Consider the following 85,151-nt stretch of genomic DNA (forward strand, 5'->3'; position numbering starts at 1 on the left):
CCACTACTTCCGCGGCGCGATGCCGGGCGGCCGGATCAACGTCGGTCTGCCGTACTACAGCCGCGGCTTCAAGAACGTCACCGGCGGCACCAACGGCCTCTGGGGCACCGCGTCCGCGACCACCTGCCCGGTGGGCTCGGGTCTGACCGCGTGCGGTGACGGCGCCGTCGGCATCGACAACATCTGGAACGACAAGGACGACGCGGGCAAGGAGTCCCCGGCGGGCTCGAACCCGATGTGGCACGCCAAGAACCTGGAGAAGGGCATCGTGCCCGACTACCTCTCCAAGTACGGCGTGAAGGACACCGCGCTCCAGGGCACCTACACCCGCAACTACAGCTCCACCCTGGTGGCGCCGTGGCTGTGGAACGACACCAAGAAGGTGTTCCTCTCCACCGAGGACGAGCAGTCGGTGGGCGCCAAGGCCGACTACATCGTCAACCAGGGCGCCGGCGGCGCGATGATCTGGGAGCTCGCGGGCGACTACAAGTGGGACGCGACCGCCAACGGCGGCAAGGGCCAGTACGTGCCGGGCTCGACGCTGACCTCGCTGATGTACGACAAGTTCAAGGCGGCCTCGCCGTACGGTGCGACCCGCTCGACGATCGCGCTGCCGCAGCAGACCCTGCCGATCGACGTGTCGTTCACCAACTTCGCGCTGGGTGACTCCAACTACCCGATCAACCCGAAGATCCACATCGTCAACAACTCGGCGCTGACCCTGCCGGGCGGCACCGAGTTCCAGTTCGACTACAGCAACTCGGCTCCGGGCAACGCCAAGGACCAGTCCGGCTTCGGGCTCCAGGTCATCAAGCAGGACAACCCGGGCCCGGGCAACGTGGGCGGCCTCAAGGGCACCTACAACCGGGTGTCGGTCAAGCTGCCGGGCTGGCAGTCGCTGGCGCCGGGCGCGTCGATCGACATGGACTTCGTCTACTACCTGCCGGTGACGACCCCGTCCAACTGGACGGTCAACGTCGGCGGCACGCTGTACGGCCTGAAGGGCGACCTGACCCGGGGCGCCGTGGACGGTGGCACCCCGTCGCCGACCCCGACCCCGACGGCCACCGCGACCGTGTCGCCGACCGCCTCGCCGACCGCCACCGCCACCGCGACTGCGACCGCCACGGCGACCGCGACCGCCACGCCGACCCCGGGTGCCTGCACGGGCGCGCCGAGCTGGGACGCGGACACCTCCTACGCGAGCACCACCAAGGTGTCGTGGAAGGGCCACTACTACCAGAACAAGTGGTGGACCAAGGGCGACGACCCCAGCGCCAGCGGTGCCTGGGGGGTCTGGAGCGACCTCGGGACCTGCTGATCGGTCGATCCGATGAGCATGGCTCTCTGAGGTGAGAGACGGCGGTGGCGGTGCACCCGGTCGGGGGGTGCGCCGCCACCGCTGCCGTCTGCCCGGGGAGACCCCGGACCGGGCGTCAGGGGGCTTCGGGCGTCAGCGCGGACGGGCGTCAGGCCGCGTCGACCTTGAGGTCGCGCAGCAGCTTGGCGACGTGCCCGGTGGCCTTCACGTTGTACAGGGCGTGCTCGACCTTGCCCTGCTCGTCGACGATCACGGTGGAGCGGATCACGCCGGTCACCGTCTTGCCGTACAGCTTCTTCTCGCCGAACGCGCCGTACGCCTCCAGCACCGCCTTCTCCGGGTCGGAGAGCAGGGTGACCTTGAGGTTCTCCGCCTCACGGAACTTGCCGAGCTTCTCCGGCTTGTCCGGCGAGATGCCGATGACGTCGTACCCGGCGCCGGCGAAGACCTCCAGGTTGTCGGTGAAGTCGCAGGCCTGCTTGGTGCAGCCGGGGGTGAGCGCGGCCGGGTAGAAGTAGACGATCACCTTGCGGCCGAGGTGGTCGGCAAGGGACACCTGCGTGCCGTCGGCGTCGGGCAGGCTGAAGGCCGGCGCGGTGTCACCGGGCTGGAGACGCTCACTCACGGTTGGACTCTCCTGGTGCGTGGACGGGCGGTCGTACCACGGCAAACTTACCTCCGATGGTGGGTGGGGCCGCGCGGCCCTGCTCGGCAGCTGACAAACTGGTTCAGTCGTACAGGACAACATCAGTGAATTGGGGTGGCCCGAGTGGGCGAGGCGAGCACGAAGGACAAGTCGACGCGGACGACCGCCCAGATCGAGGCGGACATCTCCCGGACCCGCACCCAGCTGGCGGCGACCCTGGACGAGCTCGCCATGCGTGTCCACCCGAGCACCATCACCGCCCAGGCCAAGGCGAAGGCCGTGGCCGCCGTGGAGGAGAAGGCCGGCCGGGCGTACGTGGCGGCCAACGGCGCCGTCGAGAAGCTCAGGGCCCAGTTCGTGGACGAGAAGGGGCAGCCACGCAAGGAGCGGATCGTCCCGGCCGCGCTGGTCGGCGTCGGCCTGGTGCTGCTGGTCGCCTCGGCCCGGAAGCGCCGCAAGGGCTGACCCGCGGAAGCGCGGGCCCGCGGGGGGCTCACGAGGGGCCGGGCGCGTGCGCGCCCGGCCTCCCGGATGCCGGGCCGGCGTCACACCGGTCACCCCGGGGCGGTACCTTCGGGGTCGTGAGTACGAACGACGAACCGACCCGGCAGTCCGCTTCGCCCGAGCACGACTCCCCGCGCCACGACCGGCTCGGCGAGAAGCTGCCGATCAAGATGCTGCACGACCGCGTCCTGGTGAAGACCGAGGGCAGCGAGGGCGAGCGCCGCTCGACCGGCGGCATCCTCATCCCCGCCACCGCCGAGCTGTCCAAGCGCTGCACCTGGGCGGAGGCCGTCGCGGTCGGCCAGAGCGTGCGCTCGGTGGAGCCCGGCGACCGGGTCCTCTACGACCCCGAGGACAAGCTGGAGGTCGAGGTGCGCGGCGCCACCTATGTGCTGCTGCGCGAGCGCGACCTGCACGCGGTGGCCGCGATGCGGTTCGGCGACACCGAGGGCTCGACCGGGCTCTACCTCTGAGCCTCTGAGCTTTGAGCCTCTGAGCCTCTGGGCCCAGGGCGCTGGTCCGGGCGCTCCGAGTCGCCCGGACCCTCCGGCGGGGCTTCCGACCGGTGACGACCCGGCGTTGTCAGTGGGCGGCAGTAAAGTCCCGGCATGACCAGCCGCATGCCTCTGATCAGTGATGAGCAGCGTCGCGCCCGGGTGGGGCGGCGGCACCTGCTGGCGCCCGCGGAGCGGGCCGCGGCCGTCGAGGAGGTGGCCGGCGCGGTCGTCGGGCTGCACGCCTCCGACGCGGCGACGGTGTACCTGTCGGCCTGCGCGCGGCTGGCGGAGCCCTCGGCGGCGGAGGTGGAGGGGGCACTCTACGAGGACGTCACGCTGGTGAAGCTGCTGTCGATGCGGCGGACGATGTTCGCGGTGACGGAGGAGTTCGCGCCGTATGTGAGCGCGTCGAGCGCGCGGGCGATCGCCGCCCGGGAGCGGGCCACGCTGCTCAAGCACCTGCGGGAGTTCGCCGAGGGCTGGGACGAGCGGCGGCTGGCCGAGACGGAGCGCGCGGTGCTGGCGGCGCTGGAGCGGCGCGGCGAGGCGACGACCGGCGAACTCGGCGCGGACGTCCCGGCGTTGCGCGAGACGATGCTGATGTCGGCGGGCAAGCCGTACGAGGCGAAGCAGAGCGTGGGCAGCCGGCTGCTGCGGCTGCTGGCCTCGGACGGGCACGTGCGGCGGTGCCGTCCGCGCGGGTCCTGGCTGAGCAGCAGCTATCCGTGGGCGCCGGTGCCGCCGTGGCGGGACGTGCCGGTGCGGGAGGCGAAGGCCGAGGTGGTGCGGCGCTGGCTGGCGGCGTACGGGCCGGCCACGGTCGAGGACGTGAAGTGGTGGACGGGCTGGACGCTTGGGGACACCCGCAAGGCGCTGGCGGACGTCGCGGCGGAGGACGTCCGGCTGGCGGGCGGGGTGGCCGGGCTGGTGCTGCCGGGGGACGCGGAACGGGTGGTGGAGCCCGAGCCGTGGGCGGCGCTGCTGCCGGGCCTGGACCCGACCACGATGGGCTGGCGGGTGCGGGACTGGTACCTGCGGGCGGAGGACGTCCCGGCGCTGTTCGACCGGGCGGGCAACGCCGGCCCGACGGTCTGGTGGTGCGGCCGGGTGGTGGGCGGCTGGGCGCAGCGCCCCGACGGTGAGGTGGTGTGGCGGCTGTTCTCGGACCTCGGGGCGGAGGCGGAGGCGGCGATCGGGGCGGAGGCGGCGCGGCTGGCGGGCTGGCTCGGCGAGGTGCGGGTGACGCCGCGGTTCCGGACGCCGCTGGAGCGGGAGTTGGTGTCGGGGGTGTAGCGGTCGCTGCGGTGCGTCACCGTCCGGCGCGTCACGGCCCGGCCGGTGGGGTGGAGCCGGCGGCGGGTGCGGTGGCGGTCGCGGTGGGCGGGGCGGTCGGCCGGGGCGAGGTGGGCCGGCTGGTGGGGGTCGGCTGTGTCGGGGTGGGCGCGGTCGGGCTGGGCGCCTGCGGGGTCTGGTTCGTCGTCGGCTCGGGGACCGCGGTGGGCTGGGTGGTCGGGGCGGTGGGCGGCTCCGGGGTGCCGGGCGGCGCGGTCGTGGCGGTGGCGCTCGGGGAGGAGGAAGGCGAGACGGTGGCGGTGGCCGTCGGGCCGCTGCTCTGGCCGGTGCCGTGGCCCGGCTGGAGGTCGAAGTGCTGGACGGCGGTGCCGTCCAGGGCGTCGGACATGTAGGCGGTCCAGATCCGGGTGGGGAAGGCGCCGCCGTTGATCCGGGTGAGGCCCGCGGTGCCGGCCAGCGGCTCCTTGGCGTGGGTCTTCGGGTTCTCCCGGAACAGGCCGACGGTGGTGGCGAGTTCGGGGGTGAAGCCGGCGAACCAGGCGGAGAGGTTGGAGTCGGTGGTGCCGGTCTTGCCGGCGGCGGGGCGGCCGAGGTCGAGGGCGGCGGCACCGGTGCCGCGCGGGCCGACGACGTCGCGCAGCACGTCGGTGACGGCGTCGGCGGTGCCCCGGTCGAGCGCGGTGGTGGGGACGTGCTCGGGCATCTTGGGGACGTCGATGGAGCCGGAGTCGGCGTTGAGGCGTTCGAGTTTGACCACGGACCACGGGGCGTACGCCGCACCGTGGTTGGCGAAGGCGGCGTAGGCGCCGGCCAGGTCGAGGGCGCTGGGGGTGGCGGTGCCGAGGGTCATCGAGGTGTTGGCCGGGTCCATGCCGGGGACGTTGTCGGGGATGCCGAGCCGGACGGCGGTCTCCCGGACGTGTGCGAGTCCGGCGTCCACCCCCTCCTGCGCGTACACCGAGTTGACGGACTTCGTCATGGCGTAGCGCAGGGTGATGTTGCCGTAGTCGATGTCGTCCTCGTTGGGCGGGGCGTAGGGAGTGGGGCCACCGGTGACCGGGCGTTCGCTGGTGCCGTCGTAGCGGGTCTCGGTGGTGATCGGGCGGCCGTCGCCGCTGCTGCGGCCGGAGTCGAGCCCGGCGGCGAGGTCGATGGGCTTGAAGGTGGAGCCGATCTGGTTGTCCTGGCGCAGGGCGTCGTTGTAGGGCTGCTTGGCGTAGTCCGGGCCGCCGTAGACGGCGACGACGCGGCCGTTGCCGGGTTCGACGGAGGCGCCGGCGACGCGGACGTCGGTGTCGGTACCGGGCCGGGCCCTGGGGTCCAGTTCGTCGGTGAGTTCCTGTTGGACGGCGTGGACGAAGGCGTCCTGCTTGTTCTTGTCGAAGGTGGTGGTGATGCGCCAGCCGCCGGCCTTGAGGGTGGAGGTGTCGACGATCCCGGCGGAGGTCAGGTAGTCGTCGGCGACGCCGACGAGGTAGCCGGCCTGGCCGCTGAGGCCGGTGGCGGGCTGCGGGTCGATCGGGTCGGGGAAGGCGGTGGCGGCGCGGTCGGCCGGGCTGAGGAAGCCGAGTTGGACCATGCCGTCGAGGGTGTAGTTCCAGCGGGCGACGGCCTTGTCGCGGTTGGCCGGGGTGGCGGTCTTCACGTCGTAGGCGCTGGGGGCCTGGAGCAGGGCGGCGAGGTAGGCGCCCTGGGCGAGGGTGAGGTGGGAGACGTCGGTGCCGTAGTAGGCGTGGGCGGCGCTCTGGATGCCGTAGGCGTTGCGGCCGAAGTAGCTGCTGTTGAGGTACCCGGCGAGGATCTCGTTCTTGTCGCGCTGCTGGTCGACCTTGAGGGCGATGAACAGTTCGCGGCCCTTGCGGGAGATGGTCTGGTCCTGCGTCAGGTAGTAGTTCTTGACGTACTGCTGGGTGATGGTGGAGCCGCCCTGCATGCCCTTGCCGAGGAGGGTGTTCCAGCCGGCCCGGAGCATGCCCTTCAGGTCGATGCCGCGGTTCTGGTAGAAGGTGCGGTCCTCGGCCGAGACGACGGCGTGCTGGATGTCGGGCGGGATCCGGTCGATCGTCACGTCGGTCCGGTTGACGGCGCCGGTGCGGGCGATCTCGGTGGTGCCGTCGGAGTAGAGGTAGATGTTGTTCTGCGCGACGGCGTGGGCGTTGGGGTCGGGCACCGGGACGAGGACGTAGAGCACCGCGAAGGCGCCGACGGCGAGCAGCAGGACGGTGGTGAGGGCGCCGAGGGTGACCCGCCAGGTGGGCAGGAGCCGGCGCCAGAACGGGAGGGCGCGTCGGGCCTGGCGGCGAGCGGCACGTTTGGCCCGGCGGCGGGTGCGGCGATCTGCCCTCATGGTCATGCCGCGATTATGTGCTATTTGATCCGGAATCAGGCCCTTCTCTTTTGGCCCAACGGCCGTGGCGGCCGGGTTTGGTTCCGTTCGTCCGGAGTCGGTGGCGGGCGGGGCCGGGGCCTGCTCCGGGCCGGGGTGGGGGAAGGGCGGAAAACCCGGTGCGCGGGGTGATCGTCGGAGGTACGGTGAAAGGTGCAAACCACATAGCGCACCCACTTCGTGCAGCTCCGCCCGCCCTGCCCGGCACCCCCGGGTGGTGCCGGTCGGAGCCGGTCCGGCGTGCGCTGACGCCTACGGGCCGATGCTTGCCCGTATTTGTCGACAAGGAGACAATATGCCGAATGTCGAACCCCCTGAGACGCGGCTCGGGCCCCCTCCCGATCCGGCCGGTCCGGTCGGCCTCTACCTGGCCGTCGCCCGGGGAGCCTTCCGGCGCTACTCCACCTACCGGGCCGCCACCCTGGCCGGCGCCTTCACCAACACCGTCTTCGGCTTCATCCTCGCCTACACCTTCGTGGCCCTCTGGCAGGCCCGCCCCGGGCTCGGCGGCTACGACCAGAGCCAGGCCGTCACCTACATCTGGGTCAGCCAGGCGCTGCTGGTCACCGTCGCGGTCTGGGGCGGCGGGTTCCAGGACGACGTCCAGGACCGCTTCCGCAGCGGCGACATCGCCATCGACCTCTACCGCCCGGTGGACTTCCAGGGCTGGTGGCTGGCCACCGACCTCGGCCGGGCCGGCTTCCACCTGGTCACCCGCGGTGCGGTGCCCATGGTCGCGGGTGCGCTGGTCTTCCGCATCCGACTGCCCGAGCAGCCGCTGACCTGGGTGTTCTTCCTGTTCTCCGTGTTTCTCGCGGTGGTGGTCAGCTTCGGGCTGCGCTTCCTGGTCTCGCTCACCGGCTTCTGGCTGCACGACTCGGAGGGGGTCCGCTCGGTGATGCTGGTGGTGTCGATGTTCTTCTCCGGGATGCTGCTGCCGCTCTCGCTCTTCCCCGGCCGGCTCGGTGACCTCGCGCCCGTGCTGCCGTGGGCCGCGCTGGTACAGGTGCCGACCGACGTCTTCCTGGAGCGCTCGACCGGGGCGGGGCTGCTCGGCCCGCTCGGCTTCCAACTCGCCTGGGCCGCGGTGCTGCTCGCCGCCGGCCGGGCCGTCCAACTGCTCGCGACCCGCAAGGTGGTGGTCCAGGGTGGCTGACCTGACGACAGCGGCCGACCGGGCGGCGTCAGACCCGGCGGCAGCGGCCGACCGGGCCTCGTGGGCCGCCGGGACCTCGTGGACCGACCCGACGACCGGGACCCTGCTGGGCCGGACGCGCTGGGCGCTGAGCTGCTGGCGGCTCACCGCCGGGATGTGGATGCGCGCGATGATGTCGTACCGGGCCTCGTTCCTGCTGATGCTGGTCGCCAGCATCGCCGTCACCTCGCTGGACTTCGTCGTGGTCGTGCTGATGTTCCAGCACACCGACCGGCTCGGCGGCTGGACCCTGCCGGAGCTCGGCTTCCTCTACGGCACCTCCGGCTTCGCGCTCGGCACCGCCAACCTGCTGGTCGGCTCGATCGAGGGCCTCGGCCAGCGGATCAAGGCCGGGACGCTGGACACCGTGCTGATCCGGCCCGCACCCGCGCTCGCCCAGCTCTGCGCGGAGCGCTTCTCGCTGCGGCGGCTCGGCCGTCCGCTCCAGGCGCTGGCGGTGCTGGCCTGGGCCCTGCCCGCGCTGGACGTCTCCTGGACCTGGGACCGGGTGCTGCTCGTGCCCGTCCTGCTGGTCTGCGGCACGGCCATCTTCGGGGCGATCTTCGTCGGCGGCGCGACCTTCCAGTTCTGGTGGGGAGAGGCCAAGGAACTGCAGAACTCCTTCACCTACGGCGGCGCGACGCTGCTGCACTACCCGCCGACCGTCTTCGCCAAGGAAATGGTGGCGGGCGTGGTCTTCGGCGTCCCGCTGGCCTTCGTCAACTGGCTGCCCGCCCTGCGCATCCTCGACCGGCCCGACCCGCTCGGCCTGCCCGCCGCCTTCCAGTACGCCTCGCCGCTCGCGGCGGCGCTCAGCCTGGCCGCAGCCGGCCTGGCCTGGCGCGCGGGGCTGCGGGCGTACCGCGGTACCGGCAGCTGACGGCTGCTCGCTTCCCTCGTCCCCTCTGAACGGAGAACTCCCATGGCACTGATCGAACTCGAAGACGTCCGCCGCACCTTCACCGTCCGCGCCAAGGCCGGCCGGCTGAAGCGGGAGAAGCGCGAGGTGCGCGCGGTGGACGGGCTGAGCTTCGGCATCGAGGCCGGCGAGTGCGTCGGCTACATCGGCCCCAACGGCGCCGGCAAGTCCACCACCATCAAGATGCTCACCGGCATCCTGGTACCCACCGGCGGGCGGCTGCGGGTCGCCGGAGTGGACCCGGCCCGGGAGCGGGTCACCCTCGCCCGGCGGATCGGCGTCGTCTTCGGCCAGCGCACCACGCTCTGGTGGGACCTGCCGCTGCGCGACTCCTACGAACTCGCCCGCCGCATCTACCGCATCCCCGACCAGCGATATCGCGCCAACCTGGAACGCTGCGTCGAACTGCTCGACCTCGGCGCGCTGCTGGACACCCCGGTACGGCAGCTCTCGCTCGGCCAGCGGATGCGCGGCGACCTCGCGGCGGCGCTGCTGCACGACCCGCAGGTGCTCTACCTGGACGAGCCCACCATCGGGCTGGACGTGGTCAGCAAGGGCAAGGTGCGCGAGTTCCTGCGCGAGGTCAACCGGGAGCAGGGGACCACCGTGCTGCTCACCACCCACGACCTGACCGACATCGAGCAGCTCTGCGACCGGGTGATGGTGATCGACCACGGCCGGGTCGTCTACGACGGCGGGCTGGACGGTCTGCACGCGGCCGGTGAGAGCGAGCGGACCCTGGTCGTCGACCTCGCCGAGGCCCGTCCGGCGATCGAGGTGGCCGGTGCGCGGGTGGTGAAGGTGGAGGGCCCGCGCCAGTGGCTGGCCTTCCCGGCCCAGCAGAGTGCCGCCCCGATCGTGGCCGCGGTCGCGGACCGCTACCCGCTGGTCGACCTCTCGGTCCGCGAGCCCGCCATCGAGGACGTGATCGCCCGGATGTACGCCGAGGTCGCGATCGGCTGACCGGGCCCGCGCCGCGGGCGGAGCGCGCCCGGCCGGGCGGGGCCGGGCGCGTGGCCGCTCGTCGGTGTGCGTCGGTATGCGTCGGCGGGCGTCGGTGTGCGTCGGCGGGTTGGCAGCGCGTGTCGGCGGGTGGCGGCGGTTGAGGGCGCGTAAGGGCGGTTGGCGGCGCTCGAAGCGTTCGCCCGGCGTGCTCAGGTGGGGCACGCCGTCCGCTCGCGCCGGGCAACGGGCAGACTGGCGGGGTGAGTGACGAAGCCTTCAGCGGGACCGGCCCCGGGGTCCGGTTCACCGCGGCCGATGAGGAGAAGAGACGTGGCGTCCGCCGGATGAAGACCTTCGCGACCGGCCTGCTGGCCTTCGCGACCCTGGTCTTCGCCCTCGCCACCTGGGCGCAGGCGGCCGGCGCCGGCGCCTGGGCGGGCTATGTGGCGGCGGCCGCCGAGGCGGGGATGGTCGGCGCGCTCGCCGACTGGTTCGCCGTGACGGCGCTGTTCCGACGCCCCTTCGGCCTGCCGATCCCGCACACCGCGATCATCCCGACCAAGAAGGACGCCTTCGGCCGGTCGCTCGGCGACTTCGTCGGCGACAACTTCCTCTCCGGGCACGTGGTGCGCGGCCGGCTCGCCGCGCTCGGCATCGCGCGCCGGCTGGGGGAGTGGCTGGCCGCCCCCGGCAGCGCCGAGCGGGTCACCAAGGAGGCGTCGGCGGCGCTGCGCGGGGTGCTCGCGGTGCTGCGGGACGACGACGTGCAGGCGGTCGTCGGCGAGGCGGTGACCAGACGGGCCGCCGCCACCTCGGTCGCCGAGCCGATGGGCCGGATGCTCGGCAAGGTCGTCGCCGACGGCGGCCACCACGGGGTCGTCGACCTGATCGCGGTACGGGCGCACGGCTGGCTGACCGAGAACCACGAGGAGGTCATCCAGCGGGTCACCCAGAAGACCCCGGGCTGGACGCCCCGGTTCATCGACCACCAGGTCGGCGAGCGGGTCTACAAGGAGCTGATGCGGTTCGTCACCGACATCCGGGACGACCAGGACCACCCCGCGCGCGGCGCCATCGACAACTTCCTCGCCGACTTCGCCACCGAGTTGCAGACCGACCCGGAGACCATCGCCCGGGTCGAGCGGGCCAAGGCCGATCTGCTGGCCCGCTCCGAGGTGCAGGACCTGATCGCCTCCACCTGGGCCGCCGTTCGCACCCTGGTGCTGAACGCCGCCGAGGACGAGGACAGCGAACTGCGCCGACGCATCCGCGAGGGCGTGCGCGACTTCGGCGCCCGTCTGGTCACCGACCGGAAGCTCCAGGCCAAGGTGGACGGCTGGCTCCAGGACGCCGCCCAGTACCTGGTGGAGACCTACCGCGCCGAGATCACCTCGCTGATCTCCGAGACGGTCGCGGGCTGGGACGCCGACGACGCCTCCCGCAAGATCGAGGCCAACGTCGGCCGCGACCTGCAGTTCATCCGGATCAACGGCACCGTGGTCGGCGCCCTGGCCGGTCTGCTCATCCACACCGTGGCCGTCGCCCTCGGGGGGTGACTTAGGCTTGCGCCCCGCACTGTCCTCGCGGACGGTGCGGATACTGCGGACACTGCTGATACGCGCGTAGAGGAAGAAGGGCACCACCGTGGTCCAGCCGGACGGAAGTCGGATCGGAACCCCCAGCGGAAGCGACGGCGCGAACGCCGCCGGAAACCGGGGCATCGAGGCGTTCATCGCCGGGATGCCGAAAGCGGAACTGCACGTCCACCACGTCGGATCGGCCTCGCCGCGGGTGGTCGCCGAACTGGCCGCCCGCTACCGCGGCCACGCGAAGGTGCCGACCGACCCCGCGGCCCTCGCCGAGTACTTCAGCTTCACCGACTTCGCGCACTTCATCGAGGTCTACCTGAGCGTCGTCGACCTGATCCGCGACGCCGAGGACGTCCGCGCGCTGACCTACGGCGTCGCCGAGGACATGGCCCGGCAGAACATCCGGTACGCCGAGCTGACCGTCACCCCGTACTCCTCGGTCAGCCGGGGCATCCCGGACGTCGCCTTCATGGAGGCCATCGAGGACGCCCGGGTGCGGGCCGAGAAGGACCTCGGCGTCGTGCTCCGCTGGTGCTTCGACATCCCCGGTGAGGCCGGTCTGGCCGCCGCCGAGGAGACCGCCCGCCTCGCCGTGGACCTCGCCCCCGAGGGCCTGGTCAGCTTCGGCCTCGGCGGCCCGGAGATCGGCGTGCCGCGCCCGCAGTTCAAGCCGTACTTCGACCGGGCGCGGGCGGCCGGCCTGCGCAGCGTCCCGCACGCGGGCGAGACCACCGGCCCGGAGACGGTCTGGGACGCGCTGCGGGTGCTCGGCGCCGAGCGCATCGGCCACGGCACGCAGGCCGTGCGGGACCGGGCGCTGCTGGACCACCTCGGCGAGCACCGGATTCCGCTGGAGGTCTGCCCGACCTCCAACATCGCCACCCGGGCGGTGGAGCGGATCGAGGAGCACCCGATCAGGCAGATGGTCGACGCGGGGCTGCTGGTCACCGTCAACAGCGACGACCCGCCGATGTTCGGGACCGACCTCAACACCGAGTACGCGGTGGCGGCCCGACTGCTGGACCTGGACGAGGCCGGGGTCTCGGCACTGGCGCGCAACGCCGTCGAGGCGTCCTTCCTGGACGCGGCCGGGAAGGCCAGGATCGTCGGCGAGATCGACGCCCACCTGGCCGGGTGGCAGCGGGGCTGACCTGCCCGTTCCGGCCTCGCCGGGTTTCTCCGGGTGGTCTTCCGTTCCTCTGCCGTGCGGCCTTCCACCCTCTACCGCGTGATCCTCCACCGCCCCGCCGGCTGTTGCCCGCGGGGCGGTTCGCTGTCGGCCGCACCCCCTGGTGTCATGGTGGCGCCACTCCGGCGGTGGTGGTGCCAAAAAGGTCTGGCCGTGGCGCCACGGGTGTGCCACGATGGCGTCATGGACCTCTCCCCGTACGTCGACAACCTCCGGCACGAGCTCGCGGTGGCGGCGGGCGCGGGTGGCGACGACGCCCGCGCCCTCGCCGAGCGGCTCACCCTGCCCCTGGAGTCGGCCGTCCGGCTCACTCTGCTCAACGCGCTCTCCGCGGCCGTGACCGAGATCACCCGTGACCTCGCCCCCGGCTCGGTCGACGTGCGGCTGCGTGGGCTCGATCCCGAGTTCGTGGTGACGGTGCCCCCGTCGCCGGAGCCGTACGAGAGTCCCAGGGGGGTGGTGTCATCCATGGTGCCACCCGTGCCACCGGCGGCCCCGTTGGCGCCGGACTTGGACGACAGCAACACCGCCCGGATCAACTTCCGCCTCCCCGGTCACCTCAAGAGCAGGGCGGAGGAGGCCGCCGGGCAGGAGGGGCTCTCGGTCAACGCCTGGCTCGTCCGGGCCGTCGCCGCCGCCCTGGAGCCGGGGGAGCCCGCCGCCCGCACCCCCGGCCGTACCCGCCCGGGAGTCGGGCAGGGCTACACGGGCTGGGTCCACTAGCCCGGGATCCGCCGCGCTCCGCCAGCAAGCGAGTCACTTCTCTTCCACGTCACCCCCGCTCCCACCAGCGGGAACACACACCAGAGCCAAGAGGACGGGACAGCCATGCCTACTTTCGACACCCCCGACGCGATCTCCGCCATCCTCGAATTCGACATCGGGTCGGTCCGGATCATCGCGAGCAAGCGCATCGACACGGTCGTCGAGGTGCGGCCCGCGGACGGCACCGTGGAGGCGGACATCCGGGCCGCACAGCAGACCAAGGTCACCTACGCGAGCGGCAGGCTGTCGGTGAAGGGGCCGAAGAAGCGCTCGCTGTTCGGCCGGACGGGCTCGATCGATGTCACCGTCGAGCTGCCGGCCGGCTCCGAGGTGCACGGCAACTCGCCGATGGCGGACTTCATCTGCGAAGGCCTGCTCGGTGACTGCCGGCTGAAGACGTCCCTCGGCAACATCCAGGTCGAGCAGGCCGCCACCGTCGAGCTGAAGGTCGACCACGGCGACATCCGGCTGGAGCAGGCGAGCGGGGACGCCGAGATCGCCGGGTCGGGCCGGGTCCGGATCGGCGAGGTCGGCGGCGCGGTGACGGTGAAGAACGGCAACGGGGAGACGGAGATCGGCGAGGTGCGCGGCAACCTGCGGGCCAACGCCTCCAACGGACGGATCGACGTCGGGGTCGCGCATGCGGACGTGGACGCCAAGACGGCCCACGGCGGCATCCGGATCGCCGAGGTGACGCGCGGCCGGGTGGTCCTGCAGACCAGCGTGGGGGACTTGGAGGTCGGCATCCGCGAGGCGACGGCAGCCTGGATCGACGTGCACTCCCAGATCGGCGGCGTGCGCAACTCCCTCGGTCCGGTGGAGGGGCCGGGTGAGGCACGGGAGACCGTCGAGGTGCGGGCGCGGACGCAGGTCGGCGACATCGTGATCCGGCGTTCCTGAGCATCCGTCACAGAGAAGGCAGCGAGACCGTCATGACCTCAGCGCCCAGCCCGCCCACGTCGACCGCGGCGATCTCCGCCGTCGGTCTGAGCAAGTCCTACGGCGACAGAGCGGTGCTCACCGGCATCGATCTGCACATCCCCGAGGGCACGGTGTTCGCCCTGCTCGGGCCGAACGGCGCGGGCAAGACCACCACCGTGCAGATCCTCTCGACCCTCATCCCGGCCGACGGGGGGACGGCCCGGGTGGCGGGCCACGACCTGGTCCGGGAGAGCGACGCCGTCCGGACCGCGATCGGCGTCACCGGCCAGTTCTCGGCCGTGGACAACCTGCTCACCGCCGAGGAGAACCTGCTGCTGATGGCGGACCTCAACCACCTCGGCCGTCGGGAGGGGCGGAGGCGGGCGGTGGAGCTGCTGCGGAGGTTCGACCTGACGGGGGCGGCGGCCAAGCCGGTCGTCACGTTCTCGGGCGGGATGCGGCGCAAACTGGACCTGGCGATGACGCTGGTCGGCGATCCGCGGATCATCTTCCTCGACGAGCCGACGACGGGGCTGGACCCGCGCAGCCGGCGGACGATGTGGGAGATCATCCGGGGGCTGGTGGCCGACCACGGCGTCACGATCTTCCTGACCACGCAGTACCTGGAGGAGGCCGACCAACTGGCCGACCGGATCGCGGTGCTGGACGGCGGCCGGATCGTCGCCGAGGGGACGGCGGACGAGCTGAAGCGGCTGATCCCGGGCGGCCACATCCGGCTCCGGTTCGCGGACGCGGGGGAACTCGCCGCGGCGGCCCGCCTGTTCGACTACGCCACGGCGGACGACGAGGCGCTCACCCTGGACATCCCCGGCGACAACTCCGTCCTCACCGTGAAGGCCGTGTTCGACGCGCTCGACAACGCGTCCGTCCGCGCGGAGTCGCTCACCGTGCACGTCCCCGACCTGGACGACGTGTTCCTCACCCTGACCGGGGAAGGCGCCGCCCGATGAGCACCATGAGCTATGCCGTCAGCGACTCGCTGACGATGCTGCGACGCAACCTGAAGCACGCGGTGCGGTATCCGTCCATGACGTTCGCGGTCGTGATGATGCCCGTGATGATGCTGCTGCTGTTCAACTACGCGTACGGCGGGGCCCTCGGCGAGGGGATCGGCGGCGGCAAGTACATCGACTACGTGACGCCCGGCATCGTCCTGATGGCGGCGACCTCGGGCGCTCTCGTCACCGCGGTCGGCGTCTGTGTGGACATGACCGAGGGGATCGTCAACCGCTTCCGGACGATGGCGATATCCCGTTCGGCGTTCCTCACCGGGCATGTCGTCGGCAGCCTGATCCAGACGGTGATCGGCCTCGTGCTCGTCATCGGCGCGGCCTTCGCGACGGGGTTCCGTCCCGACGCCACCCCGGTGGAGTGGCTCGCGGCCATTGGGCTGCTGGTCTTCGTGACCCTCGCCCTGACCTGGCTGGCGGCCGGCATCGGTCTGGTCGCCAAGACCCCCGAGAGCGCCAGCAACATCCCGATGCCGCTCCAGTTCCTGCCCTTCATCGGCAGCGCCATCGTCCCGCCCGACTCCATGCCGACCGCCCTGCGCTGGTTCGCCGAGTACCAGCCCTTCACCCCGATCATCGAGACCCTCCGGGGCCTCCTGATGGGCACCCCCATCGGCACCAGCGCCCTCAGCGCCCTCGCCTGGTGCCTCGCCCTGACCCTCACCGGCTACCTCTGGGCCCGCACGGTCTTCCACCGCACCGCGCGGCGGTAGGCGCCTCGCGGGTGCTCGTCGCGGATCAGGTGCTCGGCGCCGGGGTGCAGCCCCGGCAATGGCCTTTTCTCAGCGAGGGTTGAGAGGCGCATCGGCTGCCTCGCGTCCACCTCCCGGTCCTCTCGTCTGCTGCGGTGGAGCGAACGCCGGAAGTGATTCGAGTGCGAACGGCATGCATGGGGTACTTCCCGTGCGGCTGGGCGGTCGCCCGGTCGCACCGATCTGACGGGAGTCACCCATGCGACGTGCGGTAACTGTGTTCGGAGCCCTGGCCGCGGCGGGGATGATGGCGCTCGCCGTGCCCACCTCGGCCTCGGCGGCCCACGGCACCTTCGTCTTCGGCGGCGGGCAGGTGGTCGAGAACCCGAGCGGGTGTGTCAATGCCGATATCTGGCCGCTCATCCTCCACAACCGCACGAACGAGTACGCCGTGGTCTACAGCGGCCCGAACTGTACGGGTGACGTCCTGACGGTCGTTCCCCCGGGCGGCCGGACGACCCAGGAGTTCGGCTCAAGCGTGTACGTCGCCTGACCGTACGCGGTTCCAGCCGAGGCCGGCCCGGCATCGCGGGCCGGCCTCACTGTGTGTGGCCGCAGGTGCCATGGGAGCATCGGCGAGGCCGACCGGGGCCGGGGCGGGCCGGGTGGCGGTCACTCCCTGGCGTTAACTTTCGTGTGGGGATCACTCGTTCGACGGATGGGTGGCTTGGTCATGCCGATCCGGCCGTGGTCGGGTGTCGGCATGACCACCACCGCAATTCGGCGGCTCGTCGCCTCCGCCGCTGTCGCCGTCGTCATCACCACCACCCTGGGGGCCGCCCCTGCGACACGGCCGGCCTCGGCCGACTCGCTCGGCCTCCTTCAGCTCTCCGTCACCCGTGACGAGGACGGCTCCCTCGTGGAGGACTTCGTCCTCACCTGCGACCCGAACGGCGGCACCCACCCCGATCCGGACGCCGCCTGCGCAGCCCTGACCGCAGCCGACGGAGACTTCGACCGCCTTGTCGGCGATCCGGACCGCTTCTGTCCCGACTACTACGACCCGGTCACCGCCGACGCCGAGGGCGAGTGGAACGGCCAACGGGTCGCCTGGCAGAAGACCTTCACCAACCAGTGCTTCCTGGAGCGCGCCACGACCCCGGTCTTCTGAGGCCGAGGACGCCCCGCATCAGCAGCCCGGCCCTCCGTCGAAGGACGGAGGGCCGGGCTGCTGGCGTGTCACGGTAAAGAGGATCGGATTGGAGTCGATGTCATCCTGCTCGGTCGCATGCAACTCCAGCACAGTGTCTGACGTGGAGTCAGGAGTACGTAGACCTCCTGGCGCGCCGGGCCGGGGGCTTTGAAGGTGCGACGAATCCGGCCCTGCGGAAAGTTCTGATGCGAAATCGTTACTACTTGCAGAGGGCCGCAAGTGCTGCCGATTTGCGCAGAATCTGCGCCCGGTATCGACCGAGTCCTCCAGGAGTTTCGTGGCTGACGGTCATCGCATGATCGCTGTGGGGTTTCGGGCTCGTTGCCCCGTGCGGATGTGACTGTCAGTATGACGAACGGCACCGGCGGTCAGCCGGTGCCGTTCTAGTGACCGGGCTCGGCGTTGCAGCGCTGGAGTCCCGATCCCGCCACCGACCCGTAACAGAAGGAGAAGTGATGGCGGATCTCACCACCCCCGCACTGCGGGTGCGTTCAAAGATAGCGCGATCTGTCGCGATAGCAGGACTGGCCGTTGCGGCAGCGGTTGCCGCGGCCCCGGCGGCAACGGCCTCCGGGACGAGCGGCCAAACCAATGGCTGCTACTCGACTTGGGGTAGCACCGGATCCAACGCGCACTGCAAGAGCGTTGGGGTCACCGGCTACTACCGCAACCACGCAGAGTGCAGTTGGCAGTCCGACCGGTGGAGCACGTACTACTACTTCTGGAACCTGTCTTCTCAGCCCAACTGGGGGCAGGTCGACTGCGCGTTCTCGATCGAGAGCTCGTGGGTTGACTACACCACCGGTCCGTGACCAGTACATCGGAGGAGAGAGTGATGACGAAGTCTGACAATTCGGCTCCGAGTCGGCGTTCCTCGATGGCGCGGGCCGCCGCAATCGCCGGTCTTGCCGCTGCCGCAGTCGCCGTCGTGTCTCCGGCCGCAATGGCCAGCGGGACCAGCAACGATGTCAATGGCTGCTACTCCACATGGGGCAGCACCGGGTCGAACGCGCATTGCAAAGACGTGACTGCTACGGGATTCTACCGTAATGCGGCGTCCTGTAACTGGTCTTTGGACCAGCAGTCGGCCGAGTACATGTTTCTCTTCGGCTCGTCGAAGCAGGACTGGGGACAGGTGGACTGCACGTTCAAGATCAATTTCTCCTGGGTGAACTTCCGAGGCTGATGCAACCCGGCAGGACATGAAGTACCGGGCGCCCTCGTCTCTGGGGGCGCCCGGCTGATCGTGTGAAGGGAAAGAAAGCGCGTGCAACCGATTGCGGCCCTGTCGGGGTTAGTGCAGGGTTACGGCCGCCGCGAGGTGATTTCCGGCCTTGACTGGGACCTTGGCATTGGCGTGCATGGCCTGCTGGGCCCGAATGGTGCGGGTAAGACGACACTCTTGCGCACCCTGGCCACCGTCGTGCCGGCCAGGCAGGGATCGCTGACAGTATGCGGCCACATGGTGCGCTCGGAGCGCTCCGCGCGAGCCGCCCGTCGGCGGATCGGTTACCTCCCACAGGACTTCGGCTACTACCCGGCCTACTCGGTGTACGACTTCGTCCGCTACTGTGCGTGGCTGCGTGGTGTGCCGTCCAGAGAGTCCCATCAGGAGACCGTGAGGGCGATCGAGTCCGTGGGCCTCGAAGGCCGCGCAAAAGACACGATGAAGTCACTCTCGGGCGGGATGCTCCGCCGCGCGGGCGTCGCCTCCGCGATCGTCGGTTCACCCAGCCTGCTGTTGCTGGACGAGCCCACTGTCGGACTCGACCCGGCACAGCGACTTCAGTTCCGCGACCTCATCCGGTCGTTGAAGGACACTGCCGTGATCCTCAGTACCCATCTCGTGGAGGATGTCGCGGCCGTCTGTGACGAGGTCGCCGTCATGCGGGATGGCGCGTTCGTGTTCCGCGGTACGCCGCGCGATCTTGCCGCACGCAGCGCGGAGGCCGGTGTGGCAGGCGACAGTCCGCTGGAACGCGGGTACATGGCAACCTTGGGAGTGTCGGCGTGATCCGTATTCTCCTGATGGAGTTGCGTCGGTCGCCACTTCGGTGGTGGCTGCCGGTCCTGATTGCTCTCGATCTTGCCGTTCTGTTCGGGAGGTCGCGGTGGTGGATCGGCGTGTGGTCGGAGGCAAGCGTCGCTGCGCAGATCCCGTCGTTCTACGTCGGTCCTCTGCTTGCGACGGCTGCCGCCTGGTCTGCCGGCCGGGTACATCGGAACCGCATGGGCGATCAGATCGCGGCAGGATCCAAGCCCCGTTGGAACAGCGAGTTACCGCAGCTTGCCGCGACCGTAACCTACGGTCTCGTGGCCTACATGGTCGGCGTCGTTGCCGCTGCCGCAGTCAGCGTCGAAGAAGCCGGACCGGGTTTCCTCTGGCTCGGCTATGTGTTCCTCGGCGTGAGCGTCATCACGTTGTGTGCGAGCGCGGGACATCTGGTCGGCAGCTGGTTTCCCTCTGGCGTAGCTGTACCGGTCATCGTCGGCCTTGCCTGCTTTGTCGTCCTGGCTGCCGCAGGAGGGCCGGGCAATCTCGGACTGTTCATGCTCTCCGGCGCCCCGTACGTCGGCATCGTGCCCACCGCGCTCGTCGCCCGCTTGGCCCTGGCCGGTGTAGTCGCCGTTCTCGCGGTCCTGGCCCCCCGCCCAACCGGGCGCGTCTTTGGGGGCCCAGGCGTGGTGTTCGCCGGTGGCTCCGTGGCCCTGGCGTTGCTGTCCGTCCTGGCGCTGGGAGCCGCGGGCGCCGTCCGAGAACCGCGTCCAGCGCCAGCCGCCCCGCTGTGCACGAACACTACCCCGCAGATCTGCGTTTGGCCGGAGCAGCGTAAGTACCTGCCGCAGCTGGAAGAGATGGCGATCCGCGCAGCCGCCCTGCCGGCAGACCTGATCAAGTCGCCTGGATCGTTCCACGAACAGGGCCTGCGTGGCGGAGGCGAGCTCGACGGGGACTTCTCGATCAGCGAGGGTTCCATGTGGGAGGCCGCAATAGGAATTGCGATGGCGATAGGCAACGCCTCCGAGCCGAAGCCCTGCCAGGGCAACGACGCGGCTGGCGAACGCCGCTATCGGGCAATGTTCGAGGTCGACGCGTGGATCACCGCGCGTATCGCCGGAGGGGGGCAGCCCGCAGACCGGCACGGCGGGCCTCCCGGTGTGGACCAGGCCGAGATCGCCCGGCTCATCACCACTCCGGAGGCGTACCAGGAGAACTGGGTTCGGCAACGGATGGAGACCATCGGTGGGGCTCACTGTGGATGAGCCCCGTTGGGGCACGATCTCGCGATTCGCGCGGTCTCACAACGTTCGCGGCATCTTTACCGTGTTCGCGCTCGTTGCCGTATGTGACGCGTTGTTCGGCTCAGTTATGCTCCAACTTCCCTACACGAACGGGGGAACGGGGATACCGTTCAGGCGGGAAATCCCGCTCGTCTTTGCGACCGTGTCGGTAGCCGGGCTGGCCAGCCTTATGCAGCGGTTCGAGGAGACCGCCACGACCGCATTCCGCCGCGCCCAACTCGCTTGGATCGCGGGTGTTGTGGCCTTGTCCGCAGCTGTCCTCGGTGTGGAGGAACTTGTCATCAGCTCGCCTGCCGTCGCTGTACTTCTTACACGCGGTCTGCTGATCTGGACCGGTCTTGCACTACTCTCCGGCCGCTTGTTCGGATGGAGACTCTCCTTCATTCTGCCCTTGGCCAGCGTCTTCCCCCTCACCTACTGGCAATACGATGCGCAGGGCCGTAACAGGTGGTGGGACTGGACCAACCAGCCGCCCACTGCCTGGCCCTGCTGGGCCCTCGCTGTCGTGGCTCTTGGCATCGGTTGTGCGGCAATGACCCTGACACCGTGGCGTGCGGCCAGGATGCGCTCGGGGTGGAGCATGCGGGTCTGGGCGCGGTTGCGTTGAGGAGGCCGGGCCGGCCCGGCCCTCCGTCGAAGGACGGAGGGCCGGGCTTTCTGGAGCGTCGGGGCTACGGAGGCGGCCGGGAGGGGGAGACCGAGGTGGCCATGAGTGGGGGCGTGCCGACAGGTCTGTCAGTGACCGGTACTACGGTCGCGCCTATGGAAGCGGAACTCGCCAAGCACGTCGACCCCCTGCCCGGACGGGTCGGCCATGTCGCCGGTATCGATTCGCTCACCCTCGACGGGCATCGCTACTACTTCGGATTCGACTACGGCAGCGACATGGTCGTCTCGCCGCTGATCGACGACCCTGACGCGATGGCGGCATTCGCGAGTGAGCACCTGCGGCAGACCACGGGTCGGCACGACAGGGCTTACTGGGCGGACCTCGTCGGCTCGGCGGTCGAGAGCTCCGCGTTGGTCTCGGAGGAGGCGCAGCGGGAGTGGACCACGGAGGGGTTGCGCGTTGACCTGCCGGCCCCTGGGGGTCACCTGCTCTATCTCCTGGGCGCCGCCACCGAGTGGGACGACTGGTTCGCCGAGTCGCCGCCGGCACAACAGGCCTACCGGCGGCTGGGGTTCGAGGAGGAGGATTCGGACTTCGTCGACCACTGCCTGGAGGCCGTCCGGGACCATGGGGTGGCTGCCCGGCCTGACGAGTGGACAGTCATCCGCTTCCACCTCACGGCCGCGGTGCAGCATCTCCCGGGCAACTGGAGGCTGCTGTTCGACCCGCTTGCGGAAGGCGTCGCCAGTTACGAGTGATGTGACGCGTCGCTTCGGAGGGGGTGTCGCGTGCCGACGGACTCCAGCCGGTGCTCGGTCGCTCCGGTGTCCGGCACGGTGCTGACTGCGGCGAGGTTCACGGCGCGACCGGCTGGAGCGTCGTCGTCCACGACCGCGACGAAGGCGGCTACCACGAGCACGCCATGGGCTTCGCCGAGTGGCTCCACCGGCACCTGCTCGGCGAGGTGGTCATCCACCCGGGCGGAACGTACGTCACTCCCGGACCGGTCAAGCCCCAGCACCTTCCGATGAGCCCGAACGACCGCCCCGTCCCCTGGTACGGGCCTGAGCGCGGCGTGTGAGCCGCCGTCTCTCCCGGTGACGGCGGGTCCCCGGACCTGCCGGCGCCGCACGGGCGGCGCACCGTTCTTGACGCCCGGGTCAACGGTTCGGGCCCTTTCTGGGATCTAACAGCCAGGAGGTGCTCATGAGAGAACCGAAGAAGGCGCAGGACGAAGACTTCCAGGTGTTCGTGGTCGCCGTCTGGCCGCGCCTGCTGCGTACGGCCTTTCTACTGACCGGCCAGCAGCAGGCGGGCGAGGACCTCGTCCAGTCGACCCTCGAACGTGCCTACGCGGCATGGGGAAAGGTCCGAAAGGCCAACACTCCGGAGGCGTATGTGCGCCGGATCCTGGTCAACGAGCACGCACGCCGGCTGCGGCGCCGGGTGCCCGAGCAGCTGGTCACCGAGCTGCCGGAGCGGGCCGCGCAGGACGGCTTCGGCGGGCTCGACGAACGCGGCGTGCTGCTGAAGGCACTGGCCGAACTTCCGCCGCGCCAGCGGCAGGCCGTCGTGCTGCGGTACTGGGAGGACCTGAGCGAGAGCCAGGCGGCGGCGGCCATGGACTGCTCCGTGGGCACGGTGAAGAGTCACGCGTCGAAGGGCATCGCGAAGCTGCGGGCCTCCTCGGCACTGACCGGTATGACACAGATCAAGGAGACGGTATGAGCGAGAACAGCCACGCGGGCTCGGCCGGGGACGCGCGGATCGGTGCCGGGCTGACGGAGCTGACAGCGGCGGTGCGGATCGTGCCCGCCCCCCTCGCCGAGATCATCACGGGCGGGAGGCGACTGCGCAGGCGCCGGAACCTGCTGACCGGAGCCGCGGCCCTGACGGTGACCGCGGTGGCGGCGGCCGTGCTGGTGGCTCTGCCGGGCCTCCGGCCGGGCGGTGACGGTTCGGTGGCGCCCGCTGCCGCACCCGTCCTCGGCGGCGCCCTGCCCGGGAGTGCCCCCGCGAGTCCTTCGGCAAGCCCCGGCGCCGCCCGGGACCCGTTCCAGCCGGTCCGCACCCTGGTGGCGGAAGGCACCACCGACGGCAAGCAGTGGCAGGCGTGGGCGGCGCTGTGGCCGCTGTCGACCAGGGAGCAGTCCTTCCAGCAGGCCCAGCTGATCTGGCAGGAACAGCACGCCGCGGGCTCCGACCTGAGCGAACCGACCCCCGATTACGTTGCCCGGTACTGGCAGCCGACCACTGACATCGTCGACCTCTACCTCGTCGTCGACGGCGCCCGCCTGCCCGACGACCGCCTCTCCGACACTCCTGTCCCCGGGACCGCGGAGCCGCTGACCACCGGCCCTGACGGCAGTCTGGCGGGCTGGCTGCTCGGCGGCGGCAGCGACAAGAGCGGAAAGCCCGAGGTCCTCCCGGTCATGATGGGCGCGGTCCGGCCCGATGCCGCCAAGGTGGTCGTGAACTGGTCGAACGGGACCACCTCCGAGCCCCGGCTCGCCCCCGTCGGGGACTCCCCGCTCCGCTGGATCGCGGTGGCCCAGCCGGCCGGTCTGCACGCGACGTCCTTCAAGGTCTTCGCCGCGGACGGCCGGCTCCTGGGCACCAACAAGAGCTGGCTGAACGGGTAGCCGGGCCCGGCGGCGGTACGAGTCCGACGTCCTCGCACCACAGGGCCCGCCGTCCCTTCCGGAGGCCGGCCGCGCCGTACTCCGGGGAGCGCGGCGCGGCCGGTCCGTCCCGCGTCAGCGCAGGGTGTCAGGTGCCGTCAGGGCTGGCGGGAACGTGCCCGTGGGCGGGGCGTCCTTGCCGCAGGCGGCCTTGATCACGAGATTCTGGAACGCCCGGCCCGGCCCCTCCGGGTCGCCCTCACCGTACGGGGTGTGCGAGAGGGCGAACTGCTTGCCGCCGTCCAGCGATCCGAGCAGCACCGTCCCGTACCCCGGGAGCCCGCCGAGGTGCCCCCAGGCCGGCCCGCACGGGAGGTCGAAGCGGATCAGGCCGAGGCCGTAGTCGGCGCCGATGGCGGGGGCCGGCACGGTGGTGGTCATCTCGGCGAGCTGGGCCGGAGGCAGCAGGCGGCCGCCGAGCAGGGCGGCGTGGAAGCGGGTGAGGTCGTTCGTGGAGGAGATGCCGTTGCCCGCCGCGTCGCCGAAGGTCGGGTTGATCCGGGTCATGTCCACCGGACCCTCCGGGAGTTTGGCGTAGCCGTGCGCGTGCGGCCCGGGGATGCCGGTGCCGGAGGTCGGCATGACGGTGTCGTCGAGGTGCAACGGGCGGATGATGCGCTGCTCGACCTCCTTCTGCCAGGTCCGGCCGGTGGTCTTCCCGATCAGCATTCCGAGCAGGACGTAGTTGGTGTTGGAGTAGTGCCAGCCCTGGCCCGGCGCGAAGTACGGCGGGTGCTCGAAGCCCGCCGCCACCAGCTGCCGCGGGCGGTAGTCGGTCCAGCGGCCCTGCGCCAGGTAGGTCCGCAGGCTCGCGTCGTCGTGGTAGAGGAACCGAGGGTCCTCCAGGTAGTCGAACAGGCCGCTGGTGTGGTTGAGCAGTTGGCGCACGGTGATGCCCGCGCCGTTCGGCACCACACCGGGCAGGTGGCGTTCGACCGGATCGTCGAGGCCCACCCGGCCGTCGGCGACCAGCTGGAGTACGACGGTCGAGACGAACGTCTTGGTGACGCTGCCGATCCGGAACCGGCCGTCGGTACCAGCGGGACGACGGTGGCGCCGGCGATGGCGACGGCGGCGAGCCGCAGCCCCAGGCGGCGGCGCGAGGTGGTGGTGGTCATGGTGATTCCCTCCCCCGGAGCCCGGCTGCCGGGCCCCTGGGACCACGTTCGCATCCACGCTTCGCCGATCGCGTCACCCTCGGGGCGGGGCCGGCCGTACACCCCGCGACGGGTGTCGGCCGGCCGTCCGGCGGGGGTGGACGCCACCGGTGGTATGAATCAAATCACTTGACCTGCAAAGGATTTGATGATCGGTCTGGAGTTCTCAGTGGAGCCGGGAGGAGGAGAGGATCGACGCGAGGTGGGCGACCACCATGCCCCAGGTGATCGCGGCGATCGCCGCCACCGCGACCCGGGTCGGGTCCGTGCTGCCGACCGCCGCGTCCGCCACCGCGACCGCCAGCAGCACCAGCGACGCCTCGATGCCGTTGGTCACCCGGTGGATCTTGAGGACGGAGGCCAGCCGTCGCGCCGTCGCGATGCCCTGCGAGCGCGGCTGGGTCGACTCGTCGTCGGCCGGTGCCAGACCGCTGCGGGCGCGTGCCACATCGACCAGGTCCGTCGAGGCCTTCAGCAGCACCACGCCCAGCGCCGCCGCCAGACCGACCGAGACCCACAGCTCCGACCCGCCCCGTGCCGCCCGGACACCCGCCCCGATCATCAGGGCGGCGTCGGCCAGATAGGCGCCCAGCCGGTCGACGTAGACACCCGCCGTACTGAACTGCTTCTTCCAGCGGGCCACCTCGCCGTCGACACAGTCGAACAGCAGGAAGAGCTGGAACAGCACCGCCGCCAGCACCGCTCCCGGCAGCCCGGGGATCAGCAGCGCGGCCCCGGCGCCGACACCGCAGACGACCATGGTCCAGGTCAGCGAGTTCGGCGAGACGGAGGTGCGCACCAGCTGCCTGGTCGTCCGCAGCGAGACCCGGCGCATGTACAGCCGCCCCGCCCAGTGCTCCCCGTTGCGGCTCCCCAGCTTGGCCTGCGGCTGGCAGACCTCCCGCAACTCCGCCAGCGCCGGAGCAGCCACCATGATGATTTCCTCCACCTGTCCGGCCTGCCCTGGGCCCGATCCGGCCCGTCCCGACCTCGGCCCGGCCCCGATCCGGCCGCCGACGACCGACGACCTCGAAACGATCTTCACAGGCTGGGGCGTGTCTGACAATTCGCGGCGGATCAGTGTGCGGCGGTGGGGTGCGTGCACCGCAAGGCGGAGGAGGGAGCCACTGCGGTGGGGGCACCTCCCGGCCGGAGGCTGGGGGAGTGCGTGCCCTGGGGGTACCTCCCGGCCGAAGGCTGGGGGAGCGTCGCACGCCCGGCGGGAATTGTCAGACACGCCCCTGGACCGCGACGGCGACCGGGCGCGAAGCGGGCCAGGACCGGGCGGGGTGGTCCGGCCCGCTTCGCGCCCGTGGGGTGCGGCCGTCCGGCGGCGTGGGCCGTCAGACCAGGGCCACCCCCGGGACCGGGGCGCCGCGGTGCAGCCAGGCGCGTTCGGCGGCGGACCAGGTGGTCGTGGTCAGCAGGTAGATCGCGGCGGCCAGCGGCACCAGCGAGGCGAACAGCACCGTGCCGAAGGACAGGTACGGCAGGAAGGCCGCCCCCGGTTGCGGGGTGGGCTGCGCCGCCGCGGCCCGCCGGGCCCGCCGGAAGCCGACGTACGCCACCGCCGCCAGACCCGCGTACAGCACGCCGAAGACCGCCAGCTGCGCCGGGCCCGTCGCGCCGTGCACGTGCAGGCCGAGCGGGACGCCGAAGAGGGTGTGGCCGAGCAGGTCGTTCGGGGTGGTGAAGAGGCGGTACATCACCGAGAAGAACGGGAGCTGCACCAGCATCGGCAGGCACCCGGCGAACGGCGAGGCCTTCTCCTTCCTGTACAGCTCGGCCAGCGCGGCCTGGAGCTTCTCCGGCTTGCCCTTGTGCTTGCGGTTCAGCTCGGCGACCTGCGGGGCGAGCCGTGCCCTGGCCTTCTCGCCGCGCGCCGCCGCCCGGGCGAGCGGATGCAGGGCCAGGCGGACGCAGACGGTGAACAGGACGATCGCCAGCGCCGTCGGCAGCAGACCGGCGAGTGCGGAGACGACATCGTGGGCCAGGCCGACGGCCGGGTCGAAAAGCGCGAAAACAGACATGACGGGGTGAGCCCTCCGGGGTCTCAAAGCATGAGTGCATGAGTGATCGGCGGAGGACGGCCGCGCAACGGCGGTGGGAAGACGAGGGGTTACGCGGCCGCCGGGGCCGCCCCCGGTGCCCTGGGGCGTCGCCTGCCCCGGGCGTCCGGATCGCGCTGCGGAAGGAAGGCGGTCCGGAACGCGCGTCGGCGCAGCGTCCCGTCCCGTACGGCGGCCGGCGCCCGCGCGCCCAGCAGCCGGGCGGCGGCCAGCGTGCCCGCGGCCGCCCCGGCCAGCAGCACCACGGCCGCGGCGGCGGCCACCGAGGTCAGCGTGCCGCCTTCGGTGAGCAGCTCGCCGGTCAGCACCCGGAGCAGCCCGAGGAGCACCGCGACCACGGACATGGGTGCTCCTCCTCGTTTCTCCGGCGCCGGTGTGCCTCGACCGGTGTGCTCCGACCGGCGGGTGTCAGACGTTGACGACGATCGTACGGCCTGCCGGGTTCCCGGGCACAGGGCCCGGAGCGGGAGGGCGTGCGAGGGCGTGCGAGGCCGTCGCGCGCGCCGTAGCCAGGGGCGCTACACGGGGCTACCGTGGACAGATGAAGGTGATTACCCAGCGGGAGTTCCGGAACAACTCCGCCGCGGTGATGGACGCCGTCGAGGCGGGGGAGACCTTCCACATCACCAGGAACGGGGTCGAGGTCGCCGAGCTGCGGCCGGTGCAGGGGCGGCGACGGCTCACGGCGGAGGAGCTGGTGGCGCGGCACGTGAAGCTGCCGCGGGTCGACTACCAGCAGATGCGCAAGGAGGCCGAGGAGTACTTCGGGCCCGAGGAACTGGTCGGGGACGAGGGCGACGACCCCTTCGAGCGGCCGCGTGGCTGAGCGGCGCAGGGCGCCCCGGCGGCGGCCGGCCGGGGTGCTGGACACCTGCGTCTACATCGACCTGGCGCTGCTCAACCCGGCGGAGCTGCCGGCCGTCCCCGAACTGACCGCGATCACCTTCGCCGAACTGCAGCAGGGCGTCTCGATGGCGCGGGACGCGGTCAGCCGGGCGGCACGGCTGGAGGTGCTGGGGGCGGCGATGGCCGACTTCGACCCGCTGCCGTTCGACGCGGCCGCCGCCGCCCGCTACGGGACCCTCGTCACCCTGACCATCGCCGCCGGGCGGCAGCCGCGCCCGCGCCGGATCGATCTGATGATCGCCGCGGTGGCCTCGGCCCATGGGCTGCCGCTGTACACCCGCAACGTGGCGGACTTCCGGGGGCTCGGCTCGGCGGTCGAGATCATCGGCGTTTAGGCGGGGTGGCTGCCAGGGTGCTGGAGATCGGCGGCTACAGCACCACCCCGGGTGCCCCGGCGCAGTCGTGGTGGAAGAACGGCGGCGACAATCAGCGCTGGGTGGCGCGGGCCGCCTGACCCGTTTTGTTGGTGCGGGCTTTCTGCCCGCCGAGGTTCTTCTCGGCGGGCAGAACGTTTCCGCTCGTGGCTGGTCCGTTCAGTGGGGCGGTCCAACCGGTCGGTCCAACCGGTCGGTCCGGCCGGTCAGTCGAGCCGGACGGTCGTCCCCGTGGCGGCCGCGGCGCGGGCCGCCTCCAGCACGGCGAGGGTGGCGACGGCGTCGTGCGGGTCGACCGGGGGCGGGGTACCGGGGGAGGCCAGGGCGGCGGCGATGCCCGCGTAGAAGGCCGGGTAGTCGCCCGGGTCGGTGGGGATCGAGGCGGCCGACTCGTCGGTGCCGAGGGTGCCGTAGTGGGCAGGCTGGTCGGTGCCCCAGGGATGGGTGCCGTCCGGCCGGCGGCCGGCGCGGAGCTCGGCCTCCTGCGGGTCCATACCGGACTTGACGTACCCGGCGGAGTCGCCGAGCACCCGCAGACGGGGGCCGACGAGCGGCGTGATGGCGCTGGTCCACAGGTGGGAGCGGGTGCCGGAGGCGTGGGTGAGGGCGAGGAAGGCGTCGTCGTCGACCACCGCGCCGTCCCGGCGGACGTCGATCTCGGCGTACACCGTCTCGACCGGCCCGAACAGGGTGAGCGCCTGGTCGACCAGGTGGCTGCCCAGGTCGTACAGGGTGCCGCCGACCTCGGCCGGGTCGGCCAGCTCCCGCCAGCCGGGCTTGGGCTTGGGCCGGAACCGCTCGAAGCGCGACTCGAAGCGGTGCACCCGGCCGAGCGCGCCCTCGCGGACCAGCCGCTGGGCGGTGAGGAAGTCGCCGTCCCAGCGCCGGTTCTGGAAGACGGAGAGCAGGGTGCCCTGCGACTCGGCCAGTCGGCACAGCTCCAGCGCGTCGGTGGCGGTGGCGGCCAGCGGCTTGTCGACCACGGTGGCCAGCCCGGCGTGCAGCGCGGCCCGGGCCAGCGGGGCGTGGGTGCGGTTCGGGGAGGCGATGACGACCAGGTCGAGCGCGTCCGGATCGGCGAGCAGCTGCTCGGGGGTGTCGACGGCCCGGGCGTCGGGGTGCTCCCGGTGCAGTCGGGCACGGCGGTCGGGGTTGGCGGTGACCACCGCGTCCAGCCGAAGCCCGGGAGTGCTGGCGATCAGCGGGGCGTGGAAGGCGGAGCCGGCCAGGCCGTAACCGATCAGGCCGACGCGGAACGGGCCGGAGGGACCGGACAGGCTGGACGGACGCAGCGGGGGGCGCGACGTGGGGCTCATGCGCTCCACTCAATCACGGGGCGCCCGGTCGGCCCCGGTTTCGGGGCGTTCCCGGCGACGCCTTCGGCGGGGCCGGTGCTCAGCGGGCCCGGGCGTCCCGGCCGCGGCGCTGGCGGTGGATGACGGCGATGGTGGCGCCGGTGAGCAGGACGGCGGAGCCGACCGAGGCGAGGATGCCGAGGGAACGGTCGGCACCGGTCCGGGCGAGGTTCGCGGAGGCGGCGGCCGGGGTGCCGGCCGAGGCGGCCACGGGGGCGGATCGCGCGGCGACCGTGCCGCCGACGGCGAGGGCGACGGCGAGGCCGGTGGCGGCGATCGGGCGGACGACGGCGGGGAGGAGACGGCGCACGGGCATGGCCGGAGGACTCCTTGGCGGGAGCGGGGTGAGGGTGGTGCCGCTCACGCTAGCCGGGCGGGGTCGAGGCGCTGAGGGGCGATCAGTGGGATTAGGGGTGGCTTAAGGCTTCCTTGAGGTGCGGGGTCGTCGGGGTGAGAGCGCCCGGGGCGGGCCGGTCAGGGTGGACGGCCGGCGGTGGACGCGTATTCCGGTGGGCGGGACCGGCTGCCGTCGAGCAGGTGTGCGGATTAGGCTGTGCCCCGTTGGGGCAGCCAGCAATACCCCCGGCGGTCCGGTGTCCCGAGGAGGGTCCGGCCGGTGGGAGGCGCAGCGGTGACGGCGGTGCGCCGCGGTTTTCGTACGACCAACGCAAGACGTTGCAAGACTTCGGGAGACACGCACGTGGCAGACCGCAAGCCCATCGAGTCCTGGCTGACCGACATGGACGGGGTCCTCATCCACGAGGGCACGCCGATCCCCGGCGCGGAGGAGTTCCTGCGTCGGCTGCGGGAGTCCGGCAAGCCGTTCCTGGTGCTGACCAACAACTCCATCTACACCCCGCGCGACCTCAGCGCCCGCCTGGCCGGAATGGGTCTGGAGGTGCCGGAGGAGTGCATCTGGACCTCGGCCCTGGCCACCGCGAAGTTCCTCAAGGGCCAGCGCCCGGGCGGCACCGCATACGTGATCGGCGAGGCGGGGCTCACCACCGCGCTGTACCAGGCCGGCTACGTGCTGACCGACAACAACCCGGACTACGTCGTCCTCGGCGAGACCCGCACCTACAGCTTCGAGGCGCTCACCAAGGCGATCCGCCTGATCAACCAGGGGGCTCGTTTCATCTGCACCAACCCGGACGAGACCGGTCCGTCCACCGAGGGCGTGCTGCCGGCCACCGGTTCGGTCGCGGCGCTGATCACCAAGGCGACGGGCGTCGAGCCGTACTTCGTCGGCAAGCCCAACCCGCTGATGATGCGCGAGGCGCTGAACACCGCCGGCGCCCACTCGGAGACCGCCGTGATGATCGGCGACCGGATGGACACCGACATCGTGGCGGGCATGGAGGCCGGTATGGAGACCATCCTGGTGCTCACCGGCCTCACCGCGGCCGCCGACGTGGAGCGCTTCCCGTACCGGCCGACCCGGGTGGTCAACTCGATCGCGGACCTGGTCGAGCTGGTCTAGCGGTTGCATTGCTGTACCGCTGTACCGCTGTACCGCTGTACCGCTGCACCGCTGCACCGGGCCCTGCCCTGGCCGACGGCCGGGGTGGGGCCCGTTTCGCGTGCCCGGTGGGGTTCACCGAGGAGGGCGGACGAGTGCGGCGGGGTCACGTGGGGGTCGCGGCTGCTGCGGGTGCGGTGGCCCGGACGGATGTGGCTCCGGCGGAGTGGAGTGTCAGTCGGGCTGTGTAGCGTTCGGGGTGGAAGAGGGCGTGCGGCGCAAGGGCCGCGGCGCGTCCGAGGTCGGGGCGGTGCCGCGGTGAGCGGCCGTCCGGTGGGAGGTTGATGTCGTGACGGACACGGTCGAGGCAGGCGTGGTCGAGGCGGACGCGGTCGAGGCGGGATCGGGGGCCGGGCTGGAGCTGCCCGAGTCCTGGCGCGAGGTGCTGGGCGCCGAGGCGGAGAAGCCGTACTTCGCCGAGCTGGCGGCCTTCGTGGCGGCCGAGCGCGCGCAGCACCAGGTCTTCCCGCCGAGCGGGCAGGAGTTCTCCGCGCTGGAGGCCACGCCGTACGAGAAGGTCCGGGTGCTCGTCCTCGGCCAGGACCCGTACCACGACGACGGCCAGGCCCACGGCATGAGCTTCTCCGTGCTGCCCGGCACCAAGACGCCGCCGTCGCTGCGCAACATCTTCAAGGAACTGGACGCCGACCTCGGCATCCCGGCCCCGGACAACGGCTACCTGATGCACTGGGCCGAGCAGGGTGTGCTGCTGCTCAACGCGGTGCTCACGGTGCGCGCGCACGAGGCCAACTCGCACAAGGCCAAGGGCTGGGAGAAGTTCACCGACGCGGTGATCAAGGCGGTGAGCGCGCGCGAGGAGCCGGTGGTCTTCGTGCTCTGGGGCAACTACGCCAAGAAGAAGCTGCCGCTGATCGACACCGAGAAGCACGTCGTGGTCCAGGGCGCGCACCCGTCGCCGCTCTCCGCCAAGCTGTTCTTCGGCAGCCGCCCGTTCTCGCAGATCAACGAGGCGCTGTCGGGCTTCGGCGTCGACCCGCTCGACTGGCGGATCCCGAACCTGAAGCAGGGCTGACGCCGCTGGTCAGCTGACTCCTCGTCCGCCCGCCGCCGTCACCGGCAGTTCACCGGCCACGGCTGTCGGCCGGTGCCCGGTGTGCGAAGCTGGGGGCCGACCAGGTCGCCGGACCAGGTCTGGGGAGGGGCGGTACGTGCGCCGGGTAGGGCGAGGAGCGGGGTTCCGGTTGGCCGCGGGGGCGGCGCTGCTGGGGCTGATGGCGGGCACCGCGGGTTGCACCGACGGGAGTTCGGGCGTGGCGGGCAGGGCCGGTGGCGCGAGCGGGGGAACGAACGGCCGTACGCAGGGGGCGCCCGTGCCGGCGGCCACGGGTGCCGATACGGGCGGGGCCGGTGCCGGGCTCGCCCAGCTCCCCGGCCAGACCTTCTACGTCTCCGACCAGACCTCCGCCGCCCAACAGCTCGTCGCCCTGCGCGGCCAGGGCCGGACGGCGGAGGCCGACGCCCTGCTGAAGATCGCCGCCCAGCCCTCGTCCCAGTGGCTCGGCGACGAGGCGGCCGGCGGCATCGCCGAGAACGTGAGCCGGCGGGCCGCCGCGGCGGACCGCACCCCGGTCTTCGTCGCGTACAACATCCCGCACCGCGACTGCGGCCTCTACTCGGCCGGCGGCGCGGCCGACGCCGCGGCCTACCGGGCCTGGATCACCGGACTGGCGGAGGCGCTGGGCGACCGCAAGGCGTGGGTCGTGCTGGAGCCGGACGCCATCGCGCACACCCTGGACACCTGCGGCGGCGGGGCCAGGAGCGAGGTCTCCGCCGAGCGGTACGGACTGCTGGCCTTCGCCGTCCAGGAGCTGAAGAAGCGCCCGCAGGTCCGGGTCTATCTGGACGCGGGCAACCCCGGCTGGGCGCAGGACCCTTCGGCGATGGCCGAGGCGCTGCGCAAGTCCGGTATCGGCGTGGCGGACGGTTTCGCCGTCAACGTCTCCAACTTCTACGACACCGGCCGGAACGTGGCGTACGGCGGCGGACTCTCCGCGGCGCTCGGCGGCAAGCCCTTCGTCATCGACACCAGCCGCAACGGCAACGGCCCGCTGAGCGGCGAGGCCTGGTGCAATCCGCCCGGCCGCGCGCTCGGCGAGCCGCCCACGAACAACACCGGCAGGCCCGGCGTCGACGCCTATCTCTGGATCAAGAACCCCGGGGAGTCGGACGGCGAGTGCGGGCGCGGCGAGCCCCGGGCGGGCGAGTTCTGGCTGCCGTACGCGCTGGGGCTGGCGCGGGCGTCGGCCTGAGGCCGGGCAGTCGGGGGCTGTTGGGGTCGTGGTTCGTCGGGGCCGACCGGTGGTTCAGGCCGTCACCTGGATCCAGCGCGCGACCGACGGCGTCCCGGCGCCGTCCGTCACGAACAGCATGTACCAGCCGGGCGGCAGCAGGTTGGGGTTGGCGGGCAGGGTGAGCGAGACGCCGGCGGCCGATCGCCCGGTGATGTCCAGTGCCACCGAGCGCTGCTCGACATCGGTCGCGTGGGTGACCGAACTCGGCCGGATCAGCTTGGCGGTGGCGACGCCGTTCGGTGCCGCGGTGTTCACCGTGACGGTGTCGCCGAGCTTCGCGGTGGCCGGGGCGGCGGTCAGCTGCGGGCGCTCGCCGTGGAACAGGTACGGCGGGGTGTAGATCTCGATGCGCTGCTCGAAGGTCCCCGGCACGGTGTCGGCCTTGTCCGCGAAGAGCGGGTCGGAACCGAGGACGACCACCCGGCCGTCGGGCAGCAGCAGCGCCTCCGAGTGGTAGTTCCGTCCGACCGTGGGCTCGGCGGCGGTGGTGAACCGGTTGGTGTCCGGGTGGTAGACCTGCGCCTTGAGCAGGTCGCTGTGGTGCTTGCCCCGGTAGTCGCTGGAACCGCCGGTGGTGAACACGGTGTCGTCCGGCAGGATCACGCTGTTCAGGTAGCGGGTGCCGCCCGCCGGCAGGTCCGGGCCCGGGGTGAAGGCCGGCTTCGCGGCGGTGAGGTCGGCGATGTCCGTGCGGGCGGTGGAGAGCGGTGACTCGCCGACGCCCCCGCCGCCGAGCACCATCACCTTCTGCGCCTGCGCGGGCGGCAGCAGCACCGAGGAGGAGGTCTCGGTGAGGCTGGGATCCCGCAGCCCTGGGACCGGCTGGAAGCTGTTGTCCTTCAGGTCCCACAGCCCGGGCACGCGGCCCTTGTCCGCCGGGCCGTAGCCCGCGTTGGAACCGGAGTAGAAGAGCTTGCCGGAGGCGGTGAGGAAGATCGACGGGTACGTCGGAAAGTAGCGGTCCGGCGCCTTGGACCAGGTCTTGGCGGCCGGGTCGTAGATCTCGTTGTCGTTGCCGCTGAGGATCTGCCCGGTGTCGTCCAGCCCCGAGACGGTCACCACCCGGCCGTCGCCCAGCCCGGTGAGCGTCGGGTACCACCGCGCGTACGCCATGTCGGTGACCTGCTCGTACATCTCGGTGTCCGGGTTGAACTCGAAGGCGGAGCGGATGCCCTGGAAGTCCTGCTTCTCCAGCGTCATGCGGTCGCTCATGCCGTAGAGGTTCCGCGCCTCGGCACCGCTCAGGCCCTTGATGGTGTACTGGGCGGGGGAGTTGTCGACGTACGCCGCGCCCTGCGCCACCGCCTCCACGAACACGTGCTGTTCGCCGGCCTTGACGACGGTCCGGTCACCGGCGCCGGTCTTCACCGCCGCCGGGACGGTCACCTCGGCGGTGGACACGTACTCGCGCCCGTTCGGGCCCGTGAACACGGTGCCCTTGGGGAACGTCCGGGCGGCGTCCGGGTTCTCGTTGCGCACCCGCATGGTGCCGGCCGCCTTCTTCACCGTGCCGTCCAGTGCCTCGTAGCGCAGCGTGCCGCCGGCCACCAGAAGCCGGCCGTCGGGCAGCGCGGTGTGGCCGCCGCAGAACATGTCGGCCGGGGTCGGGACCGACTTGTAGGTGTTCTTGACCGGGTCCCAGAGCAGGCTCTTGAAGGTGCCCGCATCGAAGTTGCGCTGGTTGTTGCCGGAACCGGCGATGATCAGGATCTTGCCGGTGCGCAGCAGGGAGGCATGGATGGCGTTGATCCGGAACTCGGCGGGCAGGATGACGGTCTGCCAGTGGCCGTACTCCGCCTTGTAGCCGGGCTGGCTGATCACGTACTGGTGGTACTGCTCGTTGGCGAAGCCGAGCACGGCCGGCGCGTTCATCCCGGCCACGGTCAGGGCTACCGTGCTGCCGAGGGCGAAGCGCTTGGTGCGGCCGGTGTTGCGGATCTTCACGGTGGTTCGTCCTCTCGTGGTGCGTCCCCTCGTGGTGCGGGCTCAGTGGGTGGTGGTCCGTGCGGTGGGCGCGGTGTCGCTGGTGCGGCCGGTGCTGGCGGTGTCGGTGGTGCTGGTGCGGCAGGTGGGGCCGGTCGCGGGGGTGGTGCTGGTGCTTGTGCCGGCGCTGGTGACCGAGAGGGTGGACGTCGGCCTGGCCCGGCGTCGGCGGATCGCGTCGGCGGCCAGGACGAGCATCGGCAGCAGGCTGAGGAACAGCGCGATGCAGGCCCAGGTGCGCATCGCGATGTGGTCGTGGCCGGTGAAGAAGGAGGCGGTGACCGCGCCGCCGAACACCAGGACCCAGAACAGGTGGATGCGAAAGGTGGCCACCCGGTCGCGGCTGGTCGAGCCGCCCTTCGGAGTCACCACGAAACGGCTGCGGAGGCGAAACACCGCTTGGAGAAACGATGCTGCATAGATCGGCCCGCTCACCGCCGACATCACCATGCCCGCCACCCCGGACGACCCGGCCGGCTCGTGCGGGCTCACGTTGTGCTTGCGGTTCCAGGTGTAGAGCAGCACCTGGAGGGCGGCCGCGTCGCTGTACAGCATCATCCAGATCTCGGACGACACATGGACGCCCGAGGCCCCGAAGCCCAGGTAGAGCACGCTGGACACGCCGCCGAGCAGCCAGGTCAGCGCCGCCATCGGGTAGAAGCAGACCATCAGCGTGTAGTTGAGCAGCCGACCGGGCGACAGCCCCCAGACGGCGCGCCAGTACTGGGTGAGGAGCGTCTCGTAGGTGCCCCGGCTCCAGCGGAGCTGCTGGGAGAAGAAGTCCGTCCAGGAGGACGGCCCCTCGCCGACCGCCAGCACGTCCGGGGTGTAGACGGACTTCCAGCGCTCGCCGGTGGCCGGGTTGCGGCGGCGGTGGAACTCCAGGCCGGTCGCCATGTCCTCGGTGATCGAGTCGTACAGACCGCCGATCGACTGCAGGGCGCTGATCCGGACGGCGTTGTTGGTGCCGACGAACATCGGTGCGCCGTAACGGTTCCCCGCGCGCTGGATCAGCGCGTGGAAGAGGAACTGCTGGCTCTCCGAGAACTTGGTGACCGCCGAACCCGAGCTGCGGTAGTTGCCGTACACCTGCGGGCCGACGACGAAGGCCACGTCCGGGTCGCGGAAGTAACCGAGCATCCGCTCGCAGAACTCGGGCAGCGGGACGTGGTCGGTGTCGACCGCGACCCAGAAGTCGTAGCCGCCGCCGTAGGCCTGGAGCCAGCTGTTGTAGTTGCCGTGCTTGGTCTTGGCGCGAAACCTGCCCTTGCGCTGGTTCCAGCCCGCCACCCCGTGCCGGCTGAAGTGCCGTACGCCCAGCTCCGCGCAGAGTGCGCGCATGGCAGGATCGTTTCCCTCGTCGAGCAGCCAGACGTCGTACGGGCCGTTGTGCCGGACGGCGAGCGCGGCGGTGAGCGTGGTGCGCACCATCTCCGGCGGTTCCTTGCCCGGCACACAGGTGGTGATGAACGCGACCCGGCTGCCGGCCTCGGGCGTGACCGGCACCGGGTCGCGGGCGGCCAGGGTGGCGTGGGTGTTGGAGACGACGTTGACCAGCCGGAACATTTCGACGACCGCGATGATTCCGATCATCACCTTGTCGCCGATCAGTAACCAGGAGTGGGTCTCGCCCGGCCGGACCGGCCAGTGCCCGGGCAGCAGCAGCCAGACGAGCAGCACGGCCTCGACCACCGGGGCGGCCAGCAGGAGCAGCGCCGCCCGGATCCGGTGCGGCTCGCGCCTCAACAAGCTGCGGTACTGGACGCGGTAGGGGGGTTGTGGGGCGGCCTCGGTGGCGGTGCGGGGGTGGGCGTAGACGGAGGCGCAGTCGTAGGCGTGGGCGTGGGTGTCGGGGTGCGTGCCAGGGTGGGTGTCGGGGTGGTCTTCCGGAGCGACGGGCGGGCCGGCGAGGCGGCTGAAGTGCGCGTAGTCGTACGGGGCTTCGGGGACGGGTATGGAGATCAGCTCGTCGTCGACGGCGGCCGCGCCAATGGTGGAAGCGGCCGAGGACTCGGGGCCCGACTGCCGTGAGAACAGCTTGATCATGTGTGGCTCCCCCCGTGGCCGGTCGTGCGGACCGGCCCGTTCGTGCGTGTTCCGACCGGGGGTGGGCGATCCGTAGTCCCGTTGCTGCGACCGTACTTGGGCCGCGCTCGCGACTGACCGCTCCCCCCGGAGCCTTGCTTTCGAAGCAGAACACCGCCGGACAGTCGTGGTGCGTCCAGGCGGTGTCCGGGCCGTCAATCACTAAAACGTGTACGACCGATTTTGACATGTGGCTGCTTGGCTGCTTCGAATGCGGGATAACCGATCCGCCCCGGACTCCCCTCCGGGTGTGCGGGATCCCCGACGCGCCCAACTCTCCCGGAGCCCCGGCCTGATCGCAACCGATCTGAGAAATGATCATTGCGCAAGAGTGAAGATATGACGGTTCTTGGCCATTCGATCATTGGGGGGTGCTATTGAGATGGATTTGTGCGCAGGTCGCTTCACGGCTTTGTCGCTTTGGATAGTTCGAAAAGACATGCGACGGCCGGACCACTGCACGGGGTGGTCCGGCCGTCGGGTCTTCGAGTGCTCCCGGGGTGGTGTGTCCGGTTGCTGTGGGGCTGGGTGTCGTGGGGCTGGGTGTGGCGGGACTGGTTGCCGTTCGGCCGGTTTCTCAGCCGACGGCCGACAGGAGGGTGGGGCCGGTGGCCGCCTGAACTTCGCCGAACCCCACCCCCGGGGCCATCTCCACGAGGCGCAGCCCGGCGGGCGTGACATCGATGACTGCCAGCTCGGTGACGATGCGGTCGACAACTCCACGCCCGGTGGCGGGAAGTGAGAGCTCCTCGACGATCTTCGGCGATCCGTCCTTCGCGGTGTGCTCCATGACGACGATCAGCCGCCGGGCGCCGTGCACCAGGTCCATGGCACCCCCCATGCCCTTGACCATCTTGCCCGGGATCATCCAGTTGGCCAGATCGCCGGTGGTCGAGACCTGCATCGCGCCGAGCACCGAGACATCGATCCGGCCGGCTCGGATCATGCCGAAGGAGAAGGTCGAGTCGAAGTACGAGGCGCCGGCGGCGACCGTCACCGTTTCCTTTCCGGCGTTGATCAGATCAGGATGCTCGGTCCCCTCCACCGGGTACGGGCCGACGCCGAGGATTCCGTTCTCCGAGTGCAGCACCACATGGACGTCCGGCGGAAGGTGACTGGGGATCAGGGTCGGCAGACCGATTCCCAGATTGACGTACTGCCCGTCCCGCAGCTCCCGCGCGGCCCGTGCGGCGAGCGCGTTCCGCAGGTCGACCGCGGCGGACATGTGGGTGGGCAGGTGGGGAGGTGTGGGTGCGGACGCGGCGGCGGGTACCGCGGCGGACAGTTCGGTCGACATCGCGGTCAGGCCTCCTGAAGTGCGGTGCGGACGGTCCGGCGCTCGATGCGGCGGTCCTCGGGATCGGCGGCGACCACCCGGTCGACGTACACCCCGGGCAGGTGGACGGCGTCCGGGCCCAGTTCGCCCGGCTCGACGATCCGGTCCGCCTCGACCAGGGTGATCCGGCCGGCCGCCGCGCAGAGCGGGTTGAAGTTGCGGGCGGCGGCGTGGAAGACGCAGTTGCCGTGGCGGTCCGCCACCTCGGCGCGGACCAGGGCGAAGTCGGCCGTGATGGCCTCCTCCAGCAGGTACCGTCGGTCGCCGAACTCCCGGACCTCCTTGGGCGGCGAGGCCAGCGCCACCGAACCGTCCGGCGCGTACCGCCAGGGCAGCCCGCCCTCCTCGACCTGGGTGCCGACCCCCGCCGGGGTGAAGAAGGCCGGGATACCGGCACCCCCGGCCCGCAACCGCTCGGCCAGGGTGCCCTGCGGCGTCAGCTCCACCTCCAGCTCGCCGGAGAGGTACTGCCGGGCGAACTCCTTGTTCTCGCCGACATAGGAGGACGTCATCCGTGCGATCCGCCCGGCCCGCAGCAGCAGGCCGAGCCCCCAGTCGTCCACCCCACAGTTGTTGGAGACCACCCGCAGGCCGGTGGTGCCGGCGGCCGCCAGGGCGCCGATCAGGGTGCTGGGGATGCCGCAGAGGCCGAACCCGCCGACGGCCAGCACGGCTCCGTCGGGGATGTCCCCGACCGCGTCGGCGGGGGAGTCCAGGACCTTGTCCAAGTGGTCACCTCATGAGGGGGAGGGGCGGAGAGGGGTGGGGGCGGGGGAGGCGGGCGAGCCTGTGCAGGCGGAGGGCGACGGAATGCCCGCGTGCGTCCCGTTCGAGCCCCACCACCGTCACCGGGCGCGGGCCGCCCCTGCCATGGCGGTGGCCGCCACCCATGTGCGCGGATGCATGGTGGACATCCACACTCGGTGGCCGACGGCAGGGCTCTGGTTCAGCGGTATGGCGGTCCGAACCACATCCTGGGCTCCTGATGCGTCGTCCGGGCACATGTCGCGGCTCTCATGGCACACCTACGGTTCCGGCATCCACCCCCGCAGCACCCTCAGGAGTCGGTCACCATGCGCAGCTCGACAGCCCTCACCAGGACCGCCTCCGGCACCCTCGCGGGCGCGGCCGTGACCGCCGGCCCCGGGCGCAAGCTCGTCGCCGCCGCGGCGTGTGTCCTCCTCGCGGCCGGCTGCGCCAAGGCCGGCACCGCCGGTACCACCGCGGCGGACGGTGGAGGCGGCGCGAAGAGCCCGGTCAAGGTGGGCCTGGTGTACTCCAAGACCGGGCCGCTGGCCGCGTACGGCAAGCAGTACCTGGAGGGCTTCAAAGCGGGGCTGGACTACGCGACCAAGGGCACCGGCGCGGTCGACGGACACAAGATCGAGTTCGAGGAGCAGGACGACGCCGGGGACCCGGCCAAGGCGGTGTCGGCCGCAAAGGACCTGATCGGCAAGGGCCACAAGATCCTGGCCGGCTCCACCGCCTCGGGCGTGGCCCTTCAGGTCGGCCCGATCGCCGCCCAGAACAAGGTGCTCTTCATCAGCGGTCCGGCCGCCGCCGACAAGGTCACCGGGTTGAACAAGTACACCTTCCGTTCCGGCCGCCAGTCCTACCAGGACATCAAGACCGCGGCCTCGTTCATCGGCGACGCCAAGGGCAAGAAGGTCGCCGTGCTCGCTCAGGACAACGCGTTCGGGCAGGCCAACGTGGCCGCCGTCAAGGCCGTGCTCGGTACCCAGGGCGCCACGGTCGACTCGGTGCTCGCCCCGCCGAGCGCGACCGACCTGACCCCGTTCGCCACCCAGGCCAAGACCGCCAAGCCCGACCTGCTGTTCGTCGCCTGGGCCGGTGACACCTCCTCGGCCCTCTGGACGGCGCTGAACCAGCAGGACGTGTTCGCCGACACCAAGGTCGTCACCGGTCTCGACCTCGCCGCCTCCTACCCGCTCTTCGGCCCGGCCAGCGAGAAGATCTCCTTTCTGAACCACTACTTCGGTGGAGCCGCCGGTACCCCGGTGGAGAAGGCCATGGACGATGCCGTGACCGCCGGCGGTGGCAAGTCGGACATCTTCACCCCCGACGGCTTTACCGCCGCCCAGATGATCGTGCACGCGGTCGAGGCCAACCACGGATCCACCGACGATACTTCTGCTCTGGTGAAGGCGCTGGAGGGCTGGAGCTTCGACGGGGTGAAGGGCCCGACCACGGTGCGCGCAGAGGACCACGCCCTCCTCCAGCCGATGTTCCAGGTCCGGTTGACGGGCAGCGGGGCGGCTGCCAAGCCCTCCGTGGAGAAGACGCTGACCGCGGACGAGGCGGCGCCCCCGGTCACTCCGATGGCGGGCTGATCGACATGCCCGGTCCTGCTTCGTCCACCATGGCCCCACCGGTCCTGCGACTGAACGGCCTCGGCTGGTCCGTCCGAGGGGTGCCGATCGTCGAGGACGTCTCGTTCTCGGTCGGGGAAGGCGAGTTCGTCGCCTTCATCGGACCCAATGGTGCTGGAAAGACCTCCCTCTTCAACCTGATCTCCGGCATCTACCCGGCGAGCCACGGCAGTCTCGAACTCGACGGCGCCGACATCACCGCCGAAGCCGTCCACGCCAGGGCGCGCCGCGGGCTCGGCCGTACCTTTCAGACCTCCTCTCTCTGGCCGGGGATGACGGTGGCCGACCACGTCCGCCTGGCCGCCCAGGCCGCAGCCGGACCGCGTGCCTCCTACCGGCTCTGGCGTCGGGCCGACCGCTACCCGACCCAGGTGGCCGACACCCTGGAGCGCACCGAACTCACCCATCGGGCAGACACCTTGGCGAGTGCGCTTTCGCACGGCGAGAAGCGGAAGCTCGAACTCGCCGTCCTGCTGGTGTCCGACCCCCGGCTCATCCTGCTGGACGAACCGATGGCCGGCGTCAGCGCCGAGGAGGTACCGGCGCTCACCGAACTGATCCGCTCCGTGCACCGCGATCTCGGCCGCACCGTACTGATGGTGGAGCATCACATGGACGTCCTGCTCGACCTGGCCGACCGCCTTGCCGTGATGCACCACGGCACGCTGCTCGCACTGGACACTCCCGAGGCAGTGATGGCCGACGCCACCGTGCAACAGGCCTACCTGGGGGAGGCGCTGTGACCGACTCTCCGCTCCGTGCCTCCTCCTCCTCGGGTTCCTCCGCTGTCTCCTCCTGCCCTGTATCTGCGGACTCTGCTTCCCGGGCTCTCCTCTCCGTCCGTGGCCTGCGGGTCGTCATCGATGGGCTGCACATCCTTCACGGGGTCGACGTCGACGTGGCGCCGACCGGGGTCACAGCCCTTCTGGGTCGCAACGGCGCCGGCAAGACCACCACGGTCAAGGCCGTCATGGGCCTTGTGCCGCGCACCGGCAGTGTTCTCTTCTCCGGGACTGAACTCTCCTCTCTGCCAACACATATCGTGGCCCGTCAGGGCATCGGGTACGCCCCTGAGGACCGGGGGATCTTCGCCGGTCTGACGGTCGCCGAGAACCTTCGCCTCGCCGAGCGCGACCGGAACGGCGAACCGGCCTACCAGCTCGTCCATGAGCTGTTCCCCGAACTCAAGCAGCGGTCCGGCCAGTTGGCCGGGACGCTCTCCGGCGGTCAGCAGCAGATGGTGGCCATCGGCCGAACGCTGCTCAACCGCAACCGGCTGATCATCGCCGACGAGCCCACCAAGGGCCTGGCGCCGAAGATCGTTGCCGAGGTTGCCGATGTCCTGGCGCGAGCGGCCGAGGCCGTGCCCGTTCTCCTGGTCGAGCAGAACCTCGCGCTCGTCCGCCGTCTGGCTGGCACCTGCGCTGTCCTGGCCGACGGGCGAACTGCCCACCAGGGCGACACTGCCGAACTGTTGGCCGACGAAGAGGCCGCCCGCCGCCTGCTGGGCGTCGGCAGCCACCGCCCGGGCGCCAGACCCCTCTCGGCCGCCTCGCGGCCCGGCCCTGCGGCGGCCGGGCGGGCCCCGGCCGCTCCTGTTGTCACCACGGAGGTGAACCCCTGATGGACACCGTCGTCCTCCTTACCTGCACTGGACTTGGTCTGGGTGCGCTGTACTTCCTGGTGGCCTCCGGTCTCTCACTGATCTTCGGGTTGATGGACGTGCTCAACTTCGCGCACGGCGCTCTGCTCTCCATCGGCGCCTATGCCACCTGGTGGGCCGGGACAGAGGCCGGCTTCGCCTTCTGGCTCGCCGTGCCGTTCGGCACGCTGGTCGGTACGGCCGCCGCCGTCCTGCTGGAACTCTTTCTGATCCGGCCGCTCTACAGCCGCCCACGCGACCAGATCCTTGCCACCGTCGGTGTCGGGCTGGCCGTCCCCGCTCTCCTGATGGGCATCTGGGGCGCTGACGCCCGCCCCTTCCCGCAACCGGCCCTGCTCTCCGGCACCTGGCACGTGCTCGGTGCGACCGTCCCGGTCAACCGCTTCGTCCTCGTGGCCGCGGCCGCGTTGCTGCTGCTCGCTCTTCGGTTGTTCCTCGCCCGGACCCGCTACGGGCTGATCGTCCGGGCCGGCGTCGAGGACCGGGCGATGGTCACCGCGCTCGGCATCGACGTCCGGAAGGCGTTCACCCTCGTCTTCGCCATCGGTGGGGCGGCCGCCGCCCTCGGCGGCGCGCTCGGCGGCCTCTACTTCGGTTCGGTCAACCCCGGCCAGGGAACCAGCCTGCTCATCTTCGCCTTCGTCGTCGTCGTGATGGGCGGCATGGGCTCCGTCACCGGAGCCGCCGTCGCCTCGGTATGTGTCGGTCTCGTCCAGCAGTTCGCCAACTACTACACCGCTGCGGGACTGGGCGACCTGTCGGTCGTCGTCCTGCTGGCCGTACTGCTTCTCGTACGACCCCGCGGACTCACCGGGAGGCTCGCGTGAGCGCCAACACCCCGATCACGAGCACCGGTGGCGCCGCGGCCGACCGCACCGCCGCCACTCCGGCAGGGGGGACTGTCACCAGCCCTGCCGAGACACATTCTGGACGAGTGAGCGAGGGCCGCGCTATCCCTCGAACAGGTGAATCAGTCACTGAGCGCTCGACACCGGTGCACCGAGCGCTACGCTGGTGGCCGATCGCTCTGCTGATCGTGCTCCTTGTCGCCCCCTATAGTGCGCTTCCCGTTCCGGGACTGCTCGACGGCCCGCTCGGCAGCCCCGGAAGTCTCCAACTCATCGCCCTGTGCCTGCTCTACGGGGCCCTCGCCACCGGCTACGACCTCCTGCTCGGCCGTACCGGGCTGCTCTCCTTCGGCCACGCGCTCTACTTCGCGACCGGCCTCTATGCCACCAACCTGGGCATGCTGGAGCTCCAACTGCCCTTCGCCGCGGCCGCCCTCTTCGGTGTCGCCTGTGCCGTCGCGCTGGCCCTGCTGCTCGGCTCGGTCAGCCTCCGCGTCACCGGCATCGGGTTCTCCATGGTCACACTGGCCTTCGCGCAGGCCGGTTCGATCCTCGTCCAGCGCAACCCCGGTGGCGTCACCGGTGGCGAGGAAGGGCGGTCCGCGCCGGCCGACCAACTGCCGTCCGCGTTCCTGGGCATCGAGAACACCGCCAACCTCTACTGGATCGCCGTCGCCTACCTGGTGCTGACCCTGGCCGCCGTCCACTGGGCCGTCAGCTCGCCTCTCGGCCGGGTCTGGGAGGGCATCAAGGAGAACGAGCGCCGGGTTGAGGTGCTCGGACTCCGGCCTTACGGGTACAAGTTGATCGCGTTCGTCCTCGCCGGCGCCCTGGCCGCCGTGGGTGGGGTGGTCTACCTCCTGCTGACCGGCGGCGCCACCCCGCAGGCCGCCACTTCCGACGCCACGCTCTCGCTCCTCGTCATGGTCGTCCTCGGCGGATCCGGCACGCGCTGGGGTCCCTTGCTGGGTGGCGTCATCTACACCTGGTCCGGTCACCGACTCGGGGACCTCGCCAACTCCGAGACGATCGCCGACCTGCCGGCGGTCCTGCGGGTCCCGCTCTCCCAGCCGCTCTTCCTCCTGGGCGGCCTCTTCGTCGCCGTGGTCTACCTGCTGCCCGGCGGCCTGGCTAGACTTCCTGCCCGCATTCGAGCCGCCCGTTCCGCCCGCTCGGCCCGGCCCTCTGTCGGTGCCCGCAGCGCCCGTCCCACAGGAGGTAGCCCCGCGTGAGCCAGTCACCGCTGCACCCCGAGGAGTTGACGGTGCCGGTCCCAGGAGGGGACCTGGCCGTCCTTCGCTGGCCCGCCACCGACCCGGGGGCCCCGACCATCGTGGCGGTGCACGGCATCACCGCCAACGGCCTCGCCTGGTTCGAGGTCGCCCGCCGGCTCGCCGGCCGGGCCACCCTGCTCGCGCCCGACCTGCGCGGACGCGGAGCCAGCCACACCGTGAGCGGACCGTACGGTCTGGCCCGGCACGCGGATGACGTGGCCGCGCTGATCACGGCGCTCGACCTGGGTCCCACCGTCGTGGTGGGGCACTCCATGGGTGCCTGGGTCACAGCCCTGACGGCGGTGCGGCATCCGGACCTCGTCAGCCGGGTGGTGCTGGTCGACGGCGCGGTGACCTTCCCCCTGCCGGAGGGCGTCCGGGAGGAGGACGTTCTGGCCGCGGTGCTCGGCCCGGCGCTGGCGCGGCTTTCGATGACCTTCCCGGACCGTCAGGCCTACCGCGCGTTCTGGCAGCAGCACCCGGCCTTCGGCGCCGACTGGTCGGACGAGATCGACGCCTACACCCAGCGCGATCTCATCGGAACCGCACCCGAGCTGCGTTCCTCCTGTGTGCTGGAGGCCGTTCAGGTCGACGGGGCCCAGGTCCTGCTCGACCAGGAGGCGGCCGCCGCCGTGCACCGGCTGCCGTGCACGGGTGAACTGCTCTGGGCGGAACGCGGCCTGCTCGACGAGTCGCAGGCCCTCTACGACGGCAAGCGGATAGCGATGGCCGGACTGGATCCGGCCCGTGTGGTGGCGGCCGAGCTCGTACCGGACACCAATCACTACTCGATTCTCTGGGGCCGAGCCGGGGCCGAGGCCGTGGTGCAGCGCCTCCTCGGGGCCGGCCCGGCCGGGCCTTCCATCGGGTAACAGACCTGGCCGGGTCGGCCGGTGGGGTGCCGGACCGCCGACCGGTCCGGCACCCCAGCAGCACCCTCGCCGGCCGCTGTCCCTGCGGTCGTCCGGGTTTCAGCCGGCCGTACCCAGGAAGGTCTCCCACCCGCCGGTGGGCGCCTGCCCAACGTTCAGCGTGCGCAGCTTGCGGAGGGTCGACTGGTCCTGGGCCTCCAGCCAGTCGACCAGCTGCCGGAACGACACCAGCCGGACCTCCGGTTTGCCCGCGATCGTCTTGAGAGTCTCCTCGACGGCGTCCATGTAGATCCCGCCGTTCCACTGCTCGAAGTGGTTGCCGATGAAGAACGGCGCGCGGTTGCTGTTGTAGGTGCGGTCGAACCCGGCCAGGTAGGCGTCCCTGGCCTGGCTGCGCCAGTCGTTGTACTTGCCCGGGTCACCCTTGGTGCTGCCGGCCGACTGGTTCGCCAGGATGTTGTAGTCCATCGACAGCACCTGGAAGGTGTGCCCGGGGAACGGGATGCTCTGCAGCGGGAAGTCCCAGACCTTGCCGTCCTGCACCTTCTGCGGCCAGATCTGCAGGCCGCCGGAAGAGCTGGCGTCGTACTTCCACCCCATCTTCGCCGCGGTCGGCAGCAGGGCCTTCTGCCCTTCGAGGCAAGGGGTTCGCCCGCCGATGAGCTCCTTCTTGTAGTCGAAGGGAAGCGGATCGACGTCGGTGAAACCGGTGTTGGTCCGCCACTGGGTCACAAACGAGATCGCCTGGTCTATCTCGCTCTGCCAGTCCTCGGACGTCCACTTGTTGACCCCGTTGCCGTCCGAACGGGTCGAGCAGAAATGCCCGTTGAAGTGGGTGCCGATCTCGTGGCCGGCCAGCCAGGCCTGGCTGATGAGCTTGAGCGTGCTCTTGACCGCGCCGTCCGAGAGGTACGGGATGTCGGACGCGCCGACCGAGTGCTTCGGCGGGTGGTAGAGGTCGGCCTTGCCCTTCGGGAGGGCGTAGATCCCGGAGAGGAAGAACGTCATCGAGGCCTTGTGCTCCTCGGCCAGCTTGAGGAAGCGGGGGAACTGGCCGTCCTCCGTGCCACCGGCGCCGTCCCAGGAGAACACCACGAACTGCGGCGGTCGCTCACCGGGCTTGAGCTTCTCGGCCTTGGGCTGGTTCGGCTGGGGGCCGGTGTCGGCGTTGGAACCATCACCGATGGGCGTCCCCTTGGGCGGCACGCCCTTGGCGGGATCTCCGGTTCCCGTCCGCCCGTTGCCGCTACTGCTGCCGGAAACAGGGGAGGAGGTGGTGGAGCCAGGACTCGATCCGCTGCTGGAACACGCCGCGACCGCCCCGAGAGCCGCAGTCGCAGCGGTGGCACTGAGCACGGTCCTTCGAGAGATGCTGGTCATGGTCTCCCCTGGATGCCCTGGCCGGGTGGCGAGGGTGGCGGAGGGCCACACCGGTCAAATCGGGCAATTGATGAATATTCCGCCGTTAGCATGTCACGCGGACTCAGGGGTCACCAAGGTGCCGAGGTCCGTCGACAGCCAACACGCGCAGCGTGCCCACATAGGCTGCGAAGACCGGCCTTCTGTTTCCGTCCTGTGACGCTTTGCGCTCACTGGCCCGTGCCGCCGCGGCGGATCACCGAGCCCCCAGCCCCCAGCCGTCAGCCCTCAGGCGGCGGCCCCCAGCCCCGTCAGCCCTCAGGCGGCGGCCAGCCGCCGGCTGCGGCGCACGACGCGCGCGATGGCGGTGCTGACGATGGTGGCGGCGGTGCAGGAGACCGCGAGGCTCAGCCAGGCGGTGTCGAACCAGTGGCTGTTGAGCCAGCCCAGCGTCACGATGTAGGCGGCCCAGACCAGTGCGGCCAGCGCGGACCAGCGGAGGAAGCGGCGCGGGTGGGCGGGGGAGTGGCCGATGGCCAGGTCGAGGACGGTCCGCCCGGCCGGTACGAACCGCGCGATCACCACCATCGCTGCCGCCGCCCCGGTGGTCCGGCCGTCCAGAGCCCGTTGGACCTTGGCGACGTTCGCCGCCAGCTGTGGGCGGTGCTCAAGCCGTCGACTCACCAGAGGGGCGCCGCGCCGGGCGAGGCTGAGCAGCAGGAGATCGCCGAGGAACGAGGCCAGTGCCACGCACAGCCCCAGCACCACCGGCGCGCCGTCTATCTGTGCCGTCTTGAGCACGGCCAGGATGACCAGCGTCCCGCTGGGGATGAAGGGCAGAAAGGCGTCGCCCAATACGGCGCAGAGCGCCAGGGCGCAGATCCACGAGGATCCGATCACCGCCGCGATGTCCAAGGTCCATACTCCCTCCAGGCTGCCCGAGGGAGCAGATGGCTGCAGGGGTCAACGCTAGCGCCTCGACTTTTCATGCCATGAAGCACCCCGGGCATGCCCTGCGTCACAAGGCGCGAGCCCCTGGAGCGGGGTGCCGCTCCAGGGGCTCACGGGGATCGATCGGCGCTGGTCCAGCCCGACGACCTTGCTGGTGGAGTGCGGATCCGGTTGGGTGATCCGCTCCTGATCACTAGCCTGCCGGACGTCGGCCGCCGATCGCGAGCCCTGCGGTTGGCGACTTCCCGCTCTGGCGTGAAGTCGCCACGCGTGTCCGACCGCTGGCTCTGAGTCAGCCGAACGGTCGGTAGCCGCATCCTCACCCGACCGGGGCGGCGCCGGCACCAACGGCACCAGCACCAACGGGACCGGCACCCGGACGGGCCCGCCTGGCCCCGGGAACAGCCGACTCGGCCGTGTGGTTGACCTCCGTCGGCAGAAGCGACCACCGGCGCATGGGCACGGTCGCTCCACGACAGCCCGGAGGGCGGACGGTATGACCACCGAGGACCAGCAGGAGCGCGGACCCGAACCGCAGACCCACGCGGCGATCCGAGGCACTGTCCGGGGGGCGGCGCCCGCGCCGCTCTCGATCCTCGACCTGGCCACCGTCGGCGTCGGCTACACGCCGGGCGAGGCGCTGGCCGCGACCACGACGCTGGCACGCAGCGCGGAGGAGTGGGGCTACCACCGCTTCTGGGTGGCCGAGCACCACGGCATGCCGGGCGTCGCCAGCTCCACGCCGGCCGTCCTGCTGGCCCACCTCGGGGCCCACACCACGACACTGCGGCTCGGCTCGGGCGGAGTCATGCTGCCGAACCACGCCCCGCTGGCGATCGCCGAGCAGTTCGGCCTGCTGGAGGCTCTGCACCCCGGCCGCATCGACCTCGGCCTCGGCCGGGCCCCCGGCACCGACCCCGCCACCGCGCGAGCACTGCGGCGGGGCCTCGCCGACGGCGCGGAGGACTTCCCCCAGCAGCTCGCCGAGCTGACGCACTTCCTCGACGGCGACTTCCCGGCCGGCCACCCCTACGCCCGGTTGACGGCTGTCCCGCAGGGGGACGGGCGGCCCCCGATCTGGCTGCTCGGCTCGTCGGGCTTCAGCGCCCAGCTGGCCGGCCGCCTCGGCCTGCCGTTCGCGTTCGCCCACCACTTCAGCAGCGTCAACACCATCCCGGCCCTCGATCTCTATCGCTCGGCGTTCCGCCCGTCGGCCGTGCTCAGCGAGCCGTATGCGCTGATCGGGGTGAGCGCGGTCGCGGCCGACGACGAGACGACCGCCCGACGGCTCGCGCGCTCGGCGGCGCTCGGGATGCTCCGGCTGCGCAGGGGGAACCCGGGCCCGATCCCCACCCCCGAGGAGGCCGAGTCCTACCCGTACAGCCCGGTGGAGGCGGATTTCGTCGACGACTGGCTGGGCAATGTCGTCCTGGGCTCACCGGGCGAGGTCGCCGACGGGCTGGAGGCGTTGCGCAAGCGGACCGGGGTGGACGAGCTGATGGTCACCTCGCACATCCACGGTCACGAGGCCCGGTACCGCTCGTACGGGCTGATCGCCCAGGCGTACGGACTGACCGGGCAGTCCGGCACCGCCTGAGCCGGGCCGAGGCCGGTCGCGGCGGACCGGCGCCCGGGTCGGCGCCCGAATCCGCGCCCGTCCCGGCGCCGCCGCGCACACACTGTGCGAACACCGCGCGGACACCGTTCCGGCCGAGCCGCGGCAATCCGCCGCTATCGCCCGCCCGGCCCCGGGCGGCCCTCACGGAGTATGGCGGCGACGAGCTCGGCCTCGCCCGGCCTGGCGAAGTACCAGCCCTGGGCGGTGTCGCAGCCGGTCAACCGCAGCCGCTCGGCCTGCGCCGCGCTTTCGATGCCCTCGGCCGTGACGGTCAGGCCGAGGGTGTGGGCCAGCTGCACCATCGCGCCGACGATCTGCTCATCGGCGTCGCTCCGGCGGGTGCCGGCCCCGGGGAGCTCGGTGCGGCCCGCCGGGGCCGGGTCGCGGAACCCTTCGATGAACGTGCCGTCGAGCTTCAGCACGTGCACCGGCAGCCGTGAGAGGTACGCCAGGTTGGAGTAGCCGGTGCCGAAGTCGTCGATCGCGATCCGGACGCCCATGTCGGCGAGCGCCTGCAGGGCCTGCAGGGGGCGCCCGCCCGGGCCGAGCAGCGCGCTCTCGGTGATCTCCAGTTGCAGCAGCCGGGCCGGCAGACCGGTACGGTCGAGCGCCTGCGCCACGTCGGCGACCACGTCGGAGTCCCAGATCTGCCGGGCGGCGAGGTTGACGCTCACAAACGTCTCGGTGTCGGGGAACTCGGTGAGCCAGCGCTGCGCCTGGCGGCAGGACTCCTCCAGGACCCACTTGCCGAGCGGCACGATCGCACCGGACTCCTCGGCCAGCGGGATGAAGCGGTCCGGGGAGAGCGTCCCGTAGCGGGGGTGGCGCCAGCGGACGAGGGCCTCGGCGCCGCGCACCGCACCGTCGGAGAGGCCGACGAGGGGCTGGTACTCGATGGTGAACTCGCCGCGCTCCAGGGCCGGGCGCAGTGCGGTGGCGAGCAGCTGGCGGGTGAGCTGGTGGGCGCCGCGGTCCGGGTCGTAGAGGGTCCAGCGGGCCCGGCCGTCCGCTTTGGACCAGTACAGGGTGGCGTCGGCGTCCTTGACCAGGTCGGTGGGTGTGGTCTCGTGCACGGACCGTTCGACGACGCCGACGCTGGCGGTCACCACCAGCCGGTGCCCGGCCACGTCGAAGGGCTGTTCCAGCACTGCGAGGATCCGGCCGGCCAGGTCGGTCAGCTGGTCACTGCCCTTGCTGTCGGTGACCAGGACCGCGAACTCGTCGCCGCCCATCCGGGCCACCAGATGGGCGGCCTGTTCGGAGAATCCGTGCCGGAGCCGGGTGGCGACGGCGATCAGCAACTGGTCGCCGATGTGGTGACCGAGTGTTTCGTTGATCGCGGCGAAGCCGTCGAGGTCCAGGTAGCAGACCCCGACCCGGCGCCTGTCCGGCCCGGCGGGGCCCGCCCCGGTCGCCGGGGAGGCGGCTGCGGCCCCGCCCGGTCCGGCGCCCGGCCCGACGGCCGGGCTGTCTCCCGGGCTGTCTCCCGGGCCGCCGGTCTGGCCCGCCGCCGGGCCGCTCGTGGTGAGGCAGGCGGCGTCGAGCCGTTCGAAGAAGGACGTTCGGTTGGGCAGCCGGGTCAGCGGGTCGTGCAGTGCCTGGTACTCCAGGCGGTCGCCGAGCCGGCGCTGCTCGGTGATGTCCTCGACCATCGCGAGCGTGTAGAGCGGGCTCCCCACCTCGTCCCTGATCAGGGAGATGGTCACCTTGCTCCAGACCGTGTGGCCCTCGCGGTGCTTGAGCTGTTTCTCCACCCGCAGCCGTTCGCGCTCACCCCGGACGAGTTCGGGGAAGAGGCGGTGCGGCATGCCCTCCGGGTCGATGATGTCGTGGATGTGGGTGCGGACCAGTTCGCCGACCCCGCGGCCGATCAGTGTGGCGAAGGCGGGGTTGACCTCGATGATCCGGTCGTCGGGGTCGATCAGTGCCATCCCGATGCCCGCGTCGCAGAAGGCGGCCCGGAAGCGGGACTCGCTGGCACGCAGCGCGGCCAGTAGCCGGTCGGTCCCCTCGGCCGGCTGGTCGGCTCCGGCGGCCGGCCGGTGCGAGCCGTTCGTCAGCGGGGCCGAGCAGGTGGGGCAGCGGACGACGGTGCTGTCGACCGCGGTGGCGATCCTGCCGGCCGCTCCGAAGCCGGGTACGGCAGCGTGTCCGATGTCGGCACCGGTGCCGGGCCCGGTACCGGTTCCGGGCGTGGCCCTGTCACCGGTGACGGTGTTGACGGAGAAGCCGTGAGTGCCGTCCCGTGCGGCGCCGGAGGTGCCGACGGGGCCGTCGGCCGGGCGGAGGGCCGGCGACAGCAGACGACGGTGGTGTTGCGGTTCTTCGTGCCGCACGCCTGGGTGGTGTGCGTCGGCCCCCTCGTTCTGGCCCGGCACGGCATGCTCCCGTCCGCTGCTGACGCTTGACGCTGGTCCGGCCGGACACCCGGGACTGCGGCGGCCGGCTCCCGCACTCTGTCGAGGTCCTCGGAGTCCGGTGCTGAGCGCTCGTTGGTGAGCGTTCGTGTGGAGACCCGCGTGAAGAACAGGGCGCTGCGGCCGATCATAAGACGCGGCGACAACGCGCGGTGACCGCCGCCGGGGTGATTCGTCCGCTTTGAGATCAAGTGTGGTGGTACGTGCGGACGCCCCCGGTGCACATCACATGATGTGCACCGGGGGCGCGTGCTCCGAGTGCACGCCGTCGGGCGCTCCTTGAGTACCCGGAGCGCGCCCACATGTTCATGCCGCGCACCGGCCCGCCGAGCCCGCATGACCCGCCGGAACGCCGGCCCCGGGATCGGAGCCGGCGGCCCCGGCAGAGGGGTCAGGCCAGCTTGGCCGTGAGGGTGATGGTGGTGCCGGTCAGGGCCTGGCTGACCGGGCAGTTCGCCTTGGCGTCCTCGGCGGCCTTCACAAAGCCGGCCTCGTCGAGGCCGGGCACCTGGCCGGTGACGGTCAGGTGGATGCCGGTGATACCGGTGCCGGGCTGGAAGGTGACATCGGCCTGGGTGTCCAGCTTGGTGGGCGGGGTGCCCGCGCCGGCCAGGCCGTGCGAGAGGGCCATCGAGAAGCACGCGGAGTGCGCGGCGGCGATGAGCTCCTCCGGGCTGGTCTTGCCGTTGGGCTCCTCGGACCGGGCCGGCCAGGAGACCGGGTACTCACCGATGCCGGAGGAGGCGAAGGTCACCTGACCCTTGCCCTCGAGCAGGTTGCCTTCCCACGCGGTGCGGGCGGTGCGAGTGGTTGCCACGATCGGTACCTCCAGGTATGAGGAACTGCTGATTCGTCACTTCCGGTCATGCCGCGCACCAGCCTACGGGGAGGTCGGGGGCCGACCACGCGCAGCGACTCGGGGCGCCGTGCCCGGAAGTCCTCGGGCCCGCGCCGGCCGGTGCGCGGGCGCCGGTCGCCCATCGGTCCGTACGCTGTCCGGATCGTGGACGGATACGCCGAATGGTGCGGATCCGCGCCGGGCGCCCTGTTAGATTTGCCCGGGCCCGAGCCCGGCCGTCGGACGGTCGGGTGCCCACCACCAGACAGCCGCGGAGCCGCCCCGATGACGGATCACCCCACGACCCCCGATGCCGGACTTCCCGAGGGGATCGACGACGCCGTGCGGGCCGAGCTGACCAGCCTGCGCGAGAGCATCGACAACATCGACGCCGCGGTGGTCCACATGCTGGCCGAGCGCTTCAAGGCGACCCAGCGGGTCGGCCGGCTCAAGGCCGAGCACAGGCTGCCGCCGGCCGATCCGGCGCGGGAGCGCGACCAGATCCGGCGTCTGCGGGAGCTGGCCGCCGGGGCGCATCTCGATCCGGTGTTCGCGGAGAAGTTCCTCAACTTCATCATCGCCGAGGTGATCCGCCACCACGAGGCGATCGCCCGCGCCTGAGCCCGCGGACCCCAGCCCGTACCCGAGCCCGTGGGCCCGGGTCCGTGCCCCTGAGCCCGCCCCTGCGGCCGTGCCCGAGGCCGCGCGGGTGCCGCGACTCACCGGGCGATCCGCAGGTGATCGCGTCGTGCTCTCCTCGACATGTCCTCGGCCGCGATGTCGGGCGCAGCTAAAAGCCGGATTTCGTGAGGCTTCACGGTTGGCGTAGCGTGCAGGTTCCCCCAGCCGGAGAGGTGAGCAGCGACGATGGCGGTGAACCTGCCCGATACGCACAGCGACGCCGGGGCCGGCCAGCCCCCGGCTGTCGGCGGCGGCCACAACGGCCACGGTGGCTCCAGCGATGGCGGTGGCGGTGGCCGCGCGGAGGCACGCCGGGCACGGACGCGGAAGGCGCCGAGGCCGTCGAAGCCGCAGAAGGACGCCGGGGACCGGCGGGCAGGGCGTCGTCACCGACCGTGGTGGATCGAGATCCCCGCGATGGCGGCGGTCGGCCTGGTGGTCGCGCTGCTGATCAAGACCTGTCTGTTCCAGGTGTTCACCATCCCCTCCGGGTCGATGGAGAACACGCTGCGGATCGGCGACCGGGTCGGGGTGAACAAGCTCGCGCCGTTGACCGGCTGGGAGCCGGAGGCCGGCCAGCCGGTGGTCTTCAAGGACCCGGGTGACTGGCTGCCGCCGCAGCCGACCGGCGGGAACCCGGTGTCCAACGCCCTGGGCTCGGTGCTCGGCTTCGTCGGGCTGATCCCGCCGAAGGACGACAACTACCTGGTCAAGCGGGTCATCGCGACCGGCGGCCAGACCGTGCAGTGCTCGGGTACCACGCTGACCGTCAACGGGGCGAAGGTCGACGAGCCGTACCTCCACCCCGGGGACGACTCCTGTGCCGGGATGAACTTCGGGCCGGTCACGGTGCCCCAGGGGTACGTCTGGGTGGAGGGCGACCACCGCAGCGACTCGGCGGACTCGCGCTACCACCAGCGCGGCCCCGGTGGTGGGGCCGTGCCGGTGGACAACGTGGTCGGGCCGGTGTCGGCCGTCGTGTGGCCGCTCAGCCACCTCGACTGGTTCGGCTGGGTCGGTCGCTGACCTCGCGCTGGGAGGCCGCGCGTCCCCCGGAACCACGGGCGGTACCGGCCGCCTCCGCTCCGGCCGCGACAGCACCGGTCACCTCGGCCCCGGTCACCTCGGATCCGGCCGCCACGGCACCGGCCGGTTCGACCGCGGGCTTGCTCGCCTGGGCCGCGAAGGCGCCGGCCAGGACGAGCAGGCCGCCGGCCATCTGCGGCAGACCCAGGTGCTCGCCGAGCAGGATCCAGGCGAGGACGGTGGCGACGACGGCCTCCAGGTTGGCCACCACCCCGGCGACCGGGGGCGACAGGTGCCGGACGGCGACCACACCGGTCAGGTAGGCGAGCACGGTCGCGATCAGGATCATCCAGGCCGCCGGGACGAGCGCGGGCAGCGTGTGCCCGTTCATCACGACGTCACCGCCGAGCGGGCTCCAGTCGGCCTGCCAGGGGCGGGTGAAGGCGGTGAGCACCACCGCGCCGATCAGCAGCCCGTACGCGCTGACGGCGATCGGGTCCACCGGGCGGTCCCCCCGGCTGCCGGCGTCGGCCAGGACGAAGTAGCCGACCTGACAGCAGGCCGCCCCGAGCGCGAACAGGACGCCCAACGCGTCGAAGCTCAGACCGTTCCAGACCTCGACCACGCAGGCCAGCCCGGCCACGGCGACGCCGGCGCCGATGGCGGAGCCCCGGCTGATCGGCCTGCGCTGGACGAACTTGACGTAGCCGATGAGCAGCGGGGGGCCGAGGTACTCGATCAGCAGGGCGACGCCGACCGGGATCCGAGAGATCGCCGCGAAGTAGCAGGCCTGGACGCCGGCCACGGCGAGCAGGCCGAACCCGAGGAGCAGGCCGGGCCTGCGGAGCACGACGGCGCGGTGGCGGTAGGCCAGCGGGAGGAGGACCACGGCGGCGCCGGTGACCCGGAGCCAGACCACATGCAGCGGCGAGAGGCCGGCCTCGATCAGAGGCTTGGCGGCGGTGCCGGAGCCGCCGAAGGCGACGGCGGAGACCAGCGCGAGGGCGAGGCCGAGGGTTCTGCCCGAGGAACGGTCGAGCCGGGGCGTTGAGCTGTGCACCGACGCATTGTGACAGTCATACCGGCGCTTGGGTAAGGCGCCATTTCGGTATTTGGTCCTGCCTGAACCTGTGCAGGGTGGCGGGTACACCTGGGATCGCCCGAAAACGCCCGTCGGCCGCGACCACCCCCAGGCGGTCGCGGCCGACGCGCCCCGACTACTGCCGCGCGCCCGCTCCGGAGAGCGCGCCCGCGCCCGTGCCGCCACCCGTACCCGTATCCGAGCCCGTGCCGGAGCCCGAGCCGCCCGTGCCGGAGCCCGTGCCGGAGCCCGTGCCGCCACCCGAGCCCGAGCCGGTACCGGAGCCCGAGCCGCCGCCCGTACCGCCCGAGGGCTCGGGCGCGGTGGTCGGACCGGTGGTCGGCGCCGGCGTCCGGGTGGGCTTGCCGCTCGGCCGGGGCGTCGTGGGCTGGGTGGGGGCGGTCGCCCCGCCGCCCGAGCCCGAACCACCGGAACCGCCCGAGCCACCCTGTCCACCGGACGAGCCCGAGGACCCGGAGGACCCGGAGCCGCCCGAGGACCCGGAGCCGCCCGAGGACCCGGAGCTCGACGCACCCGGCGGGGTGCCCGCGCCGGAACCGGTGCCCGAGCCGCCCGTCGCACCGCTGCCGCCCGAGGAGGCCGGGGCGGAAGCCGACCCGGACGGGGTCGAGGAGCTGTCCGGGCCACCGGAGGATCCGCTGTTCGACGAGGAGTCGTCCGCGCCCGACGGCGAGGCGAAGTTCGCGACCGGCTGCCCCTTCAACGCCGCCTTCATGTAGCTGGTCCAGATCTGCGCGGGGTACTGGCCGCCCGCCGCGCCGTCGATCCCGCCGGTGCCGCTGAGGCTGACCTGGGCGCCGGTGGTCGGGTCCTGGCCGAACAGCGCCACGGAGGTCACCAGCTCGGGGGTGTACCCGACGAACCAGACCGACTTCTGGTCGTCCGTCGTGCCGGTCTTGCCGGCGACCGGGCGGCCCAGCGCCTTGGCCCGCCAGCCGGTGCCGCCCGGGTCGCTCACCACGCCCTGCAGCATCGAGGTGACCTGGCGCGCGGTCTCCTGGCTGACCGCCTGGGTGGTCTTGTGGGCCGGGAGCGGGAGCTGCTCGCCCTCGCGGTCCACCGCCTGCACCAGCCACGGGGTGATCTGCTTGCCGTCGTTGTCCAGCGTGGCGTACACACCGGCGATGTCGAGCGGGCTCGGGGTGGCCGCGCCGAGCGGGATGGACGGCACCGGGTCGAGCCCGGGGGTGTTGCTCGGCAGGCCGAGCGCGATGGCGGTGTCCCGGACCTTCTGCAGCCCGGTGTCCTGGGCGAGCTGGGCGAACACCGAGTTCACCGACCAGTCGGTGGCCTGCTGAAGGGTGACCTGGCCATAGCTCTTGTCGCCCTCGTTCGGCGGCGCGTACGGGGTGCCCTTGCCGCCCCGGACCTTGCGGCCGCTGGTGCCGTCGTACACCGTGCGCGGTGTGATGGTCTGACCGGACTGGGTCTTGGCGCCGTTCTCCAGTGCCGCGGCCAGCGCGATCGCCTTGAAGGTGGAGCCGGCCTGGTAGTCACGCCGGGTGGCGTTGTCGATGTAGTGCTTGGTGTAGTCGACACCGCCGTACAGGGCGACCACGGCACCGGTCTTCGGGTCGACCGAGACGGCGCCGGCCTGGGCGGCCGCGTCCTTCTTCCGCTTGTCCGGGTTGAGGGTGTCGTGCAGCTGCGCCTGCACCGAGTCCTGGAGGGCCTGCTGGCGCGCCGGGTCGACGGTCAGCCTGATGCTGTAGCCGCCCTTGGCCAGCTCGGCCTCGGTGATGATCTGGTTCGAGGTCAGGTACTGGGTGGCGGCGTCGACCAGGTAGCCGGCCTGGCCGGACAGACCGGGATTGCCCTGCGGGTCCTTGACCTCGGGGAAGGCGGTGGCGGTCCGCTCCTCGGCGGAGAGCCAGCCCTCCTTCACCATGCCGTCCAGGACGTAGTTCCAGCGGTTGAGGGCGTTCTGCTTGCCCGCCGGGGTCGCGGTGGCCACGTCGTAGGCGCTGGGCGCGTTCAGGAGCGTGGCCAGGTAGGCGCCCTGGGCGGCGTTGAGGGCGGACGCGTCCACGCCGAAGTACGCCTGGGCGGCGGCCTGGATGCCGTAGGCGCCGCGCCCGTAGTAGGAGGTGTTGAGGTAGCCGGAGAGGATCTCGTCCTTGCTCTCGGTGGCGTCCACCTTGATCGCTATGAAGAGTTCCTTCACCTTGCGGGTGACGGACTGCTTCTGGCTCAGGTACGTGTTCTTCACGTACTGCTGGGTGATCGTGGAGCCGCCCTGGGTGCCCTCGCCCTTGGCGGTGTTGAAGGCGGCGCGGGCCAGACCGGGCACGTTGACGGCGCCCTCGTGGTAGAAGTTGCGGTCCTCGGCGGCCAGCGCGGCGTGCTGGGCGGCGGGGGAGACCTTGTCCAGGCCGACGTTCTGCCGGTTGGTCTGGCCGGTCCGGGCGATCACCGAGCCGTCCTGGTAGAGCCAGGTGTTGCTCTGGGCGGTCGCGGCGGCGTGCGCGTCCGGCACCTTCACCAGGGCGACGCCCAGGGCGAACAGGCCGACGCCGAGCAGCAGCGAGGCCGCGAGCCCGAGCAGGGTCATCCGCCAGGTCGGGATCAGCCGGCGCCAGCCGGTGCGCTTCGGACGCTTCGGCTTGCCGCTGCGGGCGGGGCGCTCCGATGAACGCTTCAGGCGCTTCACCGGGCGGAGTCTGACGGACGGCACACGGCGGCCGCTCTGGGCGTTTCGGGACAAAGCGGCGGCCTTTCCTGTGGGTGGACCGAGCCAGCCTGCACAGACGGGTTCGTCGACGGTTAGGGACCTTTGTCCCGTTTCCGGTTTACAGCCCAGAACGCGTGGAAAGGGTCGGTTGGCTCCGCCAGAACAGGAAGCGAGACCGACATCACACGCAAATCGGGCACCATGGGCAAAAAAATCGGGGAGCCCCTCGCGTGTGCGAGAGGCTCCCCAATGTCTGTGCGCCGCCAGGGACTCGAACCCCGGACCCGCTGATTAAGAGTCAGCTGCTCTAACCAACTGAGCTAGCGGCGCCTGCTGACCTGGAAAACAATACACGGTTTCGAGGGGTGCGTCGTACCGCCGCGGTCCGGCCGGGGGTCCGCTGCCCGCCGAAGGTGCCCGTTTCCGCCCGGTTGGGGCGGAGTTTTCCGCCGGTTAGGGTGGAAACGTGCCCAGCCCAGACCCCGGCCGCCGGAAAGCTCGGCTCGCCGTCGCAGCCCTGCTGCTGCTCAGCGCGGTGGCGTACACGGCGTGGGTGCTGGAGGTGGTGCTGAGCACCGGCCTCGACCCGGTCCAGGCGTACATCAGCGAACTCGCCGCCGAGGACCAGCCGCTGGGCGGGCTGTTCCGGGCCACCGACCTGGTCGCCGGGCTCGCCGTCCTCGCGGCGGCCGTCACGGCCCTGGTCGCGGGCGCCCGGTCCGCGGCGCGCCGCACCGCGCGGGCCGACGGCGCCCGAGCCGGTACCGGGCCGGTCGGCGGCGTGGGGCCCTGGCTCCCCTGGGCGGTGACCGGCTGGGCGGCGCTGGCCCTGTTCGGCGTGGCCACGGCTGCCGACTCCCGCCTGCCACTGAGCTGCGCGCCCACCAGCGACGAGATGTGCGCGGCCCGGGAGACGGCCGGGCTGGTCCCGGCCACCCATACCGCGCACGCCGTGACCAGCAGCCTCGCCATGGTCGGGGCGCTCACCGGGCTGATCGCGCTCACCGTCGCGGCCCGGCGCTACGGCTGGTGGCCGCCGGTCCGCCGGTTCGGACCGTGGCTGCTGGCCGGCGAGCTGCTGGCCACCGGCTGGAGCCTGGCCGCGATCGCCGCCTTCGAGGCCGGTCACGGCACCTGGTCACTGGGCGCGGGCCAGCGGCTCCAGGTCCTCCTGGTCGCACTCTGGCTGGCGGTCCTGGCCCGGAGCGTCGCCCGCTTCGAGGGGCCGGCGGCCGTTCACGGCGGCACCGGACGGCACGCCGGGCAGTGCACCGGGCGGCACCCCGAACGGCACGTCGAGCACGACGCGGCGCAGGGCCAGGCCGGGGCCGAGGGGTGGGAGTCGCGATGACCATGGAAAGAGGGGGCGCGACGGCGACGTTCCTACGCATCGACGGCATACCCCTGCATGTGCGCATCGAGGGCGACGGGCCGGTCTGCCTGCTCACCGGCGGGCTCGGCAGCAGTTGGTTCGACTGGGACCTCGTCGTCTCCTTCCTCGCCCCGTACCGCACCGTGGTCCGGTTCGACCGGCCCGGGTACGGGTTGAGCGCGCCGGAGCCCGCGACCCGTCCGGCCCCCTCGGCGGCGGGCGAGGCCGAACGCATCCGGGGCGTGCTGGACGCGCTCGGGCTGCACGGGCCCTGCACGGTGGCGGGCCACTCGCTGGCGGGGTTCCACGTCGAGGCCTTCTCCCGGCTGCACCCGGAGCGGGTGGCCGGGCTGGTCCTGCTGGACGGCAGTGTCGAGTCGGACCCGCGCCCGCGCCCGGCTCCCGGACTGCGGGATCTGGCGGCCCGTACCATCGCGGGCGCGGCCACGGCGGTCGCGGTGCCCTACCTCTTCGGGCCGACCGCGCGCCGGCTGACCGCCAGAGCGTCCACGGTCCGCCGGGAGGACCTCGCCCCGGCGCCCCTGGTGCGGCACTGCTACCGGACCGGCCGGGCCCTGCGCGCGCTGCTCCGGGAGAACGCGCGCTACCTGGACATGGCCGCCGAGCTGGACGAACTGCGGTGCACCGCGCCGCTGCCGGACGACCTGCCGGTCACCGTGCTCGCCGCCGACGACGGGTGTCGGACCCGCCGTACCCAGGACTGGCTGGGCGGCCAGCGGGAACTCGCGGCGTTGCTCGGGGCCGACTTCCGGACCACCGCACCGGCCGGTCACCTGCTGATGTTCGACCGGCCGGACGCGGTGGCCTCGGCGATCCTGGACACCCGCTGAGACGGGGCACGCCGCCCCGCACTCGGCGTCCGGTGCCCTGCCCCGGAAACGCCTCAGGCCGTCCACCTGAGGTGAACGGCCTGAGACCTTGCCATGTGCGCCGCCAGGGACTCGAACCCCGGACCCGCTGATTAAGAGTCAGCTGCTCTAACCAACTGAGCTAGCGGCGCCTGCTGACCTGGAAGAGGTTACACGGAGCCGGGCCGATCCGCCGAATCGCGACCGCGCGGCCACACTCCGTCGCGAGCGAGGTCAACCTCGTCGCCGTCGTGGTGGCGACCCGCAAGGGCCTGGCCGGCCTGGGCTCGCCCGGTCTGGCGGGCGTGGACTGCGTCAAGGTGGGCCGGGAGAAGTGGCTCGCCTTCGCCGCCCTCCGCGGAAGGACCGCGGCCGCCCGCGGGAGGGCCGCGGCCACAGCGACGGCATGGCAGGCGCTGGCGAGCAGCGCGGTGATCACGAGGCCGGTGGTGCGGACACGGGGGGAACGGCGCCGCCCCCGCTGTCCTGCCACCGGCCTTGACCTTCCGCGTTGCCCGCAGGCCACCCGTGTCGTGGAGTCCGCCCGGACCCGCTCCCTGTCAACCGGGACGAATCTAGCGGGGTGATCCGCCGGGCCGTGGCGTACGGCGCGCGGGCATGCCCGGAAACCCGCCGAGCTGTCACCCGGTTCGCGCACGGCGGCGTCAACTGGGGCTGACGGAGCGGCGAAACGGGCGAAACGGGCATGTCGGGAGTGCCCTCATCGCGCCGTGCCGTCGCCCGAGGTGCCGCACGCCAGGGAGGGCGGAGCCGCCGGGGCGGACTGAGCCGCGCGGGCCTGCCCCTCGGACGGGCGGTCGTCGAGGTCCTGGCCCAGCAGGTGGTGCAGTACCTGGTCGTGTCGGACCAGCCAGGCCAGATAGGCCGGATTCACCCGGGCCAGGTCCAGGTAGGCGGCGCGCAACTCCCCGTAGAGCGCGTCGAGCGCGCGCGGGCTGAGCGCGCGCGGCCGCCAGGCCAGCAGCAGCCGGACGGCCAACGGGTCGCCGTGCACCGGCCGGACGACCGTGCCGGGCCCGGGGGACGAGGTCGGCTGGCAGGGCCGGACGGCCTCGCCGGAGGCGACGAGTTCGGCGGCGGTGGCGTTGTCGCGGACCTGTACCACCCGCGGGTTGAGCCCGGCCTCGGTGAACACCCGGCGCATCGCCGCGTATTCGTGGTCGGCCGTCGGGTCCACCATCCAGGTGTCCTCGGCGAGGTCGGCCAGGTGGACGACGGGCAGTGTGGCGGCCGGATGGCCGGCGGCGAGTGCGACGAACTGCGGCTCACGGGCCATCAGTACCCGGTGTTCGGCATCGGGCGGCACCCGCAGCGGGAAGCCCTCGCTCTCGTGCACGAAGGCGACGTCCAACTGGTCGGCGGCGACCATCCGCAGCAGGGCGTTGGCGGAGATGTCGATGTGGATGGTGGTGTCCGTCTCCGGCAGCCGGTCGTGCACCCGGCGCAGCCAGGCCGCCACCGCCCGGCTGCCCACGCTGCCGATCCGCAGCCGCCGTTTGCGCTCGCTGCCCGCGGACTCCAGGGCCTCCTGCCGGGCGGCGGCGACCAGCGCGGTCATCTCGGCGATCACCGGTCTGGCCCGGGACAGCACCGAGTGGCCGAGCGCGGTGGGCCGGCTGCCGGTCTGCTCACGGGTGAACAGGCTGCCGCCGACGGTCCGTTCGATGCGGTGCAACTGGGTGGTGAGGGAGGGCTGGGTCATGCCGAGCTGCAACGCGGCCTTGCGGAGGCTGCCGGTGTCGGCGATCGCGCACAGCACCCGGAGGTGTCTCACGTCGAGCTCCACATCGGGAGCATAACGGCGCCAACCTGACTCGCCAAGGACATGACATGCGTCAAGGTTGTGACGGTCCTGCGGTATTGGGCGCCGCTATCGCCGATTGACATCATCCGCCGGGAGGCGGGCCGGGTCGAAGCTCTGGGGCAGAGAGCCCATCCCCGCCGCCGCCGCGGCCGGCCCCCATCGGCCGACGGCGCTCCGGCATCCGTGAATCGGAGCCCCCACGTGAAGCGATCCGTTCTGTCGGCCGCCCTCGGCCTGGTCCTCGCGACCGGTCTCGCCGCAGTCCCCGCCACCGCGACGGCCGCCGTCGCCGCGCCCGTCCAGGGCTACACGGCCACCGCCCATGCCGGGACGGCCGCGCACCGGTCCGACAACCTCGCCTTCTACCAGGCCGTGATGAAGTCGGCCCTGGCCAGGCAGGCGAAGACGCCCTACCTCAAGTCCGTCGTGGTCACCTACGACACCACCAATGCGCCGTCCTTCGCCGGTGAGATAGCCCAGGCCGCCCAGATCTGGAACGGCTCGGTCGGCAACGTCCAGCTCCAGGAGGGCGGCAACGCCGACTTCTCCTACTACGAGGGAGACGACCCGAGCAACGGCTCGTACGCCAGCACCGACGGCCACGGCCACGGGTACATCTTCCTCGACTACACCCAGAACCAGCAGTACAGCTCACTGCGCGTCACCGCGCACGAGACCGGCCACGTGCTCGGCCTGCCGGACGACTACTCCGGCCCGTGCAGCGAGCTGATGTCCGGCGGCGGTCCCGGCCCGTCCTGCACCAACCCCTACCCGGACGCCGCCGAGCGCCAGCAGGTCGACGCCCTCTGGGAGAACGGCCTGCGGGCCGCGCACTGACGCCCGACCGGCACCGGTAGCGGGCCGCCCGGCCGGTACGGGCGGCCCGCTACGCGTTCGCGTTTTCCGCTCGTCCTGTCCATGTCCGCCTCCTCGCCGGGAGCCTAACCGCCGCCCGAGTGGAATGCCAGGGGCATGTCAGAGTCAAGGCGATTCAAAGACACCTCAAAGGCCCCGGATAGCAGGGGTATTGGGCGGCACTATCACCGGTTGACATCATGCGCCGGGCCGCCGCGCTGCCCGAAGCTCTGGGCATCGACCCGCTCGACAGGTGTCCCGCCGCCGACCCCCATCGGCCGCGGCGCTCATGAATCGGAGCCCCCACATGAACCGCATTTCACGGACGTTCTCCGCCGCCGTCGGTCTCGCGCTCGCCGCCGGCCTGGTCGCCCTGCCCACCGCGGCCGCCGCCGCGCCGGTCCAGGGCTACACGGCCACCACGGGGTACGCGGGCTCGGCCGCCGAGGACGCCGGCAACAAGGCGTTCTACGAGGCCGTGATGAAGTCCGCGCTCGCCAAGCGGGCGGCCACCCCGTACCTCAAGGCCGTCGTGGTCACCTACGACGCCAGCAGCGCCCCGAGCTTCGGCAGCCAGATAGCCCAGTCCGCCCAGATCTGGAACAGCTCGGTCGCCAACGTCCAGCTCCGCTCGGGCTCGGCGGCCGACTTCCGCTACTACGAGGGCAACGACTCGCGCGGCTCGTACGCCAGCACCGACGGTCACGGCCGGGGCTACATCTTCCTGGACTACCAGCAGAACCGGCAGTACAGCTCCGTCCGGGTCACCGCGCACGAGACCGGCCACGTGCTCGGCCTGCCCGACCACTACTCCGGCCCGTGCAGCGAGCTGATGTCGGGCGGCGGCCCCGGCACCTCCTGCACCAACCCCTACCCGAACAGCGCCGAGCGCAGCCGGGTGAACTCCCTCTGGCTCCGCGGCTGACCGGTTCGCACCGGCCGCAGCCCTGACGGCCCGGCCGCTCCCCGGAGCGGCCGGGCCGCACGCGTCCGCGCGGTCCTTCCGGCGCCGCGATCCCGCCGTCGCGGCGCTGTCGGTGTCGGTGTCGCTGTCGGTGCCGCGTGCGAGCATGCGGACGAGGACCCGTCCGCCGACCGTGAGGTGCCACCGCCATGCCCCTGTCCGTCCCCGACCGCCTGGCCGACCTGCCGTACGCGGCACTGCTGCGCCCGCACACCGGGCCGCTGCGCAGTGACGAGCGCTACGACACCGTCCACTTCGACGGCGGCGAGTACCGCGACCAGTCGGCCGGCGGTGCCACCTTCCTGGAGTGCGCGTTCACCGGCGTCTCGCTGAGCGGGATGAAGCTCCGCCAGGCCCGCTTCAACGAGGTGTGGGCACAGGCCGGCCGCTGGGTGGCCTGCGAACTCAGCGACAGCGACTGGCAGGACAGCGCCGTCACCGGCGGCGTCCTGGCCGGCGTCGCCGCGCACGGCTCGGCGCTGCGCCGGGTGGTGTTCCGCGGCTGCAAGCTGGAGGCCGTCAATCTGCGCGCCGCCGTCCTGCGGGACGTCGTCTTCGAGGACTGCCTGCTGCGCGACGTGGACTTCGGCGACGCGAAGCTGACCGATGTCTCCTTCCCCGGTTCGACCCTGGAGGAGGTCCGGCTGCGCGGCGCCAGGATGACCAGGACCGATCTGCGCGGCGCCGTCCGGCTCGGCCTCACCGACGGGCCCGAGGGCCTGCGTGGCGCCCTGATCAGCTCGCTCCAACTGATGGAGCTGGCGCCCCAGTTCGCCCACGCCCTGGGCATCACCGTGAAGGACGGCTGAGCTCGCGCCCGACCCGCCCTCAGGCCCGGCCCGCCGCCGGGTCCGGCACCCCGGTGGGGCGGCCCGCCGTTCAGCTCCCGGCCGCTCGGTGACGGCGGGGAGAACAGTCCGCCAACCCTGGCGCGGCCCTCTGGTGGGGCCGTTCGGGGCGGGAGGAGGATGCTGCGCGATCGATGAGCGCCGACTTGTGTGCACAACATCGCCAGCGAAGGGACGGGCCGGGCTGATGGCCGAGCTGAGTCGTAGGAAGTTCGTCACGCTGTCCGGCGCCGCCGCGGCGGGTCTGGCCGTGGCCGGGAGCACCGGAGCGGGGGCGGCGCCCGCCGCGGGGCCCGCCACCGTGCCCTCGGCGGCGCTGTCGCAGACCGGCACCATCGCCGACGCGCGCCACATCGTGATCCTGATGCAGGAGAACCGCAGCTTCGACCACTACTTCGGCCTGCTGCGCGGCGTGCGCGGCTTCGCCGACCGCAGCGCGATCCAGATCGCCGGCGGCTACAGCGTCTTCAACCAGCCCAACGGGCTCGGCCGGCAGTACCCCTGGCAGTTCAGCGCCACCAAACCGGCCGGCGGCGCCGACCCCGCGCGCCTGGCCCAGTGCAATGGGGATCTGAGTCATGCCTGGAGCGACCAGCACCGGGCGTGGAACGGCGGCAAGCTGGACTCCTGGGTCGCCGCCAAGGGGAACGTCCGCACCCTCGGCCACCTCACCCGCCAGGACATCCCGTTCCACTACGCGCTCGCCGAGAACTGGACCATCTGCGACGCCTACTTCTGCTCCGTCCTCAGCGCCACCGGCCCCAACCGCACCTACCACTGGTCCGGCCAGATCGACCCGGCCGGCACCGCGGGCGGCCCGGCGTACGACGGCGGCGACGAGAAGGGCCTGCGCTGGCAGACCTACGCCGAGGCGCTGGAGAACGCCGGTGTGAGCTGGAAGGTCTACCAGAACGCCGCCGACAACTACGGCGACAACGCCCTGGCCTATTTCACGCAGTTCACCGGTGCCCCGGCCGGCAGCCCGCTGGCCGTCAAGGGCATGGGCTCCGTCCCCAGGGCGACCGGCCGCACCCCGGACGACATCGTCGCCGCGATCAAGGCCGACGTCCGCGGCGGCACCCTTCCGCAGGTCTCCTGGATCGTCCCCGACCAGGGCTCCTCGGAGCACCCGTACTCGACCCCCACCGACGGCGCGCACTTCGTCCACAACGTGATCGACGCGCTCAACGCGGACCCGGACGTCTTCAACTCCACCGTCCTCTTCCTCAACTACGACGAGAACGACGGCTTCTTCGACCACGTCCCGCCGCCCGCGGCCCCGGCCGGCACCCCGGGCGAGTTCTACAACGGGACCAACATCGGCCTCGGCTTCCGCGTCCCGATGATCGCCATCTCGCCCTGGACCCGAGGTGGCTGGGTGAACTCCGAGGTCTTCGACCACACCTCCGTCCTGCGCTTCCTGGAGCAGTGGACGGCCGCCCTCGGCAAGCCCGCCAGCTGCCCCAGCATCAGCGACTGGCGGCGTCGCGTCTGCGGCGACCTGACCAGCGCCTTCGACTTCGCCAACCCGGTCTACGGCCTCCCGGCGCTGCCCAACACCGACGCGGTGATCGGCATGGCGAGCTGTGGACCGCTGCCCAACCCGGCGCCGGTCGACAACAAGCTGCCCGTCCAGGAGCCCGGCACCCGCCCGGCGCGCGCCCTGCCGTACCAGCCGAACGCCAACCTGGACCACCTGGAGTTCGGCTCCGGCGGCGCGGTCAAGGTCTGGCTGGCGATGGCCAACGAGGGCCCGGCGGCCCGGAAGTCGGCCCACTTCGCGGCCTACGCCAACGCCTACCGCAGCGGCGGGCCCTGGCAGTACACCGTCGACCCCGGCGGCAGGCAGAGCGACTTCTTCAACTGCGGCACCGGCTACGGCGGCGGCCAGTACGACCTGTCCGTGGTCGGCCCCAACCGCTTCCTGCGCCGCTTCAAGGGCGACACCACCAAGGCGGGCCGGAACGCGGCCGTCACCGCCTCGTACGCGGTCGAGCCGGGCACCGGCCGGCTGGCCCTCTACCTCCGGCTCGCCAACTCCGGCACCACCGCGCTGACCTTCACCATCGCCTCGAACAACTACCGCACGGACGGCCCCTGGACGTACCAGGTGCCGGCCGGCGGCAGCGTGAGCGACTTCTTCAACGCGGTGGCCTACACCGACGGCTGGTACGACTTCACCGTCACGGTGGACGCCGACGCCACCTGGTCGCAGCGGTTCACCGGCCACCTGGAGAGCGGCACGGCCAGCGTCAGCGGTTGAACGGCCCGGGCCGCAGGCCCTGGGGGAACCACGGGTCGTGGACCTCCCGGGGCCCGTCGGGCGTCAGCAGGGTGAGGGTCAGCGGCCCGGCCGCGTACTCGGCCAGCAGCACCGCGCCGTGCCGGGTCTCCAGTTCGGCCTGCACCGGTACGGGCAGCTTGCTCAGCGCCCGTCGCAGGTGCAGCGCGTCCCGTCGGCTGACCGGCTGCGGGGCGCGCAGCACCAGCCGCAGCGGGCTCAGCGGTCCGGTCACCGGTTCGCCGGTGGCCAGCTCGTAGCCGATCGCGCCGATCGGGCCCCAGGCCAGCCGGTGGTCCGCGACCAGCTCGTCGACCACCGGCAGCACCGCCAGCGCGGGTACGGCCGCCACCCGGGCGGCCGGCAGCAGGGCGTGCCGTCCGATCAGCTGCTCGGGCCGCAGCGTGCGCGCCACCGCCGCCTTCGGCGCCAGGGCGTCCAGCCGCTGCCCGCGCTCGGGGCCGCGCACCGTCACCGGGAGCCAGTGCTCGGGCGCGGCCGAGACGTCCCGGGTGCAGCGCACCGGGTGCGGGGTGTCCACCGGAGCGCCCACCCGGGCGGGCGCCCGCCCGACCGTCACCCAGGGGTGTGCGCGCAGCACCAGCCGCGCCCAGTCCGGCAGCTCGCCGCCGCCGAGCGGCCGCAGCGAGCTCGGGCACTGCATCAGCAGCAGGTCGTGCGTCCCGGGCAGCCGCCCGTCCAGCGCGGCCAGCGGTCCGACCAGTCGGCGCGGTCCGCCGACGTGTTCCTCGTGGGCGCGGCGGCGGGCGGTCGGTTCCGGCTCGGCGGCGACAGGCATGGCAGGCTCCAGCGGTGAGAGGCGGCGGATCGCGTCCGGCCCGTGCGCGGTGGGGATCCCGCGCGCGGCCGTGACCTTTCGGGGTGACCTGTTCGGGGACGGCCTGTTCGGGGTGGCCTTTCGCGGGTGGGCTGCGGGGTCGCCCGGCGGCGCTGCCGGGAGCGGCTGACGTCTCCACCCTCCGCCCGCCCCGTACGGGGTGGCTACGGCCCTTGGATGCTTCCTACCCGGGACCAAGGACCCAACCGGCGGCCGGTCCGGTCCGGCCGTCTGCTCAGGTCGTCCGCTCCGGCCGTCTGCGGATGCGCTTGTCCGGCCCCGGTGTGAGAGTGGGGGCAGCCCGGTATCCGTCCGGAGGAGGAGTCATGGGCATCTTCGACAGGTTCCGCCACAGGGCGCACGACGCCGGGGAGGCCAGGTCCTCCCTCGGCGGGAGCCATGAGCAGGACACCACCGCGGCGACGGAGGCCGCCCGGCGTGCCGCCCTCGCCCACGACGAGGCCGCCGACGCGTTCAGCGACGAGACGGAGAAGGTCCGCGAGGCCAGGTCGGCGGAGCGGCTCACCGAGCGGGAGGCCGAGGAACGGGCCCGCGAGGACATGACCGCCGAGGGCGATCCCTGGGACTGAGCGGGACTGAACGGCGCGAGCGCCGACGGGGCGTATCCGTCGGCGCTCGCGCCGTTCGGCGTCCACCGCGGCAGCGCCCGGTTCAGCGCTCACGCGGGGGCAGCGGCGGCCGCCGCAGATCCGGACGCGGGGTGTCGTCGGGCGGCGGGACGGCGGCCGGGGCGTCCTCCAGCAGCTCCAGCGCCAGCTGCACCGCGGTGACCAGCTCGGTGTGCCGGCCCCGGGCCCAGTCGTGCGGGGTGCGCAGCACGTGCACGTCCGGTTCCACGCCGTGGTTCTCCACCGACCAGCCGAGCCCGCCGGTGAACCAGGAGGCGTTCTTCGGTACCGAGATCTGCGTCCCGTCGCCGAGCAGGTGCCGACCGGTCATGCCGACCACCCCGCCCCAGGTGCGGTTGCCGACCACCGGGCCCAGCCCCAGCAGCTTGATCGCCGCGATGATCACATCGCCGTCCGAGCTGGTGGCCTCGTCGGCCAGCGCCACCACCGGGCCGCGCGGGGCGTAGCGCGGCCACCGCACCGGCTGCCGCCCGCGGCTGAAGTCCCAGGCCAGCACGCGCCGGGTGAGCTTCTCCAGCACCAGCTCGGAGACGTTGCCCCCGGCGTTGCCGCGCACGTCCAGCACCAGGGCCGGCTTGTCCAGCTCGCGGCGCAGGTCGCGGTTGAACTGGGCCCAGCCGGAGCCGCCGAGGTCAGGGATGTGCAGGTAGCCGCACCGGCCGTCGCTGAACTCCCGGACCAGCGCGCGGCGTTTGGTCACCCAGTACTGGTAGCGGACGGCCCGTTCGTCGGTCAGCGGGGTGACGGTGATCCGCCGGACCGGGGCGTCCGGGCCGGCCGCCCCGCGCAGGGTGAGTTCCACGGTGGTGCCGCCGGTGCCGGCCAGCAGCGGCGCCGGGCCGCGCACCGGGTCCACCGGGCGCCCGGCCACCGCGAGCAGTTCGTCGCCCGGCTGGACGCCCCGGGTGGCGAGCGGTGCGCGGGCGCGCGGGTCGGAGGATTCGCCGGGCAGGACGCGGTCGACCAGCCAGCGCCCGTCGGGCGCGCGGTGGGCGTCGGCGCCGAGCAGGCCGAGCGGCTGCAGGCCCGGTGAGGTGCCCTCGCTGCGCCGGGACGGGGTGACATAGGCGTGCGAGGTGCCGAGTTCGCCGAGGAGTTCGCGCAGCAGGTCGGCGAAGTCGTCCGGCCCGGCGATCCGCTCCAGCAGCGGCTCGTACTGGGCGACCAGGGCGGGCCAGTCCAGCCCGGACATGCCGGTGTCCCAGAACTGGTCCCGGACGATCCGGGCCGCCTCGTGGTACGCCTGGCGCCACTCGGCGGCCGGGTGCACGGTGTGGGTGATCCGGCGCAGGTCGACGCCGGTCCCGGCGGAGGGGGCGCCGACCGGGACGACCCGCAGGGTGCCCGCCGAGTAGACGGAGATCGAGCCGCCGTCGCCGGAGACCGCGTAGCCGTCCAGCTTGTCGACCAGGGTGGTGCGGGTGCCCCGGACCAGGTCGAAGTACTCCAGGGAGGGGCGGCCGGAGGTGTCGTCCGGGTTGGTGAAGGTCTGCCCGAGGGTGCCGGAGATCGGCCAGCGCAGCCAGACCAGCCCGCCGCGCACGGCGTCGGTGGCCGAGTACTTGGAGGCGACCACCGGGAACTGCACCAGCCGCTCGCCGATGTTCTGCGGATCCACCCGCACGGTGCCGTCGCCGTCGTCGCGCGGGGCGCCGTCCTCGGCGGGGGCGGCGAACGGGGAGGGGGTGTCGGCGGTGAGCGGGACGAGGTAGGGGCGGCAGCCGAGCGGGAAGGAGAGGTCGCCGGTGTGCACGTCGTGGACGGGGTCGAAGCCGCGCCAGGAGAGGAAGGCGAGGTAGCGGCCGTCCCGGGTGAACACCGGCTGCTCGTCCTCGAACCGGCCGTCGGTGACCTCGGTGATCGGCGCGGGCGCGTCGGCGCGGGTGAGCCGGATGCGGCGCAGCGAGCGCCCGGCCGACGGCTGGGACCAGGCGATCCAGTGCGAGTCGGGGGAGAAGCGGGCGGCGGAGACCGGGCCGTAGTCGGAGGCGGCCACTTCACGGACGGCGCCGTCGGCGGTGGCGACCAGGAGCAGCCGTCCGTCGGAGGTGGCGGCGGCCAGCCGGGTGCCGTCGGGGGAGGCGGTGAGTTCCAGGACGCGCCCGATCCGCCCGGCGGCGAGCAGGCGGTGGTGGTGGCGCGGCGTCGGCGTCCCGGGCTCTGCGGCCGGGTGTCCGGTCGGCCCGTGCGCGGTCGCCGGGTGCCCGGTGGCCTGGTACCCGGCCGGTTCGTGCCCGGGGAGGGGGACGACCTCGACCGCGTCCGCGCCCTCGGCGTCGGTGATCCAGGCGGCCTCGCCGGTGTGGCCGAGCACGACCGGCAGCCGGGTGCGCACGCCCGGGGTGTCGGCGAGCGCCCGGGCGGGGCCGTCGCGGTGGGTCAGCCAGTACTGGCTGCCGCGTACGGTGACCACCCCGGCCCGGCCGGTCTGGTCGCAGGCCAGGTCCTTGACGTGGGCGGCGGCGTTCACCTGGTACGGCCGCCGGCCGGCCCGGGCACCGCCGAGCGGGACGCGCAGCCGGCGCGGCGCGGACGCCTCCAGGCTCTCCAGCAGCCAGAGGTCGCCGGCGTGCTGGTAGACGATCCGGGTGCCGTCGGTGGCGGCCTCCCGGGCGTAGTACGAGGCGTGGTCGGTGTGCCGGCGCAGGTCGCCGCCGTCGGGGCGGCAGGAGTAGAGGTTGCCGATGCCCTCGTGGTCCGAGAGGAAGGCGATCCTGGGATCGCCGGGCCCTCCCACCGGCATCGGTGAGGAGAGGTGGCCGGGGTGGCCCGGGAGGATCTGCTCGCCGTCCACCCAGAGCCGGCCGGTGGCGCCGCCCCGGTAGCGCTTCCACGCGGCGGGCTCGTGCGGGGCCGAACCGGTGAGCAGCACGGTGTTGGCGCGGCCCATCTGGGCGTCGCCGACCGGTCCCCAGGGCATCCGGCGGCCGGGGGAGCCGTCGGATGGCAGCGCGTGCGCCCAGGTGTAGTGGCCGAAGGGCTCGTGGAAGGAGGTGACGGCCAGCACCTCACCGTCGGGCAGCCAGCCGCGGACCCGGGTGTCCTGGCTGCCCCAGTAACTGAGCCGGACGCCCTCGCCGCCCTCGACCGGGGCCGTCCACACCTCGGGGGCCGGGCTCTGCCAGCTGGTCCAGGCGAGGGTGCGGCCGTCGGGGGAGAACCGGGGGTGGCTGACCCGGGTGCGGTCGCAGCTGACCCGCCAGGCCCGGCCGGTGCCGCCGTCCGGGGCGAGCGGCGCGAGCCAGACGTCGTCCTCGGCGGTGAACGCCAGCAGGCCCCCGTGCAGGTGGGGGTGGCGGAGGTAGCCGGGCGAGGTCACCCCTCCATCCTTCGACGGGGTGTCACTCCCGGCAACCGGGAAGGCGGCCCGGTGTGCGGCTGTCCGCTACCGGACCGGTCTGGACCATTGACACCGCACGGCCGGATCCACTTCAGTGGTCTAGTCCAACTTGGGTGCGAGGTCGGGCCGATCCCCCACTGGCGCGTACCTCTGCCGTGCCCTCGGACGTCCCCCACGATCGCGCCCCCGCAGGAGTCCCCGCATGCGCAGAACAGTGCCCCTGCCCACCACCACCCCCGGCCGCCGCCGTCCCCGGACGCTGCTCGCCGCCGGCACCGCCTCGGCCGTCGCCGCCGCCACCATGGTCGGCCTCACCCTGGGCCTGGCGCCCGCCGCCTCGGCCGGGGAGTTCCTGGTCAACGGCGGTTTCGAGAGCGGCTCCCTGGCCCCCTGGAGCTGCACCGGCGGCACCGGAAGCGTCGTCACCGGCCAGGCCCACGGCGGCACTTACGCGCTCGCCGCGGCCGCCTCGGCGAGCGACATCGCCCGCTGCGCCCAGACCGTCACCGTCGCCCCGAACACCACCTACACGCTCAGCGCGTACCTCAAGGGCTCGTACGTCTACCTCGGCGTGGACGGTGGCACCAGCACCTGGACGCCCGGCACCGGTGGCGCGTACCAGAAGCTCAGCGTCAGCTTCACCACGGGCGCCGGCCAGACCAGCGCCACCGTGTACACGCACGGCTGGTACGGCCAGGGCACGTACTACGCGGACGACGTCTCGCTGGACGGCCCCGGCGCGCCGAGCCCGACGGCGACCGCCTCCCCGACCGCGACGGCCTCCCCGACGGTGACGCCCACCGACACCGGCTCGCCCACCGCGACGGCGACCCCGACCGACACCGCCACGCCCACCTCCCCGCCCGCCGGGGGCCACACCCTGGTCGGCTACCTGCACGCCAGCTTCGCCAACGGCGCCGGGTACACCCGGGTCGCCGACATCCCGAACTCCTGGGACTTCATCAACCTCTCCTTCGGCGAGCCGACCTCCGTCACCTCCGGTGACATCCGGTTCAACCGCTGCCCGGTCACCGAGTGCCCGGGCGTCGAGTCGGACGCCGACTTCAAGGCGGCCATCGCCGCCAAGCGGGCCCAGGGCAAGAAGGTGCTGATCTCGATCGGCGGCCAGAACGGCCAGGTCCAGCTCACCACCACGGCCGCCCGCGACACCTTCGTCAGCTCGGTCTCGGCGATCATCGACAAGTGGGGCCTGGACGGCCTGGACGTCGACTTCGAGGGCCACTCGCTGTCGCTGAACACCGGTGACACCGACTTCAAGAACCCGACCAGCCCGGTCGTCGTCAACCTGATCTCCGCGCTGAAGACCCTGAAGGCCAAGTACGGCCCGGGCTTCGTCCTCTCGATGGCCCCGGAGACCTTCTTCGTCCAACTCGGCTACCAGTACTACGGATCCGGTCCGTGGGGCGGCCAGGACCCGCGTGCCGGAGCCTACCTGCCGGTCATCTACGCCCTGCGTGACGACCTCACCCTGCTGCACGTGCAGGACTACAACTCCGGCTCCATCATGGGCCTGGACAACCAGTACCACTCGATGGGCGGCGCCGACTTCCACGTCGCGATGACCGACATGCTGCTCAAGGGCTTCCCGGTCGCGGGCAACACCGCCAACATGTTCCCGCCGCTGCCCGCCTCCAAGCTCGCCATCGGCATGCCGGCCACCACCAACGCGGGCAACGGCTACGTCGCCCCCGCCGAGGTCAACAAGGCCCTGGACTGCCTCACCAAGCTGGCCAACTGCGGCAGTTACGTCCCCAAGGCCGGCGCCCAGCCCAACCTGCGCGGCCTGATGACCTGGTCGATCAACTGGGACCAGTTCGCCGGGCGGGAGTTCTCCAAGAACTTCGACGGCTACTTCCGCCGCTGACCGGCCCGGCCGGGCCCGACCCCTGGGCCCGGCCTCCCGGGGCGCCGGACGGAACCGTCCGGCGCCCCGGGGCGGTCAGTGCTCCACCCGCACCGCTTCCAGGTACTCGGCGATGGCGTCCCGGTTGCGGGTGAGGAACCTGATCCGCTCGGTCATACCGGCGAGTTCGTGCTCCAGGGTGGCGATCATCTCCGGGGTGGCGTCGGCGAAGTGGATGACCCGGGGCTTGTCCAGGCAGGGCAGGATCTGCCGGATGAGGCGGGTCGGCAGCCCGGCGTCGAGCAGGCCCCGGATCTGCAGGACCCGGTCGACGCAGGACTCGGCGTAGTCCCGGTAGCTGTTGGCCCGGCGGTCGGCGACGATCAGCCGCTGCTCCTCGTAGTAGCGCAGCAGCCGGCGGGACGTGCCGGTGCGCTCCGCCAGCTCCCCGATCATCATGTGGCCCACCTCACACCGGGACGCGTTGACCCTCACATCAATGTGAGGGTTTGAGCATAGCCGTCATGCGAACCACACAGCCATCCGCACAGCCGCCTGTGCGGCCGTCAACTGCCGTCAAGCAGACGGGACTTCCCCTGTCGGCGCTGCTGGCCCTGGCCACCGCCGTCTTCATCACGGCCCTCACCGAGACCCTGCCGGCCGGCGTCCTGCCCGCCATGAGCACCGACCTCGGCGTCAGCGAGTCCGCGATGGGCCAGTCGGTCACCATCTACGCGATCGGGACGGCGGTCACCGCCCTCCCGCTCACCGCGGCCACCGCCGGATGGCGGCGCAAGCGGCTGCTGCTCACCGCGATGGCCGGGTTCGCCGCCGCCAACACCGTCACCGCCCTCTCGTCCGGCTATCCGCTCACCATGGCGGCCCGGTTCGTCGCCGGGGTGGCGGCCGGCCTGGCCTGGGCCCTGCTCGCCGGGTACGCGCGCCGACTGGCGCCGGCACCCCTCCAGGGCAAGGCGATCGCCATCGCGATGACCGGCGCGCCCGTCGCCCTGTCGCTGGGCGTGCCCGCCGGGACCTTCCTCGGCACGGCGCTCGGCTGGTGGGTGGCGTTCCTGCTGATGACCGTGCTGGCGGTCGGCGTGATCGGCTGGATCGCCGCGACCGTCCCCGACCACCCCGGCCAGGGCCGGGCCGAACGGGCCCCGGCCCTGCGGGCGCTCGCCGTCCCGGGGGTGGTGCCGGTGCTCTTCGTGACCTTCGTCTTCGTCCTGGCCCACACCGTCCTCTACACCTACATCGCCCCGTACCTCGACCGGGCCGGCCTGGGCGATGCCACCGGCCTGGTGCTGCTCGTCTTCGGCGTCGCCTCGCTCGCGGGCATCTGGTTCACCGGCGTCCACATCCACCGGCGGCTGCGCACCCTCACCCTCGCGAGCGGCCTGCTGGTCGCCGGCGCGGCCGCCGTCCTGGCGGTGCCCGTCGACGGCCCCGCGCCCGTCTACGTGGCGGCGGTGCTCTGGGGCCTGGGCTGGGGCGGCATCCCGACCCTGCTGCAGACCGCCGTCGGCGACGCGGGCGGCGAACAGGCGGACGCCGCCCAGGCCATGCTGGTCACGCTCTGGAACGCCGCCATGGCGGGCGGCGGCGTGGCCGGCGGCTTCCTGCTCGACCGCTTCGGCGCCGGCTCCTTCCCCTGGACCGTCCTCGCGCTGCTCCTCCCCGTCCTGGCCGTGGTCACCGCCGCCCGCGTCCACGGCTTCCCCGCCCGGCGCCGGACCGGGTGACGTCCGGGCCCCGGACGTTCTAGTCGAACCAGTCGGGGTCGCCGGCCTCGACCAGTTCGCGGAGCAGGGCGCGGTCCCGGCAGGCCTCCCGCAGGAGCGCCCCCAGTGCCCTCAGCGCGTCGGCGTCGTCCCCGTAGGCGACGAACATGCCCGCCTCGGAGTCGAAGGAGATCCGGCCCGCCAGCTCCGGCGCCCGCTCCCGGATCGCGGACCTCGCCACCCCCTCCCAGCCGTAGCCGCCCGCGTCGTGGCCGGCCGCCTCGAAGACGTCGTCCGCCTCGGGCATCCAGCCGTCACTCAGGAGCAGGCAGTAGGTGCCCGGCCGGTGGTCGTACTCGAAGAAGGTCAGTGGGGCGAAGGACTCGCGATCGGTCATGCGCCGACCCTAAGGCCTGCCTCTGACATCCGGTCAGGCGCCGCCGAGGATGCCGCCGCCCGCGCCCGGGGGCGACATCAGCCCGCTGCGGTAGGAGATGGCGACCGCCTGGGCGCGGTCGCGGGCGTCGATCTTCAGCAGGATCCGTTTCATATGGGTCTTGACGGTCGATTGGGCCAGGACGAGGAGATCGGCGATCTCGGCGTTCGAGTGCCCCTCCGCGGCCAGCCGGAGGACCTGGCGTTCACGGGCGGTGAGCCGGGCGAGCCTGAGATCGTCCGGCGTGGGCCGCGGGGGGTCCGTGGTCCGGCCGACGACCTGGGCGACCAGGTCGCGGGTGACCGCCGGGTCCAGCACGGACTCGCCGGCGGCGAGGGTGTGCACGGCGTCGATGAGGCGCTCCGGCGAGGCCCGCTTGAGCAGGAAGCCGCCGGCCCCGGCCCGCAGCGCACCCCACACGTAGTCGTCGTGGTGGAACGTCGTCAGCACCAGGACCCGGGTGGGCAGGCCGGCCGCGACCACCCGGCGGGTCGCCTCGACGCCGTCGATGCCGGGCATCCGGACGTCCATCAGGACGACGTCCGGCCGCAGTGAGCGGCACAGCTCGACCGCCCGCAGCCCGTCCGCCGCCTCGCCGACCACCTCGATGCCGTCGCCGGTCTCCAGTACGAGGGCCACCCCGGCGCGCAGCAGGGCATCGTCGTCGGCCACCACCACCCGGACCGTCATGGGATCGGGAGGACGGCGTGGAGCCGGAACCCGCCCCGTTCACCCCTCTCGTGCTCCACGCTGCCGCCGAGCACCGAGACCCGTTCCGCGATGCCGAGCAGCCCCCGGCCGGGCGCGTACCCCGGGGCGGCGCCGCGGCCGTCGTCGCACACCTCGATGTCGAGCGCGCCCCCGGCGCACTGGACGGTGACATCGGCGGATCCGGCCTGTGCGTGCTTCACGGTGTTGGTGAGCGCCTCCTGGACGATGCGGTACGCCGAGACGTCGATGCTGCGCGGCACCTGCCGGGCGGCCGGGTCGACCCGTACGGTGACCCGGATCCCGGCCTGCCCGATCCGGCCGGTGAGCTGGCCCAGGTCGGCCAGGCCGGGCTGCAGGAGCGGCTCGTCGTCGGCGGGGCCGGTACGGCCGCCGGGGCCGCCCCGCTCCGGCGCCCCGGCGCTCCGCCGGAGCAGGCCGAGCACCCGGTCCAGGTCGTCCAGGGCCTCCCGGCCGGTGTGCTCCAGCCCGGACAGCAGCTCGCGGGTGCGGTCCGGTTCGCGGTCGAGCAGCCGGCGGGCCGCGCCGGCCTGGATGAGCATCACGTTCACCGTGTGGCCGACCAGGTCGTGGAGTTCGCGGGCCAGCCGGGCCCGTTCCTCGGCGACGACCCGCTGGCGCAGCAGCGACCGGGCCGCGTCCCGCTCCTCGGCGCGCCGGGCCGCCCCGTACCCGAAAGCCCAGCCGAGCAGCCAGAAGAAGAGGACGCCGGCCGGGATCACCGGGTAGGCGTGCCCGAAGTCCGCGAAGTAGGCGGCCATCCCGAGGAGCGCGGCGAACGGGCCCAGCCAGGCCCGGCGGCGCGTGGCGTACAGGCCGAGCGAGTACAGGCCGATCAGGTTCGCGTACGGCGTCAGCGGGCTGGGCAGGACGAACAGCGCCTCCGCCGACAGCGCGGCGGAACCGGTCAGATACCCGGCCAGCGGCAGGGTGCGCCGGACGGCGAGCGGGCCGGCGACGGCGGCGCTCAGCGCCAGGGCGAGCGGTATCCCGGTGCGGAGCCCCGCGGCCGCGCCGAGCCGCTCGACCACCATGGCGCCGAGGAACGCGCAGGCCAGGGCGGTGTCCAGGGGACTGGTCCGGATCGGGACGGGCGGGCTCATCGCGGCTCCGGGGCTGGGGCGGTGATCGCTGCTGCGCGGTGGTGCGGGCGCACGGTCCGTACCGTACCGAGGCCGGTCCGGCCCGCGCATCGCCGCAGGGGGGTATCCCGGGTGTACCCCTCCGGGGGTACCCGGGCGACCGGAGCCGCCTCCCCGGGTTCTCCCGCCACCCCGAGCGGCCCACCTCCGTACGCCCCCCGGGGCACGTCCGCCGGACCCCGGCGGGGGAGGCGCCGAGCGGGCCCGGTCCGTAGCTTTCGGGGCATGAACTCCCTTGAGTCCCAGGGGCCGACGGGCCCCGCCGCCGCCCGAGGAGAACGGCGGCGGCGGGCCCCGGCCGCCGCCCTGCGCCGTACCGGCTGGATCGCGATGATCGTCCTCGCCGCCGCCACCGCCCTGATCACCAGCCGCTACCTCACCCTCGACCCGGACACCTTCCTCACCGAGCAGCGGGCCGTCTACCTCGCCCATCTGCTCCCCCTCACACTGCACGTCGGAGGCGGCGTGCTGGCGATCCTGCTCGGCCCCTGGCAGTTCCTGCCCCGGCTTCGCGCGCGCCGCCCGGTGGTGCACCGCGTGGTCGGCCGGGGCTATCTGGTGGCCGCGCTGGTCACCGGTGCCGCCGGTCTCTTCCTGGTACCGGACTCGATGGTCGGCCCGATCGCGCCGATCGGCTTCGCCGTCCTCGACATCCTCCTGCTGGCCACCTCCGCCGCCGGGTTCGCCGCCGCCCGCCGGGGTGCGATCGCCCGCCACCGTGCCTGGATGACCCGGTCGTACGGACTGATCTTCGCCGCGGCGACGCTCCGGGTCTGGCTCACCGTGATGCCGGCCGTCGGCGTCCCCTTCGAGCAGGCGTACGCGACCGCGGCCTGGACGTCCTGGCTGATCAACCTGCTGGTGGCCGAGTACGTGATCGCCCGGGGTCCCGGTCCCCGGCCGGGGCGTGACCGGTCCGGGACGGGGGCGTGACCGGTCCGGGGCGGTCGGCCGCGCTGCGTCCTGGCGCGGCCCGAGGGTGCGCCCCCGGGTGTCCGATGCCGCCGGACCGAATATGACGTCCTATCATCCAGCCATGTCCTCAACTGAGTTGATCCGCATCGTCTCCCGATCCTCGCCCATGGCCCTCGCCCAGGTGGAACGGGTCCGGGCCGAACTCGCCGTCCTGCACCCGGGGGTGCGCACCGAGGTGGTCCCGGTGACCACCTCGGGGGACCGGTGGATGGGCGACCTGGCGCGGCTCGGCGGGAAGGGCGCGTTCACCAAGGAGGTGGACGCCGCGTTGCTGGCCGGGGAGGCGGACCTGGCGGTGCACTGCCTCAAGGACGTGCCCGCCGACCGGCCGCTGCCCGCCGGGACGGTGTTCGCCGCCTACCTCCGGCGCGACGACATCCGCGACGCGCTGGTCCACCCGGGTGGCCTGACCCTCGACGGGCTCCCGGCCGGGGCGCGGATCGGCACCTCGTCCGTCCGGCGCCGGGCCCAGCTCGCCGCCTCCCACCCGCACCTGGCCTGCGTGCCGATCCGCGGCAACGCCAACAGCCGGCTGGCCAAACTGGCGGCCGGCGAGGCGGACGCGCTGCTGCTCGCGGTGTCCGGACTGGAGCGGATCGGCGAGAAGGGGCGGATCAGCGAGATCCTGCCCCTGGAGTCGATGTGTCCGCCGATCGGCGCCGGCATCCTCGCCCTCCAGTGCCGCGAGGAGGACACCGCCACCATCGAGGCGGTGAGCGGGCTGGGCCACCGTCCGACCTGGCGGGAGGCGAACGCCGAGCGGATGTTCCTGCACGTCCTCCAGGGCCACTGCAACTCGCCCATCGCCGGCTACGCCAAGGCCGAGCCGGACGGGCGCCTCTCGCTGCGCGGGCGGGTCTTCTCCCCGGACGGCAAGCAGGTCCTGGACGCCCACGAGTGGGCCGGCTCACTCACCCCGGAGGACCTCGGCACCGCGACCGCCCTGGCACTGAAGCGGCAGGGGGCGGCCGAACTGATCGCCGCGATCCCGCACTGAGCCGCCGCCGGCGGGAACGCCGAGAGGCCCCCTGCTTTCGCAAGGGGCCTCTCGGCTGTCTGTGCGCCGCCAGGGACTCGAACCCCGGACCCGCTGATTAAGAGTCAGCTGCTCTAACCAACTGAGCTAGCGGCGCCTGCTGACGTGGAAAACATTACCTGGTCAGCGGCCGAAACTCACAATCGGGCCCGGCGCCCGCCCCGGGCCCCGCCGCTCACGGGGCGAGGACGACCTTCCCCCGGACGTGCCCGTCGCCGACCAGCCGGTGGGCGTCGGCGGCGCGCTCCAGCGGGAAGGTGTCGGCGATCTCCAGCCGCAGGCCCCCGTCCTCCCAGAGGGCGACCAGCTCGCCCAGCCGGGCCGCCGTCCGCTCGGCGCGCAGCCCGCGCACGCCGAGCCGTTCGGCGGCCGGGTAGTCCACGATGGTGCCGATCCGGTCCCGGTCGGCCACCAGTTCGACGGAGGCCTCCAGCGCGCCGCGCCCGGCGGCGTCGAAGGCCGCGTCCACGCCCTGCGGCGCCACCGCGCGGACCCGCTCGACCAGCCCCTCGCCGTAGGGGACCGGGACCGCGCCCAGCTCGCGCAGGTAGGCGTGGTTGCGCTCGCTCGCCGTCCCGATCACGGTGGCGCCCCAGGCCCGGGCGAGCTGGACGGCGACGGTGCCGACCCCGCCGGAGGCGCCGTGGACCAGCACGGTGTCGCCGGGGCCGACCTTCAGCGCGGTGAGCCCGATGTGCGCGGTCTGGCCGGACGCGGAGAGCGAGCCGGCCTGCTCCCAGGGCATGCCGGCCGGCTTGGCGACCAGCTGGGCGGCGTCCACGGTGACGTACTCGGCGTGCGCCCGGAGCAGCCGGAAGCCCAGCACCTCGTCGCCGACCGCCCAGCCCCGGCTGCCCGGGCCGAGCTGGTCCACCACCCCGGCGAACTCGTTGCCCGGGATCACCGGCGGTTCGACCCGGACGCCCGGCGGGCTCCAGCCGCCCCGGACGGCGAGGTCGACGGGCTGTACTCCGGCCGCGTAGACCCGGACCCGCACCTCGCCCGGTCCGGCGGTGGGCGTGGGCACCTCGGTGGTCCGCAGGACCTCGGGCCCGCCGAACGCGGGGACGGTGACTGCCTTCATGAGGGGCTGCTCCTGCCTGTCGGTCGACCCTTTCCTCAGATGATCAGACCTGAAGTGCGCTTGAGGTCAAGCGCTGCCCGGCGTGTTGTCACGGTTGGGCGCATTGTCAGATTTATCCTTGACGGCGGCCCGGATCATGCTCCGGGCCGCCGCCCGACCCGTCGACCACCGGTCGCCGACTCACCACCGAGAGGACCTTCCCGTGGGCCAGCTGCCCCTGCTCTTCCTGGTGCTGCTGGCCTCAGTGGTGACCATGCCGCTCGCCCGGAAGACCGGCGTGCCACAACCCGTGCTGATGACCCTGCTCGGCATCGTCATGGCACTGATGCCGCAGATCCCGAACATCGCCATCGACCCCGAGCTGATCCTGCCGCTGGTCCTGCCACCGCTGATCTTCGCCGTCGCCCGGCGCTCGTCCGTCCGCTACTTCCGGGCCAACATCCGCTCGATCCTGCTGCTTGCCGTCGCCCTGGTGGTGGTCACCACGGTCGCGGTGGCCGGCGCCGTGCACTGGCTGCTGCCCACGCTGCCGCTCGCGGCCGCCATCGCGGTCGGCGCGCTGGTCTCGCCGCCGGACCCGGTCGCCGCCGTCGCGGTGGCCGGCAGCGTCGGCCTGCCGCGCCGCCTGGTGGCGATCCTGGAGAGCGAGGGCCTCTTCAACGACGTCACCGCGATCGTGATCTACTCGCTGGCCATCGACGCCGTGGTCAGCGGCGACTTCTCGGCCGGCCACGCGGTGCTGCGCTTCGTGCTCTCGGCGGTACTCGCCGTCGTCGTCGGCATCGCCCTCGGCTGGCTCAACACCAAGCTCGCCGCCCTCCTGGAGGACCCCACCCAGCAGGTCGCGCTCAACCTGCTGGTGCCGTTCGCCGCCTACGCCCTCGCCGAGGAGATCCACGGCTCCGGCGTGCTCGCCGTGGTGGTCTGCGCGCTCTACCTCGCCGAGCGGGCCGCCGACGCCGACGACGTCTCCTACCGGCTGGTCGGCAACGCCTTCTGGGAGATCGTCGAGATCCTGATCACCGGCGTCGCCTTCGGCCTGATCGGCCTGGAGCTGGCCACCGTCCTCAAGGAGGCGGGCACCGGCTGGACGAGCATGCTCGGCGACGCCGCCGTCGTCATCGCGGTCGTGGTCCTGGTCCGGCTGCTCTGGCTGCTGCCGGCCGGCTGGCTCTCCAGGAGGCTGCGCTCCGGGGCCGAGGAGGACACCCCGATCAGCTGGCAGGAGAGCGTGGTGCTCTGGTGGTCCGGGATGCGCGGGGTGGCCACCGTCGCCCTGTCCCTGGCCATCCCGCTCACCGTGCACTCCGGCGAAGGCTTCCCCGAACGCGGCCGGCTGGTCTTCATCGCCTTCAGCGTGGTGCTCTTCACCCTGCTGGTCCAAGGCCTCACCCTGCCCTGGCTGGCCAAGCGGCTGCGCCTGGACATCGACCAGGACAAGCACGAGCAGGCGGTCCGCCGGCTCTGGTGGCGGGCCGCCAAGGCCGGGCTGACGCGGCTCGGCGAACTGGAGAAGCAGGACAAGCTGCCCGCCGAGGTCGCCGACCGGCTGCGGGACCGTCAGCACGACCGGCTGGCCCGGCTCTGCCCGGAGAACTACGCCGAGGAGGAGGCCGTCGAGGCGAAGCAGCGGCTCACCCAGTGGCGGGCCGCGCACGCCGTCGAGCAGGAGATGATCGCCGCCTCCCGCCGCGAGATGGTGGTCGCCCGCAGCGAACCCGGCGCCGACCCGGAGCTCGTCGACCAGGTGCTGCGCGGGCTCGACCTGCGCTCCGAACGGAAGTGACGGACGGTCGGCGAGCCGGGGCCGGACGTGACCGAACGGAATGCGCACGGCCGGTCCCGACGTTGCATAGGCTGACCCCGGGCAGGCCGTCAACGGAGTCGGCGCACTAACCAGTACCCGCACGACCTCGCGAAAACCCTCCCGCCTGGCCCTGCCGGTATCTGCACCCAGATGAATCGAGGAGCCACCGATGTCGGAGACCCGCGCCGACGCCCGTACCCCGCTCGACCGCACCCCGCAGTGGGCCGCCCTCGGCAAGCACCGGGCGGAGCTGGGCGACACGCACCTGCGTGAGCTGTTCGCCGCCGACCCGGAGCGCGGCCGCCGCTACACCCTGCGCGTCGGCGACCTGCACGTGGACTACGCCAAGCAGCTGGTGACGGACGAGACGCTGGCCCTGCTGCGCGAGCTCGCCGAAGCCACCGGCGTCGCCGGGCTGCGGGACGCCATGTTCCGCGGCGAGAAGATCAACAACACCGAGCACCGCGCCGTCCTGCACACCGCGCTGCGCGCCCCGCGCGGCGCCGTCGTCGAGGTCGACGGCGAGAACGTGGTGCCCGCCGTGCACGCCGTGCTCGACCAGATGGCCGCCTTCGCCGACAAGGTCCGCAGTGGTGAGTGGCGCGGCCACACCGGCAAGCGGATCCGGACGGTCGTCAACATCGGCATCGGCGGCTCCGACCTCGGCCCCGCCATGGCCTACGAGGTGCTGCGCTCCTACGCCGCCCGCGACCTCGACGTGCGCTTCGTCTCCAACGTGGACGGCGCGGACCTGCACGAGGCCGTCCGCGACCTGGACGCCGCCGAGACGCTCTTCATCGTCGCGTCCAAGACCTTCACCACCATCGAGACCATCACCAACGCCGTCTCGGCCCGCAACTGGCTGCTCACCGAGCTGAGGGCCGACACCGACGCGGTGGCCAGGCACTTCGTCGCGCTCTCCACCAACGCCGAGGGCGTCGCCGACTTCGGCATCGACACCGCCAACATGTTCGAGTTCTGGGACTGGGTCGGCGGCCGCTACTCCTACGACTCGGCGATCGGCCTCTCGCTGATGATCGCCATCGGCCCGGACGCCTTCCGCGAGATGCTCGACGGCTTCCACCTGGTCGACGAGCACTTCCGCACCGCGCCGCCGGAGCAGAACGTGCCGCTGCTGCTCGGCCTGCTCGGCGTCTGGTACGGCGCCTTCTTCGACGCCCAGGCGCACGCCGTGCTGCCCTACTCGCACTATCTGTCGAAGTTCACCGCCTACCTCCAGCAGCTGGACATGGAGTCCAACGGCAAGTCGGTGGACCGCGACGGCAACCCGGTGAACTGGCAGACCGGCCCGGTGGTCTGGGGAACCCCCGGCACCAACGGCCAGCACGCCTACTACCAGCTGCTGCACCAGGGCACCAAGCTGATCCCGGCCGACTTCATCGGCTTCGCCAGGCCGGTCGCCGACCTGCCCCCCGGCCTGGTCGCCCAGCACGACCTGCTGCTCGCCAACTTCTTCGCCCAGACCCAGGCGCTGGCCTTCGGCAAGACCCCGGAGGAGGTCGCCGCCGAGGGGGTGCCGGCCGAGCTGGTCCCGCACAAGACCTTCAAGGGCAACCACCCGACCACCACCGTGCTGGCCGCCGAGCTCACCCCGTCGGTGCTCGGCCAGCTGGTCGCCCTGTACGAGCACAAGGTGTTCGTCCAGGGTGCGATCTGGAACATCGACTCCTTCGACCAGTGGGGCGTCGAGCTGGGCAAGGTGCTCGCCAAGCGGATCGAGCCCGTGCTGCTCACCGGGGAGGGCGCCGACGCGCTGGACAGCTCCACCGCCGAGCTGGTCGCCCGCTACCGCTCGCTGCGCGGCCGCTGAGCCCGGGCGGGGCCGTCCGCTCCGGCGGGCGGCCCCGCCCTGCGGATGCTCCCTCGCACGGGAAACGCCGAGAGGCCCCTTGCTTTCGCAAGGGGCCTCTCGGCTGTCTGTGCGCCGCCAGGGACTCGAACCCCGGACCCGCTGATTAAGAGTCAGCTGCTCTAACCAACTGAGC

Annotated in this window: 78 protein-coding genes and 4 tRNA genes (1 of these 82 running past the window's edge); 52 read left to right on the top strand and 30 right to left on the bottom strand. The window is 72.2% G+C overall.

Annotated elements, in window-relative coordinates; translation table 11 throughout:
- On the top strand, positions 1 to 1,321 hold the 3' portion of the coding sequence (locus AB0P06_RS10610) for a chitinase C-terminal domain-containing protein (protein WP_363606663.1). The gene continues 1,145 nt to the left of window position 1, outside the view; 1,321 of the gene's 2,466 nt are visible here — the last part of the coding sequence; the start codon falls outside the window, past its left edge; its stop codon occupies positions 1,319 to 1,321.
- A gap of 148 nt (positions 1,322 to 1,469) precedes the next feature.
- On the opposite strand, the gene bcp is transcribed toward AB0P06_RS10610, so the two are convergent.
- Positions 1,470 to 1,946: a thioredoxin-dependent thiol peroxidase gene (gene bcp / locus AB0P06_RS10615; RefSeq protein ID WP_363606664.1), complete on the bottom strand. Its 477-nt coding sequence runs from the start codon at positions 1,944 to 1,946 to the stop codon at positions 1,470 to 1,472.
- A 144-nt stretch (positions 1,947 to 2,090) separates the two neighbouring features.
- On the opposite strand from bcp, the gene AB0P06_RS10620 reads away from it, so the two are divergent.
- The 3 genes from AB0P06_RS10620 to AB0P06_RS10630 all read left to right on the top strand — a co-directional run bounded on the left by AB0P06_RS10620 (position 2,091) and on the right by AB0P06_RS10630 (position 4,261).
- The gene (locus tag AB0P06_RS10620; RefSeq protein WP_363606666.1) at positions 2,091 to 2,432 is read left to right on the top strand and encodes a DUF3618 domain-containing protein; all 342 of its coding nucleotides are present in this window, start codon (positions 2,091 to 2,093) and stop codon (positions 2,430 to 2,432) included.
- A gap of 209 nt (positions 2,433 to 2,641) precedes the next feature.
- On the top strand, positions 2,642 to 2,944 hold the full coding sequence (locus AB0P06_RS10625) for a co-chaperone GroES (RefSeq protein WP_148645002.1): 303 nt from the start codon (positions 2,642 to 2,644) through the stop codon (positions 2,942 to 2,944).
- 135 nt (positions 2,945 to 3,079) lie between these two features.
- Positions 3,080 to 4,261, top strand: coding sequence for a winged helix DNA-binding domain-containing protein (locus AB0P06_RS10630; RefSeq protein WP_363606667.1), 1,182 nt, complete (start codon positions 3,080 to 3,082; stop codon positions 4,259 to 4,261).
- Positions 4,262 to 4,292: 31 nt separating this feature from the next.
- Here AB0P06_RS10630 and AB0P06_RS10635 read toward each other — a convergent pair whose 3' ends face one another.
- Positions 4,293 to 6,614 (bottom strand): transglycosylase domain-containing protein, encoded by a 2,322-nt coding sequence (locus tag AB0P06_RS10635; protein ID WP_363606668.1) that lies wholly within the window; start codon positions 6,612 to 6,614, stop codon positions 4,293 to 4,295.
- Positions 6,615 to 6,942: 328 nt separating this feature from the next.
- Here AB0P06_RS10635 and AB0P06_RS10640 point away from each other — a divergent pair, with 328 nt between their 5' ends.
- The 20 genes from AB0P06_RS10640 (at position 6,943) to AB0P06_RS10735 (ending at position 23,661) form a co-directional block, all read left to right on the top strand.
- Complete coding sequence (locus tag AB0P06_RS10640; RefSeq protein ID WP_363606669.1) at positions 6,943 to 7,803, top strand: ABC-2 family transporter protein; 861 nt, start codon at positions 6,943 to 6,945, stop codon at positions 7,801 to 7,803.
- The gene (locus AB0P06_RS10645) at positions 7,796 to 8,722 is read left to right on the top strand and encodes an ABC-2 family transporter protein (protein WP_363606671.1); all 927 of its coding nucleotides are present in this window, start codon (positions 7,796 to 7,798) and stop codon (positions 8,720 to 8,722) included. The genes AB0P06_RS10640 and AB0P06_RS10645 overlap by 8 nt, the downstream gene beginning before the upstream one ends.
- Positions 8,723 to 8,764: 42 nt before the next feature.
- Complete coding sequence (locus tag AB0P06_RS10650; RefSeq protein ID WP_363606673.1) at positions 8,765 to 9,724, top strand: ATP-binding cassette domain-containing protein; 960 nt, start codon at positions 8,765 to 8,767, stop codon at positions 9,722 to 9,724.
- 242 nt (positions 9,725 to 9,966) lie between these two features.
- Positions 9,967 to 11,262: a DUF445 domain-containing protein gene (locus AB0P06_RS10655; protein ID WP_363606674.1), complete on the top strand. Its 1,296-nt coding sequence runs from the start codon at positions 9,967 to 9,969 to the stop codon at positions 11,260 to 11,262.
- 163 nt (positions 11,263 to 11,425) lie between these two features.
- On the top strand, positions 11,426 to 12,445 hold the full coding sequence (locus AB0P06_RS10660; protein ID WP_363606793.1) for an adenosine deaminase: 1,020 nt from the start codon (positions 11,426 to 11,428) through the stop codon (positions 12,443 to 12,445).
- Positions 12,446 to 12,667: 222 nt separating this feature from the next.
- Positions 12,668 to 13,207, top strand: a complete 540-nt coding sequence (locus tag AB0P06_RS10665) for a hypothetical protein (RefSeq protein WP_363606675.1) — start codon at positions 12,668 to 12,670, stop codon at positions 13,205 to 13,207.
- Positions 13,208 to 13,312: 105 nt separating this feature from the next.
- Positions 13,313 to 14,149 (top strand): DUF4097 family beta strand repeat-containing protein, encoded by an 837-nt coding sequence (locus AB0P06_RS10670; RefSeq protein ID WP_363606676.1) that lies wholly within the window; start codon positions 13,313 to 13,315, stop codon positions 14,147 to 14,149.
- A gap of 32 nt (positions 14,150 to 14,181) precedes the next feature.
- Positions 14,182 to 15,141 carry an ATP-binding cassette domain-containing protein gene (locus tag AB0P06_RS10675; protein WP_363606678.1) on the top strand — a complete coding sequence of 320 codons (960 nt, stop codon included), beginning with the start codon at positions 14,182 to 14,184 and terminating at the stop codon, positions 15,139 to 15,141.
- Positions 15,138 to 15,914, top strand: coding sequence for an ABC transporter permease (locus AB0P06_RS10680; RefSeq protein WP_363606680.1), 777 nt, complete (start codon positions 15,138 to 15,140; stop codon positions 15,912 to 15,914). Before AB0P06_RS10675 ends, AB0P06_RS10680 begins: the two co-directional genes overlap by 4 nt.
- Before the next feature lie 238 nt (positions 15,915 to 16,152).
- Complete coding sequence (locus AB0P06_RS10685; RefSeq protein WP_363606681.1) at positions 16,153 to 16,446, top strand: hypothetical protein; 294 nt, start codon at positions 16,153 to 16,155, stop codon at positions 16,444 to 16,446.
- A 210-nt stretch (positions 16,447 to 16,656) separates the two neighbouring features.
- Positions 16,657 to 17,064 (top strand): SSI family serine proteinase inhibitor, encoded by a 408-nt coding sequence (locus AB0P06_RS10690; RefSeq protein ID WP_363606682.1) that lies wholly within the window; start codon positions 16,657 to 16,659, stop codon positions 17,062 to 17,064.
- Positions 17,065 to 17,561: 497 nt separating this feature from the next.
- On the top strand, positions 17,562 to 17,918 hold the full coding sequence (locus AB0P06_RS10695; RefSeq protein ID WP_363606683.1) for a hypothetical protein: 357 nt from the start codon (positions 17,562 to 17,564) through the stop codon (positions 17,916 to 17,918).
- 23 nt (positions 17,919 to 17,941) lie between these two features.
- The gene (locus AB0P06_RS10700) at positions 17,942 to 18,292 is read left to right on the top strand and encodes a hypothetical protein (RefSeq protein ID WP_363606684.1); all 351 of its coding nucleotides are present in this window, start codon (positions 17,942 to 17,944) and stop codon (positions 18,290 to 18,292) included.
- An 81-nt stretch (positions 18,293 to 18,373) separates the two neighbouring features.
- A complete protein-coding gene (locus tag AB0P06_RS10705; RefSeq protein ID WP_363606686.1) occupies positions 18,374 to 19,120 on the top strand; it encodes an ATP-binding cassette domain-containing protein in 747 nt (248 codons plus the stop codon).
- Positions 19,117 to 20,370 carry an ABC transporter permease gene (locus AB0P06_RS10710; RefSeq protein WP_363606688.1) on the top strand — a complete coding sequence of 418 codons (1,254 nt, stop codon included), beginning with the start codon at positions 19,117 to 19,119 and terminating at the stop codon, positions 20,368 to 20,370. Before AB0P06_RS10705 ends, AB0P06_RS10710 begins: the two co-directional genes overlap by 4 nt.
- Positions 20,351 to 21,016 carry a hypothetical protein gene (locus tag AB0P06_RS10715; protein ID WP_363606690.1) on the top strand — a complete coding sequence of 222 codons (666 nt, stop codon included), beginning with the start codon at positions 20,351 to 20,353 and terminating at the stop codon, positions 21,014 to 21,016. The genes AB0P06_RS10710 and AB0P06_RS10715 overlap by 20 nt, the downstream gene beginning before the upstream one ends.
- Before the next feature lie 155 nt (positions 21,017 to 21,171).
- A complete protein-coding gene (locus AB0P06_RS10720) occupies positions 21,172 to 21,777 on the top strand; it encodes a hypothetical protein (RefSeq protein ID WP_363606692.1) in 606 nt (201 codons plus the stop codon).
- A 23-nt stretch (positions 21,778 to 21,800) separates the two neighbouring features.
- Positions 21,801 to 22,100: a hypothetical protein gene (locus tag AB0P06_RS10725; RefSeq protein ID WP_363606694.1), complete on the top strand. Its 300-nt coding sequence runs from the start codon at positions 21,801 to 21,803 to the stop codon at positions 22,098 to 22,100.
- A gap of 125 nt (positions 22,101 to 22,225) precedes the next feature.
- The gene (locus AB0P06_RS10730; protein WP_363606696.1) at positions 22,226 to 22,747 is read left to right on the top strand and encodes a SigE family RNA polymerase sigma factor; all 522 of its coding nucleotides are present in this window, start codon (positions 22,226 to 22,228) and stop codon (positions 22,745 to 22,747) included.
- Positions 22,744 to 23,661 (top strand): hypothetical protein, encoded by a 918-nt coding sequence (locus AB0P06_RS10735; RefSeq protein WP_363606698.1) that lies wholly within the window; start codon positions 22,744 to 22,746, stop codon positions 23,659 to 23,661. Before AB0P06_RS10730 ends, AB0P06_RS10735 begins: the two co-directional genes overlap by 4 nt.
- Before the next feature lie 114 nt (positions 23,662 to 23,775).
- Here the strand turns inward: AB0P06_RS10735 and AB0P06_RS10740 are convergent, their stop codons facing one another.
- Positions 23,776 to 24,717: a serine hydrolase domain-containing protein gene (locus AB0P06_RS10740; protein ID WP_363606794.1), complete on the bottom strand. Its 942-nt coding sequence runs from the start codon at positions 24,715 to 24,717 to the stop codon at positions 23,776 to 23,778.
- On the opposite strand from AB0P06_RS10740, the gene AB0P06_RS10745 reads away from it, so the two are divergent.
- Positions 24,625 to 24,990, top strand: coding sequence for a hypothetical protein (locus AB0P06_RS10745; protein ID WP_363606811.1), 366 nt, complete (start codon positions 24,625 to 24,627; stop codon positions 24,988 to 24,990). The genes AB0P06_RS10740 and AB0P06_RS10745 overlap by 93 nt on opposite strands.
- Positions 24,991 to 25,023: 33 nt before the next feature.
- Here AB0P06_RS10745 and AB0P06_RS10750 read toward each other — a convergent pair whose 3' ends face one another.
- The 3 genes from AB0P06_RS10750 to AB0P06_RS10760 form a co-directional block, all read right to left on the bottom strand.
- Positions 25,024 to 25,791, bottom strand: coding sequence for a CDP-alcohol phosphatidyltransferase family protein (locus AB0P06_RS10750; RefSeq protein ID WP_363606699.1), 768 nt, complete (start codon positions 25,789 to 25,791; stop codon positions 25,024 to 25,026).
- A gap of 409 nt (positions 25,792 to 26,200) precedes the next feature.
- The gene (locus AB0P06_RS10755) at positions 26,201 to 26,887 is read right to left on the bottom strand and encodes a YidC/Oxa1 family membrane protein insertase (RefSeq protein ID WP_363606701.1); all 687 of its coding nucleotides are present in this window, start codon (positions 26,885 to 26,887) and stop codon (positions 26,201 to 26,203) included.
- A gap of 89 nt (positions 26,888 to 26,976) precedes the next feature.
- Positions 26,977 to 27,270: a DUF6412 domain-containing protein gene (locus AB0P06_RS10760; RefSeq protein ID WP_363606702.1), complete on the bottom strand. Its 294-nt coding sequence runs from the start codon at positions 27,268 to 27,270 to the stop codon at positions 26,977 to 26,979.
- Between the two features lie 197 nt (positions 27,271 to 27,467).
- Between AB0P06_RS10760 and AB0P06_RS10765 the strand changes: the two genes are divergently transcribed.
- Together AB0P06_RS10765 and AB0P06_RS10770 are read left to right on the top strand one after the other, a co-directional pair.
- A complete protein-coding gene (locus tag AB0P06_RS10765) occupies positions 27,468 to 27,752 on the top strand; it encodes a type II toxin-antitoxin system prevent-host-death family antitoxin (protein ID WP_363606703.1) in 285 nt (94 codons plus the stop codon).
- Positions 27,745 to 28,167, top strand: a complete 423-nt coding sequence (locus AB0P06_RS10770) for a type II toxin-antitoxin system VapC family toxin (RefSeq protein ID WP_363606704.1) — start codon at positions 27,745 to 27,747, stop codon at positions 28,165 to 28,167. The genes AB0P06_RS10765 and AB0P06_RS10770 overlap by 8 nt, the downstream gene beginning before the upstream one ends.
- A gap of 245 nt (positions 28,168 to 28,412) precedes the next feature.
- Here AB0P06_RS10770 and AB0P06_RS10775 read toward each other — a convergent pair whose 3' ends face one another.
- Positions 28,413 to 29,522: a Gfo/Idh/MocA family oxidoreductase gene (locus tag AB0P06_RS10775; protein ID WP_363606705.1), complete on the bottom strand. Its 1,110-nt coding sequence runs from the start codon at positions 29,520 to 29,522 to the stop codon at positions 28,413 to 28,415.
- Between the two features lie 79 nt (positions 29,523 to 29,601).
- Entirely contained in the window at positions 29,602 to 29,877 is a 276-nt protein-coding gene (locus AB0P06_RS10780; RefSeq protein WP_363606706.1) for a hypothetical protein, read from the bottom strand.
- A 384-nt stretch (positions 29,878 to 30,261) separates the two neighbouring features.
- Here AB0P06_RS10780 and AB0P06_RS10785 point away from each other — a divergent pair, with 384 nt between their 5' ends.
- The 3 genes from AB0P06_RS10785 (at position 30,262) to AB0P06_RS10795 (ending at position 33,350) form a co-directional block, all read left to right on the top strand.
- Positions 30,262 to 31,041, top strand: coding sequence for an HAD-IIA family hydrolase (locus AB0P06_RS10785; protein WP_363606708.1), 780 nt, complete (start codon positions 30,262 to 30,264; stop codon positions 31,039 to 31,041).
- Positions 31,042 to 31,435: 394 nt separating this feature from the next.
- On the top strand, positions 31,436 to 32,113 hold the full coding sequence (locus AB0P06_RS10790) for a uracil-DNA glycosylase (protein WP_363606795.1): 678 nt from the start codon (positions 31,436 to 31,438) through the stop codon (positions 32,111 to 32,113).
- Positions 32,114 to 32,411: 298 nt separating this feature from the next.
- Positions 32,412 to 33,350 carry a glycoside hydrolase family 6 protein gene (locus AB0P06_RS10795; RefSeq protein ID WP_363606710.1) on the top strand — a complete coding sequence of 313 codons (939 nt, stop codon included), beginning with the start codon at positions 32,412 to 32,414 and terminating at the stop codon, positions 33,348 to 33,350.
- Between the two features lie 54 nt (positions 33,351 to 33,404).
- Here AB0P06_RS10795 and AB0P06_RS10800 read toward each other — a convergent pair whose 3' ends face one another.
- From AB0P06_RS10800 to AB0P06_RS10815, 4 genes are all read right to left on the bottom strand, one after another.
- The gene (locus tag AB0P06_RS10800; protein WP_363606711.1) at positions 33,405 to 35,336 is read right to left on the bottom strand and encodes a galactose oxidase-like domain-containing protein; all 1,932 of its coding nucleotides are present in this window, start codon (positions 35,334 to 35,336) and stop codon (positions 33,405 to 33,407) included.
- Positions 35,337 to 35,378: 42 nt separating this feature from the next.
- On the bottom strand, positions 35,379 to 37,421 hold the full coding sequence (locus tag AB0P06_RS10805) for a glycosyltransferase family 2 protein (RefSeq protein ID WP_363606712.1): 2,043 nt from the start codon (positions 37,419 to 37,421) through the stop codon (positions 35,379 to 35,381).
- 616 nt (positions 37,422 to 38,037) lie between these two features.
- Positions 38,038 to 38,685, bottom strand: a complete 648-nt coding sequence (locus AB0P06_RS10810) for a 3-oxoacid CoA-transferase subunit B (protein ID WP_363606797.1) — start codon at positions 38,683 to 38,685, stop codon at positions 38,038 to 38,040.
- A 77-nt stretch (positions 38,686 to 38,762) separates the two neighbouring features.
- Positions 38,763 to 39,524 (bottom strand): CoA transferase subunit A, encoded by a 762-nt coding sequence (locus AB0P06_RS10815; RefSeq protein WP_363606713.1) that lies wholly within the window; start codon positions 39,522 to 39,524, stop codon positions 38,763 to 38,765.
- 345 nt (positions 39,525 to 39,869) lie between these two features.
- On the opposite strand from AB0P06_RS10815, the gene AB0P06_RS10820 reads away from it, so the two are divergent.
- The 6 genes from AB0P06_RS10820 (at position 39,870) to AB0P06_RS10845 (ending at position 45,843) form a co-directional block, all read left to right on the top strand.
- On the top strand, positions 39,870 to 41,147 hold the full coding sequence (locus AB0P06_RS10820) for a substrate-binding domain-containing protein (protein ID WP_363606714.1): 1,278 nt from the start codon (positions 39,870 to 39,872) through the stop codon (positions 41,145 to 41,147).
- A 29-nt stretch (positions 41,148 to 41,176) separates the two neighbouring features.
- Positions 41,177 to 41,929 (top strand): ABC transporter ATP-binding protein, encoded by a 753-nt coding sequence (locus tag AB0P06_RS10825; RefSeq protein WP_363606715.1) that lies wholly within the window; start codon positions 41,177 to 41,179, stop codon positions 41,927 to 41,929.
- A 104-nt stretch (positions 41,930 to 42,033) separates the two neighbouring features.
- Positions 42,034 to 42,810, top strand: coding sequence for an ABC transporter ATP-binding protein (locus tag AB0P06_RS10830; protein ID WP_363606799.1), 777 nt, complete (start codon positions 42,034 to 42,036; stop codon positions 42,808 to 42,810).
- Entirely contained in the window at positions 42,810 to 43,676 is an 867-nt protein-coding gene (locus tag AB0P06_RS10835) for a branched-chain amino acid ABC transporter permease (protein WP_363606717.1), read from the top strand. The genes AB0P06_RS10830 and AB0P06_RS10835 overlap by 1 nt, the downstream gene beginning before the upstream one ends.
- A gap of 167 nt (positions 43,677 to 43,843) precedes the next feature.
- Positions 43,844 to 44,929: a branched-chain amino acid ABC transporter permease gene (locus AB0P06_RS10840; RefSeq protein WP_363606718.1), complete on the top strand. Its 1,086-nt coding sequence runs from the start codon at positions 43,844 to 43,846 to the stop codon at positions 44,927 to 44,929.
- Positions 44,926 to 45,843: an alpha/beta hydrolase gene (locus tag AB0P06_RS10845; RefSeq protein ID WP_363606719.1), complete on the top strand. Its 918-nt coding sequence runs from the start codon at positions 44,926 to 44,928 to the stop codon at positions 45,841 to 45,843. The genes AB0P06_RS10840 and AB0P06_RS10845 overlap by 4 nt, the downstream gene beginning before the upstream one ends.
- A 99-nt stretch (positions 45,844 to 45,942) precedes the next feature.
- On the opposite strand, the gene AB0P06_RS10850 is transcribed toward AB0P06_RS10845, so the two are convergent.
- Both AB0P06_RS10850 and AB0P06_RS10855 read right to left on the bottom strand, forming a co-directional pair.
- The gene (locus tag AB0P06_RS10850; protein WP_363606721.1) at positions 45,943 to 47,223 is read right to left on the bottom strand and encodes a hypothetical protein; all 1,281 of its coding nucleotides are present in this window, start codon (positions 47,221 to 47,223) and stop codon (positions 45,943 to 45,945) included.
- Positions 47,224 to 47,520: 297 nt separating this feature from the next.
- Positions 47,521 to 48,117: a VTT domain-containing protein gene (locus AB0P06_RS10855; RefSeq protein ID WP_363606722.1), complete on the bottom strand. Its 597-nt coding sequence runs from the start codon at positions 48,115 to 48,117 to the stop codon at positions 47,521 to 47,523.
- A 532-nt stretch (positions 48,118 to 48,649) separates the two neighbouring features.
- Between AB0P06_RS10855 and AB0P06_RS10860 the strand changes: the two genes are divergently transcribed.
- Positions 48,650 to 49,750 (top strand): LLM class flavin-dependent oxidoreductase, encoded by a 1,101-nt coding sequence (locus tag AB0P06_RS10860; RefSeq protein WP_363606723.1) that lies wholly within the window; start codon positions 48,650 to 48,652, stop codon positions 49,748 to 49,750.
- A gap of 134 nt (positions 49,751 to 49,884) precedes the next feature.
- Here AB0P06_RS10860 and AB0P06_RS10865 read toward each other — a convergent pair whose 3' ends face one another.
- Together AB0P06_RS10865 and AB0P06_RS10870 are read right to left on the bottom strand one after the other, a co-directional pair.
- The gene (locus tag AB0P06_RS10865; RefSeq protein ID WP_363606724.1) at positions 49,885 to 52,107 is read right to left on the bottom strand and encodes an EAL domain-containing protein; all 2,223 of its coding nucleotides are present in this window, start codon (positions 52,105 to 52,107) and stop codon (positions 49,885 to 49,887) included.
- Positions 52,108 to 52,579: 472 nt separating this feature from the next.
- Positions 52,580 to 53,005 carry an OsmC family protein gene (locus tag AB0P06_RS10870; RefSeq protein WP_363606726.1) on the bottom strand — a complete coding sequence of 142 codons (426 nt, stop codon included), beginning with the start codon at positions 53,003 to 53,005 and terminating at the stop codon, positions 52,580 to 52,582.
- Between the two features lie 306 nt (positions 53,006 to 53,311).
- Between AB0P06_RS10870 and AB0P06_RS10875 the strand changes: the two genes are divergently transcribed.
- Positions 53,312 to 53,647, top strand: coding sequence for a chorismate mutase (locus AB0P06_RS10875; protein ID WP_363606727.1), 336 nt, complete (start codon positions 53,312 to 53,314; stop codon positions 53,645 to 53,647).
- Positions 53,648 to 53,893: 246 nt separating this feature from the next.
- On the top strand, positions 53,894 to 54,733 hold the full coding sequence (gene lepB / locus AB0P06_RS10880; protein ID WP_363606729.1) for a signal peptidase I: 840 nt from the start codon (positions 53,894 to 53,896) through the stop codon (positions 54,731 to 54,733).
- Here lepB and AB0P06_RS10885 read toward each other — a convergent pair.
- The 3 genes from AB0P06_RS10885 to AB0P06_RS10895 form a co-directional block, all read right to left on the bottom strand.
- Positions 54,696 to 55,793 carry an EamA family transporter gene (locus AB0P06_RS10885; protein WP_363606731.1) on the bottom strand — a complete coding sequence of 366 codons (1,098 nt, stop codon included), beginning with the start codon at positions 55,791 to 55,793 and terminating at the stop codon, positions 54,696 to 54,698. The two genes, lepB and AB0P06_RS10885, sit on opposite strands and share 38 nt — an antisense overlap.
- 157 nt (positions 55,794 to 55,950) lie before the next feature.
- Positions 55,951 to 58,485, bottom strand: coding sequence for a transglycosylase domain-containing protein (locus tag AB0P06_RS10890; RefSeq protein ID WP_363606733.1), 2,535 nt, complete (start codon positions 58,483 to 58,485; stop codon positions 55,951 to 55,953).
- Between the two features lie 277 nt (positions 58,486 to 58,762).
- Positions 58,763 to 58,836: transfer RNA gene (locus AB0P06_RS10895), tRNA-Lys, on the bottom strand.
- A gap of 187 nt (positions 58,837 to 59,023) precedes the next feature.
- Between AB0P06_RS10895 and AB0P06_RS10900 the strand changes: the two genes are divergently transcribed.
- A complete protein-coding gene (locus AB0P06_RS10900; protein ID WP_363606801.1) occupies positions 59,024 to 59,857 on the top strand; it encodes a DUF998 domain-containing protein in 834 nt (277 codons plus the stop codon).
- A complete protein-coding gene (locus AB0P06_RS10905) occupies positions 59,854 to 60,729 on the top strand; it encodes an alpha/beta hydrolase (protein ID WP_363606735.1) in 876 nt (291 codons plus the stop codon). The genes AB0P06_RS10900 and AB0P06_RS10905 overlap by 4 nt, the downstream gene beginning before the upstream one ends.
- A gap of 96 nt (positions 60,730 to 60,825) precedes the next feature.
- On the opposite strand, the gene AB0P06_RS10910 is transcribed toward AB0P06_RS10905, so the two are convergent.
- Both AB0P06_RS10910 and AB0P06_RS10915 read right to left on the bottom strand, forming a co-directional pair.
- Positions 60,826 to 60,899, bottom strand: a tRNA-Lys gene (locus tag AB0P06_RS10910).
- 569 nt (positions 60,900 to 61,468) lie between these two features.
- Positions 61,469 to 62,554, bottom strand: a complete 1,086-nt coding sequence (locus AB0P06_RS10915; protein ID WP_363606737.1) for a LysR family transcriptional regulator — start codon at positions 62,552 to 62,554, stop codon at positions 61,469 to 61,471.
- 219 nt (positions 62,555 to 62,773) lie between these two features.
- On the opposite strand from AB0P06_RS10915, the gene snpA (AB0P06_RS10920) reads away from it, so the two are divergent.
- The 4 genes from snpA (AB0P06_RS10920) (at position 62,774) to AB0P06_RS10935 (ending at position 67,502) form a co-directional block, all read left to right on the top strand.
- Positions 62,774 to 63,409, top strand: a complete 636-nt coding sequence (gene snpA / locus AB0P06_RS10920) for a snapalysin (RefSeq protein ID WP_363606738.1) — start codon at positions 62,774 to 62,776, stop codon at positions 63,407 to 63,409.
- 325 nt (positions 63,410 to 63,734) lie between these two features.
- The gene (gene snpA / locus AB0P06_RS10925; protein ID WP_363606739.1) at positions 63,735 to 64,352 is read left to right on the top strand and encodes a snapalysin; all 618 of its coding nucleotides are present in this window, start codon (positions 63,735 to 63,737) and stop codon (positions 64,350 to 64,352) included.
- A gap of 188 nt (positions 64,353 to 64,540) precedes the next feature.
- Positions 64,541 to 65,200 carry a pentapeptide repeat-containing protein gene (locus AB0P06_RS10930; protein ID WP_363606740.1) on the top strand — a complete coding sequence of 220 codons (660 nt, stop codon included), beginning with the start codon at positions 64,541 to 64,543 and terminating at the stop codon, positions 65,198 to 65,200.
- A 226-nt stretch (positions 65,201 to 65,426) separates the two neighbouring features.
- Positions 65,427 to 67,502 carry a phosphocholine-specific phospholipase C gene (locus tag AB0P06_RS10935; protein ID WP_363606741.1) on the top strand — a complete coding sequence of 692 codons (2,076 nt, stop codon included), beginning with the start codon at positions 65,427 to 65,429 and terminating at the stop codon, positions 67,500 to 67,502.
- On the opposite strand, the gene AB0P06_RS10940 is transcribed toward AB0P06_RS10935, so the two are convergent.
- On the bottom strand, positions 67,492 to 68,319 hold the full coding sequence (locus AB0P06_RS10940) for a phosphoribosyl-dephospho-CoA transferase MdcG domain-containing protein (protein WP_363606742.1): 828 nt from the start codon (positions 68,317 to 68,319) through the stop codon (positions 67,492 to 67,494). The two genes, AB0P06_RS10935 and AB0P06_RS10940, sit on opposite strands and share 11 nt — an antisense overlap.
- A 365-nt stretch (positions 68,320 to 68,684) precedes the next feature.
- Between AB0P06_RS10940 and AB0P06_RS10945 the strand changes: the two genes are divergently transcribed.
- Positions 68,685 to 68,948, top strand: coding sequence for a hypothetical protein (locus AB0P06_RS10945; RefSeq protein WP_363606744.1), 264 nt, complete (start codon positions 68,685 to 68,687; stop codon positions 68,946 to 68,948).
- An 82-nt stretch (positions 68,949 to 69,030) separates the two neighbouring features.
- On the opposite strand, the gene AB0P06_RS10950 is transcribed toward AB0P06_RS10945, so the two are convergent.
- Complete coding sequence (locus AB0P06_RS10950) at positions 69,031 to 72,327, bottom strand: S41 family peptidase (protein ID WP_363606745.1); 3,297 nt, start codon at positions 72,325 to 72,327, stop codon at positions 69,031 to 69,033.
- Between the two features lie 322 nt (positions 72,328 to 72,649).
- Between AB0P06_RS10950 and AB0P06_RS10955 the strand changes: the two genes are divergently transcribed.
- Positions 72,650 to 74,233 (top strand): glycosyl hydrolase family 18 protein, encoded by a 1,584-nt coding sequence (locus AB0P06_RS10955; protein ID WP_363606802.1) that lies wholly within the window; start codon positions 72,650 to 72,652, stop codon positions 74,231 to 74,233.
- 75 nt (positions 74,234 to 74,308) lie between these two features.
- Here the strand turns inward: AB0P06_RS10955 and AB0P06_RS10960 are convergent, their stop codons facing one another.
- Positions 74,309 to 74,671 (bottom strand): MerR family transcriptional regulator, encoded by a 363-nt coding sequence (locus AB0P06_RS10960; protein ID WP_363606747.1) that lies wholly within the window; start codon positions 74,669 to 74,671, stop codon positions 74,309 to 74,311.
- Between the two features lie 65 nt (positions 74,672 to 74,736).
- Between AB0P06_RS10960 and AB0P06_RS10965 the strand changes: the two genes are divergently transcribed.
- Positions 74,737 to 75,957, top strand: a complete 1,221-nt coding sequence (locus tag AB0P06_RS10965) for an MFS transporter (protein ID WP_363606748.1) — start codon at positions 74,737 to 74,739, stop codon at positions 75,955 to 75,957.
- A gap of 19 nt (positions 75,958 to 75,976) precedes the next feature.
- Here the strand turns inward: AB0P06_RS10965 and AB0P06_RS10970 are convergent, their stop codons facing one another.
- The 3 genes from AB0P06_RS10970 to AB0P06_RS10980 are packed head-to-tail and all read right to left on the bottom strand — an operon-like array spanning position 75,977 to position 78,204.
- Positions 75,977 to 76,333: an immunity 51 family protein gene (locus AB0P06_RS10970; protein WP_363606749.1), complete on the bottom strand. Its 357-nt coding sequence runs from the start codon at positions 76,331 to 76,333 to the stop codon at positions 75,977 to 75,979.
- Positions 76,334 to 76,366: 33 nt separating this feature from the next.
- Positions 76,367 to 77,062, bottom strand: coding sequence for a response regulator transcription factor (locus tag AB0P06_RS10975; RefSeq protein ID WP_363606751.1), 696 nt, complete (start codon positions 77,060 to 77,062; stop codon positions 76,367 to 76,369).
- Positions 77,059 to 78,204, bottom strand: a complete 1,146-nt coding sequence (locus AB0P06_RS10980; protein WP_363606752.1) for a histidine kinase — start codon at positions 78,202 to 78,204, stop codon at positions 77,059 to 77,061. Before AB0P06_RS10980 ends, AB0P06_RS10975 begins: the two co-directional genes overlap by 4 nt.
- Positions 78,205 to 78,468: 264 nt before the next feature.
- Here AB0P06_RS10980 and AB0P06_RS10985 point away from each other — a divergent pair, with 264 nt between their 5' ends.
- Together AB0P06_RS10985 and hemC are read left to right on the top strand one after the other, a co-directional pair.
- Positions 78,469 to 79,176 (top strand): DUF2306 domain-containing protein, encoded by a 708-nt coding sequence (locus AB0P06_RS10985; RefSeq protein ID WP_363606753.1) that lies wholly within the window; start codon positions 78,469 to 78,471, stop codon positions 79,174 to 79,176.
- A 103-nt stretch (positions 79,177 to 79,279) separates the two neighbouring features.
- Complete coding sequence (gene hemC / locus AB0P06_RS10990; RefSeq protein WP_363606754.1) at positions 79,280 to 80,215, top strand: hydroxymethylbilane synthase; 936 nt, start codon at positions 79,280 to 79,282, stop codon at positions 80,213 to 80,215.
- A gap of 62 nt (positions 80,216 to 80,277) precedes the next feature.
- On the opposite strand, the gene AB0P06_RS10995 is transcribed toward hemC, so the two are convergent.
- Together AB0P06_RS10995 and AB0P06_RS11000 are read right to left on the bottom strand one after the other, a co-directional pair.
- Positions 80,278 to 80,351 (bottom strand) — tRNA-Lys (locus tag AB0P06_RS10995).
- 78 nt (positions 80,352 to 80,429) lie between these two features.
- Positions 80,430 to 81,338: an NADP-dependent oxidoreductase gene (locus AB0P06_RS11000; protein WP_363606756.1), complete on the bottom strand. Its 909-nt coding sequence runs from the start codon at positions 81,336 to 81,338 to the stop codon at positions 80,430 to 80,432.
- A 202-nt stretch (positions 81,339 to 81,540) separates the two neighbouring features.
- Between AB0P06_RS11000 and AB0P06_RS11005 the strand changes: the two genes are divergently transcribed.
- Both AB0P06_RS11005 and pgi read left to right on the top strand, forming a co-directional pair.
- Positions 81,541 to 83,124, top strand: a complete 1,584-nt coding sequence (locus tag AB0P06_RS11005) for a Na+/H+ antiporter (protein WP_363606758.1) — start codon at positions 81,541 to 81,543, stop codon at positions 83,122 to 83,124.
- A gap of 190 nt (positions 83,125 to 83,314) precedes the next feature.
- Positions 83,315 to 84,976: a glucose-6-phosphate isomerase gene (gene pgi / locus AB0P06_RS11010; protein ID WP_363606760.1), complete on the top strand. Its 1,662-nt coding sequence runs from the start codon at positions 83,315 to 83,317 to the stop codon at positions 84,974 to 84,976.
- A gap of 113 nt (positions 84,977 to 85,089) precedes the next feature.
- On the opposite strand, the gene AB0P06_RS11015 is transcribed toward pgi, so the two are convergent.
- Positions 85,090 to 85,151: transfer RNA gene (locus AB0P06_RS11015), tRNA-Lys, on the bottom strand.

The organism is Kitasatospora sp. NPDC088351 (assembly GCF_040685575.1).
Classification (GTDB): domain Bacteria; phylum Actinomycetota; class Actinomycetes; order Streptomycetales; family Streptomycetaceae; genus Kitasatospora.

What these genes read in the sequence shown, in the direction of transcription:
- AB0P06_RS10690 (WP_363606682.1), top strand. Translation starts at nt 16,657, where the DNA reads ATGACCACCACCGCAATTCGGCGGCTCGTCGCCTCCGCCGCTGTCGCC.
- hemC (WP_363606754.1), top strand. Translation starts at nt 79,280, where the DNA reads ATGTCCTCAACTGAGTTGATCCGCATCGTCTCCCGATCCTCGCCCATG.
- AB0P06_RS10980 (WP_363606752.1), bottom strand. Translation starts at nt 78,204, where the DNA reads ATGAGCCCGCCCGTCCCGATCCGGACCAGTCCCCTGGACACCGCCCTG.
- AB0P06_RS10695 (WP_363606683.1), top strand. Translation starts at nt 17,562, where the DNA reads ATGGCGGATCTCACCACCCCCGCACTGCGGGTGCGTTCAAAGATAGCG.
- pgi (WP_363606760.1), top strand. Translation starts at nt 83,315, where the DNA reads ATGTCGGAGACCCGCGCCGACGCCCGTACCCCGCTCGACCGCACCCCG.
- AB0P06_RS10730 (WP_363606696.1), top strand. Translation starts at nt 22,226, where the DNA reads ATGAGAGAACCGAAGAAGGCGCAGGACGAAGACTTCCAGGTGTTCGTG.
- AB0P06_RS10720 (WP_363606692.1), top strand. Translation starts at nt 21,172, where the DNA reads ATGGAAGCGGAACTCGCCAAGCACGTCGACCCCCTGCCCGGACGGGTC.
- AB0P06_RS10945 (WP_363606744.1), top strand. Translation starts at nt 68,685, where the DNA reads ATGGGCATCTTCGACAGGTTCCGCCACAGGGCGCACGACGCCGGGGAG.
- AB0P06_RS10810 (WP_363606797.1), bottom strand. Translation starts at nt 38,685, where the DNA reads ATGTCCGCCGCGGTCGACCTGCGGAACGCGCTCGCCGCACGGGCCGCG.
- AB0P06_RS10955 (WP_363606802.1), top strand. Translation starts at nt 72,650, where the DNA reads ATGGTCGGCCTCACCCTGGGCCTGGCGCCCGCCGCCTCGGCCGGGGAG.
- AB0P06_RS10860 (WP_363606723.1), top strand. Translation starts at nt 48,650, where the DNA reads ATGACCACCGAGGACCAGCAGGAGCGCGGACCCGAACCGCAGACCCAC.
- AB0P06_RS10965 (WP_363606748.1), top strand. Translation starts at nt 74,737, where the DNA reads ATGCGAACCACACAGCCATCCGCACAGCCGCCTGTGCGGCCGTCAACT.
- AB0P06_RS10875 (WP_363606727.1), top strand. Translation starts at nt 53,312, where the DNA reads ATGACGGATCACCCCACGACCCCCGATGCCGGACTTCCCGAGGGGATC.
- AB0P06_RS10820 (WP_363606714.1), top strand. Translation starts at nt 39,870, where the DNA reads ATGCGCAGCTCGACAGCCCTCACCAGGACCGCCTCCGGCACCCTCGCG.
- AB0P06_RS10930 (WP_363606740.1), top strand. Translation starts at nt 64,541, where the DNA reads ATGCCCCTGTCCGTCCCCGACCGCCTGGCCGACCTGCCGTACGCGGCA.
- AB0P06_RS10805 (WP_363606712.1), bottom strand. Translation starts at nt 37,421, where the DNA reads ATGATCAAGCTGTTCTCACGGCAGTCGGGCCCCGAGTCCTCGGCCGCT.
- AB0P06_RS10970 (WP_363606749.1), bottom strand. Translation starts at nt 76,333, where the DNA reads ATGACCGATCGCGAGTCCTTCGCCCCACTGACCTTCTTCGAGTACGAC.
- AB0P06_RS10755 (WP_363606701.1), bottom strand. Translation starts at nt 26,887, where the DNA reads ATGTCTGTTTTCGCGCTTTTCGACCCGGCCGTCGGCCTGGCCCACGAT.
- AB0P06_RS10835 (WP_363606717.1), top strand. Translation starts at nt 42,810, where the DNA reads ATGGACACCGTCGTCCTCCTTACCTGCACTGGACTTGGTCTGGGTGCG.
- AB0P06_RS10850 (WP_363606721.1), bottom strand. Translation starts at nt 47,223, where the DNA reads ATGACCAGCATCTCTCGAAGGACCGTGCTCAGTGCCACCGCTGCGACT.
- AB0P06_RS10650 (WP_363606673.1), top strand. Translation starts at nt 8,765, where the DNA reads ATGGCACTGATCGAACTCGAAGACGTCCGCCGCACCTTCACCGTCCGC.
- lepB (WP_363606729.1), top strand. Translation starts at nt 53,894, where the DNA reads ATGGCGGTGAACCTGCCCGATACGCACAGCGACGCCGGGGCCGGCCAG.
- AB0P06_RS10665 (WP_363606675.1), top strand. Translation starts at nt 12,668, where the DNA reads ATGGACCTCTCCCCGTACGTCGACAACCTCCGGCACGAGCTCGCGGTG.
- AB0P06_RS10735 (WP_363606698.1), top strand. Translation starts at nt 22,744, where the DNA reads ATGAGCGAGAACAGCCACGCGGGCTCGGCCGGGGACGCGCGGATCGGT.
- AB0P06_RS10685 (WP_363606681.1), top strand. Translation starts at nt 16,153, where the DNA reads ATGCGACGTGCGGTAACTGTGTTCGGAGCCCTGGCCGCGGCGGGGATG.
- AB0P06_RS10775 (WP_363606705.1), bottom strand. Translation starts at nt 29,522, where the DNA reads ATGAGCCCCACGTCGCGCCCCCCGCTGCGTCCGTCCAGCCTGTCCGGT.
- AB0P06_RS10675 (WP_363606678.1), top strand. Translation starts at nt 14,182, where the DNA reads ATGACCTCAGCGCCCAGCCCGCCCACGTCGACCGCGGCGATCTCCGCC.
- AB0P06_RS10670 (WP_363606676.1), top strand. Translation starts at nt 13,313, where the DNA reads ATGCCTACTTTCGACACCCCCGACGCGATCTCCGCCATCCTCGAATTC.
- AB0P06_RS10780 (WP_363606706.1), bottom strand. Translation starts at nt 29,877, where the DNA reads ATGCCCGTGCGCCGTCTCCTCCCCGCCGTCGTCCGCCCGATCGCCGCC.
- AB0P06_RS10935 (WP_363606741.1), top strand. Translation starts at nt 65,427, where the DNA reads ATGGCCGAGCTGAGTCGTAGGAAGTTCGTCACGCTGTCCGGCGCCGCC.
- AB0P06_RS10975 (WP_363606751.1), bottom strand. Translation starts at nt 77,062, where the DNA reads ATGACGGTCCGGGTGGTGGTGGCCGACGACGATGCCCTGCTGCGCGCC.
- AB0P06_RS11000 (WP_363606756.1), bottom strand. Translation starts at nt 81,338, where the DNA reads ATGAAGGCAGTCACCGTCCCCGCGTTCGGCGGGCCCGAGGTCCTGCGG.
- AB0P06_RS10750 (WP_363606699.1), bottom strand. Translation starts at nt 25,791, where the DNA reads ATGGTGGCTGCTCCGGCGCTGGCGGAGTTGCGGGAGGTCTGCCAGCCG.
- AB0P06_RS10905 (WP_363606735.1), top strand. Translation starts at nt 59,854, where the DNA reads ATGACCATGGAAAGAGGGGGCGCGACGGCGACGTTCCTACGCATCGAC.
- AB0P06_RS10640 (WP_363606669.1), top strand. Translation starts at nt 6,943, where the DNA reads ATGCCGAATGTCGAACCCCCTGAGACGCGGCTCGGGCCCCCTCCCGAT.
- AB0P06_RS10630 (WP_363606667.1), top strand. Translation starts at nt 3,080, where the DNA reads ATGACCAGCCGCATGCCTCTGATCAGTGATGAGCAGCGTCGCGCCCGG.
- AB0P06_RS10625 (WP_148645002.1), top strand. Translation starts at nt 2,642, where the DNA reads ATGCTGCACGACCGCGTCCTGGTGAAGACCGAGGGCAGCGAGGGCGAG.
- snpA (WP_363606739.1), top strand. Translation starts at nt 63,735, where the DNA reads ATGAACCGCATTTCACGGACGTTCTCCGCCGCCGTCGGTCTCGCGCTC.
- AB0P06_RS10960 (WP_363606747.1), bottom strand. Translation starts at nt 74,671, where the DNA reads ATGATGATCGGGGAGCTGGCGGAGCGCACCGGCACGTCCCGCCGGCTG.
- AB0P06_RS10700 (WP_363606684.1), top strand. Translation starts at nt 17,942, where the DNA reads ATGACGAAGTCTGACAATTCGGCTCCGAGTCGGCGTTCCTCGATGGCG.
- AB0P06_RS10940 (WP_363606742.1), bottom strand. Translation starts at nt 68,319, where the DNA reads ATGCCTGTCGCCGCCGAGCCGGAACCGACCGCCCGCCGCCGCGCCCAC.
- AB0P06_RS10985 (WP_363606753.1), top strand. Translation starts at nt 78,469, where the DNA reads ATGAACTCCCTTGAGTCCCAGGGGCCGACGGGCCCCGCCGCCGCCCGA.
- AB0P06_RS10760 (WP_363606702.1), bottom strand. Translation starts at nt 27,270, where the DNA reads ATGTCCGTGGTCGCGGTGCTCCTCGGGCTGCTCCGGGTGCTGACCGGC.
- AB0P06_RS10680 (WP_363606680.1), top strand. Translation starts at nt 15,138, where the DNA reads ATGAGCACCATGAGCTATGCCGTCAGCGACTCGCTGACGATGCTGCGA.
- AB0P06_RS10825 (WP_363606715.1), top strand. Translation starts at nt 41,177, where the DNA reads ATGGCCCCACCGGTCCTGCGACTGAACGGCCTCGGCTGGTCCGTCCGA.
- AB0P06_RS10635 (WP_363606668.1), bottom strand. Translation starts at nt 6,614, where the DNA reads ATGACCATGAGGGCAGATCGCCGCACCCGCCGCCGGGCCAAACGTGCC.
- AB0P06_RS10765 (WP_363606703.1), top strand. Translation starts at nt 27,468, where the DNA reads ATGAAGGTGATTACCCAGCGGGAGTTCCGGAACAACTCCGCCGCGGTG.